The organism is Peribacillus sp. FSL E2-0218 (assembly GCF_037992945.1).
In the GTDB taxonomy this organism is placed as follows: Bacteria; Bacillota; Bacilli; order Bacillales; family DSM-1321; genus Peribacillus; species Peribacillus simplex_B.
Genome location: NZ_CP150304.1, coordinates 2,858,469 through 2,973,811, shown reverse-complemented (window position 1 = coordinate 2,973,811; position 115,343 = coordinate 2,858,469). Strand labels below are relative to the sequence as shown.

Annotated in this window: 111 protein-coding genes, 4 pseudogenes and 3 riboswitches (2 of these 118 cut by a window edge); of the genes and pseudogenes, 94 read left to right on the top strand and 21 right to left on the bottom strand. The window is 42.4% G+C overall.

What is annotated here, in order from left to right:
* The 8 genes and pseudogenes from MHI53_RS14250 to lacD all read left to right on the top strand — a co-directional run.
* A protein-coding gene (locus tag MHI53_RS14250) for a sugar ABC transporter substrate-binding protein (RefSeq protein WP_340373688.1) crosses the window boundary here: on the top strand, window positions 1-338 show its 3' end. 907 nt of this gene lie to the left of the window's left edge; only the last 338 of its 1,245 coding nucleotides appear in the window; its start codon lies beyond the left edge, outside the window; its stop codon occupies window positions 336-338.
* Window positions 339-395: 57 nt separating this feature from the next.
* The gene (locus tag MHI53_RS14245) at window positions 396-1,343 is read left to right on the top strand and encodes a sugar ABC transporter permease (protein WP_061144170.1); all 948 of its coding nucleotides are present in this window, start codon (window positions 396-398) and stop codon (window positions 1,341-1,343) included.
* 14 nt (window positions 1,344-1,357) lie between these two features.
* Entirely contained in the window at window positions 1,358-2,191 is an 834-nt protein-coding gene (locus MHI53_RS14240) for a carbohydrate ABC transporter permease (protein WP_100531507.1), read from the top strand.
* A gap of 304 nt (window positions 2,192-2,495) precedes the next feature.
* Window positions 2,496-3,401, top strand: a complete 906-nt coding sequence (locus MHI53_RS14235; RefSeq protein WP_340371592.1) for an ROK family protein — start codon at window positions 2,496-2,498, stop codon at window positions 3,399-3,401.
* A gap of 16 nt (window positions 3,402-3,417) precedes the next feature.
* Entirely contained in the window at window positions 3,418-4,590 is a 1,173-nt protein-coding gene (locus tag MHI53_RS14230; RefSeq protein WP_061144167.1) for an SIS domain-containing protein, read from the top strand.
* Between the two features lie 56 nt (window positions 4,591-4,646).
* Window positions 4,647-4,980 (top strand): annotated as a pseudogene (locus MHI53_RS14225) (amidohydrolase family protein); the annotation flags it as partial.
* 25 nt (window positions 4,981-5,005) lie between these two features.
* Entirely contained in the window at window positions 5,006-5,941 is a 936-nt protein-coding gene (lacC, locus tag MHI53_RS14220) for a tagatose-6-phosphate kinase (RefSeq protein ID WP_340371591.1), read from the top strand.
* A gap of 15 nt (window positions 5,942-5,956) precedes the next feature.
* Window positions 5,957-6,952, top strand: a complete 996-nt coding sequence (gene lacD, locus MHI53_RS14215) for a tagatose-bisphosphate aldolase (RefSeq protein WP_340371590.1) — start codon at window positions 5,957-5,959, stop codon at window positions 6,950-6,952.
* A 281-nt stretch (window positions 6,953-7,233) separates the two neighbouring features.
* On the opposite strand, the gene MHI53_RS14210 is transcribed toward lacD, so the two are convergent.
* On the bottom strand, window positions 7,234-8,217 hold the full coding sequence (locus MHI53_RS14210; protein WP_340371589.1) for a LacI family DNA-binding transcriptional regulator: 984 nt from the start codon (window positions 8,215-8,217) through the stop codon (window positions 7,234-7,236).
* Between the two features lie 308 nt (window positions 8,218-8,525).
* On the opposite strand from MHI53_RS14210, the gene MHI53_RS14205 reads away from it, so the two are divergent.
* The 7 genes from MHI53_RS14205 (at window position 8,526) to MHI53_RS14175 (ending at window position 17,194) form a co-directional block, all read left to right on the top strand.
* The gene (locus MHI53_RS14205; protein WP_340371588.1) at window positions 8,526-9,824 is read left to right on the top strand and encodes a sugar ABC transporter substrate-binding protein; all 1,299 of its coding nucleotides are present in this window, start codon (window positions 8,526-8,528) and stop codon (window positions 9,822-9,824) included.
* Window positions 9,825-9,835: 11 nt separating this feature from the next.
* Window positions 9,836-10,780: a sugar ABC transporter permease gene (locus MHI53_RS14200; protein ID WP_061140368.1), complete on the top strand. Its 945-nt coding sequence runs from the start codon at window positions 9,836-9,838 to the stop codon at window positions 10,778-10,780.
* Window positions 10,780-11,628, top strand: coding sequence for a carbohydrate ABC transporter permease (locus MHI53_RS14195; RefSeq protein WP_340373687.1), 849 nt, complete (start codon window positions 10,780-10,782; stop codon window positions 11,626-11,628). Before MHI53_RS14200 ends, MHI53_RS14195 begins: the two co-directional genes overlap by 1 nt.
* A 112-nt stretch (window positions 11,629-11,740) precedes the next feature.
* A complete protein-coding gene (locus MHI53_RS14190; RefSeq protein ID WP_340371587.1) occupies window positions 11,741-12,994 on the top strand; it encodes an MFS transporter in 1,254 nt (417 codons plus the stop codon).
* 13 nt (window positions 12,995-13,007) lie between these two features.
* Entirely contained in the window at window positions 13,008-14,480 is a 1,473-nt protein-coding gene (locus MHI53_RS14185; protein WP_340371586.1) for a sucrose-6-phosphate hydrolase, read from the top strand.
* 54 nt (window positions 14,481-14,534) lie between these two features.
* Window positions 14,535-15,530, top strand: a complete 996-nt coding sequence (locus tag MHI53_RS14180; RefSeq protein ID WP_340371585.1) for a carbohydrate kinase — start codon at window positions 14,535-14,537, stop codon at window positions 15,528-15,530.
* Window positions 15,531-15,766: 236 nt separating this feature from the next.
* A complete protein-coding gene (locus tag MHI53_RS14175) occupies window positions 15,767-17,194 on the top strand; it encodes an aldehyde dehydrogenase family protein (protein WP_061140501.1) in 1,428 nt (475 codons plus the stop codon).
* Between the two features lie 217 nt (window positions 17,195-17,411).
* On the opposite strand, the gene MHI53_RS14170 is transcribed toward MHI53_RS14175, so the two are convergent.
* Both MHI53_RS14170 and MHI53_RS14165 read right to left on the bottom strand, forming a co-directional pair.
* On the bottom strand, window positions 17,412-17,615 hold the full coding sequence (locus MHI53_RS14170) for an alpha/beta-type small acid-soluble spore protein (RefSeq protein WP_061140373.1): 204 nt from the start codon (window positions 17,613-17,615) through the stop codon (window positions 17,412-17,414).
* A 342-nt stretch (window positions 17,616-17,957) separates the two neighbouring features.
* Window positions 17,958-18,602 carry a 2OG-Fe(II) oxygenase gene (locus MHI53_RS14165; RefSeq protein WP_340371584.1) on the bottom strand — a complete coding sequence of 215 codons (645 nt, stop codon included), beginning with the start codon at window positions 18,600-18,602 and terminating at the stop codon, window positions 17,958-17,960.
* 375 nt (window positions 18,603-18,977) lie between these two features.
* On the opposite strand from MHI53_RS14165, the gene MHI53_RS14160 reads away from it, so the two are divergent.
* Both MHI53_RS14160 and MHI53_RS14155 read left to right on the top strand, forming a co-directional pair.
* On the top strand, window positions 18,978-20,156 hold the full coding sequence (locus MHI53_RS14160; protein WP_340371583.1) for a styrene monooxygenase/indole monooxygenase family protein: 1,179 nt from the start codon (window positions 18,978-18,980) through the stop codon (window positions 20,154-20,156).
* A gap of 71 nt (window positions 20,157-20,227) precedes the next feature.
* Window positions 20,228-20,731: a DinB family protein gene (locus MHI53_RS14155; RefSeq protein WP_061140375.1), complete on the top strand. Its 504-nt coding sequence runs from the start codon at window positions 20,228-20,230 to the stop codon at window positions 20,729-20,731.
* 104 nt (window positions 20,732-20,835) lie between these two features.
* On the opposite strand, the gene MHI53_RS14150 is transcribed toward MHI53_RS14155, so the two are convergent.
* Window positions 20,836-21,234, bottom strand: a complete 399-nt coding sequence (locus MHI53_RS14150; RefSeq protein WP_340371582.1) for a DoxX family protein — start codon at window positions 21,232-21,234, stop codon at window positions 20,836-20,838.
* 163 nt (window positions 21,235-21,397) lie between these two features.
* On the opposite strand from MHI53_RS14150, the gene MHI53_RS14145 reads away from it, so the two are divergent.
* A complete protein-coding gene (locus tag MHI53_RS14145) occupies window positions 21,398-21,979 on the top strand; it encodes a DUF2269 domain-containing protein (protein WP_340371581.1) in 582 nt (193 codons plus the stop codon).
* A gap of 268 nt (window positions 21,980-22,247) precedes the next feature.
* Here the strand turns inward: MHI53_RS14145 and MHI53_RS14140 are convergent, their stop codons facing one another.
* Window positions 22,248-23,741, bottom strand: coding sequence for a DHA2 family efflux MFS transporter permease subunit (locus tag MHI53_RS14140; protein WP_340371580.1), 1,494 nt, complete (start codon window positions 23,739-23,741; stop codon window positions 22,248-22,250).
* A 227-nt stretch (window positions 23,742-23,968) separates the two neighbouring features.
* Between MHI53_RS14140 and MHI53_RS14135 the strand changes: the two genes are divergently transcribed.
* The 8 genes and pseudogenes from MHI53_RS14135 to MHI53_RS14100 all read left to right on the top strand — a co-directional run bounded on the left by MHI53_RS14135 (window position 23,969) and on the right by MHI53_RS14100 (window position 31,909).
* On the top strand, window positions 23,969-24,178 hold the full coding sequence (locus MHI53_RS14135) for a GyrI-like domain-containing protein (protein WP_340371579.1): 210 nt from the start codon (window positions 23,969-23,971) through the stop codon (window positions 24,176-24,178).
* A gap of 472 nt (window positions 24,179-24,650) precedes the next feature.
* Window positions 24,651-25,196, top strand: a pseudogene (locus MHI53_RS14130) (TetR/AcrR family transcriptional regulator).
* Window positions 25,197-25,214: 18 nt separating this feature from the next.
* Window positions 25,215-25,676, top strand: coding sequence for a GNAT family N-acetyltransferase (locus MHI53_RS14125; protein ID WP_340371578.1), 462 nt, complete (start codon window positions 25,215-25,217; stop codon window positions 25,674-25,676).
* 646 nt (window positions 25,677-26,322) lie between these two features.
* On the top strand, window positions 26,323-26,643 hold the full coding sequence (locus MHI53_RS14120) for a PadR family transcriptional regulator (protein ID WP_061140380.1): 321 nt from the start codon (window positions 26,323-26,325) through the stop codon (window positions 26,641-26,643).
* 68 nt (window positions 26,644-26,711) lie between these two features.
* Window positions 26,712-27,065, top strand: a complete 354-nt coding sequence (locus MHI53_RS14115) for a DUF1048 domain-containing protein (RefSeq protein ID WP_061140381.1) — start codon at window positions 26,712-26,714, stop codon at window positions 27,063-27,065.
* Between the two features lie 194 nt (window positions 27,066-27,259).
* Entirely contained in the window at window positions 27,260-28,021 is a 762-nt protein-coding gene (locus tag MHI53_RS14110; protein WP_340371577.1) for an ATP-binding cassette domain-containing protein, read from the top strand.
* Window positions 28,022-28,771 carry an ABC transporter permease gene (locus MHI53_RS14105; RefSeq protein WP_061140383.1) on the top strand — a complete coding sequence of 250 codons (750 nt, stop codon included), beginning with the start codon at window positions 28,022-28,024 and terminating at the stop codon, window positions 28,769-28,771. It begins immediately after the preceding gene.
* A gap of 780 nt (window positions 28,772-29,551) precedes the next feature.
* Window positions 29,552-31,909: a universal stress protein gene (locus tag MHI53_RS14100; RefSeq protein ID WP_340371576.1), complete on the top strand. Its 2,358-nt coding sequence runs from the start codon at window positions 29,552-29,554 to the stop codon at window positions 31,907-31,909.
* Between the two features lie 151 nt (window positions 31,910-32,060).
* On the opposite strand, the gene MHI53_RS14095 is transcribed toward MHI53_RS14100, so the two are convergent.
* The gene (locus MHI53_RS14095; RefSeq protein WP_061140384.1) at window positions 32,061-32,435 is read right to left on the bottom strand and encodes a DUF2294 domain-containing protein; all 375 of its coding nucleotides are present in this window, start codon (window positions 32,433-32,435) and stop codon (window positions 32,061-32,063) included.
* A 280-nt stretch (window positions 32,436-32,715) separates the two neighbouring features.
* A riboswitch (cyclic di-AMP (ydaO/yuaA leader) is annotated at window positions 32,716-32,856 on the top strand.
* A 392-nt stretch (window positions 32,857-33,248) separates the two neighbouring features.
* Here MHI53_RS14095 and MHI53_RS14090 point away from each other — a divergent pair.
* The 7 genes from MHI53_RS14090 (at window position 33,249) to MHI53_RS14060 (ending at window position 42,966) form a co-directional block, all read left to right on the top strand.
* A complete protein-coding gene (locus MHI53_RS14090; protein WP_061140385.1) occupies window positions 33,249-33,632 on the top strand; it encodes a hypothetical protein in 384 nt (127 codons plus the stop codon).
* A gap of 268 nt (window positions 33,633-33,900) precedes the next feature.
* Window positions 33,901-35,574: a potassium-transporting ATPase subunit KdpA gene (gene kdpA, locus MHI53_RS14085; protein WP_340371575.1), complete on the top strand. Its 1,674-nt coding sequence runs from the start codon at window positions 33,901-33,903 to the stop codon at window positions 35,572-35,574.
* A 23-nt stretch (window positions 35,575-35,597) separates the two neighbouring features.
* On the top strand, window positions 35,598-37,637 hold the full coding sequence (gene kdpB, locus MHI53_RS14080) for a potassium-transporting ATPase subunit KdpB (RefSeq protein WP_340371574.1): 2,040 nt from the start codon (window positions 35,598-35,600) through the stop codon (window positions 37,635-37,637).
* A 24-nt stretch (window positions 37,638-37,661) separates the two neighbouring features.
* The gene (gene kdpC / locus MHI53_RS14075; RefSeq protein ID WP_061140388.1) at window positions 37,662-38,219 is read left to right on the top strand and encodes a potassium-transporting ATPase subunit KdpC; all 558 of its coding nucleotides are present in this window, start codon (window positions 37,662-37,664) and stop codon (window positions 38,217-38,219) included.
* A 230-nt stretch (window positions 38,220-38,449) separates the two neighbouring features.
* Window positions 38,450-40,624: a DNA topoisomerase III gene (locus tag MHI53_RS14070; RefSeq protein WP_061140389.1), complete on the top strand. Its 2,175-nt coding sequence runs from the start codon at window positions 38,450-38,452 to the stop codon at window positions 40,622-40,624.
* Between the two features lie 103 nt (window positions 40,625-40,727).
* Window positions 40,728-41,156 carry a transcriptional regulator MntR gene (mntR, locus tag MHI53_RS14065; RefSeq protein ID WP_061140390.1) on the top strand — a complete coding sequence of 143 codons (429 nt, stop codon included), beginning with the start codon at window positions 40,728-40,730 and terminating at the stop codon, window positions 41,154-41,156.
* Between the two features lie 463 nt (window positions 41,157-41,619).
* Complete coding sequence (locus MHI53_RS14060) at window positions 41,620-42,966, top strand: FAD-binding oxidoreductase (RefSeq protein ID WP_061140391.1); 1,347 nt, start codon at window positions 41,620-41,622, stop codon at window positions 42,964-42,966.
* 375 nt (window positions 42,967-43,341) lie between these two features.
* Here the strand turns inward: MHI53_RS14060 and MHI53_RS14055 are convergent, their stop codons facing one another.
* The 3 genes from MHI53_RS14055 to MHI53_RS14045 all read right to left on the bottom strand — a co-directional run bounded on the left by MHI53_RS14055 (window position 43,342) and on the right by MHI53_RS14045 (window position 47,788).
* Window positions 43,342-44,637 (bottom strand): hypothetical protein, encoded by a 1,296-nt coding sequence (locus tag MHI53_RS14055; RefSeq protein WP_061140392.1) that lies wholly within the window; start codon window positions 44,635-44,637, stop codon window positions 43,342-43,344.
* A gap of 227 nt (window positions 44,638-44,864) precedes the next feature.
* Window positions 44,865-46,184: an argininosuccinate lyase gene (gene argH / locus MHI53_RS14050; protein ID WP_340371573.1), complete on the bottom strand. Its 1,320-nt coding sequence runs from the start codon at window positions 46,182-46,184 to the stop codon at window positions 44,865-44,867.
* Window positions 46,185-46,216: 32 nt separating this feature from the next.
* Window positions 46,217-47,788, bottom strand: a complete 1,572-nt coding sequence (locus MHI53_RS14045) for an APC family permease (protein WP_100531541.1) — start codon at window positions 47,786-47,788, stop codon at window positions 46,217-46,219.
* A 918-nt stretch (window positions 47,789-48,706) separates the two neighbouring features.
* Between MHI53_RS14045 and MHI53_RS14040 the strand changes: the two genes are divergently transcribed.
* The 7 genes from MHI53_RS14040 to MHI53_RS14010 all read left to right on the top strand — a co-directional run bounded on the left by MHI53_RS14040 (window position 48,707) and on the right by MHI53_RS14010 (window position 56,106).
* Window positions 48,707-49,750 carry a LacI family DNA-binding transcriptional regulator gene (locus tag MHI53_RS14040; RefSeq protein WP_340371572.1) on the top strand — a complete coding sequence of 348 codons (1,044 nt, stop codon included), beginning with the start codon at window positions 48,707-48,709 and terminating at the stop codon, window positions 49,748-49,750.
* A 342-nt stretch (window positions 49,751-50,092) separates the two neighbouring features.
* Window positions 50,093-50,830 (top strand): class I SAM-dependent methyltransferase, encoded by a 738-nt coding sequence (locus MHI53_RS14035; RefSeq protein ID WP_340371571.1) that lies wholly within the window; start codon window positions 50,093-50,095, stop codon window positions 50,828-50,830.
* 402 nt (window positions 50,831-51,232) lie between these two features.
* A complete protein-coding gene (locus tag MHI53_RS14030) occupies window positions 51,233-52,057 on the top strand; it encodes a class I SAM-dependent methyltransferase (RefSeq protein WP_340371570.1) in 825 nt (274 codons plus the stop codon).
* Between the two features lie 859 nt (window positions 52,058-52,916).
* Window positions 52,917-53,252 carry a metalloregulator ArsR/SmtB family transcription factor gene (locus MHI53_RS14025; protein WP_340371569.1) on the top strand — a complete coding sequence of 112 codons (336 nt, stop codon included), beginning with the start codon at window positions 52,917-52,919 and terminating at the stop codon, window positions 53,250-53,252.
* A 32-nt stretch (window positions 53,253-53,284) separates the two neighbouring features.
* Window positions 53,285-54,283 carry an NADP-dependent oxidoreductase gene (locus MHI53_RS14020; protein ID WP_340371568.1) on the top strand — a complete coding sequence of 333 codons (999 nt, stop codon included), beginning with the start codon at window positions 53,285-53,287 and terminating at the stop codon, window positions 54,281-54,283.
* Between the two features lie 432 nt (window positions 54,284-54,715).
* The gene (locus tag MHI53_RS14015) at window positions 54,716-55,411 is read left to right on the top strand and encodes a class I SAM-dependent methyltransferase (protein WP_340371567.1); all 696 of its coding nucleotides are present in this window, start codon (window positions 54,716-54,718) and stop codon (window positions 55,409-55,411) included.
* Entirely contained in the window at window positions 55,411-56,106 is a 696-nt protein-coding gene (locus MHI53_RS14010; protein WP_061140401.1) for an AIM24 family protein, read from the top strand. Before MHI53_RS14015 ends, MHI53_RS14010 begins: the two co-directional genes overlap by 1 nt.
* A gap of 115 nt (window positions 56,107-56,221) precedes the next feature.
* On the opposite strand, the gene metA is transcribed toward MHI53_RS14010, so the two are convergent.
* A complete protein-coding gene (gene metA, locus MHI53_RS14005) occupies window positions 56,222-57,130 on the bottom strand; it encodes a homoserine O-succinyltransferase (RefSeq protein WP_340371566.1) in 909 nt (302 codons plus the stop codon).
* A gap of 162 nt (window positions 57,131-57,292) precedes the next feature.
* Between metA and MHI53_RS14000 the strand changes: the two genes are divergently transcribed.
* From MHI53_RS14000 to ilvD, 7 genes are all read left to right on the top strand, one after another.
* On the top strand, window positions 57,293-57,826 hold the full coding sequence (locus tag MHI53_RS14000; protein WP_061140403.1) for a hypothetical protein: 534 nt from the start codon (window positions 57,293-57,295) through the stop codon (window positions 57,824-57,826).
* Window positions 57,827-57,910: 84 nt separating this feature from the next.
* Complete coding sequence (locus MHI53_RS13995; protein WP_061140404.1) at window positions 57,911-58,387, top strand: glutathione peroxidase; 477 nt, start codon at window positions 57,911-57,913, stop codon at window positions 58,385-58,387.
* A gap of 112 nt (window positions 58,388-58,499) precedes the next feature.
* Complete coding sequence (locus MHI53_RS13990; RefSeq protein WP_061140405.1) at window positions 58,500-59,345, top strand: DegV family protein; 846 nt, start codon at window positions 58,500-58,502, stop codon at window positions 59,343-59,345.
* Between the two features lie 53 nt (window positions 59,346-59,398).
* On the top strand, window positions 59,399-60,043 hold the full coding sequence (locus MHI53_RS13985) for an HD domain-containing protein (protein WP_061140406.1): 645 nt from the start codon (window positions 59,399-59,401) through the stop codon (window positions 60,041-60,043).
* Entirely contained in the window at window positions 60,040-61,917 is a 1,878-nt protein-coding gene (locus tag MHI53_RS13980) for an ABC-F family ATP-binding cassette domain-containing protein (protein WP_061140407.1), read from the top strand. The genes MHI53_RS13985 and MHI53_RS13980 overlap by 4 nt, the downstream gene beginning before the upstream one ends.
* Before the next feature lie 129 nt (window positions 61,918-62,046).
* Window positions 62,047-63,186, top strand: coding sequence for a conserved virulence factor C family protein (locus tag MHI53_RS13975; protein ID WP_340371565.1), 1,140 nt, complete (start codon window positions 62,047-62,049; stop codon window positions 63,184-63,186).
* A 286-nt stretch (window positions 63,187-63,472) separates the two neighbouring features.
* The gene (gene ilvD / locus MHI53_RS13970; RefSeq protein WP_340371564.1) at window positions 63,473-65,158 is read left to right on the top strand and encodes a dihydroxy-acid dehydratase; all 1,686 of its coding nucleotides are present in this window, start codon (window positions 63,473-63,475) and stop codon (window positions 65,156-65,158) included.
* Window positions 65,159-65,428: 270 nt separating this feature from the next.
* Here ilvD and MHI53_RS13965 read toward each other — a convergent pair whose 3' ends face one another.
* Entirely contained in the window at window positions 65,429-65,881 is a 453-nt protein-coding gene (locus MHI53_RS13965; protein ID WP_061140410.1) for a hypothetical protein, read from the bottom strand.
* Window positions 65,882-66,146: 265 nt separating this feature from the next.
* On the opposite strand from MHI53_RS13965, the gene MHI53_RS13960 reads away from it, so the two are divergent.
* A complete protein-coding gene (locus MHI53_RS13960; RefSeq protein ID WP_061140411.1) occupies window positions 66,147-66,587 on the top strand; it encodes a BrxA/BrxB family bacilliredoxin in 441 nt (146 codons plus the stop codon).
* Between the two features lie 66 nt (window positions 66,588-66,653).
* On the top strand, window positions 66,654-67,442 hold the full coding sequence (locus MHI53_RS13955) for a class I SAM-dependent methyltransferase (protein ID WP_061140412.1): 789 nt from the start codon (window positions 66,654-66,656) through the stop codon (window positions 67,440-67,442).
* Here MHI53_RS13955 and ggt read toward each other — a convergent pair.
* The gene (gene ggt, locus MHI53_RS13950; protein WP_340371563.1) at window positions 67,433-69,121 is read right to left on the bottom strand and encodes a gamma-glutamyltransferase; all 1,689 of its coding nucleotides are present in this window, start codon (window positions 69,119-69,121) and stop codon (window positions 67,433-67,435) included. The two genes, MHI53_RS13955 and ggt, sit on opposite strands and share 10 nt — an antisense overlap.
* A gap of 435 nt (window positions 69,122-69,556) precedes the next feature.
* On the opposite strand from ggt, the gene MHI53_RS13945 reads away from it, so the two are divergent.
* From MHI53_RS13945 to MHI53_RS13880, 14 genes are all read left to right on the top strand, one after another.
* Window positions 69,557-70,177, top strand: a complete 621-nt coding sequence (locus MHI53_RS13945; protein ID WP_340371562.1) for a YpjP family protein — start codon at window positions 69,557-69,559, stop codon at window positions 70,175-70,177.
* A 196-nt stretch (window positions 70,178-70,373) separates the two neighbouring features.
* Window positions 70,374-71,144: a TerC family protein gene (locus tag MHI53_RS13940; protein ID WP_340371561.1), complete on the top strand. Its 771-nt coding sequence runs from the start codon at window positions 70,374-70,376 to the stop codon at window positions 71,142-71,144.
* Between the two features lie 49 nt (window positions 71,145-71,193).
* Entirely contained in the window at window positions 71,194-71,529 is a 336-nt protein-coding gene (locus MHI53_RS13935; protein WP_155645344.1) for a hypothetical protein, read from the top strand.
* A 396-nt stretch (window positions 71,530-71,925) separates the two neighbouring features.
* Window positions 71,926-72,636, top strand: a complete 711-nt coding sequence (locus MHI53_RS13930) for a toxin (RefSeq protein WP_340371560.1) — start codon at window positions 71,926-71,928, stop codon at window positions 72,634-72,636.
* Between the two features lie 53 nt (window positions 72,637-72,689).
* The gene (locus tag MHI53_RS13925; protein WP_100531564.1) at window positions 72,690-73,484 is read left to right on the top strand and encodes a thymidylate synthase; all 795 of its coding nucleotides are present in this window, start codon (window positions 72,690-72,692) and stop codon (window positions 73,482-73,484) included.
* Window positions 73,481-73,966, top strand: coding sequence for a dihydrofolate reductase (locus MHI53_RS13920; protein WP_340371559.1), 486 nt, complete (start codon window positions 73,481-73,483; stop codon window positions 73,964-73,966). Before MHI53_RS13925 ends, MHI53_RS13920 begins: the two co-directional genes overlap by 4 nt.
* Before the next feature lie 147 nt (window positions 73,967-74,113).
* Entirely contained in the window at window positions 74,114-75,382 is a 1,269-nt protein-coding gene (gene ilvA, locus MHI53_RS13915; protein ID WP_340371558.1) for a threonine ammonia-lyase IlvA, read from the top strand.
* A gap of 191 nt (window positions 75,383-75,573) precedes the next feature.
* Window positions 75,574-75,765 (top strand): twin-arginine translocase TatA/TatE family subunit, encoded by a 192-nt coding sequence (locus MHI53_RS13910; protein WP_061140421.1) that lies wholly within the window; start codon window positions 75,574-75,576, stop codon window positions 75,763-75,765.
* A gap of 80 nt (window positions 75,766-75,845) precedes the next feature.
* Entirely contained in the window at window positions 75,846-76,592 is a 747-nt protein-coding gene (gene tatC, locus MHI53_RS13905; RefSeq protein ID WP_061140422.1) for a twin-arginine translocase subunit TatC, read from the top strand.
* A 135-nt stretch (window positions 76,593-76,727) separates the two neighbouring features.
* Entirely contained in the window at window positions 76,728-76,991 is a 264-nt protein-coding gene (locus MHI53_RS13900) for a DUF2535 family protein (RefSeq protein ID WP_306807340.1), read from the top strand.
* A 225-nt stretch (window positions 76,992-77,216) separates the two neighbouring features.
* Window positions 77,217-78,059, top strand: coding sequence for a DegV family protein (locus tag MHI53_RS13895; RefSeq protein WP_061140424.1), 843 nt, complete (start codon window positions 77,217-77,219; stop codon window positions 78,057-78,059).
* A 136-nt stretch (window positions 78,060-78,195) separates the two neighbouring features.
* A complete protein-coding gene (locus MHI53_RS13890; protein ID WP_340371557.1) occupies window positions 78,196-78,786 on the top strand; it encodes an SCO family protein in 591 nt (196 codons plus the stop codon).
* Between the two features lie 448 nt (window positions 78,787-79,234).
* The gene (locus MHI53_RS13885) at window positions 79,235-80,077 is read left to right on the top strand and encodes an SGNH/GDSL hydrolase family protein (protein WP_061140426.1); all 843 of its coding nucleotides are present in this window, start codon (window positions 79,235-79,237) and stop codon (window positions 80,075-80,077) included.
* Window positions 80,074-80,658 carry a YpmS family protein gene (locus tag MHI53_RS13880; RefSeq protein ID WP_061140427.1) on the top strand — a complete coding sequence of 195 codons (585 nt, stop codon included), beginning with the start codon at window positions 80,074-80,076 and terminating at the stop codon, window positions 80,656-80,658. The genes MHI53_RS13885 and MHI53_RS13880 overlap by 4 nt, the downstream gene beginning before the upstream one ends.
* Before the next feature lie 52 nt (window positions 80,659-80,710).
* Here the strand turns inward: MHI53_RS13880 and MHI53_RS13875 are convergent, their stop codons facing one another.
* Window positions 80,711-81,454: a DUF4397 domain-containing protein gene (locus MHI53_RS13875; protein WP_340371556.1), complete on the bottom strand. Its 744-nt coding sequence runs from the start codon at window positions 81,452-81,454 to the stop codon at window positions 80,711-80,713.
* Between the two features lie 171 nt (window positions 81,455-81,625).
* On the opposite strand from MHI53_RS13875, the gene msrA reads away from it, so the two are divergent.
* Window positions 81,626-82,162, top strand: coding sequence for a peptide-methionine (S)-S-oxide reductase MsrA (msrA, locus tag MHI53_RS13870; RefSeq protein ID WP_081092259.1), 537 nt, complete (start codon window positions 81,626-81,628; stop codon window positions 82,160-82,162).
* Window positions 82,159-82,587: a peptide-methionine (R)-S-oxide reductase MsrB gene (gene msrB, locus MHI53_RS13865; RefSeq protein WP_100531572.1), complete on the top strand. Its 429-nt coding sequence runs from the start codon at window positions 82,159-82,161 to the stop codon at window positions 82,585-82,587. The genes msrA and msrB overlap by 4 nt, the downstream gene beginning before the upstream one ends.
* Window positions 82,588-82,626: 39 nt before the next feature.
* On the opposite strand, the gene MHI53_RS13860 is transcribed toward msrB, so the two are convergent.
* Window positions 82,627-83,715, bottom strand: coding sequence for a GDSL-type esterase/lipase family protein (locus MHI53_RS13860; RefSeq protein WP_340371555.1), 1,089 nt, complete (start codon window positions 83,713-83,715; stop codon window positions 82,627-82,629).
* A 297-nt stretch (window positions 83,716-84,012) separates the two neighbouring features.
* On the opposite strand from MHI53_RS13860, the gene MHI53_RS13855 reads away from it, so the two are divergent.
* The 17 genes from MHI53_RS13855 to MHI53_RS13775 all read left to right on the top strand — a co-directional run bounded on the left by MHI53_RS13855 (window position 84,013) and on the right by MHI53_RS13775 (window position 100,940).
* The gene (locus tag MHI53_RS13855) at window positions 84,013-84,177 is read left to right on the top strand and encodes a YjcZ family sporulation protein (protein WP_061140431.1); all 165 of its coding nucleotides are present in this window, start codon (window positions 84,013-84,015) and stop codon (window positions 84,175-84,177) included.
* A 202-nt stretch (window positions 84,178-84,379) separates the two neighbouring features.
* Entirely contained in the window at window positions 84,380-85,354 is a 975-nt protein-coding gene (locus MHI53_RS13850; protein WP_340371554.1) for a S66 peptidase family protein, read from the top strand.
* Window positions 85,355-85,574: 220 nt separating this feature from the next.
* On the top strand, window positions 85,575-85,904 hold the full coding sequence (locus tag MHI53_RS13845; RefSeq protein ID WP_061140433.1) for a hypothetical protein: 330 nt from the start codon (window positions 85,575-85,577) through the stop codon (window positions 85,902-85,904).
* Between the two features lie 179 nt (window positions 85,905-86,083).
* A complete protein-coding gene (locus MHI53_RS13840; protein WP_340371553.1) occupies window positions 86,084-87,430 on the top strand; it encodes an aspartate aminotransferase family protein in 1,347 nt (448 codons plus the stop codon).
* 11 nt (window positions 87,431-87,441) lie between these two features.
* Window positions 87,442-88,161: a CoA transferase subunit A gene (locus MHI53_RS13835; RefSeq protein WP_340373686.1), complete on the top strand. Its 720-nt coding sequence runs from the start codon at window positions 87,442-87,444 to the stop codon at window positions 88,159-88,161.
* On the top strand, window positions 88,128-88,793 hold the full coding sequence (locus MHI53_RS13830; protein WP_340371552.1) for a 3-oxoacid CoA-transferase subunit B: 666 nt from the start codon (window positions 88,128-88,130) through the stop codon (window positions 88,791-88,793). Before MHI53_RS13835 ends, MHI53_RS13830 begins: the two co-directional genes overlap by 34 nt.
* A 17-nt stretch (window positions 88,794-88,810) precedes the next feature.
* On the top strand, window positions 88,811-90,076 hold the full coding sequence (locus MHI53_RS13825; RefSeq protein ID WP_340371551.1) for a peptidase: 1,266 nt from the start codon (window positions 88,811-88,813) through the stop codon (window positions 90,074-90,076).
* An 80-nt stretch (window positions 90,077-90,156) separates the two neighbouring features.
* Complete coding sequence (gene ablB, locus MHI53_RS13820) at window positions 90,157-91,005, top strand: putative beta-lysine N-acetyltransferase (RefSeq protein ID WP_061140438.1); 849 nt, start codon at window positions 90,157-90,159, stop codon at window positions 91,003-91,005.
* 80 nt (window positions 91,006-91,085) lie between these two features.
* Entirely contained in the window at window positions 91,086-92,468 is a 1,383-nt protein-coding gene (locus MHI53_RS13815) for a sigma 54-interacting transcriptional regulator (protein ID WP_340371550.1), read from the top strand.
* 122 nt (window positions 92,469-92,590) lie between these two features.
* The gene (ablA, locus tag MHI53_RS13810; RefSeq protein ID WP_340371549.1) at window positions 92,591-93,994 is read left to right on the top strand and encodes a lysine 2,3-aminomutase; all 1,404 of its coding nucleotides are present in this window, start codon (window positions 92,591-92,593) and stop codon (window positions 93,992-93,994) included.
* A 1-nt stretch (window position 93,995) separates the two neighbouring features.
* Window positions 93,996-94,274: a YokU family protein gene (locus MHI53_RS13805; protein ID WP_061140441.1), complete on the top strand. Its 279-nt coding sequence runs from the start codon at window positions 93,996-93,998 to the stop codon at window positions 94,272-94,274.
* 358 nt (window positions 94,275-94,632) lie between these two features.
* Window positions 94,633-94,875 carry a YozE family protein gene (locus MHI53_RS13800; protein ID WP_061140442.1) on the top strand — a complete coding sequence of 81 codons (243 nt, stop codon included), beginning with the start codon at window positions 94,633-94,635 and terminating at the stop codon, window positions 94,873-94,875.
* A gap of 14 nt (window positions 94,876-94,889) precedes the next feature.
* On the top strand, window positions 94,890-96,656 hold the full coding sequence (locus tag MHI53_RS13795) for an ATP-binding protein (protein ID WP_061140443.1): 1,767 nt from the start codon (window positions 94,890-94,892) through the stop codon (window positions 96,654-96,656).
* A gap of 556 nt (window positions 96,657-97,212) precedes the next feature.
* Window positions 97,213-97,920: a hypothetical protein gene (locus tag MHI53_RS13790; RefSeq protein WP_061140445.1), complete on the top strand. Its 708-nt coding sequence runs from the start codon at window positions 97,213-97,215 to the stop codon at window positions 97,918-97,920.
* 158 nt (window positions 97,921-98,078) lie between these two features.
* A complete protein-coding gene (locus tag MHI53_RS13785; protein WP_064505166.1) occupies window positions 98,079-98,249 on the top strand; it encodes a YozD family protein in 171 nt (56 codons plus the stop codon).
* Window positions 98,250-98,491: 242 nt separating this feature from the next.
* Complete coding sequence (gene deoD / locus MHI53_RS13780; protein WP_340371548.1) at window positions 98,492-99,196, top strand: purine-nucleoside phosphorylase; 705 nt, start codon at window positions 98,492-98,494, stop codon at window positions 99,194-99,196.
* Between the two features lie 283 nt (window positions 99,197-99,479).
* Window positions 99,480-100,940: a S41 family peptidase gene (locus tag MHI53_RS13775; RefSeq protein ID WP_340371547.1), complete on the top strand. Its 1,461-nt coding sequence runs from the start codon at window positions 99,480-99,482 to the stop codon at window positions 100,938-100,940.
* Window positions 100,941-101,162: 222 nt separating this feature from the next.
* On the opposite strand, the gene MHI53_RS13770 is transcribed toward MHI53_RS13775, so the two are convergent.
* The 3 genes from MHI53_RS13770 to MHI53_RS13760 are packed head-to-tail and all read right to left on the bottom strand — an operon-like array spanning window position 101,163 to window position 101,870.
* The gene (locus MHI53_RS13770; RefSeq protein ID WP_340371546.1) at window positions 101,163-101,366 is read right to left on the bottom strand and encodes a hypothetical protein; all 204 of its coding nucleotides are present in this window, start codon (window positions 101,364-101,366) and stop codon (window positions 101,163-101,165) included.
* Window positions 101,367-101,381: 15 nt separating this feature from the next.
* On the bottom strand, window positions 101,382-101,555 hold the full coding sequence (locus MHI53_RS13765; protein WP_340371545.1) for a hypothetical protein: 174 nt from the start codon (window positions 101,553-101,555) through the stop codon (window positions 101,382-101,384).
* Window positions 101,556-101,570: 15 nt separating this feature from the next.
* Window positions 101,571-101,870 (bottom strand): hypothetical protein, encoded by a 300-nt coding sequence (locus MHI53_RS13760; RefSeq protein WP_340371544.1) that lies wholly within the window; start codon window positions 101,868-101,870, stop codon window positions 101,571-101,573.
* A 52-nt stretch (window positions 101,871-101,922) separates the two neighbouring features.
* Here MHI53_RS13760 and MHI53_RS13755 point away from each other — a divergent pair, with 52 nt between their 5' ends.
* Window positions 101,923-102,810, top strand: coding sequence for an LCP family protein (locus MHI53_RS13755; RefSeq protein ID WP_061140447.1), 888 nt, complete (start codon window positions 101,923-101,925; stop codon window positions 102,808-102,810).
* Between the two features lie 153 nt (window positions 102,811-102,963).
* Here MHI53_RS13755 and mtnA read toward each other — a convergent pair whose 3' ends face one another.
* From mtnA to MHI53_RS13740, 3 genes and pseudogenes are all read right to left on the bottom strand, one after another.
* A complete protein-coding gene (gene mtnA, locus MHI53_RS13750; protein ID WP_340371543.1) occupies window positions 102,964-104,010 on the bottom strand; it encodes an S-methyl-5-thioribose-1-phosphate isomerase in 1,047 nt (348 codons plus the stop codon).
* Window positions 104,011-104,024: 14 nt separating this feature from the next.
* Window positions 104,025-105,227 (bottom strand): S-methyl-5-thioribose kinase, encoded by a 1,203-nt coding sequence (gene mtnK / locus MHI53_RS13745; RefSeq protein ID WP_340371542.1) that lies wholly within the window; start codon window positions 105,225-105,227, stop codon window positions 104,025-104,027.
* A 77-nt stretch (window positions 105,228-105,304) separates the two neighbouring features.
* Window positions 105,305-105,459, bottom strand: a riboswitch (SAM riboswitch).
* A gap of 72 nt (window positions 105,460-105,531) precedes the next feature.
* A pseudogene (locus tag MHI53_RS13740) lies at window positions 105,532-106,314 on the bottom strand (carbon-nitrogen family hydrolase).
* A gap of 97 nt (window positions 106,315-106,411) precedes the next feature.
* On the opposite strand from MHI53_RS13740, the gene MHI53_RS13735 reads away from it, so the two are divergent.
* The 7 genes and pseudogenes from MHI53_RS13735 to MHI53_RS13705 form a co-directional block, all read left to right on the top strand.
* Window positions 106,412-107,584 (top strand): pyridoxal phosphate-dependent aminotransferase, encoded by a 1,173-nt coding sequence (locus tag MHI53_RS13735; RefSeq protein ID WP_340371541.1) that lies wholly within the window; start codon window positions 106,412-106,414, stop codon window positions 107,582-107,584.
* A 103-nt stretch (window positions 107,585-107,687) separates the two neighbouring features.
* A riboswitch (SAM riboswitch) is annotated at window positions 107,688-107,840 on the top strand.
* A 105-nt stretch (window positions 107,841-107,945) separates the two neighbouring features.
* Window positions 107,946-109,178, top strand: a complete 1,233-nt coding sequence (gene mtnW, locus MHI53_RS13730) for a 2,3-diketo-5-methylthiopentyl-1-phosphate enolase (protein ID WP_340371540.1) — start codon at window positions 107,946-107,948, stop codon at window positions 109,176-109,178.
* A gap of 6 nt (window positions 109,179-109,184) precedes the next feature.
* Window positions 109,185-109,844, top strand: a complete 660-nt coding sequence (locus MHI53_RS13725; RefSeq protein ID WP_061140452.1) for a 2-hydroxy-3-keto-5-methylthiopentenyl-1-phosphate phosphatase — start codon at window positions 109,185-109,187, stop codon at window positions 109,842-109,844.
* A complete protein-coding gene (locus MHI53_RS13720) occupies window positions 109,841-110,470 on the top strand; it encodes a methylthioribulose 1-phosphate dehydratase (RefSeq protein ID WP_340371539.1) in 630 nt (209 codons plus the stop codon). The genes MHI53_RS13725 and MHI53_RS13720 overlap by 4 nt, the downstream gene beginning before the upstream one ends.
* Before the next feature lie 24 nt (window positions 110,471-110,494).
* A complete protein-coding gene (locus MHI53_RS13715; RefSeq protein ID WP_340371538.1) occupies window positions 110,495-111,028 on the top strand; it encodes a cupin domain-containing protein in 534 nt (177 codons plus the stop codon).
* A 123-nt stretch (window positions 111,029-111,151) separates the two neighbouring features.
* On the top strand, window positions 111,152-112,078 hold the full coding sequence (locus MHI53_RS13710; protein ID WP_340371537.1) for a CobW family GTP-binding protein: 927 nt from the start codon (window positions 111,152-111,154) through the stop codon (window positions 112,076-112,078).
* 65 nt (window positions 112,079-112,143) lie between these two features.
* A pseudogene (locus MHI53_RS13705) lies at window positions 112,144-112,293 on the top strand (hypothetical protein); the annotation flags it as partial.
* A gap of 56 nt (window positions 112,294-112,349) precedes the next feature.
* Here MHI53_RS13705 and MHI53_RS13700 read toward each other — a convergent pair.
* Window positions 112,350-112,592: a DNA alkylation repair protein gene (locus MHI53_RS13700; RefSeq protein ID WP_081092267.1), complete on the bottom strand. Its 243-nt coding sequence runs from the start codon at window positions 112,590-112,592 to the stop codon at window positions 112,350-112,352.
* Between the two features lie 110 nt (window positions 112,593-112,702).
* Between MHI53_RS13700 and MHI53_RS13695 the strand changes: the two genes are divergently transcribed.
* From MHI53_RS13695 to MHI53_RS13680, 4 genes are all read left to right on the top strand, one after another.
* Window positions 112,703-112,969 carry a hypothetical protein gene (locus tag MHI53_RS13695; RefSeq protein WP_340371536.1) on the top strand — a complete coding sequence of 89 codons (267 nt, stop codon included), beginning with the start codon at window positions 112,703-112,705 and terminating at the stop codon, window positions 112,967-112,969.
* A gap of 111 nt (window positions 112,970-113,080) precedes the next feature.
* Window positions 113,081-114,043: a WD40 repeat domain-containing protein gene (locus tag MHI53_RS13690; RefSeq protein WP_340371535.1), complete on the top strand. Its 963-nt coding sequence runs from the start codon at window positions 113,081-113,083 to the stop codon at window positions 114,041-114,043.
* A 5-nt stretch (window positions 114,044-114,048) separates the two neighbouring features.
* A complete protein-coding gene (locus MHI53_RS13685; RefSeq protein ID WP_061140459.1) occupies window positions 114,049-114,735 on the top strand; it encodes a response regulator transcription factor in 687 nt (228 codons plus the stop codon).
* Window positions 114,732-115,343, top strand: partial view of an ATP-binding protein gene (locus MHI53_RS13680; RefSeq protein WP_340371534.1) — the start only. The gene runs 804 nt beyond the window's last position; the window shows 612 of its 1,416 coding nt (coding positions 1-612); the start codon lies at window positions 114,732-114,734; its stop codon lies beyond the right edge, outside the window. The genes MHI53_RS13685 and MHI53_RS13680 overlap by 4 nt, the downstream gene beginning before the upstream one ends.

Sequence of the window (115,343 nt, the reverse complement as noted above, 5' to 3'; positions counted from 1 at the left end):
TTATAGCGGCTAACACAAAGCATAAAGATGCTGCATGGAAATTTGTCCAATTTCTTGGTTCTAAAGAAGCGGCAGAGATATTTGCCAAAACAGGGACGGTGATTCCAGCCTATAATGGTACACAAGAGGCTTGGGTTCAAGCCGTTCCAAATATCAATCTTCAAGCCTTTATTGATGGTGCTGATTATTCTGTTCCGCTGCCTAGTGTTAAAAATACCGGAGAAATTTGGCAGTACGAAACGGACGTTCTTAAAAAGGTTTGGAGCGAAGAAGAAAGTGTGGAAGATGCCGTAAAAGAGTTAACAGACAAGGCAGATGGGGCACTATCCAAGAAATAGAAAAATTGAAGGAGAGAAGATGTTTCTTCTCTTCTTTCCATAAAAGGAGTGAGAACGGTGCAGGAACATTCTCTACAGGCCGAGGTCAAAGCAAATTCAAAATTTAAGGTTTCTAACTTAACGAAGACAAGGAAAAGTTCAGACCTTTTTTGGGCTTATCTCATGATTGCTCCTACCATGTTAGGTTTGTTCATTTTCTATCTCTGGCCCATCTTTCAGAACTTTTACTTTAGCTTCACCGAATGGGGAGCCTTTGGTCAATATGAGTGGACGGGGCTGGATAACTATAAGCGCATGCTAGAGGATACCAACCTCATTAAATCATTTAAGAATACAGCGATATATATTATCTTTACTGTTCCCATCGGTATATTCTTATCTATTCTACTAGCTGTACTCCTGAATCAAAATATTAAAGGGAAATCCGTTTATCGCACATTATATTTCTTACCCGTAATCACTATGCCAGCTGCCATCGCCATGGTTTGGAAATGGCTATACAATTCGGATTACGGACTGCTAAACTATCTTTTATCTCTATTCGGAATCAAGGGCCCACAATGGGTAAGTGATCCGAAAATTGCTTTATATTCAATTATTGTCGTAGCAATCTGGAGTGGAATCGGTTATAACATGATCATTTTCCTTTCCGGATTACAAGGAATTCCGAAGTCCTATTATGAAGCAGCGGAAATGGATGGAGCTGGCCCGCTTAAGGTATTCTTTAATATTACACTGCCGCTGCTCTCCCCTGTTATTTTCTTTGTAAGTATCACGTCCTTAATTGGAGCTTTTCAAGTTTTTGATTTAATTTTCATGATGATTGGTAAAAGTAGTACAGCCTTGGAAAGTACGCAATCAGTTGTTTATCTATTCTATCAGCACGCATTCGTTTTAAACGATAAGGGATACGCAGCAGCAATCGCTGTTCTTTTATTGATAGTAATCTTGATTATCACTGCAATCCAAATGGTCTTACAGAAAAAATGGGTTCACTATGACTAAAGGAGGTAGAAACAATGGAAAGAACGAGGCAGCTTGTGACAAGTAAAACATTCCTTATCCATTTTGTGCTCATTTTGGGATCTGTAGCAATGGTCACGCCTTTTTTATGGATGATCTTAACCTCCTTAAAAACGTATGCTGAGTCCATTCACGTTCCGCCTATTATCTTTCCGAAGGACTTGCAATGGGGAAATTATATAGAGATTTTTGGACTTTTGCCATTTTTTAAATTTATGTTTAATACAGTTATTGTTACGGTCGTAAGGACAGCGGGGCAATTATTTTTGTGTTCGTTAGCCGCCTATGCATTCGCCAGGATTGAATTTCCGGGCAGGAATATCCTGTTTTTGTTAGCTTTATCCGTTTTAATGGTACCAGGGCAAGTGTTTTTACTCCCGCAATATATGATTATGGTTAAACTTGGATGGTTGAATACATTACAGGCGGTAATAGTCCCAGGAATGTTTAGCGCATTCGGTACGTTCCTGCTAAGGCAATTCTTTATGGGCCTTCCAAAAGAACTGGAAGAGGCGGCAAGACTTGATGGCTGTAACCATTTTCAAATTTACTGGAAAGTAATGCTTCCTCTCGCCAAACCTGGTTTGATCGCATTGGGTATTTTCACGACTCTTTGGAGCTGGAATGAATTGATGTGGCCAATGATTGTAAACAGTTCTCCCGAATCAATGACACTTTCAGTTGGATTGTCATCTCTTCAAGGTCAGTATTTAACGAACTACCCTATACTTATGGCAGGCTCCTTTTTAGCGATACTGCCCATGCTCGTATTATTCATCATCTTGCAAAAACAATTCATTGAAGGTATTGCCGTAACAGGCGGCAAATAAAGACAAGAATAGTTAAGGACAAAGGGGGCTAACCTTTAGATCGCATCATTTTAACCACCTTATTAGGTGGGGGTGACCCAATGAGTTTTCTTGATGGGAAATATATGCAGATGTATCGCCGTATAAAATTTCAAGAAAAATGGAAAGTCTTTATCGCATGAAAAACTCATAGTATTGGCTATGAGTTTTTCATAAGAATGACTTGTACCAACAACCCATCTTATTTAAGAGCGATGAAGGTTGAAAAAAGTAAAAAGCTTGGACTAAAAAGTAGGCGATCGAGAGGAATAAGGGGTGCAGGAAAATGAAACAGGCGATCGGCATTGATATTGGAGGGACTAAGATAACAGCAGGGATCATTACAGATTCCGGAAAATTGCTAATGCGTGAGGATATTGAAAGTGATCCTTCAGATCGGGAAAAAATGTTTGCTAGAGTCTTGGAAGCGGTGGAACAACTCTTTAAAAAAACCTCTTTTTCCTTGGCTGACATAGAGGGGATCGGCGTGGGTGTACCAGGTAAAGTGGATTGTGAGAATGGCATCGCTATTTTTCAAAATAATTTACCTTGGGACCAATTCCCCGTCATCGCTCGTTTACGAGAGCAATTCGGCTTTGAACGGATTAGCATTGACAATGATGTCTATATGGCAGCATTTGCCGAGTGGAAGGCTGCAAAGGAAAAGCGGAATGAAACATTTGTCTATGTGACGATTAGTACCGGCATCTCCTGTTCAATCATTCAAAATGGATCATTTTTCAGGGGGGCGGGATTTGCCGGGGAACTTGGGTTAATACCAGTACTTTTTAAGGCGAACAATGGGGAAAATAGGCGATTGGAAAACGTGGCGGCTGGACCGGCCATTAAAAAGCTGGCCAAAACGGAATTGCAATCCGACCAAATTTCCACCAAGGAAGTCTTTGAAGGCTATATAAAGGGAGCTTGTGAATTTCTACCCATCATCGAAGAAGTGACTGACAACTTAGCTCAAGGACTTTATGCGATTTCCTGTTTATTGGATCCACATAAAATGGTTTTCGGCGGCAGTGTAATCGTAAATAATCCCTTTCTGCTTAAGTTAATTAAAGAAAAGCTAAGAAGTTACCTATTACCTGAACAACGACATATTTTAAGCCAAATGAGCATCAGTACATTGAAGCAAGATAATGGTGTCGTTGGGGCAGGATTGCGCGTATTCGAGAGATTATAAAAGAGGAGTGTCTTGGATGTTTACACTTAATCAGGAAAAATTAGTTTCGTTAGGTGCATCGATTACAACAGATGAAATCAAGCAACAACCTGTTCTATGGGATGAAACCTATTCACTGTATACAAAGAAACGTTTAGAAATTCAATCGTTTTTACAAAAATTAGCTAAACAATATGATCGGATTCGTGTCATTTTTACAGGTGCTGGAACTTCTGCCTACGTGGGTGATACGGTTACACCCTATTTAAAAGGAAAAGTGGATGAAAAAAAGTGGGATTTGCTGAATATTCCGACTACCACATTAGTGTCAAACCCCTATGAATTTTTAAAAGCAGATTGCCCAACCCTATTGGTTTCATTTGCTCGAAGTGGCAACAGCCCCGAAAGTTTGGCTGCCGTAGAATTAGCGCAAAACATCATCACGAATTTTTACCAGTTGACGATTACTTGTGCAAGTGATGGAGAGTTAGCGAAAAGGGCAAAAGGTGACGAAGACAATCTTTTGTTGTTGATGCCCGAAAAAGCCAATGATCAAGGATTTGCTATGACCGGAAGCTACTCATGCATGACTCTATCAGCATTACTGGTTTTCGATACGCTGTCATTGGAGGAAAAGGGATCACTTGTAAGCACAATCTCTCAAATGGGAAAAACTGTTATTGGTAGAGAAGAAGATATCCAACAAATCATCGATCATGATTTTGAAAGGATAATTTATCTTGGCTCAGGGTGCCTAGAAGGCTTAGCGAGGGAAGCTCAGTTAAAAATATTAGAGCTGACGGCTGGTAAAATCGTAACAGCATTCGATTCGCCATTAGGTTTCCGTCATGGACCTAAATCATTTGTCAATGAAAAGGCGGTGGTTTTTGTTTTTGTTTCGAATCATCCTTATACACGTCAATATGATTTGGATCTGTTAAATGAATTGAAGCGAGATAACATTGCTAACTACATCTGTGCCATAGAAGTTGATGGGAAATCCAGATATGCTGGAAACTCATTTTTATTTAATAGTGATGCTCAATCCGTACCGGATGCTTACCTGGCATTGCCATTTGTCATGATTGGGCAAACTGTCTCACTGCTAGCTTCCATAAAAGTCGGTAATACACCTGATACACCTTCTCCGACTGGAACAGTTAACCGTGTGGTCAAAGGCGTAACCCTATACGAGTATAACAAAATGTAATGTCCTTGCGCATGTAGTTGTTTTATAGAATGAGAAGATTAGGCATGTCAACATATATTTTTGCCGATTGTATGATGGCTGGTGGTATGTCAGAAGGAACTTATCAATTGGGAGTATTACCTGTGGAGGTGGCTGCCTGTATGGAAAGGTGGAAGTTCAGCAGGCAGTGCTTTGCAATTGAAAGATGCCGTCAAAAATGTTGTCCAATGGGGTGTGGCCACCCCGGAAAAAGCCATCTATATGGCAAGTACTGCTCCTGCCAAAGTGTTCAATTAAATTACGAATGCGGGAAAATTGCAACGGGGTACGCAGCTGATTTTATCGTATTGAATTCAGGGCTTGATTTTACTTGCAACTTATTTGAAAGGTGTCTGTCGTTATCAAGCCTAATCAACAATCGGAAAGAGGGATGACGATGATTGTAGCTGTAACAATGAATCCCTCGGTTGACATATCCTACCCATTAAATCGATTTAAATTTGACGATGTCAACCGTGTAGAATCGGTGAGTAAAACGGCTGGTGGAAAGGGCTTGAATGTTGCCCGAGTGATCGCGCAAATGAAAGAAGATGTCATATGCACAGGGGTTGTAGGTGGAACGATTGGCGATTACATTGTTCAGCAATTAGATGGAAGGCATATTCGAAATGACTTTTTGAGAATCGAAAGTGAATCAAGAAATTGCATCGCCATCCTTCATGAGGGTATGCAAACTGAAATCTTAGAATCAGGACCGACATTATCTGAACAAGAAGGTATAGCTTTTCTTGAAAAATTCGAAGGTTTGATTACATCTGCTTCTCTAGTAACCATTTCAGGAAGTCTACCGAAAGGCTTACCGACTCATTATTACTGCAAAATGATTGAAATCAGTCATAAAAAAGGGAAACGTGTGATTGTCGATTCTTCAGGTGAATCGTTAAAACAAGTCTTGATGCATGAGAAAAAACCTTTTGCCATCAAGCCGAATACGGCGGAATTTTCACAGCTAATGGGGTTCGAAGTGGAAGCTGAAATCGTTGATTTGAAACGAACGTTAAGCCATAAGATTTTCGAGGGGATTGAATGGATTGTTGTGTCCATGGGAAGTAAGGGGGCTTTTGTCAAGCATGGGATGGATTACTATCAGGTTACGATTCCGGAAATAGATGTGGTCAACCCAGTAGGGTCAGGAGATGCGACCGTTGCCGGATTTTCTGTGGCCTTGAACCGAAATCAAAACGTGGCAACTGTGCTGAAAACGGCAATGACCACGGGGATGTTAAATACGATGGAAGCCGGAACCGGCTATATTAATAAAAACAAATTTAAACAGTACTTCGATTTCGTAAAAGTTGAAAAAATAGATTGAAAGAGGAGAATGCCGATGTTAGACCTATCAAAAAATAAAGTGGATGCTCTTAAACGTTTATCGGATGAAAATGGTGTGATTGGAGCATTAGCCATTGATCAACGTGGCTCATTAAAAAAAATGATTGCAACAGGTAATGCAAGTCATGTGGGAGATGAAGGCATCATTCGTTTCAAAAGATTGGTTTCTGAGGAATTAACACCATTTGCAACGGCCATTCTTTTGGACCCTGAATATGGTATGCCAGCGGCAAAGGTCCGTGACAAGAAAGCCGGTTTATTAGTAGCCTATGAAAAAACAGGCTACGATGCGTCAGACGTGGGACGGTTACCTGATTTACTACCGGAATGGTCAGTGAAACGCTTGAAGGAAGCCGGCGCCGATGCGATCAAATTCCTCCTGTATTATGATGTGGATGAAGAAGAAAAAATTAATAACGCTAAACATGTTTATATGGAACGTGTTGGATCCGAGTGTGCGGCTGAAGATATTCCATTTTTCTTGGAAATTGTAACTTATGATGCTAAAAACGAAGATGTGAAAAGTAGAGAGTATGCAAAAGTGAAACCGAATAAAGTGATTGGGGCCATGAAGGAGTTCTCCAAACCCCAATACCAAGTGGATGTATTGAAGGTTGAGGTTCCGGTAAATATGAACTTTGTCGAAGGGTATGCGGAGGGAGATGCTGTTCACAGTAAAGAAGAAGCTGCCTTTCTTTTCAATGAACAAAGTAAAGCAACTGAACTGCCCTTTATTTTCTTGAGTGCTGGGGTGAGTGCAAAACTATTCCAAGAAACATTGAAATTTGCCAAAAGATCCGGTTCCACCTTTAACGGTGTATTATGTGGACGGGCAACCTGGAAGGAGGGCGTGTCACCTTTTGCCATAGAAGGAGAGCAAGCAGGCCGCATCTGGTTACAAGATACTGGTAAAAGAAATATTGAAGAACTGAATGTCGTTTTGAAAGAGACAGCTAAATCCTGGTTTGGGAAAATAAGCGCTTCAACTTGAACCGATCGCCTTTTATTGAAGACTGCAACTATTGTTTTATATACTAATGAACCGTATTCAAATGTTTGACATCATTTTTGCTTAGATATGGAAAATGGAGTCTTCAAACATTAAACCAACAAGACCCAAAGAAAGTTGGGATACAGAAGTGATGGAGTTTTATTTATATGTTGAAAAGTTGTACTATCGCACATTCTTGCCTTTTTCATCTATAAGGAAAATAAAAAGCCTGTATCCAATTTGGATCAGGCTTTTTGCTAATGTAAGGCTTTCATAATTTTTTACGTGCTTCCACCTTCGATAAGAGTGACGGGGAGGCATGTTTCCAGCGGCAGATCGTTGAACTCCCCTTCAATTTCTTTTAATAAAATATCGATGGCCGTCTTTGCGATTAAATCAATCGGCTGTTGAATCGTTGTCAATTCCGGTAATAAAATCTGACCTGTTTCCGTACCATCATATCCGACAACTTTCAATTGCGATGGTATGTCTTTTTTGCGTTTTTTAGCTTCAGCCATTACGGAAGCCGCGATTAAATCATCGCTTGCAAAGATACCATCCACCTCGGGCTGTTCATCAAATAGCTTACAAATCAGCTCCCGATGGATCATCTGGTCAAATGTATTGGAAACTTCATATGTAATGGGTGTTCTTCCATTTTTCATCATGATATCTTCGTACGCTTTTCTCCTTAAATTTGCGGGCGTTTCCAGTTCAATAGGGCCATTAATATGAAGAATATGCTGGCAGCCCTTTTTCAATAATAGTTCGGTGGCCTGTTTTCCGCCGTCATAATTATCAGAGCCAACGACAGGAATCGTTTCTGATAGGTAATGGTCAACCGCAACGACAGGGAAATTTTCCCGATGATAATTCATGACCCCTCGGTTATAGGTTACGACGATTACCCCATCGACCTGATTTCGCAGCAGCATTTCAAGATATTTTTCCTCTTTGTCCATTCGGTTGACACTGTTGCAGAGCAATACCTTATAACCGAATGAAGCGCAAATGCTTTCAATGTGGAAGGAGAGTTCACCGAAAAATGGGTTACTCGTTTTGGGGACGATCAGACCTATGATATTGGTTCGTTTATTGAAAAGAGAACGAGCCAAGTCGTTAGGGATATAATTGATTTCCTTCATTGCCTTGTATACATTGTCTTTCGTTTTTTGACTGATGTAACCGCGATTATTCAAGACACGTGAAACCGTTGTCCTTGAAACGCCTGCAGCTTCTGCTACATCATCAATGCTGGGCTTCATTTCCATTCCTCCCATCTTCTAAATTACCATTCATATTGTACCTACATTTTTCTTGAAAAGTAACTGTATAAGTTTTATTTGCGTTTTGATAACAATGTGTCACTTGGTTTAAGAAGTATTTTTCAGCAAGCTGTTTCTGGCTTGGTTATCGTATGGTTTCCAACTTCATCCTCTTTTTGAAGTTTACCATAAAATTTAAATTTTTCAAAAAAAACATGTCAACCGATTGACATATGGTACCGGTTGACATAAAATTCTAGTTGAAAGCGCTTTTATCGATGGATTCATAAGAAGGGGGAATGATGGTCATGAAAAAATTACTTTTTGTCGGGATGTCATTATTATTGATGTTTGCAGCGGTAGGTTGCAGTAATAGTGAAAGCGTGGATGGAGATGGGAAAAAGAAAATCACGATGTGGGTCCACGTTTCTGATGATAATGAAGAAGGAAAGGTATACAAAAAACGCGTGGAAGCGTTTAACAAGGAATATGCCTCTGATGATATAGAAGCTAAAATTGAATTCATTCCGCGCAGCGGAAATGGCGGGGGCTACGAAGATAAAGTGAATGCAGCCCTTACGACCAGCACCCTGCCGGATGTCATCACATTGGATGGGCCCAATACAGCCGCGTATGCCAAATCCGGTGTCATTTCGCCGTTGGATGAATATGTGAAAGACCAGGATGACTTGCTTCCAAGCATTAAGCAGCAGGGAACCTATCAAGACAAGCTTTACGCGATCGGTGTGAGTGAATCATCCGTGGGCATTTACTACAACAAAAAAATGTTCCAAGAAGCCGGAATCGATTTGAAAACGCTGCCAACGGTCGATTCTCCTTGGACGTGGACCCAATTCCTTGAGCTTTGTAAAACGCTAACAGATAAATACAAAAAACCAGCGATAGATATGCAATTACAAGCGAAAGATGAAATGCTGACATACGCACTGACTCCCTTTGTTTGGTCAGCTGGGGGTGACCTTGTTTCGAAAGATGGCAAGAAGGTCGAGGGTGTCTTCAATCAAGCTCCTACCGTCGAAGCCATGGATTTCATCCAAACGATGCTGAAGGAAGGATATACGACACGGACTCCGGTCAAACAAGCGTTTGAAACAGAAAAATATCCTATGAAATTCAGCGGTGTATGGACCGTAACCGATTTGAAGACCAACTTCCCGAAAGTGGAGTATGGCGTGATGCCTTATCCGGTCTCACCAACTACAAAGAAATTGGTTTCTCCTTCAGGCAGCTGGCAATTTGCGATGACGCAAACCTCGGAAAATAAAGAATGGTCGGCAAAATTGGTCGATTGGATGACGAATAAAGAATCCAATATCGAGCTGAGCCGTTCGATTGCAGCATTGCCCGTTCGGTATTCTTCGGAAAAAGTAATGACGAAAGAATTTTCCGAGCAAATGAATGTCTTCATGAAGCAATTAAAGGAAACAGGGCATGCACGCCCCGTGACACCAGCTTATCCGCAAGTGACGCGTGCCTTCCAGCAAGCGATCGATGATATCAGCTTCTATGATCAAAATCGTGATATTCAGAAAGTTCTGGATACACGTGCTGAAGAAATGCAATCAGCTGTCGATAAGGCCAATTGAAGGGAGGAAATATGAGTAAAATGGGATGGAAAACGAACGGCTTGGCCTACACGTATCTGAAATCGGAGAAAGGTTTGAGGGCTCGGATCCACTGGAAGGATAATATGATCGCTTATGCGTTTTTGGGTCCCGCATTATTGATTTTGTCGATGTTTCTCGTAATACCGGTAATCATGGCAGTCTATTATGCATTTACCGATTATTATTTACTTACACCCGATATGCGTAAATTTGTGGGTCTGGATAACTTTTTCCATTTATTCAAAGACCCGATATTCCTCAAAAGTTTGTTGAATACACTCAAATTCGTAGTTTTCGTGATTCCATTGCAGGTAGGGTCAGCGCTCGGTATGGCCCTCCTGTTAAATAAACAACGAAGGGCCAATACGTTTTTTAAAGTAGCCTATTTCAGTCCCGTCGTCATGTCACTTGTGGTCATATCCGTTCTTTGGCTATATTTGCTGAATCCGAATGAAGGCATCATCAATAACGCACTTAGATACATCGGGATTTCAGCCCAACCATTTTTGACGAGTCCAAAGCAGGCAATATTTACGATCGTTGTTGTTTCGGCTTGGCAAGGGGCTGGATTTCAGATGCTGATTTTCCTGGCTGGATTGCAGAATATCCCAATGGATGTATACGAAGCGGCACAGATGGATGGCATGAACAAATGGCACAGATTCATTTATATCACCTTACCTTTATTGAAGCCGACTTCCGTGTTTATCTTCATCACCACGTTGATCGGGGCATTTAAACTGTTGGTCCAACCGATGGTCATGACACAAGGTGGGCCGATGAATTCCACCATGACGGTTGTCTATTACATTTATCAAACAGGATTTACGGATCGGATGGTCGGTTATGCCAGCTCGATGGCGCTTTTGTTCGGTACCATCATTGGAATAGTTACGCTTGCGCAACGAAAATTGGTCAAGGAGGACGATGATTGATGCAAAGGAAATTCGGGCCCTTAACCATTCTTGAATACGTTTGCTTGGTTCTGTTAGCGGTACTATTCATTTTCCCGCTGATTTGGATGGTAGCATCCTCGATGAAACCAGAGGCAGAGGTATACAATAATATGAATACATTGAAGGCCTTCCTTCCATCCTTTCATATCTCGGAATGGTTTGTATCCTACAGTCAGGTTCTGTCACGCTTTCATTTAATCGGTTACATCGGCAATAGTTTGTTTTATGGAGCGTGTGTGGCGATCGGTTCGATCATTATCAATGGGATGGCCGGGTATGCATTCGCTAAGCTCAAATTCAGCGGAAAAAAACTGTTGTTCGGGATCTTGTTGGCGCTTTTGATCGTACCATTCGAAACGATCTTAATCTCCCAATTCACCATAATTCACAAACTAGGGTTAGTGGACACACGTCTCGCCGTTATCTTGCCGGCATTGGCAGGAGCATTCAATATTTATTTGTTCAGGAACTTCTTCATGGCGATTCCGGAATCCGTTATCGAATCGGCAAAATTGGATGGTGCGAACAATTGGCAGGTCTTCTGGCGAATCATGCTGCCGATGTCAAAGCCGGCTGTCGCCACAGTTGGAACATTGGCGTTCATCGGAAGCTGGAATGATTATATCTGGCCGCTGATGGTCTTGACGGACAAGTCGAAATTCCCCATCCAGGTGGCGATAACGGCCATCAACAGTACCGATCCAGTTTACATCAATCAGGTCATGGCTGTATTGACGATATCCACGATTCCCTTGATTCTTATTTATATCGTGGCACAGCGATACATCTTGGAAGGCCTCGGGGGCTCGGGAACTGGCATTAAGTAGGCTTTGCCTGTGCTCAGACTAACAATCAGGAATGATTACGGCATTTCAAAGATAGCGGGAATGGATTGGTCCCGAGTTGGATTTTTAACTATTCGGTAAAAGGGGCTATCATATGGCAACTACAAGGAATGATTCAAAAAGGCTGTACTGGAAATTGAGTGCCTATTTTTTCTTTTTCTTTTTCACATGGTCTTCCAGTTACTCGTTATTTTCCATTTGGTTGGGACAGGAGATACACTTGGATGGGGCAGCGACAGGAATCATCTTCTCCATCAATGCTATTTTTGCCTTATGCATGCAGCCAATATATGGTTATATTTCCGACAGGATAGGTTTAAAGAAGAACATCTTGTTCTTCATCAGTATGTTGCTCATCTTTGTAGGACCGTTTTATATTTTCGTTTACGGGCCGCTCTTGCAATACCATCTTTTTTTAGGGGCAGCGGTTGGGGGAATTTACTTAGGCATATCGTTCCTGGCTGGAATTGGCGCGATTGAATCGTACATTGAAAAAGTCAGTCGGAAATATGAATTCGAATATGGAAAGTCGAGAATGTGGGGTTCATTGGGATGGGCATCAGCGACATTTTTTGCCGGTCAGCAATTCAACGTGAATCCGAATATCAATTTTTGGGTGGCATCGGCATCAGCGATCATATTGGTTGCCATCATCCTGTCTGTAAAGATAGAAATGACAGATTACGAGATGGACAAAGCGGATTCTGTAACCTTGAAGGATGTTGGAGGACTTTTCTTACTGAAGGATTTTTGGTTTTTGATGATGTACGTAATGGGAGTGACCTGCGTCTACGCCGTGTATGATCAACAATTCCCACTTTATTACGCATCCTTATTCCCGACTGTTGCCATGGGGAACCAAGTATTTGGCTATCTGAATTCGTTCCAAGTATTGTTGGAGGCAGGCATGCTATTCGCTGCTCCATTCATCGTGAATAAAATCGGGGCAAAGAACAGTTTGATTTTAGCCGGGGCATTGATGTCCTTCAGAATCATTGGTTCAGGCCTTGTGGATGGCCCGATCGGAATTTCATCCATGAAATTAATTCATGCCCTGGAATTGCCGATCATGTTGATTGCCATTTTCAAATATTTAGCTGCTAACTTTGATACACGTTTATCCTCCATTTTATATTTGGTTGGATTTCATTTCACCTCCCAGGTAGGGGCATCGATCCTTTCACCGATCGCGGGGCAATTATACGATAGTATAGGCTTCCGCCAGGCATATATTATCATGGGAATCGTGGCATTATGCTTTACGTTCCTTTCCATATTCACTCTCTTGAACCCTAAAAAGAATACAAACTTCAATAATAATGAGAAGAATCTATCTCAAGTAGTCTAGGAGGATTTTTAATATGTTACAGAAAAGTAGTACGAACCGAGCGGAAGAGGCACTTAGCGAAGCAAAAGGAAAAATGAATGATCGCTATCGATTAGGCTACCATATCATGGCCCCTGCTAACTGGATAAATGATCCCAATGGTTTAGTCTATTATAAAGGCGAATATCATGTGTTTTATCAACATAATCCTTTGGATGAAAATTGGGGACCCATGCACTGGGGGCACGTGAAAAGTAAGGACCTTGTCCATTGGGAGCACCTGCCTATTGCTTTAACTCCCGGAGACGCTTGTGATACCGATGGTTGTTTTTCCGGCAGTGCCGTAGATAACGATGGTGAATTAACGTTAGTTTATACAGGTCATCACTATACGGATAAAGAAAAAGACATCTTCTATCAAAATCAAAACATTGCAGTCAGTAAAGATGGAATTACTTTTGAAAAAGCAAGTGAAAATCCAGTCATTGACCATCCACCTGCAGATAGCGCGCATCACTTCCGAGATCCAAAGGTCTGGAAGCATGATGACACATGGTATATGGTTTTAGGCAACGCGACTCAAGATAAAGTAGGAAGGGCTATCCTATACCGCTCGCCTGACCTTCGTCATTGGGATTACAGAGGAGTGCTTGCACAAAGTGACGGTACGCTTGGGTATATGTGGGAATGTCCTGATTTTTTCGAATTGAATGGTAAACATATTTTAATGATTTCACCCCAAGGAATCGAAGCGGAAGGGGACGCCTATAATAACCTTTTTCAAACCGGATATTTGGTAGGGGACTATGATTATGATACAAACGAGTTTAGTCATGGTCCTTTTACCGAATTAGATCATGGACATGACTTTTATGCTGTTCAAACTTTATTGGATGATGAAGGACGTAGGGTTGCGATTGGATGGATGGATATGTGGGAGTCAAACATGCCGACCAAAGCAGATGGATGGTGTGGTGCCTTGACATTGCCGCGCGAAATCACGCTAGGTGACCAATTGGAAATATTGATGAATCCAGTTGAAGAGATTACCTTATTGCGAGAAACCGAACACAATGAATGTAAAAAACGACCGATTTTGGAGAATTACTTGATTGATACAAAAGAAGACCTGATCGAGGTGAAAGCCGTTTTCGATTTAACGGATGCTAACGCCCGATCTGTCGGTTTGAAGGTTCGCGGAGTCGAGCAGGAGGAGCTTATTCTAAGCTATGATGTAGAAGAAGGGCAGCTAACACTTGATTGCTCCAAGTTTGGAAAAATGAAAGACGGTGTTAGAAAGGCACCTCTAAATGCGAAAGACTTACTCTCTTTGCGGATATTCCTTGACCGATCGTCGATCGAAGTATTTGCCAACAATGGACAAACAAGCATGACAAGCCGTATCTATCCGAAAGAAGAGAGGCTTGGCATCGAGCTATTTACAGTGAATGGTGCTGTGCAAATCGACGAATTAACTTACTGGACGCTACAAGACACATGGAAATGAAAAATACCGGGAACAAGTGACTAAACACTTGTTCCTTAGTTCGGAGGAAATGCATTGAAAAAAATATTTTGTATCGGTGAGGCATTAATTGATTTCATTCCTGTTCAAAAGCAAAAATCATTAAAAACTGTGTCTTGTTTTGAACGTGTCGCAGGCGGAGCTCCGATGAATGTGGCCATCGCGATTGCAAAGTATGGAGGGAATTCCGTCATGCTTTCCAAAATCGCCAATGATCATTTTGGCGACCATTTACTGGACGTGCTGCAAGAAAACGACGTAGATACCTCGTATATCGTGCGAAGTGATGAAGGGGAAACTGGATTGGCCTATGTATCGATCGATGCGGCAGGAGAAAGAAGCTTTAGTTTTTACCGGAAAAATGCAGCGGATTTATTGCTGTCTCCTGAAGAAGTAAAAGACGAATGGTTTAATGGAGGTGACTTTCTTCACTTTTGCTCTGTTGATTTGGTTGAGAGCCCGATGAAGCAAACACATAGGAAAGTCATCAATGCTTTTCGCGAAATTGGCGGCATCGTTAGCTTTGACCTTAACGTACGGCTTCCGTTATGGCCTGATGAAGCAAGCTGCCGCCAAACGATCCAAGACTTTTTGCCTCTTGCTGATATCGTTAAAGTATCCGAGGAAGAACTAACTTTCGTAACGGATACGAATATGGAAAAAGCGGCGATTGACACTCTTTTTGTCGGGAACGTGAACGTCGTCATTTATACTAAAGGCAGTAAAGGCGCGAGCATCTATTTAAAGAATGGCGAGTTATACGAAGACCCAGGATTTTCCGTGACTGTTTCAGATACAACAGGGGCGGGTGATGCATTCATGGGTGGATTTTTATCGGAGCTGGTTTCTTTGGATATTACAAACGGAAATCTTCGTCAGCGAGTCAGGGAACACCATCAGCGATTACTTACATTTGCCAATGCAAGTGGGGCACTGACGGCCTCCGTCAAAGGAGCGATACAGGAAGCCCCCGGTAAACGTCATATATTGACTTTCATTGCCACTCAACGTACCAAAAACGAATCTCGATGACAATCGAGGGTTGCAAGCCTGCAAGCAGACTCATCTTTTTTTGTCTGTCCCGTTCGGGAGAAACCGAACGGTTTTTTTTACGTGAGCTCCCTCTGGCGTAAGTTATGTGTCGGTTAAAGGAGTCAAGAAGAAGTGGAGACAAAATGAATTCAAGTATTTTTTTAGTGTTTACTGAAAAAAAATTAGGGAAAATAATTGATATGAATAAAATCCAACAAGATAAAGGAGCTGGAAAGATGCGTAATTATACACAACAGTACATTAATGGTGAGTGGGTTGATTCCACAGGATCGGAAACGATTGATGTTATCAATCCAGCTACGGAAGAAGTCATTGGCAAGATCATTTCGGGAACAAAGGAGGATGTCGATCGCGCTGTCGAAGCGGCTCGTGCAGCATTTCCTGCATTTTCTAGAATGTCGAGAGAAGAGAGGATCAAGCTTCTGGAGAATATCGCAAAAGAATATGAAAATCGGAAGGATGATCTTGTCAGCGTCATGACAGAAGAGTTAGGCTCCCCTGTTACACGAAGTGAACAAGTGCAGTATGAGATGGGCTTGCAGCATTTTAAAAAAGCGGCTGAAAACCTGAAAACATTCGAATTCACCGAACAGCGTGGAGACACACTCATTCAAAAAGAGGCAATTGGTGTTGCTGGGCTCATCACACCTTGGAATTTTCCTGCCAACCAAGTTTGTACGAAATTGGCGAGTGCATTTGCGGCAGGAAGCACAGTCGTCCTCAAGCCGGCTGCCTTGACGCCACTGACGGCAATCATTCTCGCGGAAATATTTGAAAGTGCTGGAATGCCAAAAGGTGCATTCAATTTAGTGAATGGCTCTGGTTCCACCATTGGGGAAGCGATCAGCTCCCACCCTGGTATCGATTTTGTCTCGTTTACTGGTTCTGGAAGCGTTGGTTCGAAAATCATGGAAAACGCCGCTCAGGATATAAAGAAAGTATCACTCGAACTTGGCGGGAAATCACCATTAGTGATTTTAAAAGACGCCAATGTAAAAGAAGCGGCACGAACGGCTGTCTTGAATGTCGCGATGAATACAGGACAGGTTTGTACGGCTGCCACGAGGACCATCATTCCCAAATCGATGCATGATGAGTTCATTAAAGCGATAAAAGAGGTGCTCCCGGAATTTCCTGTAGGAGATCCGCAAGATAAGGCCACCTTCATGGGACCGCAAGTATCGGAGGGACAGTGGAAAACGGTCCAATCCTATATTGAAAAAGGTAAGGATGAAGGCGCGGTCCTTGTTGCTGGTGGCACGGGAAAACCAGAAGGACTTGATAAAGGTTACTTCACGAAGATTACGGTTTTCACTGATGTGAAAAGTGATATGACCATAGCAAAAGAAGAAATATTCGGTCCTGTCATGTCGATTCTTACGTACGAAACCATTGATGAAGCGATTGAGATCGCCAATGATACGATATATGGTTTAGCAGGATATGTTTTTGGTGAGGATGCTGCCGAATTGAGAAAAGTGGCTTCAAATATTCGTGCTGGGCAAATCACGGTCAACAATGCCAAAATAGACTATTCAGCGCCATTTGGCGGATTCAAGCAATCAGGCATCGGTCGTGAATGGGGAGATTACGGAATGGAAGAATTTCTTGAGCCAAAAGCCATTCTAGGCATGCCTTCTTGATGTGGCATTTGTGGCTCTGCCCTCGATAAATTAGCTACCCACATAAGATTGTAAGCGGCGGCCTTTTCTCGGTATTCACCCGGGGAAAGGTCGTTCTTATTCTTGAGAAACGTTCCGTAAGAATGGACGCCCCGATAGGATGTTTTAAAGAGGAATAAATAAACAAAATAAATAGGGATAGCATCAATACTATCCCTAACAGTACATATAATTTCGATTAACGAGTTCTTCCGCCTAATTGCTGCTCAGCCATTTGCACTAAACGTTTCGTGATTTCTCCACCAACAGAGCCATTTGCGCGGGATGTTGTATCAGGACCAAGGTTAACGCCAAATTCACTTGCGATTTCGTATTTCATTTGTTCTAGAGCTTGTTCTGCACCACTAACTACCAATTGATTGCTGTTGTTGTTCTTAGCCATGTTTTCAGCTCCTAATAATTTAATGTGTTGCTAGTCATAGGTTTCGATATTGTAAACAGTTATATACATCAAAAATGAAAAAAATTTTCCGAAGATTTAATCGAATATATGGCAGGCTCCTGCAGTCTATATGCATATAAGATAAGGTCGATTGTAGCGAGTAATGTTAATTTCAATTTGTCCTTGGGGATGATAGCTTCATTGATCTTGATATCCTCGGGAGATTTTTCAAAGCGAAAGGCAGTAAAAAAGGACCCCTTGGGTCCTTTTCAATCTCAGCAGGCGTGCAAAACGGTTATATGATGAGGGATGGGTTCGTATCGCCTTTAAAATGGCAATCGATCAAAACGTTATTTTTTTTTGTTTTCTCATCCATTGAGTCGCCACCCATTTTTCATCGGCGATAACCGGTGCGCCGCCGTGTAACGTCCGTTCGTTCAATTCATGGTCATTATAGAAATACTCGAAATAGACCGCCATTCCCTTATGCGGTGATATGGACAAATTCAGTTTAGGGAAAAATGTTTCTCCCCCATGCTCCACATCATTTAAATACATGACAAGTGTGCTGATTCGATTATTCTTAGTCTCTTTACTTGTGAAAAAATCAAAGTGAGCTTTATATTCTTGACCAGGAGTATATTTAAGGATTTGAATGCCATCCCCATGTTCACGAGGGATATTCATGATGGTCGATATTCTTTTTTCAATCTTGGCGATGGTGTCATTTTCATTTTCTTGAAAAAACATGCTGCTGCTTGTCCTCATCTCATTTACTTCGCGAGCATTTCCAATTTTGGAACGATGCAATTTGTCTTTTGACAGCCGGATCAGTTCGTCACATTCCCCGTCGCTCAAAACATTTCCCAATATTAGAATTAACGGTTCTTCCATTCTAGCAATGATATTGATTACTCTATCTTCTGTTTTGATTTTATTTCCAATGTGGTTAAAGATGGTCTGTTCTTTACTGGTATCAATTGTCAACTTTCATCGACTCCTCAAAAGGTATAATTAACAGAATAATATATTTTTTCTGTAATTTTTTTAATCTAGCTAATTATAGCATAAATTGCCTGTCATAAACCTTTTTGCCTATTCAGGAATTGGGCACCTTCGTCTCAAGGAAGCCCCAGTATTACCGATCAATGGATGGATACGTTACATAGGCAGCCTGTTATATCTCGTTCATTGTCACTAAAGTACCATTTACATGAAAAACAGCCTCCAATAAAATAAATGGTGAGCTGGAAATGTTAGCCAAGGAAAGTCCATAAACCTGTTTAAATCCTCCCCCAAAGGCAGCATTCACAAAAGCACATGGTTGATAAAAAAATAGCGCCGGATAAGGAAGTGGTAGCGTTGAAAAAGAGCATCTGCATCATTGGCAGTGGGATTGCCGGGCTGCACCTGGCTTATGCACTAAAGGACGAATTTGATATCACCGTCATTGAACGCCGTACACCAGAGGAAATCAAAGAAGGACGCATCATGTCCACACAGGTTCATTTTGGATCGACAAGGATACGCGAAGGACGCTTCAATATGCCGAACTGGGGAGAACAATCAGAGATCGAAAGCATCCATATTACAATCGGAAATCAAAAACTATTTGCCGGGATGTTGCAGAAACCGGCATTATCTATTGATCAACGCTTGCATTACGCTCGTTCAATGAAAGACCTTGCAAAAAAAGGGGTTTCCTTCCGTCTGGAAAAGGTGGACAAGGAAAATGTCGAAGCGTTGGTTGAAGGGTTTGATTTAATCATTGATTGTACCGGGAAAAATGGACCTCTATTTCCGTTTCCAATTGAATCGGAGCTGTCTCCTTTTCTAGCTCCGCAGCGAAAATGCATTGTAGGCTATTTCACAGGCATAAAAGCAAATGACCCTCCGGGGATAGGAGTAACGGTTCTTCCTGGAGTGGGTGAAATGTTTGAAATTCCTGCAATAACCGAACAGGGCCCTGTAACGATTTTATTCATCATGGCAATTCCGAACACTGAGCTGGATGTATGTAAAGGGGTGAAGAATGCCTCGGAATTCACTCATGCAATGAGCGGGGCAGTCCAACAGTTCTTTCCTGACGTTTATGAGCGCCTTGATCCGGAAAAATTTAAGTTATGTGACAGAAATGGCTTTCTTCTAACAGCGGTAACGCCCGTTATACGAAAGCCATATCTCATGGTTCATGATAAGCTGGTTGTTGGCTGCGGGGACAGCGTGTTTTTAAACGATCCGATTACGGGTCAAGGCTGTAATCTCTCTTCTTTTTGTGCGGAGCAATTGTATGAAACCCTCATTGAATGGAAACATTCCAAGTGGGACAGGGAATTGGGCGAGTCTTATTGGAAACGTACGAAACCATTTGTAAAAGAAGTAACGGCATGGACAAATGCCATGACTGAGCCATTGCCTGAGCATGTAGTTCAATTGCTGCTGCAGGGTTCACAGGACCAGGTCAAAGCAAATGAAGTTGCTCAATGGTTCGCGGATCCGACTAAAGCCTTTGAAGCGTTTTTTTCAAGACTGAACGTTTAGTTTGAAGTGCAGGAACGTATGTTTTATAATGTAGGCCAAGCGATCCCATATCTTTGAAAGGGAGGAATACTATGTATCGTTCAATAAAGGATTTTAGCAGAGAGTGGAATAAAGAAGCCATTCTGACTCAACATGTAATGGATAGCCTGACAGATGACGCCTTAAAACAACAAGTGTATCCTGAAGGCCGTACTTTAGGAAGAATTGCGTGGCACGTAACAACGAATATCCCGGATTATCTAACTCATTTTGGATTCAAGATCGACAGGAAAGAGGATGGAGAATGCGTTCCTGCTTCAGCCAAAGAAATTGCTGCGGCATTTAAGGAGATAAGCTCCCATGCAGCCCAAGTCATTGAACAGGATTGGACAGATGAATCACTCGAACAAATGCAAACAGCGTTCGGAAGACAGGAATCGAATGCTGAGATTTTAATGGGGTTAATCAAGCATATCATCCATCATCGCGGGCAAATGACGGTACTAATGCGCCAAGCAGGAATAAAACCTCCTGGAGTTTATGGACCGCCAAAGGAAGATTGGATCCATCTAGGCGTGGAAAATCCACCACTTTAATGCCATGAAAGTTTTTTATTAAATCACCGATCAGAAGTAGGATTGAAGGAAATAGCCAAAGAAAAAGCACCGTTCACGCCGCTTTTTTTTTGGCTAAAGTGTCGTCAGGTCGTGATGCTATCGGTAGTAAGCACTGAAGCGGCTTTGCTTCTTTTGTGATGATAAATATAAGACCCAGCTATCAAAATAAATCCGATGACGAAAAAAAGCCAACTACTTACGGGATCGCCGACAACGATGGTTGAGTACATGGCACCCGTCAAATCGAATGTCATTCCGGCATAAGCCCATTCCTTGATTCGAGGAAAGCCTGGAACAAGGATTGCCACAATACCTAATAGTTTTGCGATTCCAAGAAACGGCAGGAGGTAGGCAGGATAACCCAAATGCTTAAATAACGCGACTGCATCAGGAGCAGACAAGATATCGGGAATGGAACCAATGCCCATTAAGGCCACGAGCAGCCCGGTGAAAACCCAGTATAGGCTATTTGTTTTTTTCATTTACTACTTTCCTCCCCTTGTTTGATATTTAATCATATTCCCTTTCCGTTTTTTTAATCCACACTTTATATTGAAGCTTGGAGTTCCAGGAAGACTTTAATCAAAATAAGCTGAGGATAAAGCTTCAAGGGACATTAATTTAAAAATGTTGGGAGGCTGGCATGTGATCGCGTTTATCATAAGGGTAGCAGTGATACTATTGATGTTGATATTGACAATGGTATTCATCGCTAAAAAAATACCAAGAAAAATGCGCCACAAGCAAAAACAATGGTGGGTCATTGCACATATCCTTTTTGTTATTGTGTATTTCTGTGGCATTGCGGGTCAATTAGTCGTTCTATTTTCAATGGCTTCCTTTTCAGAAAAAGGGTCCATTCATGCGGGACTTAAATTCATCAGTTATTTTGACGATTATTTAACGATTCCAGGCGCGATGGGCTCCTTCGTTACAGGAGTTTGGATCGCACTACGTACCAATTGGGGAGGACTTACAGCCTATTATTGGATCATGGCCAAGTGGATCGGTAACATCTTGGCGATTTTATTAGGGTCAACGATCACTGGTAATGTCGTACATAATCTATTCCCAAAAATTCTTTCCAGTGATGTGGAGCCCTCACAAAACCCCCTTTATTTTCAGAGTCGGCAAGTCTTGTTTTTAGGTATGGGGATCAGCTTAACGATTTTAACTTTTTTAGTCGTGATTTCTTATCTGAAACCGTGGGGAAAAAGAAAGAAATAAAGCGGTGGACCCATAGGATATATCCTGGACAGGGAAAAAAGAACGAACCTTCTCCAATAAATCAATCTCTAAAATAGGCCCACTGGTGAACAACAGAAAAACCTGCCTGGTTTCCGGACCAGGCAGGTTTTTTCCTTTGGGAACAAGACAGGTGTACCCACGTTTCGTTTATTTCTTTTTCGTACAAGGACTTAGAGCCCATTAAAGAGTGGACACCTGATAAAAGTGCCCCTTCCTTTTAAACCGAAAATTTTAAAACCTCATTGATTCAAGTTGCATGTTTTTTTGAGAGAAGATTCGTGATGGTATCTTCCTGCGGTGAAGTTCGCCGTATGTAAAAGGCGAGTATGAAAGCAACTATTGTTAACCATGTTGCGATCATGAATGCGTCATTTACTCCCATTACGTTTCCTTGTTTGATGGCCATGGCCATTTGGCGTTTATTTTCTGGTGAGATGTGTTGTTGAGTTAAGATCCCTTGTACATGTTTCGTTCCCTGATTGGTCATGATGGATACAAAGAAAGCCATGCCAACAGCACCTGCAACCATCCTCAATGTATTGACCATGGCTGTTCCATATTTATTCAGGCTAAGTGCCAATTCATTCAATCCGGCTGTGAAGATGGGCATCATCAATAACGACATGCCGAGCATTCTTATCGTATATACCGCCACCACATATGAAAAGGATGTATCCGTTTCAAGACGGGTTAAAAGGAAGGTGGTGATGATGGTAATGGCAAGCCCGCTTACCGCCAGCCATCTCGCGCCAAACCGATCAAACAACTTCCCTGTGATAGGGGACATGATTCCCATTAAAATGCCGCCGGGCAACAGCATGAGGCCAGATTCCAGGGGAGTGAAGCCACGGATATTCTGCATATAGATCGGCATGATGATCATACCGGAAAACATTCCCATGGTCGCGATAACGTTGATGATTGTCGTTAATGTGAACATCCGGTAACGAAATATCCTGAATTCCAAGATAGGATGCGTTACAGTGAATTGCCTCCAGACAAATAAACCTAAACTCATCCCTCCAACAAGGAACATAGTCAGGACTTCGAAACTGCCCCAACCCTTGGTACCCCCTGTTGCAAATCCGTATAAAACCCCGCCGAATCCGAGAGTCGATAAAATCACGCCAATCTTATCGAGTTTTGGCCTGCTAGTTTCACCCACTTTTTTAATGATGAAAAGGGCAAAGATAAAGTCAAGGAGAGCGAATGGGAAAATGATGAAAAACAGAACGCGCCAGGAATAATTTTGTACAATCCATCCAGATAACGTAGGCCCTATGGCTGGGGCGAAATTCATCGCTATTCCAAATATGCCCATCGCAAAGCCGCGTTTATTAGGGGGAAATAAAGTGAAAATAACGTTTGTAATCAAGGGGAATAATATACCTGCGCCTGCAGCTTGAACGACACGTCCGATCAGTAAGACGGAGAAGGTAGGGGCAATTCCGCATAATAAAGTGCCTAGCGCAAACAGTCCCATCGAAGCAAGATATAATTGTCTCGTATTGAATCGTTCCATTAAGAAAGCCGTAATCGGGATGACAATCCCATTCACCAACAAGAAGATGGTTGTAAGCCAATTGGCGGTTGCGGCTGATATTTGAAAATGATTCATCAATTGAGGCAACGCGATATTGATCAAAGTCTGATTCAAGAAAGCGACTAGAGCACCAGCAAGCATCACCGCAAACATGGGGCCTGTTCGAATTTTAGTAAAGGTTTTTTTGTCTTGATTCATTCTTAGAGCACGTCCTTTTGGATAAGTTGAAACATAACTGCTATGTTTTTGTAGGTATGGAAACACATCACTATACTGAGTTCATGTTCCTCTCTTTCAAAATGAAAACCAACTTGTTTCCACCAATATACATCATCTTAAGATATTAAGCTAAATCCACGACTTTAAGCAATGTTTTTTTCTAAAACCAGTGATATGTCCGATAGAATCAAAAGCAACTGGGGGCTTTGTTAACTTACGACTCCAGAGGTCGATGGGGCGCAGCTTCAAGACGCCATTCAACAAACCTGGAAATCATATTTGAACAATGGTTTCCTTTTTCGGGTTATGAACACTCTGGAGGACCAGAGCTTGAACGATATAAGACGAAACAGCCACAAGCCGATTATGGACAGGTTCAAGCCAGTATATATGTTCCAATCATCGAGCGAGGCTAAAGGGGCCTTGCTCTGAAGTGACCCCGATCTTTAGATTTTCGTCTAGCGGATCGGGGGTGCCGTTATTGGACGGGAGAAGATTACAGGTGCTTTTTATAGAAAGCTTCCACTTTTTCAACATCTTGATGAGCAGGTTCTGGTTGTGGATAAATCATAATGACTTCCGTCTTCGACAATGGACTAATCCTTTTTTCTGAAGCTGCCCGATTATAGAGCCCATGACCATCTGAATACGAACCGAACCCGCCCGTTACACTGCCTATGAGTATAGGTAAAGGTGCGCGTTAACAGCTCTTCGGCTACATGAAAAGCATCAAAGCCTTTCACTGATTTCATATACGCATAAGAGTTTTAATGCACTTGTGTGTATTCATGAAAAAATAGTTATCGAACCTAGTAAATGCGCACTAGTAAAACAGCGTATTAAATCATATTTCTTGAGTATGTATAAGTACAAAAAGGAGCCTTCTGTATGAATAAAATAGATAGACGAATAGTCAAGTCACAAGCAGCCATTCAATCGGCATTTCTGGAAATGCTGATAAATGAAGGATTTGACGATATTACCGTGAAGAATATTACGGAAAAAGCTAACATTGGCAGAAAAACATTTTACTTGCATTACATGGATAAGTTTGATCTATTGAATAAGATTGTGGATGTCCATTTAAAACGGTTGAGAGTAATATGTGATCAAAAACAAAGCAAAGGATTCATAGAAGGTACGATTATCTGGTTCGAGTATTTTCAGGATCATAAATCTTTTTTTTGCCTCCATTTTCAGAAGTAATGGCCCCTTATCATTTCGAAAAAAAATATTGTCATTCATCATGGGTGAGGTGGATAAAAAGCTTAATGCAAATGCAGCTTTGAACCAGAATATCAATAAAAATATCGTTTGAAATATTTAGGAACAGCTGTCATGGGTGTAATGGAATCTTATGTGTTGGAAGAAATTGATGGTGATATGGAATCTGTGGCCAAGCAAGTAGGCGAGTTACTCAAAAGAAATATATAAATAGGTGAGGGGATTGTTATGAAAATAAGTCAAACGAAGGACTTCCAATTGGTGGCTAAATTAAATGAATATGTGCACGGTTTACACTCGAATTTATATCCTGCCCATTTTAAGGAATATAATCATGAGAATGTGAAGGCTGGTTTCAAAAGCCTCTTTCAAAACGAACGTTTCATTTTCCTGCTGGTGGAAGATGATGGCGAAGCGGTAGGCTATGCATGGATAGAGACAAGGGAATATCCCGAAAATCCATTTAAAAAAGCTTATAAGTCCGTTTATGTACATCAAATCAGCATAGTCGATACGCAAAGGAATAAGGGATATGGGTCAAGCCTTATGAAACGGATAGAAGAAATTGCCATCGAGAAGGGAATAGATGTATTGGAATTGGATTATTGGTCAGGGAACAGTGTGGCAAAGCAGTTTTATCAAAACCAAGATTTTACAAAATACAGGGAATTTGTGCATAAACAGTTGTGACGATATTGTCAAGCATTGGGTGTATAGAAAGGATTCAACGTAGCTATGATAAATAAAACAACCAAAAAACTTTTCCGATAGTGACTGAAACATTAAAACATTAGAATGCATGGTATGTATGGGGGGAACCTTCTTAATAAATGAAGGAGGCTCTTCTGCTTGAGCTAACGGATGCGTTGCCTTTTAAACAGCTATCGAGGACAGGATAGTACAAAAACCGATATTCGTGTAAAATTTTTTTCGGAAGGAATTGGTCATTCGAGTACGTGAAGACCTCACATCAGCGACCTGGAAACCTATATTTACAGCTGCTATGTGGTAATGAATGGCGATGTAATCATGGAAAAAACAAAAGAGGAAGTAAAAGGTCCCCCAAAAAAGCTGTATACAATGGAGATAGCCCGTAAAAAAATAATCAGAGTATCGTGTTGACAGTGCATCTACTGAGTGATACGATATACATGTAGTAAGTCACACTAGATACCAACGCGACTGAATCGTTAGGCTGCAAATAAATCGATTTTACCATGCACATGTATACTCATTACTGAATAGCATATCATTAGAAAAGCTATACAGTGAAAAATTTTCCTCGGTACTGAGTTATACTTAATATAAGTCAGACTAAGTAGAGGAGGCTCTGAACATGGAAAATTTAACTGAAATGCTGAAGGGGTCGCTGGAAGGCTGCGTGCTCGAAATCATCAGCCGCCACGAAACTTATGGCTACGAGATTACCCGCCGCCTCAACGAGCTTGGGTTCACTGAAGTCGTGGAAGGGACGGTCTACACCATCCTCGTTCGCTTAGAAAAGAAAAAACTGGTGAACATAGAAAAGAAACCGTCAGATATGGGACCGCCCCGCAAGTTTTATTCACTTAATGATGCCGGCCGCGAGGAACTTGAATTGTTTTGGGAAAAATGGGCTTTTGTTTCCTCAAAAATCAACGTCTTAAAGTCAATTTAGCTTCATATAGTATTCCGTACGATATTAAGGTGTTTTGTTCAGCTTTATAAAATAGGAGGAAAAATAACATGATGGAAATGTTCAAAAAAATGATTGGTGATAAAAGAGAATACAAGGTGATGATGGCGCGGGTCGATGCCCTTCCGGAGGATTACCAGTTTGTGTTTAAGAAAATTCAAGCCTACATGTGGAATTTCTCAGCTGGTAACGGGATGGATATGCTTCGCATGCAGTATGAATTAATCGATTTGTTCGAAGCTGGTGCAGCGGAAGGCAGGCAAGTCTTGGAAATAACAGGGGATGACGTGGCGTCCTTTGCCGACGAACTAGTGGCAAACGCTAAAACCTATGTCGCCAAATATCGTGAAGATTTAAATGCGACTATCGTTAATCGATTGGGAAAAAATAAATTTAATAAATGATATGGACTGAATAGCTGATTGAGAATGTGTATTGCCTATGCTATTCAGTTATATTTTCAATCAGTAGTAAGTCATACAGATTATCAGTCACACTAAATAGAGGAACATAGGCAAACTAGCTCCGCAAGACGCGTTACGGATGATTACGGATATCGCTGGCGGTCTTGCCGAGCTGATTATAAGGAGGAAAAAGTATGGAACATGCAGTGATTTCTGTAAAAGGGCTAAAAAAATCCTTTAAAGGCAAGGAAGTCTTAAAGGGGGTCGACCTTGAGGTGCAGCGTGGCGAAATTTTCGCATTGCTGGGCTCAAATGGAGCGGGCAAGACGACGACGGTCAATATTCTCTCGACACTATTGAAGGGCGATGGCGGCGAAGTAGATATTTGCGGTCATGATGTCCAGCGTCAACCGGATCATGTTCGCCAAAGCATCAGCCTGACAGGACAGTTCTCAGCTTTAGACGGTATGCTCACAGGGCGGGAAAACCTGATGATGATAGCCAAATTGCGGGGGATTTCCAATCCTGCCCTTGTCGCCGACGATTTGCTTGCAAGATTCAGCCTGACTGATGCGGCCAACCGCCGCACGGACAAATATTCCGGCGGGATGAAGCGCCGGCTTGACATTGCCATGAGCCTGATCGGGACGCCTGCAGTCATTTTCCTCGACGAACCGACGACAGGGCTTGACCCCGAAGCGCGTATAGAAGTCTGGGATACTGTCAAGGAGCTTGCTGGCGGCGGCACGACCATCTTACTCACGACCCAATATCTGGAGGAAGCCGAACAATTGGCCGATCGCATCGCCATCCTTCATGGCGGAAAAATCATCTCGATCGGCACCCTTACCGAACTCAAAGAGATGTTCCCGCCAGCGAAAGTGGAGTATATCGAGAAGCAGCCGACATTGGAGGAAATTTTCCTCGCAATCATCGGCAAAAAGGAGGAGATGTAAATGAAACGTAAAACAGGGGTATTGCTAGGGCGTTTAATGCGTAACATCATGCGCAGCCCGGATACGATCATCACGGTCGCAATTACGCCGATCATGATGATGCTGCTATTTGTCTATGTATTTGGCGGCGCCATTAAGGCCGGCACGGATAACTATGTCAATTATCTATTGCCGGGAATCTTGCTGATGGCCATCGCCTCAGGCGTCGCTTACACTTCCGTGCGTCTGTTTACGGATGTAAAGAGCGGGCTGATGGCGCGTTTCCTTACCATGCCCATAAAGCGCTCGTCAATATTGTGGGCACACGTGTTGACCTCGCTTGTTTCCAATGCGCTTACCATCGTGGTGGTCATCCTCGTTGCACTCTTGATGGGCTTCCGGTCCAACGCCGGAATTCTCGATTGGCTCGCGGTAGCCGGGATACTCGGGCTGTTTACATTGGCGCTGACATGGCTGGCGATCATTCCCGGACTGACAGCGGGGTCCATGGAAGGGGCTACAGCCTACTCGTACCCGCTGATTTTCCTCCCGTTTATCAGTTCGGCTTTTGTCCCCACCGAAACCATGCCGAAAATTGTCCGTGCGTTCGCTGAGAACCAGCCCGTGACATCAATCGTGAATTCGATACGTGCCCTTTTGTATGAAGGATCTGTTGGTAACGGAATCTGGATCGCGATTGCCTGGTGCGTCGGCACCATGGTCGTCGCTTATTTCTTCGCCAGTATAGTGTTTAAACGTCAGGTAGGGTAAGTGAACCATAAAGAAACGATCCGACTTACAAAACAATGGCATTTGTGTTACATGCACGTGCTATCATCTGGAAGGCTGCTTTCATGGCGGCCAAACTGCATTGTTAACATTAGTATCCATGGATTACATTTTCGCTAAAATGTAATCCATGGTTTTTTCGATATAATAGCAATTTCCTAAATTCTCTGCGAGAAGGCTATAAATCTAACAGGTTCTCTATTTTTGCTTGTGCAACGAATGGAAGTGGTTATATGCATATGAAAAAAAGGGGAATCCAGCAAAATCAAATTTTTCAATACATGGATTTACAACTAGCCTTGGTAAACGTAGAATAGACGGAAATAGTGCCAGCTGTCAGTTGAATTTTCACCTTGGTAAATGAGAAAGGAGCAATTTCGCTTGCTGGGCGCTTAGTATACCTATGGGACTTTATCCTTGCTTTGTTAGTAAGACGAGATAACATTCATGAATCTATTTTCTTATTTGGGTTAGAGTAATGATGCACTTGTGTTCACATGGAATAAAAGGAACCGAGGTCTTTTTTTTTTACCATTTATTCGTGTGAACGAAAATGATGCAAATAGAAACGGTCGGGCTCTTAAGTAACAAAGGGCCTGTAGGTGCAGGGCGGTCTTCTGGAGGTATTCCTGTATGGCGGATACTGCACCAACATTGTAGTGTTCTGCACTAAAAAATGAAATGATGTATTGGAAGGTTCTGAGAATGAAAGGTGGTAAAGCTTTTTTTTCACATAGTTTGAAGGAAAAGGAGCGAAAAAAAATGGGAGAGAAGTTTCGCAGAAAATCACCAGAAGAATTTTTACAATCCATTCATAAAGTTCACCGTGGCCGCTTGAAAATCATTCTGGGGGCAGTGTCCGGATCTGGGAAGACTTATCATATGCTATTGGAAGGAAATGCATTAAAGAGAAAGGCGATTGATGTAGTAGTAGGGACAGTAAGTGCATCCGATCGCCCCAGAACCATTGAACAAATAGGGGCGTTAGAAAGAATTGCACCCATTGAGTGGATGGAGGGGGGGATCCTTAAACAAGATTTGGATATTGATTCCATCATTGAACGGAATGCTGAAGTTGTTCTTGTGGACGCCTTGGCCCATCGCAACCGTCCAGATGCCTCAAATAAGACTAGATTAGATGATGTGCTAACGTTAATGAGCTACAACATAAGTGTCATCACAACGATTAACATCTATGAATTGGAGGGTGTGAAGGAGGTAGCTGAAAAGCTTTTGGGAGTGAGGGTTCAAGTGGACCAGTGTGTTCCAGATAATACGCTTGCAATGGCAGACGAGGTGAAGCTTCTGGACGTTACCCCGGAACAAATTCTTAATCGCCTTCATGATGACTTAATCGAACAAAAAAAAGAAGCGAAAGGAAAAAGGGGGAAATTATTCAGACGAGACAATTTGGCCGTATTACGGGAGCTTTCCCTCCGTTTTTTAGCCGGAGAGGTTAATGACGAATTAGATGATTACCGTGAACAACAAGGATTGATAGGGCCATCTGGTGCTTCTGAGCGAGTCCTTGTTTCCGTCCAATACCATTGGAATGGATCCATTCTCATACGGCGCGGGCAACAAATGGCAAAACGCCTGGGCGGGGAGTTATTTGTGGTGTGTCTTTATTCTCCCATTAAGAAATTGTCAAAGGAGGAGGGAACCTTCAGGAGATCTATTAAAAAGCTGGTACATAAAATAGGTGGGGAATTTGAAGAACGTCCCCTTGCAGGAGAGGATGTAGCTGGGGAAATAGTAGATTATGCAACTGAGAAAAATGTTACAAGAATCGTAATGGGTCAATCGAAACGAAGCCGTTGGGAGGAAATCATTCACGGATCGATCATTAATAAGATACTTCAAAAAAGCCGAAATATTGATGTTTTTATCGTCGCTGACCGAACGGGGAAAAATGGTGAAAGGGTGATCCCGGCCAAGTGGAATGAACATAATCGGAATCCATATCGCCGCCTGTCAAATGAAGAGGTAATAGATCATATTGATAAGATCCGCCAGGGGCAATTGAACGTGTATATCGGGGCTGCGCCAGGTGTTGGCAAAACTTATACGATGCTCCGTGAGGCAAACGAACTAAAAAGGAAGGGGATAGATATTGTAATTGGGTTTCTTGAAACGCATGGAAGAGAGGATACGTTTGAACAAATCGGCACATTAGAACTAATTCCGAGAAGGAAAATACAATATAAAAATGTAGTGCTGGAAGAAATGGATACAGACGCGATTTTAAAAAGGAAACCTGAGGTTGTTCTTGTTGACGAATTGGCTCATACAAACGTACCTGGAAGTATGTATAAAAAACGTCACCAGGATGTCGAAACAATTTTGAAAGCGGGCATTTCCGTTATATCCACTATGAACATTCAACATCTGGAAAGCTTAAACGATAGTGTCGAACAAATTACTGGAGTCCGCGTTCGTGAAACAGTACCGGATCATATCCTGCATATCGCAAAAGAGATTGAACTTATTGACATGTCACCAATTGGCTTGCAGCAACGAATGCTGGAAGGGAATATTTATGCTAAAGATAAAATTGATCAAGCTCTAAGCAATTTTTTCAAAACGGGCAATTTGATAGCTCTGCGTGAATTAGCTTTACGTGAGGTAGCTGATGATGTGGACGAAAGGCTTGAGTCATGGGAAAGAAAGCGGACCTTAAGGGGACCTTGGAGAAAGCAGGAGGTTATTTTTGTTTGTGTTAATTTGCGTCCGGATAGTGAACGTTTAATTCGGCGGGGCTTCCGTATTGCCTATCGGTTAAAAGCACACTGGTTCGTCGCTTACGTTAAGGATCATTCGCCTCTAAAAGAGGAGGAGGAAAAAACATTGGAAAAACTAAAAATATTGACGGAACGGCTTGGGGGGGATTTCAACATGTATGAAACGCATCATCGACGAAAAGTAGTTGGGGAGGTGGTTAAACGATTATATGAAAAAAATGCGACTCAGGTTATAATCGGACAATCTGCCCGAAAAAGGCTGGAAGAAATCATGAAAGGATCGGTTGTACAAAAATTGCTTCGTGCGGTTCGCCATTTGGATGTATTGGTGGTTGCCGATCATAAACCAGAAATGGTTGAAAAACTTAAAGAACCTTAATAATGCAATTACGGAAATCGAATTCCTTAATTAGGGAGGGATGTAACCTGTGTGGGAATACACATAGTATTAACAACAAACCCAGTTGATTATCATTCTGGGTTTGTTTGAATTGGTAATTTGGGGTGTTGCGGAAGAGGAAGGGTCAAAATTATGCCTTGGATTCTAAGAATTTTTCAAGGTCTCTATCTACAATGAACACTTCCAGTCTTTCCTCCGTTTTCGTGCTGATATCACTATGGCTGGAAAGAACGTTGCAATTCGTCAGCCGATTCACGATCTCCTCAAAATCCTTACTGTACATTTCCCTTAACACCTGCCTCATTTCTTTGACTAGCCTCCGCCCGGTATCTTGGGAAACAAGGTGTTTTTCTTCCACAGTCAGCACTCCCTTAAAACGGGTAATGACCATATCCTGTACAATGTATGTTTTCGCTTCTTGAGGACCTCGGCCCATAAGCTCTCGCTGAAATGTTATAAAGGCTGCACTTATTTCTGCCTCTAGTTTCTTTTTGGAATTCACCATATTGTCTCCCCTGCTTTTCTCCCAATTTATGCAACTTATCATAATGTCCGGCCTGAGTCTTGTCAATAACATTCGAAAAAATGATTCTTAACTTGAAATAGTAAGATTTATAAAGAAAATAAGTTTTTTTAAACGAGAAAATTAGTGTTATCATAAGGAAACATTAGGAAAAATGAGAATATTATAGAATAAGTGGGCAAACTGGTCTTATTCGCCCCAAAATGCCAATTTACAAGTGGCAGGTAACGAGCTTAGAATAACAACATATTCAACACCAACAATTGAAACACGGCTTAGTCCTGAGTGATCAGGAACGGAGGAACCAATTTTTTGGGGTTAATTCTGCTTATGCAGAAAGGATGAGAGACTCTTTCGCCATCCTACCCGTCAGCTAACTTCGTCGGCTAAAGCGAAGGAGGTCATGAGACCGCCTTAATCATGGGGCTTTTTTGTTGTGAAAACGGCAATGAGCAACATGAATGATAAAGTAGGTCTTTTTAATTTGCCTATTTTCATATGAAAAAGGATCATGGAAGACAGAACGCAAAGAAAGCACATGCTGACTGGGCGTTAAGTAGACCAATGAGTACTTTTTCTCCAATTATATTTGTTTGCTAATGCAGCGTATCCAATAACCGGTGCGTGAATCATTTTTGATTTGCGCGCGGATATGGATAGCTCCTGCATGGCTGCATATATGGGGGAAAAGTAAGCATTGGTCTATTTTTTATGTTTTCAACTGGCAGGCTACACTTCCCCAGATAGTATGCAGCTTGAAACTAGGTCACAAAAAGTACTAATGAGGTGGATTGCATGAGAAAAGTGCTGATTGTTGGAAAAGGGGATTTATACAAATCTGTAAAGGGAAGTATAGGAGCCACCCACACGGATACAAGTAACTTGGAAATTGTAGATTATGATGAAGAATGGTTGATGCCGACAAGAGAACTGGAGGATTGTGATGGATTAATGGTTGATAAATCAAACCGGTATAGCTGTATTTATTTGTTCCCAAATTGTCTACTTGATGGAATCAATCTTGTGAGGATTTTTTCAGGGCTCAAACATTTTAGGCTGTTTGTTGTCACTCATCATCATCGAAATTCCAGTCTATATAAAAAAATGGGAGCCGATTTTGTCATCGTCAGTAAACCAGACGGTTACAGCTATGACTGGCTGCTAACAAGCGGAACCTAATAACTTTAAGGGGGTGAGCCATTTTAATTGTTTAATATATTCATCGCTTGGAAGGAGAGATGATGATGGATCTTTTTTCGGTGTCACTTACAACTTTTTCATTCTTGCTGTTTTTTGGATTTCTCCATTTTTGTAACAAAGTTATCGAAAAAAAAGGAGAGTAGTAGCATGCTTTTATTCATTATTGTTGGAGCACTTTCGTTGTACTTGGTTCATGCTTTAATTTATCCGGAAAAATATTAATCGCTACAAAACGGAGGAAATGCAAATGGATTATTTTCAAATCGGTCTGGTATTGGCACTCGTTATTATTATTGCCATACCGCTGGCGAAATACTTAGTTAATGTTTATTCCCTTGAAACAACAAAACAAGATCGAATGTTTGGGGGAATAGAACGGGGCATTTTTAAACTATCTGGTATCCATACGGGTGATATGAACTGGCAGCAATATGCTAAGGCCCTACTTTTGAGTAATATGGTCATGTTTATTAGTTCGTACTTGATCCTTCGCTTTCAAGGCGTATTACCAGGTAATCCAAGTAATATAGCCAATATGGATCCGTTATTGGCATTCAATACTGCTGCAAGTTTCCTTACCAATACTAATTTGCAGCACTACAGCGGGGAATCGGGACTTTCTTATTTATCGCAAATGGTCGTCATCATATTTTTGATGTTCACGACACCGGCTACCGGCCTTTCGCTCTGTATGGCCTTTTTCAGAGGTCTGACCGGGCAGCGCAGTATGGGGAATTTTTATGTGGATTTAATTCGTTCCATCACCAGGATGCTTCTGCCGTTATCTATTTTAATCGGGCTTGTCCTAGTATCCCAAGGGGTGCCGCAAACCCTTGATCCCACAGCCGTTGCCACTACATTGGAAGATGCGACACAGAATATTGCACGCGGACCTGTAGCGGCATTGGAGTCGATTAAACATTTAGGGACAAATGGCGGTGGATTCTTTGGTGTCAACTCGGCACATCCCTATGAGAATCCTAATGGTTTCACCAATATCTTAGAGATTCTATCTATGTTCCTGATACCTGTAGCACTCCCCTTAACGTTTGGGTATATGGCAAAAAACAAAAAACTAGGGTGGTTTCTTTTTACGGCAATGGGATTAATGTTCCTTGTGTTTTTAGGTGTTACGTATTTCAGTGAACAAAATGGAAATCCATCATTAGAAAAAATGGGAATATCTCAAGAGAATGGAAGTATGGAGGGCAAGGAGGTTCGGTTTGGAATCGCTCAGAGTGCCCTTTTCACAGCCGTAACGACAGCTGCTACGACAGGTACGGTCAATAATATGCATGATACGCTTACTCCGCTTGGCGGATTAGTGCCATTGGCAGAAATGATGTTGAACTGTGTGTTCGGCGGTGATGGAGTAGGTACGGTCAATATCCTTATGTACGCAATAATGGCAGTTTTCATTGCTGGATTGATGGTTGGACGTACGCCGGAGTTTTTAGGGAAGAAAATTGAAGGCAGGGAAATGAAACTAATAGCCATTGCCATCCTTTTGCATCCATTATTCATCTTAGTTCCGTCAGCCATTGCTTTAGCTACACAAATGGGCACTTCGGTTATTTCTAATCAGGGTTTTCATGGAATTTCGCAGGTTGTTTATGAGTTTACCTCCTCAGCCGCCAATAATGGCTCCGGTTTTGAAGGTTTAGGGGATAACACTCCATTTTGGAATATATCCACCGGAATGGTCATGCTGTTTGGCCGCTACTTTTCCATGATTGCACTAATCGCTGTCGCAGGATCTTTACTTACTAAGAAACGAGTTCCCGAGACGATTGGAACGTTCAAGACGGATAATGGCACTTTCCTGGTCATTCTCTTGGCAACGGTTTCGGTTATAGGGGCATTGACGTTCTTCCCGGTCATTGCACTCGGACCGGTAGCCGAATGGCTTACAATTAGATAAACGAAGAAAAGGAGTATTCTAAAATGAGTACAAAGCGTAATGGGACTCTCAATAAGGAAATTGTCTGGAAAGCTATAAAAGATGCCTTTAAAAAGTTAGATCCAAGAATAATGGCTCGAAATCCTGTCATGTTTGTAGTTGAAATAGGATTTGTTATCACTCTTTTACTATCCATACTCCCAAACTTTTTTGGAGGAACATCGGATAGAGGTTATAACATTGCCGTAAGCGTAATACTGCTGGTTACAATACTCTTTGCTAACTTTTCCGAAGCATTAGCAGAGGGGCGGGGTAAAGCGCAAGCTGATAGTTTGAAAAAGACGAAACAGGATACTAAGGCAAAATTATTCCAAAAAGATGGTTATATAAAGATAGTGGATGCCACAGAACTCCGCAAAGGTGATATTGTCTTGGTGGAAACCAATGATATAATTCCAACCGACGGTGATGTCATTGAAGGAGTAGCAGCTGTAGATGAGTCCGCAATCACTGGGGAATCAGCTCCCGTAATCAAGGAATCAGGTGGGGACTTCTGTTCGGTGACTGGAGGAACGAAAGTCATCAGTGACTTTATCAAAATTGTCGTCACTTCGGACCCAGGTGAATCCTTTCTTGATCGAATGATCCATCTCGTTGAAGGAGCTAAAAGACAAAAAACCCCTAATGAAATTGCATTGAGCACCCTGCTAGTCAGTTTGACCCTTATCTTTTTGCTTGTTTGCACGACACTAGTACCAATTGCTTCTTATATTAAAGTCACATTACCCATCACCACCTTAGTGGCATTACTGGTCTGTTTAATCCCAACGACTATTGGGGGCCTATTGTCTGCCATTGGGATAGCGGGTATGGATAGGGTTACTCAATTTAACGTCATTGCCATGTCGGGAAAAGCTGTCGAAGCAGCTGGTGACATTAATACCATCATCCTCGATAAAACAGGAACCATCACCCATGGGAACCGCATGGCTTCAGCTTTTTTACCGGTTAAGGGGATAAGCCAAGCTAAGTTAAATAAAGTGGCTGTTCATTCATCATTACACGATGAAACGCCTGAAGGCCGATCTGTCATCGAACTTGCTAAAAAAGCCGGTTTATCTGATAAAGAATTAGATAAAGCCGGGACAGTTGGAATTGAGTTCACGGCTGAAACCAAGATGAGTGGTACAGACTTTTCTGATGGTAGAAAAATCAGAAAAGGTGCTGCTGATTCAATTAGACAATATATACAGCAGCAAGGTGGAAAAGTTCCTGGCGATTTAGAAAGCATTACGAATGAAGTCGCAACTGCTGGCGGTACTCCACTTGTTGTTACAGAAGGGAACTGTGTACTGGGTGTCATTTACTTGAAGGATACAGTAAAACCAGGCATGAGGGAACGCTTTGATGAATTGCGGAAAATGGGCATAAAAACCGTTATGTGTACCGGTGATAATCCATTGACAGCTAGTACCATTGCAAAAGAAGCGGGAGTAGATGATTTTATTGCTGAAGCGAAGCCTGAAGATAAAATTTCGGTCATTAAACAGGAACAAGCACAAGGCAAACTTGTGGCGATGACGGGAGATGGGACGAATGATGCTCCTGCATTGGCACAGGCAGACGTTGGATTGGCGATGAATACAGGAACCATCGCAGCGAAGGAAGCGGCGAATATGGTGGATTTGGATTCTGACCCTACAAAAATAATCGAAGTAGTGGCAATCGGGAAACAGTTACTCATGACACGGGGCGCTTTGACAACCTTCAGTATTGCTAATGATGTGGCCAAATACTTTGCAATTATTCCAGCTATGTTCATGTTGGCCATTCCTCAGATGAAGGCTTTAAACATCATGAATCTGGCTACACCACAAAGTGCCATTTTATCAGCTTTAATTTTTAATGCTATCATTATCCCCCTTCTCATCCCATTGGCAATGAAGGGTGTGAAATATGTTCCTATGAGTGCTTCAAAATTACTTAAAAAGAACTTGTTCATATACGGCTTGGGCGGCGTGATCGTTCCTTTCATAGGAATTAAACTTATCGATATACTGCTGGTCATGCTACAAGTAGCTTAAAATTAAAAGTAAGGGTGAGAATTCATGTTGAAAAATATTCGCTTAAGTTTAGTGCTCCTTGTTATGTGTGGAATCGCCTATCCGTTACTAATGACAGGTGTTGCTCAAGTTATAATGCCTGCAAAAGCAGATGGCAGTTTAATAAAAAACGAATCAGGAAAAATCATAGGTTCTGAACTAATTGGTCAATCTTTTAAAGAGCCGGGCTACTTTCATGGTCGTGTTTCTTCTATAGAATATGATGCGACAGGATCAGGTACACCCAATTATGCCCCATCCAATGAGGACATGATCAAGCGCACAAAAAAAGATTTGGCAACATTTCTAAAAGATAACCCTACTGTCAAACAAGAGGAGATACCTGCTGATTTACTGACCAATTCCGGTTCGGGCCTTGATCCAAATATTTCATCCCAAGGGGCGAAAATTCAGGTATCACGCATTGCTAAAGAGCGAGGTGTATCTGAAAAAAGTATATATAATCTTGTTGATAAACATACTGAAGGACGGTCATTAGGAGTATTCGGGGACCCCCGGGTGAATGTATTAACGTTGAATATAGCATTGGACCAACTAAAATAGTGTAGAAAAGGAGGGTTCAATGAACTCTCTTTTTCTACTTCTTTTGGCTGGATCGGGGTATATAATGAACCTTTCGACCAGATAGCTTTTCCGATATCCGGTTGGAGTTTTATGAATGTTCAATCATCATTTTCCTATGGTTTAATCCGAACTCATCTATAGCCGATTGAAATAATTAAGGTATAATAAATAGGGAAAGATATTTTGTTACGGATTAGGTGAAGATGAACATGAAGCTAATCATAGCGGAGAAACCGGATCAAGGTTCAACGTTGGCAGCTCAATTTAAAACGAAGAAGCAACAGGGATATATAGAAATCATGGCGAATGAACTTTTTCCCGATGGTGCTTATGTGACATGGGCAGTCGGGCATTTGTGTCAACTCGTATCGCCGGAGACATATCATGCAAATTGGAAGAAATGGTCGCTGGATACGTTACCGATGATTCCAGAGAGGTTTCAATATGAAGTGACCAGGCAAAAGGCTAAGCAATTCAATGTCGTGAAGACGTTGCTTAGGAAGCAGGATGTCGATGAAATCATCCATGCCGGCGATGCAGGGCGTGAAGGAGAATTGATTGTACGCAATATCGTGAATTTATGCAGCATCCATAAGCCGATGAAGCGTTTATGGATTTCCTCTTTGACTCCGAAAGCCATTTATGAAGGATTCCAGAACCTGATCAGCGAAGAAAAAACAAGACCGCTTTATCATGAAGCCTATACAAGGGCATGTGCAGACTGGGTTGTTGGCATGAATGCATCCAGGGCGTATAGCATTTTATTGAAGCAGAAGGGTGTATCGGATGTTTTCTCAGCTGGACGGGTTCAAACTCCCACCCTCGCTTTGATCGTGAAGCGTGAAATGGAGATTGAACAGTTCAAGTCTGAACCGTTCTGGGAAGTGTTCGCTGACTTCAAGATGGATGGTAATAAATACCAGGGTAAATGGCAGCAGAACAACGATTCAAGAATAAAATCAAAAGAACTTGCTGAAAAGATTGCCGCTTTCTGTAAGGACAAGGAAGCGGAAATAGCCGAAATGGCTACAGAAAGAAAGGAATTTCAGCCTCCTTTGCTGTTCAATCTATCGTCATTGCAGGCAACCGTGAATAAGATTTATAAATATTCACCAAAGCAGACTCTCGATATCGTTCAAAGCTTATATCAAAAAGGAATCGTCTCATATCCACGTTCCGACTCCAACTATGTGACAGAGGGGGAAGCCGCGACATTCCCTGATATCTTGCAAAAGCTAAGCGGCTTTTCGGAATATGAATCCCTTTTCCCCTTGCCGCAGCCGAGCATCATGAATAATAAACGGTATGTAAATGAAAAGAAAGTGACGGATCACTATGCCATAATTCCGACGGAGCAGGTTACCGATCCAAAGCGTCTTTCCGCTGAAGAACGCAATATTTATGACTTGGTGGTCAGGAGGCTGATTGCCGCCCATTATGAAAAGGCGATTTTTGATTATACAACCATTAAGACGCTTGTCGATAGGCGTGCCGAATTCATTTCAAAGGGCAAGCAACAGATCCAAGAAGGATGGCGCAAGGTCATTTTCCAAAATGACAAAGAAGATGATGATGTCCTATTGCCGCAGGTTTCAAAAGGGGATTCCGGAAAGGTCGCCAAGATTAAGGTGAAGGAAGGAAAAACGCAGCCGCCAAAGCGCTATACGGAGGGCCAGCTGATCACCTTGATGAAAACGGCAGGAAAACATCTGGATAATGAAGAGTTGGAAAAAGTCCTGATGAAAACGGAAGGCCTTGGCACCGAAGCAACACGAGCAGGCATCATTACCATGCTTAAAGACCGTAAATACATTGATGTCAAAAAGAACCAGGTATTTGCAACCGATAAAGGAAAAGTGCTGATTACAGCCATTGGGGAGAAAATCCTCGCCTCGCCAGAGATGACAGCCAAATGGGAACAGCGATTAAGGGAAATTGGTGAAGGGAAGGCTTCAGCCGGAGCCTTTATGGAAGCCGTTAAAAAAATGTCGGCAAAAATCATCAGTGATGCTGTGGAGTCGTCGGAAAGCTGGGATTTTCAAGGGCTGGATATCGAATCGATTCAAAGGAGCGGCCCTAAAAAGAGGAGTTCGGCATCCGTAGGCAATTGTAAGCTATGCGGTTCCAAAGTTGTCGATAAAGGCGAATTTTATGGATGTGTGAGTTATCAAAAAACGAAGTGTAACTTTACGATCTCGAAAAAAATCCTTAATAAGAAAATTAGCCAAGCCAATATCAAAAAGCTGCTGGCGAGCGGGGAAACGGACTTGATAAGCGGGTTTAAAAAAGGCGAAAAGACCTTTGATGCGATTTTATCATGGTCCGAATCGGAAAAGAAAATCAATTTTACATTCCCCGCAGGACAAGCCGTCAAGCAAAATTAATCAAAAACTGCATGTAATGGCCCCCTGGGACGATAACGGCTTGTTTCAGGGACGTATATATAGTAATATTTTTAGATATGCTTTTGAAATGGGAGGATTCCGAATGCCTACACCAAGCATGGAGGATTACATAGAACAAATTTATTTACTTATTGAAGAAAAAGGGTATGCAAGGGTTTCCGATATTGCTGAAAATCTTTCCGTCCATCCATCTTCTGTGACAAAAATGGTTCAAAAACTCGATCAAGAAAAATATTTGATCTATGAAAAGTATCGTGGCCTCGTTTTAACGGCTAACGGGAAAAAAGTCGGGAAAAGGCTTGTATATCGTCATGAACTCTTGGAACAGATGCTAAGATTGATAGGGGTTAAGGAAGAAAATATTTATCATGATGTTGAAGGAATTGAACACCACCTTAGTTGGAATGCCATCGATAGGATTGGTGACCTTGTGGAATTTTTTGAGGAAGTTCCTGAGCGTGTCGAGGAACTACGAAAGATACAAAAAAGAAATGAAGAGAATCCAAAATAAGTTGCCGATGGCAGCTTTCAAAAAGCAGACAAACTCGATGAAAATCGAATTTGTCTGCTTTTTTTTATGTCTGTACAATGTGGACGTTGATTTTAACAGGAGGAACTCGCTTATGAAGAGGCGGTCCGTTACCGCCTGCGTGTTCTCTCGTAGACACGCTTTTCCCGCAGTAATCTTGAACACCCGCTCCAATCAACTTTGTTTTCACTCATAGATTAAACCATAAAGTCATTATCGTTCTACATTGGAATAGCCCAAATGATTTTCCCTGTTGAGTAACAAAAATACAGGCTGCCATAGTCTGTTCTTATTCAAGGGGCAAGTTTAAGAATGAAGATAAGTAGTAATTATCCGGGAAGGAGGGTGGAAGAAGGAAATCCTGATCTCTAACTTTTCTTCATAGTATCAATTCTCCATTCATACAATTGATAATCTACAAAAGTTTTGAATGGGAGTGGAATGCATGGGATCTAAAGAGTTAACAGGACGAGTGATTTTCATGGGAGACCCTGGCTATAAAGAAGCCATCAAGAATTGGAACCCTTATGTTGATACTCTTCCTTTGGTCTTTGTTTTTGCACAAAATACCGTTGATGTAAGTAATGCCATTAAATGGGCACGTAAGAATAAAGCACCCGTGCGTGTGAGAAGTGGCCGTCATGCCCTTGATAAGGACCTCTCAGTCGTGAAGGGGGGAATTGTCATTGATGTAAGTGATATGCAAAAGGTGCATGTAAATAAAAAAAAGGCAATGGCCACCGTTCAAACAGGAATTCATGTAGGGCCGCTTGTAAAAGGATTAGCTAAAAAAGGGTTTATGGCTCCGTTTGGAGACAGTCCAACCGTTGGCATCGGAGGAATTACGATGGGCGGTGGATTTGGAGTGCTCTCACGATCGATTGGTCTTATAAGTGATAACCTCCTTGCATTGAAAACAGTGGATGCAGAAGGCAGGATCATTCTTGCAAACAAGGAGAAAAACAAGGATTTGTTTTGGGCTTCCAGGGGAGGAGGGGGAGGTAATTTTGGGTATAATACCGAGTACACATTTAAAGTTCGCCGTGCCCCTAAAACTGCAACCGTCTTCAATATCATTTGGCCGTGGGAACAATTGGAGACAGTATGTCGTGCTTGGCAAAAATGGGCGCCGTTCGTAGATGAACGATTAGGGTGTATTCTTGAGATTTTCAGCAAAGTAAATGGATTGTGTCATGCCGAAGGAATTTTCCTCGGTTCAAAAACTGAGCTCATTAAATTATTGAAACCTTTAATGAATTCTGGAACACCAACGCAAATCGTTATCGAAACATTATCTTATCCGGACGCTATAGATTTCTTGGACCCTGACGAACCAATCCCTGGTAGATCTGATCAGTATGTTAAATTCTCCTCGGCTTGGGGACTTAATCTTTGGCCGGAAAAACCAATTTCAATCATGAAGAAGTTTTTGGAGGAAGCGACTGGGACAGAATCCAATTTCTTTTTTATCAATTGGGGTGGGGCTTTAAGCAGAGTACCTAGCGATCAAACAGCCTTCTTTTGGCGTAATCCATTGTTTTATGTGGAATGGAATGCTAGTTGGGAAAAAAAATCACAAGAATCTATGAATCTTGAATCGGTTGAAAGGGTGCGTAAGTTAATAAAACCATATGTACAGGGTTCCTATGTTAATGTTCCAGACCAAAATATTAAAAATTTTGGAAAAGCATATTACGGCTCGAACTTTGCAAAACTTCAAAAAATAAAGGAGAAATATGATCCGAAAAATTTATTTCATTTTCCCCAGAGCATACCGCCATCCAACAAATGAGGTGTAGTTCTTTTATGGGGAAATTTACAATTGATTAAACTAGCCTATACGTTAGTTGAGATCAGGGTGCTGCCAGCTTTTTTTTCTTCATGAACTAAAGCGCAAGGAGAGATGTGACATTGAAAGCAGAATACTCCTTCCGCAAAGGGGGCAGAAAGCCTTAATTGAAAAGGCTTTTATTCTGTTATACCGAATTCGAATAATGGGGTAAGGAAGATAAATATAAAATACCCTTACGAGGAGCTATTCAACAGCTCCTTTTTGGGTGGAGGGAGTGTGATCCATGATTTCTCAATACCGATATGCCATATTAAAAATTCATTATTGCGAAAGTGGAGGGCGTTGACCTATAAAGCAAACCCGAAAAAGGCCTACTTATTTTAGACGATAAATTTTACTTGGCCTTCCGCGAGAAGAAGAAGACTCTTCACCAATGATTTCTGCTAAATTAACTTCACATAAATTTACTACAATACGCCGTGCATTACTTTCATCCCAATAAAGATGCGTCGTTAAATCTTTTATTGTAAAATCGTTCAATTTCAATCTTTTAACTAAAGCATATAATTTATTATAGTTTTTCACACTGATTTTGGCTTTTTTTAGTTTTTCCATAAAATCCTTGTCGTCTATCCGGTAAGAAAAACGTAATTCCTTTTCTTCCCCCACGGATTGGATCATTGTTCCGTCCTCTTGTACGATAACGATGCCCTTCTCTGACTTTTCTTTTGAAAGCTGGATGGCACGCTGAGCGTTTATTTCTGCTGAGTGAAGGGTTTGGCCATATCCAATTCCTACGGTCACGGTAGCATTGGATTCGTTAGACAACAAAAAGACAGTATCTTTTAAATCTTTTATTTTGGATTCAATTGTACCTCGTGTACTAAAGATAAAATAACGGCCATTTCCCTTCTCAACTAATGAACCCTCTAGCAGTTCGCAAAACCTAAGAAGGGTTTCTTTTAATTTTATTTCTAAGAATTGTAGATGGTACGAGCTTTTAGCTTTCTCAAATATTTTCTCGAAATGTTCGATTTCAATGATTTGGACACCGATTTGGGTGTCTCTAAAGTAAAAAGTTCTCGATTTTTCTGCAAGGATTCTTAATGATTGGCGAATTTCCATATCGGTTGTAGATATACGATAGGTCGGAACTCCTGCTTCTTTTAAATTTAGATATACGGCCTCGAAACAAGTCAGTGCACCTTCCGTTTTTCCCGATTTCCATAGGTCAAGATGGAATGCGATCAATTCTTCCGTGGTTGAATTAATATCGAAATTCTTTATATACATTTCTTTTGGTGTGATATCAATTTGTTTTAACGCCTGCTCTAAGTGGGTTGTCGTTATTTCATCGATACTTACTTTACTTAAAAACTCCTTTTGAAAATATCCCATATGCAAAAGACTTTTATAGATGCCAGATTCAGTATGATCGATATACACTAGATTTTCCCCTAGGCCTACCGTGTTTTTCGCGACCATATATGAAATTTGACCTGAAAAAAACCAAACATCCACATCTTTATTGAATGTCGAAACGATTTTTTCAGTTTCTCTGAAATCCTCATAGGGATAGGCTTTAAATTCCATGATCGACGCATATTCTTTACCCAAGTCAATAATGCGCTCAACAGATGAATAAGGACCGACTACTCCAATTTTATACATATTTTTCTCCTTGGTTCCCTAAATTTACTTACTTTTAATAGTATCTTTAAATTAAAGGGAATTAAAGTTTAATCCTTCGTCATTTGGAAAATGTTTTAACACGTGATTCCAAAAGGAACTTGATTATATGTTTTAAGAAGAATATAAAATGCGATCTAAAAAAGAGTCATAGGCATGGAACGTATTAATATTCCATGCCAATGGCTCCTCGATTGGAAGGTACTAGATCATTTTAATAAGTTCACCTTAATGCCTTTATTTAATATATTTTGATAGTCGATAAAGTCATATAAGTCTTCATCAATTAATGGATTCACACTCTTCAATTCGTCCAGTGTCAGCTCTTCTATTGGTTTATTAGTATCTTCACAATAAATGACGATGGAGCCGACGATACTGTGGGCATCCCTGAATGCAACACCTTTGCTAACTAAATAATCGGCGACTTCCGTTGCATTGAGAAAGCCATATTTTACAGCTTTTTTCATATTTTCAGTATTCACCTTCATCGTGGAAATCATCTTGGACATGATCTCCAGACAAGACAAAACAGTATCCAACGCATCAAAAAATGGTTCTTTATCTTCCTGCATATCTTTATTATAAGCCAATGGCAACCCTTTCATCGTTGTTAAAAGGGAAGTAAGAGAACCGTATACCCGTCCTGTTTTTCCTCTTATAAGCTCTGCTGCGTCAGGATTTTTCTTTTGAGGCATAATACTGCTGCCTGTAGAATATGCATCATCGATACTAATGAATTTAAACTCTTGACTACTCCATAAAATCAGTTCTTCACTTAATCTGCTAACATGCATCATGATGATGGAAAAACCAGACATCAATTCTAAGAGGTAATCCCTATCGCTAACACCATCGAGGAAATTGTTCATGGGTTTTGAAAACCCCAACTCCTCTGCTGTCATTTCCCTGTCTATCGTATGAGTCGTACCGGCCAAAGCTCCGCATCCAAGTGGACTTTCGTTCATCATTTCAATTGCATTATGAATTCTTTTTCTATCCCTATCCAGCATGCTAAAGTAGGCCATTAAATGGTGCTTAAGAGTTACGACTTGCGCTCGCTGTAGATGGGTGTATCCTGGCATGATCACATTGTTCGCTTTTGCCTTTTGTTCCAGGCTATGTTGAAGATCTTCTATATGCTCGATCACCTCTAATGCCTTATTTTTAGCGTAAAGCCTGATATCTAAAGCAACTTGATCATTACGACTTCTTGCTGTATGGAGTTTTTTTGCTGTTTCACCAATTCGTTCTGTTAAGGTTGCTTCAACAAAACTATGAATATCCTCAAAATCCCCTTCGATCAACAATGTTCCGTTCTCGATATCTTCCAATATCGAAAGAAGAGACTTTCTAATGCTTTCTCCTTCGCTCTTGGTAAGCAATTCACATTTCACAAGCATATTTACATGAGCAATACCTCCTTTAATATCTTCAAAATAAAGTCTTTTATCAACCTGAAGGGAACTATTAAAGTCCTCCATTAATTTATTTTCTTCCGATCTAAAACGCCCGCCCCATAACTTCATGACCATTTCTCCTTTTGAAATATCAAATTTAGTTAACTATCCGTGTTATCCATATCTTGCAATTCTTGAATGTTCCCCTTGTTTCGCATATACCACACACCGTTATAAACAGCGAAGTAGTAAAAAACGAATCCGATTATTGCCACGATGTAAGACATGAATGGCTCTGGGATAATACCCTTGCCACCAAAATTTCCGATTGATGATACACCGACGAGCATCAAAATATAAATAACAAGATAGATTCCACCGATGATTTCTATCGATTTATGTTTATTGATAAAATGAGTGATTAAATATCCGACAATTCCAATCGCTAATCCCCAAATGGCAAGTTGAATCCTACTCCAATTTGTCCAATAAATAAGAAGAGTGGCAAAAACAAAAGCTAAAGGAGCAATGAAATTCATGCCGGGGATACCGTTGTCTTTGGTTAAACCAACCTTACGAAACACCATTACTGTGACGCATGCTGAAGCATATTTGAAAATACCGATTGATCCGACAATGGCTACAATGGCAGTCCAACTCTTTAAAGGAAATAAGAAAAGCAGCCCAATAAGAAAATTGAGGGTAAGTGCACGTGTTGGAACTCCAAATTTTTTATTGATCGTTCCGAAATAAGATGGGAGGAATCGACTTTTAGCCATCCCAAAGACATGTCTTGAAGTTCCAGCAGTATAGGCTAGCGCTGATCCGGTTGGTGAAATCATTGCGTCTGCTGTTATGGTCCAAGACAACCAAACCATATTCGCCATAAGTGCTAAATTCGCAAATGGAGAGTCGAATTTAATTCCGCTCCAACCATTAGCCAGCATTTCAGGAGGCACGGCCCCTATAAAAACGATTTGAAGTAAAGCATATAAAATGGCTGAGACTCCTAGCGATGTGATAAGAGCAAGCGGAATATTCCGCCTCGGGTTTACCACCTCGCCACTCATCATTACGACATTCCCAAATCCGGTATAAGCAAAAAATATACCGCTAGTTAAGATTGCGCTTAATCCTGCGCCATATCCATTGGGGGCAAATCCATGACTTGTATAATTCTCTTCATGAAAACCTGTCATAAAAAAAGCAATGATGGTTAGGACAGGTACTAAAAATTTAATAGTGGTAATAATAGTGTTCGTGACTGCAAATAATTTGACTCCAAAATAATTCACCACAACAAAAAATACCATTAGGACAGTCGCTGCTAGAATTCCCGTTGTCGTTAGTTGTTCCTTGGATATATCATATAGGCCTGGCCAGAATTCATTGGCATATTGAATGACTCCAGATGATTCAACGGGTGCAGTAGCACAGTAACCAAGCCAAATTGAATAACTAGTCACTGTAGCAAGCAATCTTCCGTGGGAATAGAGGGGATAACGGCCTAACCCCCCGGTTTCTGGTCTTACCCTTGCTAATTCAGCATAAACAAGAGCAATTAGAGTGATGACGAATGCAGCAATGACCCAAGACATTATTGCAGCTGGTCCAGCCATTTTTGCTGTATTCCATGGTCCAAAAAGCCAACTCGATCCAATGATTCCTCCAAGAGATAGTGCAGTAAGTGACCAAAATCCCATTTTTTTCTTCAAATATTGCTCTTGATTCATGAAATTCCCTCTCTCTTAAATGGGGTATATTGATTTTCCCTGTAACTAGCATAATGATTCTAATACACATGAACGATGAATATTTTAATAAGGTACTCTAACTCCTTTCAAATTTATTCGTTAATACGCTGGAAACGAGCTATCCTTAATGGGTCGAACATCATTTTATTTAACCAGTAGGATCTTTTAGCTTAATCCATAAGCAATAACTCAGTTGGTATTTTTAAGGTAATAAAAGAGTAATTACCTTAAAATGATTTTATTTGATTTGTCCGAATTTCGCAATGCTAATTTTCGAAAATTCGCAAAACTAAACCGTGACGTAGTTCATCCATTGAGTAAAGACATACATGATGCCCCATACAGGCAACAAGCCCTCGGAAGAGAACTAGAGAATGTCATGTTCCCCCTTCACTGGGTACCACTTTATCTTGCTTAGGTTAACGTCTGGTTTGGCGGGCGCTCATTCTAAAAAGCAGAAAATGAGCGAAAAGTTTCGTTCCAAGCTCTTCAAAGGGGGGCATGATGGTCATGAAACCCTCCTCCGGTAATGGATCTTTTAACAAAACTGATTCCTTCATGCAGGAAAAGGGTTGATTTACTCTTAAGGGGTTCGTAACAAAATTTTTATTTGAATGAAGGTATGTCACGCGTGCGTTTAGTGATTCGAGTGTTCAAAAAGTTTAGCCAGCGTGCATCGATGAAGAATTTTACGCAAAAGGGTGTGAAACTTTTTTATTTAATTTGCATAAAAAAGAGATTGAAATATTGAAATTTTTTGAATAAGATAATCGATATAAAGTATTTACATGTTATTCACACGAAAATAAAAGACACTTCCAGTTAGAGAAGATTTTATTGATTCATCTTTTTATATGAAGCCTATAAATGTTAAAGAGGGGAGAGGGGAAACAGCGCATGGCCATCACGATAAAAGAAGTGGCACAAAGGGCGAATGTTGCGCCATCAACGGTTTCTCGAGTGATTTCGAATGATCCTCGTATAAGCGAAAAAACAAAGGTGCGTGTTCGAAAGATAATGGAAAGGTTAGGCTATCATCCAAACTTTATAGCTCGAAGTCTTGCCAAACGATCAACCAGAATCATTGGCCTGGTCCTACCAAGTTCGTCAAACGTTTTTTATCAAAATCTATTTTTCCCTGCCATTCTCCAGGGTCTTAGTGAAGGGGCTCAAAAAGAGCAGTACTCCCTGTTATTAAGCACTGGGAAAACGGAAGATGAAATCTACGAGGGAGTCGTGAAGATGGTTCAAGGGGGAATAGTGGATGGGGTCATCCTTTTGTATTCAAGGATGAATGATCATATTCTCACCTATTTACGAGATAGGGCCTTTCCGTTCGTCAGTATAGGAAAACCATATGATTTCATTGAAGAGATCACGTATGTAGATAACGACAATGTCTTGGCTGCCGAACAAGCAACAGATTACCTTATTCAATTAGGACATGAAAGAATTGGATTCATTGGCGACGATTTAACCTTTGTCAAAACTTTAGATCGTTTATTTGGATACGAACGTGCATTGAAAAGGGCTGGTATCGTCCTAAGCGGGGAATATATCATACATGAGGATTTTTCACATGAAGGTGGACAAGCCGCTGCGAAAAGAATCCTATCAATCGACGAACCACCAACTGCTTTGGTATTGAGTGATGATTTTTTGGCACTTGGCGTTGTGCATTCTCTACGGGAAATGGGCCTACGGACTCCTGAGGAAATATCAATCGTCAGCTTCAATCAGGTTCTTTTTCCTGAACCATCATTCCATGGATTGACTTCTGTAGATATAAATATTTTTGATTTAGGATATCAGGCAGCTAAAAGCATCATTCAGAAGCTGCAAACTGGAGATGCTCCGACTGGGTCTATCATTCCGCATCACTTTGTGGAGAGGCATTCATGCAAATCGATCAAGCGAACAGCGATGACGCTGACCTACTAAACAGAGCTGCGAAATGCGTTAGCATTATAAGAGGGCAGCCAGCTGGCTGCGTTTTTGAACGTGGGATTTTTCATTGATGATGCATTCCATTTCAAATAAGAAGATTTTTATCGCTTTCCTTTGTAGTCCATTCCTGGGAAACCTTTAAAATTGCTTGCAGGTTGCTTCATCTGTTGCATGAAGCAACCTGGATTACATGTCGATGCATCTGTTATGATTTAGGTAGAGACTTATCAAAGATATTGAGGTGAAAGATATGGTAAGAAGAAGATGGATAGCCTCCTGAAATAGAGTGTTATTAATCTTAGGAGGCCATTTTAAAATATTGGAGATGCATATATAATGAAGCAAAACAAATACGATAATCCTGATTTCTTTTCTGCATATGAACAAATGCCGCGATCCATCAAAGGTCTTGAAGCTGCTGGAGAATGGCATGTATTAAAAAAGCTATTACCAGAACTGCGAAATAAAAGTATACTTGATTTGGGCTGCGGTTTCGGTTGGCATTGCCGATTTGCTCGCGAACAACAAGCAAGTTCTGTGATAGGTGTAGATATTTCTGCTAAAATGCTTCAAAAAGCCCGTGAAAAAACAGATGACCCTTTAATTTCATATATTGAAATGCCAATTGAAGACATCATTTTTTCGGACTCTACATTTGATGTAGTTATAAGTTCGTTGGCTTTTCACTACATTAAGTCGTATGAAGCAATCTGCAAAAAGGTCTATGATTGCCTAAAGCCTGGGGGGACTTTTGTTTTTTCAGTTGAACATCCAATCTTTACTTCTCGAAACGATCAAGATTGGTATTTCGATGAACAAGGAAATCGTCTTCATTGGCCAGTGGATAACTATCAATCAGAAGGGGGACGGGAAACAACCTTCTTAACTGATAACGTTGTAAAATACCATCGAACGATTTCGACATATATAAATGACTTGATTGGTGCGGGGTTCAGCATAAGCGCAGTCAAGGAACCTATGCCTTCTGATGAAATGGTAAAAACTGTTCCTGAAATGAAAGAGGAAAACCGAAGACCTATGTTCCTAATCATTTCGGCAGTAAAGGTTGAATGAACGAACAGTACCTTACCGCCATAAAAGGCTGCTAATTGGCGGCCTTTTTAACGTATGATTCTTTAGATAACCTTACGAAAGGTATATTTCATTAATGGTATCAATAATTTTATCCAAGGAGAAAGAAATCCTGCGAATAAGTTAGTTTGTAAATTAACCATGTGATTTTATTAATGAAATGGGTGATTGCAGTAATCTTGAAGATGATCTGGCAAGGAGACTGGAAGCTTGTGAAATGGCGGCAACAAGGTTCTCAAAATTGAAGTACTTCTGATTGAAATTTTCAGTATTGAATTTCAAGTCCCTTATCACTAATGAGCGAACTGGTGCTCTACATCAATAAGGATGGTTCCTGAGGAAGCCTTGCTGACCAATACACAACAAATGTGGGGTGAATGATATTTGAAGTCATTTCAATTAAATGAAAAAACAAGATCTTTTTTATCCAACTATCAACTATTTGAAGAAGATTTGATACAACAAGTTCAGTTGCAGCACCGAATGGAATTAGTCGAAGCTTTTGGGATCCAAAAAGGAATGCGTGTATTGGAATTAGGATGTGGTCAAGGAGATACAACCGTTGCAATCGCAGACGCAGTAGGAGAAAACGGAAGAGTTGTCGCATTAGATATTGCTGGTCCCGATTACGGAGCACCATTAACAGTAGGTCAAGCAACTGAACGTATTAAGAAATCTCCACTAGGAGAACGGATTGACTTCCATTTGGAAATGGATTTTGACCTTTTTGAAGCAACCATACCATTTGAAGTGGCGGTATTTTCCCATTGTTCATGGTATTTCAAGCAGCCGGAAGATTTATTGAATTATTTTAAAAAAATCCGAGGATTGGCAAAACATATATGCTTTGCAGAATGGGATCTCGATTTTACTTGCAGTACGCAACGTTCCCATTTTTTTGCAGTTTCCATCCAAGCCTTGCATTCAAACTTCGTAAAAAATGATGGGAATATCCAAAACCTTTTTCATAAAACGCAAATTCAACGGCTGCTCCAACAAGCAAATTTTGAAGTGGTCAAACAACTTACAGTCGATGCAAGCTTATTGCAAGACGGTCGATGGGAAAAAAGCTATGCAAATGCTATCCGTGAAGATTTTATTAAAGTGCCTCCGATGATCCAAACGTTGATAACTGGTTATTATGAATTGATGAACACTTCAGATGGCAATGATCATTCATTAAATAGTTTCATTATTTGTGCTAAGTAAACCATTATGAACCAGGGATAATAAGGATTTTTTTATCTTTTGTCTTCGTGAAAAAAGGAAACAAAAATGATTTTCTAAGAAGGTTTGATTGTCTATTTTATTGCATTGTTTGCGCAAACTCCATGATAAGGAAAAGTGCTCCATCAACCTCCCTTATGTTATTGGTGCTGGCAGATTTAATAAAAACATCAATTTGGTGAACCCAACAGGAACAGGAAGTCTATTGAAAGTGCATTTTATATGTTTATAAGCTGAGTAAATTAAAATTAGGCATATTGTCTTTTTCTCCCCAAGGATCTGTTTTAATTTCTAACGTCCAATCATTTGTGGGGCACCACTACTTTAAAATCAGCTTTCCTTTTGATTTCAGAAAGAGTTATACTTGCGTGATTATATTTGATTTCTTTTGCATGAGCTATTTTTTAAATGGAACAATATGGATAGAGACGATGGATATTTGCTGATTGGTATTAGTCAATAAATGCAGCGAACATCAATTTGGCATGAACGACCACAGTAAACAAGTAAAAGGCGGACAATACAAGGAACCCTTTATTTTTACTAATTGAAGGAGAACATCGGGCACTTTTTAGTGCCTTTTTTAGCGCATAAGGTTGTGTCATCTCTGCACTAAAAGGCAGATAACGGTTCAATACATATCGTGACAATTCACTCATCAAACATGGATTCTTATCTTGGTCACTGAAAGTAAAGCTAATGCTCTTCCGCTACTAAGATTTGATCCGTCTCGATTTACTTTCCCAATATTGCACAGAATACAATAGTATTATATCGTTGTATCAATGATATGGTTCGTCAACTTAAACGATTGAACTGTTTATTGGAGGCATATACTTAAATGGATAAACACGACCAACTAAATGTTATTAGAGAAGATTTTATTCATTGTCAAAAAGTACTTATGGCGATTGGCGATGAAACACGGCAGTCCATCTTGTTGGTTTTAATGGGAACGGACTGTGAAACAGGTTTGCGTGTAGGGGAAATCACTGAACAAACGCATCTTTCCCGTCCAGCGGTATCGCATCATCTTAAGATATTAAGGGATGCCGGTGTTATTTTAATGCGTAAAGAAGGCACGAAAAATTTTTATTATATTAATGTACGGACAAAATTAGATTTATTAAAAACACTAATGATGGATATTGATAAGTTTATGCTGGAGTTTTATTGAAAGTATCGCATCATTAATTGGAGGTATAGGAAATGAAAGCAATGGTTATTGATAAATATGGGAAAGCCCCACTTCGTCTGGCAGAAATGTCCACACCCGAGATCGGTGAATATGAGGTACTCGCAGAAATTCATGCAGCTAGCATTAATCCTATTGATTTCAAGATACGAGATGGGAAAGTGAAATTGTTAATAAAGTATAAAATGCCGCTTATTTTGGGTAATGATTTTTCTGGGGTCGTGGCGAAGGTTGGAGCAAAGGTGACCCGCTTTAAAGTCGGGGATGAAATATATGCACGTCCACGTAAGAGTAACATCGGAACTTTTGCCGAATTTATTTCAATTCATGAAAATGATATAGCCTTGAAACCTCATAATTTGAGCTTTGAGGAAGCGGCATCCATCCCATTGGTTGGCTTAACCTCGTATCAAGCCTTACATGACATCCTGCAATTACAAAAAGAACAAAAGATTTTGATCCAAGCTGGGGCAGGCGGAGTCGGTACCTTTGCCATTCAGCTGGCAAAACTAATGGGTGCCACTGTTGCCACGACTGCCAGTGATGCCGGCATGAATTTAGTGAAATCTCTTGGTGCAGATGTAATAATTAATTATAAGACAGAAAAATTTGAAGACATCCTGAAAAATTACGATGCGGTCTTTGATACACTTGGTGGCAATACTCTTGAAAAATCTTTCGGGGTTATAAAAGACGGAGGAAAAATTGTTTCCGTTTCAGGAATGCCAAATGCTCGTTTCGCGAAAGAATATGGTTTAGGATTATTTAAAAAGGTATTGTTTACAGCAGCAAGTAAGAAACTTACTGCACTTGAAAAAAAACATAATGTTCAGTATTCATTTTTGTTTATGAAACCAAGCGGAGATCAATTGAGTGAGATAGCCCACTTTATTGAGTCTGGTAAAATCAAACCGATCATCGATAAGGTATTTCCATTTAATGATGCTCAAAAAGCGATGGAATATGCGGAGTCGGGAAGGGCTAAAGGAAAAATAATTTTAAAAATCAGGTAGCGTTTTCATTCAATAGCGCATGTTGCCTTTAACCATAAAAATCCATCTTGTAGAATGTTTGATCCCAATGGATTGTATTCACAATGGCTGTTTCGCATACTTTGTTGCTATTCACCAAGTAATACGGTGTGGTTAAATTTCCTGCCATGTTCGCTTATCCAGAGGACGGGCGGTGAGGTCTCGCCTGTACCGCTGCCCGCACGGGAGTCTCGCACTTCCGTTCAACCGTTTCGAATAATAACAACTTTCCTATCAATCTTTATTTTTAAGTTACTTATGATAACGCCTCTAAAAAAAGGTTTTATTGATGAGAAACAGAATAGTTATAATCAGGCCCTTGTATTTTGTGAGTCAGTGATGGGTGATAGCCTAGTTATGTTGTGTGTTTCTGAAATTATTTTAAGGTCTGGTGGCTGGAAGGGAGTTTTTTCGATGAATATACATACTTGGCATAAGGAATCGAAAAAGGAATGGGATGACTTTGCGCCTATGTGGGTGAAGAATTCGCAAGAAATGTGGGAGACGGGTAGCCGGAATAATATTATTCCGTTTATCTCCGGCCATGTGCAATCGGGTCTGAAAGTGGCCGACATAGGCTGTGGAGATGGAGTGGGTTCATTAAAACTTGCCGAAGCGGGATTTGAAGTGATTGGCGTCGATTTATCAAGTGTCATGATTGAATTTGCAAAAGGGAAAACGGCCAATCATCCCAATCTTTCATTTCTTCAAGGAGATTTTACTAACCTGCCATTCAAAGATGAAGAAATGGAGGCGGCAATGGTCATTAATTCGTTGGAATATACGGGTGAACCTTTAACCGTGATGAAGGAAATCTGGCGGATCATGAAGCCCGGGGGGCATGTTTGTTTCGGGATACTTGGTCCGACGGCGGAACCGCGGAAACATTTCAGTTATCAACGGTTATTAGGGGACGAAGTGATCATGAATACCATGCTGCCATGGGAATTCGAAAAAATGGCAACGGAAATGGGATGGAAAACGGTCGCTGATACCGGAGTAGCGAAAAGAGGGGTCGACTATACTAAACTAGGACATTTCTCGAAGGATTTAAAGCAAGCGGTATCGTTCATGTGGTTATTCCTCCTTCAAAAAGAGGTGGCAGAGTGATGGAGAAGTATCAAATCTATCAATTCGTCGAAAAGACGAAGCAGCAGGATAAAGGGCAGGGCTTATTCGAGTTAGAAACGGAACGAATTCTGGAAATCAACCTGGAAGAGCAAATCTGGGCAAAAATGGGGACGATGGTATCTTATCGGGGCCAGATTAAATTCGAACGGGAAGGAATCTTGGAGCATGGTTTAGGTAAGCTCTTCAAAAAAGCGTTAACTGGCGAGGGTGCATCTTTAATGAAAGCGACCGGAACCGGCAAGCTATATGTCGCGGACCAGGGGAAGAAAATTTCAATTTTACAGTTGAATGGCGAATCCATCTGTGTCAACGGAAATGATTTACTCGCCTTTGAACCGGGCATTCAATGGGATATAAAAATGATGCGGCGCATTGCCGGTTTACTGGCGGGGGGGTTATTCAATGTCAGGCTTGAGGGGAAAGGGATGGTGGCATTCACTTCCCATTATGAACCGCTTACGTTAATTGTGGAACCTGGTAATCCGGTTTATACGGACCCGAACGCCACTGTTGCCTGGTCCGGGGATCTCCAGCCTGAATTCGTGACAGATGTTTCATTAAAGTCGTTTTTCGGACGGGGAAGCGGCGAATCCGTCCAAATGAAATTCAATGGTCGGGGTTTCGTGGTTGTCCAACCTTATGAAGAGGTTTATTTCGGCAATAAAGAGTCATGAAACAAAAAACCTGGGTAAAAACTCAGGTTTTTTTGTTTCCCAAGAGAGATATGAAAGGGGCTGCCCGAAGAAAAAACTACCTAGTAAAAGCATAACCAACCTTTCCCTTTCTCTTTCAATCCCACTCATAGGGAGTAGACTGGTAGACATAATAGTTGAGCCAATTAGAGAACATCAGGCTGCAATGGCTCTTCCAGCGGTGAAGCGGGACCTTCGAAGGGTCATCATCAGGAAAATAATTTTCAGGCAGCTGCGTATCGACCCCTCGTTCCCTATCGCGCCTATACTCGTCACCGAGGGTTTCGGCGTCATATTCGAAATGGCCGGTCACCATGATCCTTTTGCCATCGCTTGAAGCGGCAATCAAAACACCGGCTTGGTCGGATTGAGCCAAAATCTTCAATTCGGCAATGCTGATAAGCTTTTGATAGTCAATATCCGTATAGCGTGAATGAGGAGCCATGAAATAATCATCGAACCCGCGGACGAGATTTTCTTTTGGTTCAAGTACCTCATGCCTGTATATGCCAAAGCATTTCTCCGGCAGCTCGTATTTGCCTATCCCATAATGATGGTACAGGGCAGCTTGAGCTCCCCAACAGATATGTAAAGTGGATGTAACATTTTTTGAGGACCAGTTCATGATGCTTTGCAGTTCTTCCCAATAATTCACGTCAGAGAATTTCAGCTTCTCGACGGGGGCGCCTGTAATGATCATGCCGTCGAATCGCTTTGTCCTTATATCATCAAAGGATTTGTAAAACTGATCCAAGTGAAATTTGCTTGTGTTTTTTGATTCGTGAGTGCTCAATCGCAGGAATGAAATATTTACTTGAATCGGAGTATTGCCAAGAAAGCGCAGTAACTGAGCCTCTGTTTTTTCTTTCTCAGGCATCAGGTTCAAGATCAATATATTCAATGGGCGGATTTCCTGCTTGGTAGCTCTCTCCTCATCCATCACAAAGATATTTTCCTGTTCTAAAATCTCCTTAGCCGGCAGTTGTTCCGGTATTCTGATTGGCATGTTTATCCTCCTTCACCAAAATCATAATATTTTAATTATATAGAAAATTAGCGAATAGAAAAGCTATTTTAATAATTTGTTGTAAATCGGAGAAGGAAATGGCCCGTTAATGATAAAATGGGATGACGATAATAAACGCAAGAAGTCGGAGGTGTATGGAGAGTGTTTGATCCTACAGCATTTGAAAACATGAAAGTGGTATTGGAAGGAGCGGTTTATGACCGTGATTTCGTTGGCGACATAACAGTCATAAGCCGTGATGATATCGTGAATCTCTCTACCATGTCCAGAACCTATAAGATTGGGCTGGAATTGAAGCAATACATGGCGCCCATTTCCATTAGCGGTGCAATCGAGATACACGCTGGAATCGAAAACCTAAGTGCAGAGTTACTTGAAGGCCATATTAATGAAACACATACCGGATGCACGGTCGATATTTTCATCTCCATCCCGGCAAAGCTTGATGAAGTGATAGCCCAAGAGCTTTTGAACCAGTTGGAAAGAATATGGGGAGATCAGAGAATCATAACTTTCAAGACCAGCAAAACGGTCCGTAAAAAGGAGAAGCCCGATTATTCTACTGTTTGCAAGGTTTCTTTCGGAAGACTTGTGAAAGAAGAACAAATGGAAGACTTGGAAGATATGGTGGAGTATTTGATACAATCCATACAAGCAGTGAAGATTCAGGAATAATGGGTAAAGAAGAATAGTAAAATTGGTAAATGCACCTCTATATACGGTAAAATGACAGCATCATACCATAGGGGGAGATCATACATGTCCATATATGAATTTAAGGTCAATAAAATAAATGGCGAAACCATCTCGCTTGAAGAATACAGAGGCAAAGTAATGATTATAGTGAATACCGCAAGCAAATGCGGTTTTTCGCCACAGTATGATGATTTGCAAAGCCTATATGTACAATATGAAGGACAGGGATTGGTCATCCTTGGGTTTCCGTGCAATCAGTTTTTGAACCAGGAGCCAGGAGATGATTTGGAAATCGATTCATATTGTAAACTGAATCATGGCGTCACCTTCCCGATGTTTGCAAAAGTGAATGTCAATGGAAAGGAAGCTCATCCATTATTCAGCTATCTGGCTGAAAATGCTCCAGGATTGATGGGGTCGAAATCGATAAAGTGGAATTTCACGAAGTTCTTGATCGATCGTGAAGGAAATATCATCAGTCGCTACGCACCCAAAACAAAACCATTGGAGCTTGAAAGCGATATAAAAAAATTATTATGAAAAATCAAATCGAGTTCATCAGAAAGAGCATGTTCTGTTGGGCTCTTTTTGTGCACCGCAGTTCCTTTTTCTAATGAATTAGTTGGAGTGGGATATAACTAGGGGGGAAACGATGGAGCGAATCGCATGGGTAACGGACAGTACGGGAACTTTAGACGAAGATTTATCAATGAATGAACATGTTTACGTCGTTCCGATGGTCGTCATCATCGATGGAAAGGAATATGAAGACGGTGTCGACCTTTTACCTGAAGAGCTATACCGGAGGATGCGGGAGGAAAAAATAAACGCAACGACTTCACAGCCATCGGTCGGCAGATTCCATGCATTGTATAAGGAACTGGAAAAAGATTATGATCGGATCATAGCTGTCCACCTTTCAGGTGAATTGAGCGGGACCGTTTCTGCAAGCAGGCAAGCTGGCCAAATGGTTACGATTCCCGTTGACGTATTTGATACGTTACTTATCTCCTTTCCGATGATCTTGATCTTGAAAAGGCTGATGCAATATATGAATGAAGGGCTTTCCATCGAAGAAGCCTTCGCGAAAACGAGGATGTATGCGGATAACCATGAAACCTATGTGGTAATCGGTTCTTTGGATCAGCTCCATCGCAGCGGGAGGCTAACGAACACACAATATATTCTTGGAAGTCTTTTGAGCTTCAAGCCGATCATTTCGATCGAGAACGGTTTGCTTCAGACTAAGTCGAAGCCTCGAAATCTAAAAAAAGCGGAAAAACTGATTTTCTCGGATCTTCACCGATCCGACGAAACGGGAAAAGTAAAAGAGTGCACCATCTTATATGGTGAGATGCTGGAAGAGGCCCTTAGATGGAAAAAACGGATTTCTGAAGAATGTCCCCACATCATTTCCCATATATCACCGCTTGGCAGTGCGATAGGCGTCCATACCGGGGAACAGACGATTGGACTGAGTTGGTTCCATGAAGATTAAAGCACAACTATACTGAGAACCATGGTAAAATGGAAAGGACATGGAGTGGTGATATGAAGCAAAAGATGATCGGTTTAACGGAGAAGTATGTTTATGATCAATTGAACTTAGATGCCAGCGGCCATGATTGGTTCCATATCGATCGTGTTCGGAAGCTGGCTTTACATATTGCAAAAGAAGAAAAAAGGGGGAATGCGTTCATCATTGAAATGGCCGCACTCCTTCATGATATCCCGGATGATAAGTTAAACGACGATGTTGATGCAGCGTGGGGCAAGCTGGACGATTGGTTGCAGGAATTAAAGCTGGATGAAGATCGTGTTAAGGCCATACAAGAGATCATCCGCACCATTTCGTATAGTTCCGGGCAGCTGAAGCTGCCTTCCATCGAGGCTGAAATCGTTCAGGATGCCGATCGCCTCGATGCAATTGGTGCCATCGGGATTGCCAGGACATTTGCTTTTGGGGGGAAGAAGGGACAGCCCATGTATGATCCCGAGCTGCCGGTAAGGGAAAATATGTCCAAGATGGAGTACAGGAAGGGGAAAAGTTCTTCCGTTCATCACTTTTATGAAAAATTACTGCGCTTGCAAGATAAGCTTAATACAAGTACGGCGAAGAAGATTGCTAGTGAAAGACATGAATATATGGTTGGATATTTAAAGGAATTTTATAAGGAATGGGATGTACGCTTATGAAAGTATTTAGCATGGAACATGTAATGAAAACGCAAGGGGAGAAACTCCTTTTTAAGGATGTTTCTTTTTCCATCACCGAAGGGGAAAAAATCGGGATCGTCGGTATCAATGGCACCGGTAAATCCACATTGTTGAATATCATTGCCGGATTGGAAGATAGTGATCTGGGAACGAAGGATCACCCGAATGATTACACGATTTCTTATCTTTCACAAGATCCGCATTTTGATGAGAATTTGACGATCATGGAATATATGTACGAAAGCTCAACTCCGGTATTCTCGTTGATAAAGGAGTATGAAAAAACGCTGATTCAACTCCAGCTGGACCCACAGAATGGGGCTGTACAGGATCGATTGCTGAAGCAGCAGCAGGATATGGACACACTTGGCGCATGGGATACCAGTGCCAATGCGAGAACGATACTGACCAAGCTTGGCCTTCCAGATCACTCAAGGAAGCTGGGGGAGCTGTCAGGCGGCCAAAAAAAACGTGCGGCCCTTGCAAAAACGCTGATCGAGACGCCTGACCTGCTGATCCTTGACGAGCCTACGAACCATCTTGACTTCGAAAGCATTACTTGGCTGGAAGAATACTTGGGGAAGTACCAGAAGTCGGTATTATTTGTCACCCATGATCGCTATTTCCTTGATCGTGTATCCAATAAAATTTGGGAAATTGCCCAAACGCAGCTTTTCGAATACAAAGGAAATTATGCAGATTATTTAGAGTCCAAAGCCATCCGTGAAGAGAACGAATCCGCCGAGAGGTCGAAAAAAGAAAGCTTATTCAAAAAAGAGCTGGCCTGGATCCGTAAAGGTGCAAAGGCACGTACAACGAAGCAAAAGGCTCGTATCCAGCGCTTTGAAACGTTGGAATCGGGTGTGAAGGATAAGCAAAAAACGGAGAGCCTGGAAATGGAATTGAGTGGCGCCCGACTTGGAAAGAAGGTACTAGAGCTGCAAGATGTCTCTAAATCCTTTGGAGATCAGTCCATTATCAGCCGGTTTTCCTTCCTCTTCAAGCCAGGAGATCGAATTGGCATTGTCGGCAATAATGGCAGTGGGAAATCGACCCTGTTGAATATATTGGCCGGACGGGAGCCAATTGATGAAGGAAATGTGGAAATGGGGCAAACCGTTAAAATCGGCTACTATACCCAGGAAAGCGCCGATATGGATGAGAACCTCCGCATGATCGAGTATATTCGCGAAACGGCCGATTCGATCGCCCTTAAAGATGGAAGCTTCATTTCCGCCGCACAGATGCTTGAAAGGTTCCTCTTTCCGATGGGATCTCATGGAACACCGATCCGCAAGCTTTCCGGTGGCGAAAAAAGGCGATTATATCTCCTGAATATATTGATGGGGGCACCTAATGTGCTGCTATTGGATGAACCGACGAATGACCTGGACACGCAAACCTTAACGGTACTTGAAGATTATCTAGAAACGTTTTCAGGTGTCGTCATCACCGTATCACATGATCGGTATTTCCTGGATAAGACGTGCCATCAGCTTCTTGTTTTCAAGAATAAAGGGGAAATCGATTTCTATTATGGGAATTACTCTGAGTTCTTGGAAGAAAAGACGGAAGAGGCGGCACCGGTAAAAACGCCTGAGCCTCTGCCGAACCGGACAGAAAAGAAAAAGAAAAAGCTGACCTATGCCGAAAGTAAGGAATGGGAAGAGATAGAGGGGAACATGGAGCAAGTCGAGCTGCGCCTGAAAGACATCACGACAGACATGTCATCAGCAGGGAGCGATTTTGAACAAGTCCGCCTTCTGCTTGAAGAAGAAAAGGAATTAACGGAAAAACTGGAGCATATGCTGGAAAGATGGACGTATCTAGCGGAAAAATTGGAAGAAGAATAAGCGGGGACTGGCCCAAGGGAGAAAGCTTGGGTCAGTCTTTTTTTTCGTCAACCCCAATTGCATGAGAAACTGGAGCCGTTGTGATAATATCTAGTACATGGAAACGTTTTGTAAAAGGAGAGATACACATTGAAAATTAAATCAATAGAACCGACACCAAGTCCAAATACAATGAAAATCAATCTGACAGAGGAGCTTTCAGCTGGTAAAAGCAATAATTATAAGAAGGATCAAGCTGAGCAGGCCCCACAGTTAATCAAGGATTTATTCACGATCGATGGGGTCAAGGGTGTCTATCATGTTGCGGACTTCCTGGCGATCGAGCGCAATGCGAAATATGATTGGAAAGATATTTTGGTCCAGATCCGTCAGGTATTCGGGGAAAAAACCGAGGAACAAAACGAGGAAACGATCTTAAATGAACATTATGGTGAAGTGACTGTTGCCATTCAACAATTCAAAGGGATTCCGATGCAGATCAAAGCCAGTGATAGCCAGCAGGAAAAACGTTTTGCATTGCCTGAGTACTTCCTGAAGGGCATTGCTGCTGCACAAAAAGCAGATGATAACGTGGTCTTGCTTCGAAAATGGAAGGATTACGGGATAAGATATGGAGATATGGAAGATATCGTCAAGGAAGTATCGGACGAGCTAATCGCGGCTTATCCGGAAGAACGGATTAAACAGCTTGCAGCGGCAGCTGATCTACTGACCGATAAAAAAGAAGCATTCGTGAAACGTCCAAAAATAAAATTGACGGCCGAAATGCTGAATGATGAAAGCTGGGAAAAACGGTATCAGGCGTTAGAACAAATGGAAGATCCAACCGTCGATGATATTCCGGTATTGGATATGGCCCTTGCCGATAGCAAAGTCTCCATCAGAAGGTTAGCGGTTGTCTATTTAGGCATGATCGAAGACAGACAAGTGCTTCCAAGCCTGTATAAGGCATTGAAGGATAAGAGTGCTGCCGTAAGACGGACGGCTGGTGACTGTTTATCCGACCTGGGCTTTGAAGAAGCGATGGGGGAAATGTCACAATCACTATCGGATAAAAATAAATTGATCAGATGGAGGGCGGCGATGTTTTTATACGAAGCTGGTGATGAATCGACCCTCCAGTCATTAAAGAGAGCAGAGCAGGATCCCGAATTCGAAGTCGCCCTGCAAATCAAGATGGCGATCGCCCGGATTGAAAATGGTGAAGAAGCAAAAGGCTCGGTGTGGAAGCAGATGACAGAATCAAGACAACCGAACGATGAAAGATAATCAAAAAAATAAGAAGGTCCATAAAAGGTAAAGGCATGGGGTGAATCCCCATGCTTTTTCTTTTTTGCTCCAGGCATTTTTGCCTAGCATGTAGGAACGATTTTTGTTACGATATCGAATTTATATCAATAATAACGGGTTCTATTATTTTAGAAAAATGATTTTTATAAAAATTTAAACAATGAATGGTTGCAATTGCATATAAATATGTTAGAATTTTTAGAGTATACTAAAAATTATATTATCTGAATTATCAAACATTTAGTGGAAATTGGGGGTACAACAAATGTCTACATCAAACAAGAGAAGTGACATGATAACAAAAGGAGTCGATCGTGCTCCTCACAGAAGTCTGTTGCGTGCAGCGGGAGTTAAGGAAGAAGATTTCGGGAAACCGTTCATTGCGGTTTGTAATTCCTATATTGATATCGTTCCAGGACATGTCCATCTTCAGGAATTCGGAAAAATAGTGAAGGAGGCCATTCGTGAGGCTGGCGGAGTTCCTTTTGAATTCAATACGATCGGAGTCGACGACGGAATTGCAATGGGCCACATCGGTATGCGCTATTCCTTGCCTAGCCGGGAAATCATCGCCGATTCGGTTGAAACGGTTGTATCGGCACATTGGTTTGACGGAATGGTCTGCATTCCAAACTGTGACAAGATAACGCCGGGAATGATGATGGGCGCCCTTCGAGTCAATATCCCGACCATTTTCGTAAGCGGAGGGCCAATGAAAGCAGGTAAAGACAAAAACGGGAAATCTCTTTCCTTGACATCTGTTTTCGAAGGAGTGGGCGCTTATCAAGCGGGTAACATCAATGAAGAGGATCTGCAGGAAATCGAGCAAGTGGCATGCCCGACTTGCGGATCATGTTCGGGAATGTTCACGGCAAACTCCATGAACTGTCTCGCTGAAGGTCTTGGACTTGCACTTCCGGGAAATGGCACGATATTGGCGGTCGCCGAGGAACGGAAAGAGTTCGTCAAGAAGTCGGCAAAGCAATTGATGGAAATCATCAAGCAGGATATCAAGCCTCGTGATATCGTGACGATCGATGCCATTGATAACGCTTTTGCATTGGATATGGCAATGGGCGGATCGACTAACACCGTTCTCCATACACTTGCCTTGGCACACGAAGCAGGATTCGAATATCCAATGGAACGCATCAATGAAATTGCCAATCGGGTACCGCACTTAGCGAAAATTGCCCCGGCATCGGATTATCATATCGAAGATTTACATAATGCCGGTGGTGTAAGTGCCATCATCAACGAGCTGCTCAAAAAACCAGGTGCCTTCAATGGAGATTGCCTTTCCGTTTCAGGTAAAACACTCCGTGAAAATGTTGCCGGTTGTGAAATCTTGGACAAAGATGTTCTCCATCCTTTGGATAACCCGCATTCTGAGCGAGGTGGTCTTGCCGTATTGTTTGGGAACCTTGCTCCACAAGGTTCGATCATCAAGGTGGGTGCCGTTGACGCATCGGTTGGTGGTTATCACAGGGGACCTGCCATATGCTTCGATTCCCAAGAAGATGCACTATCCGGAATCATAACTGGAAAGGTGAAAGAAGGGAATGTAGTGGTCATCCGCTATGAGGGACCGAAAGGGGGACCTGGCATGCCGGAAATGTTGGCCCCCACTTCCCAAATCGTCGGAAGGGGACTTGGAGCCAAGGTCGGTTTGATCACGGATGGGCGTTTTTCCGGAGCGTCCCGCGGCATCAGTATCGGCCATATATCTCCTGAGGCAGCTGAGGGAGGCCCGATCGCCTTTGTCGAAAATGGTGATATCATCGAGCTGGATTTGGAAAACAGAACGATCCAATTGGAGATTTCCGATGAGGAATTCGAAAAACGCAAAGCCAATTGGAAAGGCTTCGAGTCCAAAGTGAAAACAGGCTATTTAGCACGCTACTCCGCGCTTGTTACGAATGCAAGCTCAGGCGGCGTCATGAAAGTTTAATTTCAGGGTGTGCTCAGAAAGGCATTGACTATATTATTTTAAAATGAAGAGGACCTCATCAGGTCCTCTTCAATTACTTTAGAGCGTGTTTTTTGAACGTAAAACAAGTTGATTGAAGCGGATTAGTAAAACTTCCCTAAGGGGTGCCAGTCCAAGGAAACCCCACAGGTGTTAAAGTGCGGACCGTCTCTGGAAAGCTAAGTGCCTGCAGTGGAAAGGAAGGTCGAAGTCCAACCTTTCCAAACCTCTTTCCGATCACCATCGATTCGTTCAATGACAATTCTTGATATCGCTTTTTAAGATCGCCGGTCCCAGTTTCGCGTTCCTTGAATTGAAAAGACGGACCTGTACCTTAGCTTTTTCCATTTCTGCTGTAATCTCATCAAATCTTCCAGCCCAGGTCGGACTTTCTTCTTCTTGAGAAGGATCGAGCATGAACTGCCAACTAATGACGCCGGGTATGAAAGCAAAGCCTTGATAGCCATCATAATTTCCGTAAGAAGAAGGGGGTGGAAGGTGCACACCAAGGATGCTTACATTAGTCCGTGCAGAACTTGGCGGCCGTAACTGAACCTTATAAATTAACACCGATCCCTTTGCATTAGCCAGTTTTTCATCCATCGGTTCCAGCACCATACTACAAGGCATCGTTATTGCCAGAGAATGGGGCGGGGCGATAACCGAGGTGGAGAAGAATAATATCATCACGAGCAATGCTTTCATATGTACACCTCTTCGGTTTATTTGGTGTTAATTTACCCTTATTGAGGTTTTACTATTAATGGGGTTGCAGCACTTTGAGGGGGTATTTTTGTCGCGGGCCTTCGTATAAATTTGGTTGGGCCGGCCCAGCTTGCTCCTTCCGGCTGAAAGAAGTATAAAGGCGGAGCAATGAATCCAATGAGAAGTAAGCGCTAATTTTGCATAATCACGCAATAATATAGTATGATTAAATTATTGGAAGAATTGTAATACAGGAGGTTTTTAGATGTCGATGGCCTATGATGAATATATGAAACAAATGGTGAAGCCGATGCGTGCGGAACTGGTGCAGGCAGGGTTCGAGGAGCTGGAAACGGCTGAAGCGGTTGAAAACTTCATGGAAGCTGCAGAAGGTACGACATTGGTCGTCGTTAATTCAGTTTGTGGCTGTGCCGCGGGATTAGCCCGTCCGGCTGCCACCCAGGCCGTACTACAGGCAGAAGAGGGTAAGCCCAATCATCTTGTGACGGTTTTTGCCGGTCAAGATAAGGATGCAACAGCTAAAATGAGGGAATATTTCACAGGAATAGAACCTTCTTCACCGTCCATGGCTCTTTTGAAGGGCAAAGAAGTCCTGCACTTCATACCCCGTCATGATATAGAAGGGCAGCCAATGGAAGCCATAATGGAAAATTTATTAAGAGCATTCAGCCAAGTAAATAAGTGATGAATCGGAATGTCCCGGCAACGGGGCATTCCTTTCAAGTTTAGGCGTGTAAAAAGGGGGAGGCACATGTTTGTCACAACAGTTGGAAGAGCCGATAAAGAAACGGCAATGTTAGCAAAAAGGGTAGCTGAAGAATTAAAAATCCCCTATATAGCCCGGAAAAAACGCTCGGTGCGCGATATACAATGTGATAATGGAGAAGAAGACTGCCTTGTATATGGGAAAAATAGAATGGAGCTATATCGTTGCAACGAGAAGGAACCCTTCTTTTTTCATCCGAACCTCGCCATGATCCGGATTAAAAGGATCATTCGCGGCGAAAATGACCCGTTTCTCTTTGCCGGAGAGATAACAGCAGGCAGCTCCGTGCTGGATTGTACCTTGGGCTTGGGCTCCGATGCGATTGTCGCGAGCTATGCAGTAGGGGCACTGGGAAGAATCGTTGCAACGGAAGGCAATCGATATTTGGCCCTCCTAGTGGAACATGGTTTGAAGACGTGGAGTGATGCAGAAGAAAAGATGATGGAAGCGATGAGAAGGATTGAGGTCATTCATGGCGATCATTATGACATGTTGAAAACCATGCCGGATAATCATTTTGATGTAGTTTATTTCGATCCCATGTTTGAGGAAACGATATCAGAATCAAATGGAATTAAAGGGCTGACCCACTTTGCAGAAGGTAAGGGGCTATCGTTTGAATTAATGGAACAAGCCAAGCGGGTGGCGCGGAAGAGAGTCGTGTTGAAAGACCACTTCCGCAGCTCCCGATTTGAGGAATTCGGATTTGAGGTGCAGAAGAGAAAAACATCCAAATTCCATTTTGGCTACATTTCCGTTTCAGATCAAGAATGATAATCTGTTTCTTCAAGTCCCATGGCACAGCCTTCACGGCTTGAATCGGCAGCTCCATAGTTTGAGCCATCCGGGTTGATTTGTATGGCCTGGACGTTCCCGATAGAATGGGGGACATCATTGAAGACGAAGCCCATTGCTTCCAATTGCCCTTTGCTTGTCATGTCCATGCCTGCTTCCCATTCGATGTGCGGGCCCATCGGCGTGAAAATCCTTGGCTCTTCAATGGCAGCTTTCAAGTCCATTTTCAAATCAAGTACATTGATGATCGTTTGAACCACTGAGCTGATGATGGTTGGCCCGCCAGGCGATCCAAGCGTTAAAATCGGCTCGCCGTCTTTAAAAATGATGGTCGGGCTTTTGCAGCTGACAGGCCGCTTGTTCGGCTGCACTTCATTCATGCCGCCCGGAACGGAATCGAAATCCGTCAATTCGTTATTCAACATGAAGCCATAGTCGGAAACCATGATCCCCGATCCGAAGGGATGCTCCACCGTTGATGTGCAAGCAGCGATGTTGCCCCATCTGTCACGAACCGTGAAGTGTGTCGTTTCACTGATATCTTCGTCATTGGGCTGCGGAATCACTTCCCTTTTGTTGACCGAATCATAAATCCAAGGGTTTCCGTAGTCGATGGCATTATTCCTCGTCTTGAAATTAATGAAAGAGCGGCGTTTCGCTATATAGTCATCATGCATGAGACCTTTCAATGGCAATTCGGCAAACTCCGGATCAGCAAGAAATGCCTTTTTGTCGGTGAAGGCTAAACGCATCGCTTCGGCAATTAAATAATATTTTTCCCAGGAATGAACATCATATTGCTCTATATGGAAGCTCTCCAGGATTTTCAAGATTTGAATGACGGTGAAGCCGCCCGCACTTGGTGCCATCGATGAAGCGATGGAATAATCCTTGTACGTCCCATACATCGGTTCATCAATGGTCGCTTTATAGTTCTGTAAATCGGAAAGCTCCATGAAACCGCCAAGTTCCTTTATACAGGAAATGATGCCTTTTCCGATCTCGCCGTCATAAAAAGCCGAAATTCCCTCACGTTGCAATATGCGATACGTATTCGCCAATTTTTCTTTTACAAGCAAGTCGCCGGCTTTATATCGTTTACCTTCAGGCATAAAGAAATTACGGGCTTCTTCACCCAATCGGTATTCAAAGTTTTCAAGAGCATCACAGAGTACCCAATTGACCGGAACTCCTTTTTCTGCGTATTCAATCGAGGGCTCAATCAAATCCCCGAGTGGTTTGCTGCCGTACTCAGATAATGCTTCATCCATCGCCTTCAGGATTCCGGGGATGCCAACTGCCGTAGCTTTGATCGAACGTTCTCTAAATGGAATGACTTCACCATCTTCATCGAGGAACATGTTCGGATGGGCCGCTTTAGGTGCCCTTACATGACCGTCGAATATTTTCGTCGCCTTTTCTTTTGCATTATATACCATCAGGAAACCACTGCCGCCGATTCCTGTCATCATCGGCTCTACAATATTGAGGGCGAATTGGATGGCGACGGCTGCATCAACGGCATTTCCACCTTCACGTAATATTTTTTCCCCAATCGATGTAGCTACGGGGTGTGCCGTTACGACCATTCCCGCATTACCTGTTGCCGTTTCCCGTTTATAGTTTTCTTCTTTAGTGTTTCCATTATTGTTTTCCAAGGTCATTCCTCCAGTATCAAGTCCATTTAAAACCACAACGGGCAGCTTATGTGAAAAGAAAACCTTGCCATCGTAGGTGAATGACAAGGAGCTTCTTCGCAACTATTCATTTATTCTTAATCGGCAAATGATAAATATACGAAAAATGCTAATGTTACAAGACATAAAGCGACCATGGCAGTCGTGGTCAAAGCCATATAAGACCCCTCCTTAAAAAGACTTGAATCTAATTAAGTTCTCCAACTATCGCCAAAATCCTTCATATAAATTAGGGTTTCGAATTATTTAGTGAAAAGGTTGGGGTTCATATCGTGTATATAGGTATTTATCCTTTTTTTCATTATTTAAAACATAGGACACTATATATTCGTAAATGGCAAAAAATAAAAGTATACTAAATATAAAGAAAATACAATCAAGAAGGGGGAGTGTGAGTTGAAAGCAACGGCGTGGTTCAGGAAAAGTCTCGTCATTTTGGTATCCGTTTTGACGTTCGGTCTTGTCACCCCTTCAGATTTGGCGTGGCTTGCCGAGGCCGATTCGTTAAAGGATACGAAAAAGGGGCTCGTCGAAGAAGAAGGTTTAGCCTATCTTGCTTCACAGAATTCGACTGAACGGAAAGCGGAATTCAATCGGGAAGAGTTTTTATCAGGCATGCTCGACAAAGCAGAGGAAAGCGCTTATATGAAATTTGGCGAAAAGATCAATCCTAAAATCGGTGATGAATTCAAGCTGGCCATCTTACCAAAAATGCAAGAAGCCCTAACAGAAATGGCCGCCCAATTTCCGGATGAAAAATTACAGCAATTAACGATCACAGAGCAGCCAAGTGCTGGCAGGGCAGAGAAAATTTTTCATATTTATGATTCATTAAGCGGCAAGGATATTATCCGCTTTCACGTCAGGCAGGAAAACCCCCCGCTTGAGGGGTATTGGTTCGATTTTCATTATCATACCTATCATGATGCGTTTACGGCCCACCATCATCTCGGGAAAATATACTGGGATAAAAACACACCGCCTGAATGGACAAGCAAACAACAAAAGCTCTCCTAGGTTGGTTTCATTGATTTAATTTCATGGTAAGAGTAAGATGAAGATGAAATTTCCTATAAGCAGTAAATGATACGTTGTCATGCAACGTATTTATTTTGTTTTCCGTTCGAAATGGAGATATTATCCCCCGCGTTAGTGGGAATAATGGTAAAAGACCATTTATTCATGCAGTAATAGGAGCAGAGGAGTCTTTTTCATGTCAGAGTTGTTGAATAACATTATTCAAACATATGCCCAATTTTTCGATTGGCATATGTGGGTGGAGGTTTTATCCGATCCAGTGAGCTGGGGGCTGATTGGAACGCTCGTTTTGATGGAAGGATTGCTATCAGCGGACAATGCTTTGGTATTGGCTGTAATGGTCAGGCATCTTCCGGTTAAACAGCGTAAAAAAGCCCTTTTTTATGGTTTATTGGGCGCATATGCTTTTAGGTTCGTGGCGATTGGAATCGGTGTTTTCCTCATTAAACTATGGTGGGTGAAAGTGATTGGAGCAGCCTACCTTGCTTGGCTCTCATTTAAATACTTCCGGAACAAAAGAAAACGGAAGGCCGGGGACGATGAAGCGATGCAAGGAATGAGTAAAAACAGCCTGTTGATCCGGATGTTCGGCATGTTTTGGGGAACGGTTGCATCAGTGGAACTGATGGATATCGCATTCTCCGTCGATAGCGTCCTGGCTGCCTTTGGAGTGAGTGAAAAAGTCTGGGTCCTCCTGACCGGCGGGATGATTGGAGTCCTGATGATGAGGGGCGTTGCAGGGGTATTCTTAAAATTGATCGATAAGGTTCCGCAATTGGAAACGGCGGCCTATGTGCTTATCGGTTTCATTTCCATTAAAATGTTGATAGCCGTTGCGGGAATCGAAATACCGCCCGCCATCTTTTTTGCCTTCATTTTACTGATTTTCGGCACCACGCTCGCATTGCACTTCAAAAAAGGAAAAAAGCTGAAAGAACATGGATGACAAAAAGCTGATATCAAAAGTGATTCAGCTTAGAAGAGGGGGGCGGAAAGTGAAAAATCCAAACCTCTCGACAAATTCCTTTTCAATCTTCTTTAAGTTAAGAGATTCGTTACGGGCCCTCAATGGTTGGAGAGCAGGATCTTTGTCCTTCTTCTTAACCCTCAAACGCCGCGAAGGAAGGTTCGACTGCATGGACAATGCAGGTGCTTCCTTCCCACGGGCGGCTTGGGAGCCTCCGGACGTTACAATCAACGGCTACATTGTACAACTCATAAAAATAGACAAACTCGATTTTTGTCGGGTTTGTCTACAGTCTGTGCTGACACCAAAAACTGGTGTCAGCTTTTTTTATGGAGCATATCAAGAATTTGAAGAAGGACTGTAAAAGTAGTGAAGAAAAGCAAAGGCAATAAAAAATTTAGCCAGAGAGAAGGCAGAAGCGGATGCAGCAGGATGCCAAAGAAAATGGAGAACAGCAAAAGGTCGAGAATGATGAATACTTTTAAACTGTAGATATCAAGAACTTCTTCAGCTAGCTCCCTTTGCTCATTCAAAAGGGCATTTTTATTATTGGTTTCCATGAAATCACCTTAAACCTTTTACATTATATAAGGTTGATATATGAAAGGGTTGCAGAAATGGTGCTCCCAAAATAAGCGTTGCCATAATTACCAATAAAACATGGCGTTTTCGCTTCCAATCCGTATGTTATACTAGAATAATAGTTTGAGGGAACGAACATACATACATTTTCAGTGAAATGGTGAAGGGGGAGAAGTTCATGCAACGGAAAAAGTGGCTAATCATATCGGCGTTATTTGTCTTTTTTTTAACCATGCTCTCCTATTCATTAGCAAAGGAAGATGGTATGAGATGGCGTGAATTGCCAAAAGATAGTCTTTTGAGGCAAGCTGACTTGTTTAATGACAATAAAGTTTTGCGGAAAATATTTTTATTTCCTGAAGAGGATTTCGATGAAAAGGAAGCGTTGAAAATTGGGGAAACGATCGATGAACTGCCCCAATCGTTATTGGAGAAAACGGCTGAGAGCGGTGTCAGGATTAAATTATTCCAAGGTAATCTAACAGAAAACCAATCGGCAGCTAATTTAAAGGGACATACGCCCCGGGGTTATTTGAATAAAAAAACGACCTGGGATGACGTGCCTGGCATGGGCGGATCTCATACCGTATTGGTCAAGATCGGCGCAAGCGATAAGGGCAACGGGCATGGGTCGGTCAATTTGGAGCTCCATGAACTGGCGCATTCGATTGATAATATCGTATTCGATGGGATTCGGGATGACATGGATTATTTAAAAATCTGGGGTAAGGAAGTGGATGGCTTGTTTCCCGGACAGTCGTATTTTTCCAATTATCCTGAAGAATATTTTGCCGAAACGTTTGCCATGTTTTATGTAAACCCAGAACAAAACCGATTACTTAAACAAAAAGCACCCAAGACATATCATTTTATTAAACAATTAGATTAAACATTGGACTTACGTTAAAATAAGATGAATGAATGTAGAAAAGGTGGTATAGCATGAAGCAGTATTTGGATTTATGTAAGCATGTCCTGGAAAATGGAACTCAAAAAGGCGATCGTACGGGAACGGGAACGATCAGTACCTTTGGCTATCAAATGAGGTTCAATTTGCAAGAAGGATTCCCTGTCCTTACGACGAAAAAGGTTAGTTTGAAAGCGATAATCCATGAATTGTTATGGTTTTTGAAGGGAGATACAAACGTCAGCTACCTCCAGGAAAATGGCGTGCGCATCTGGAATGAATGGGCTGATGAAAATGGTGAACTAGGTCCGATATATGGTCATCAATGGCGATCATGGGGGACGGCTGATGGTAGGCAAATCGACCAGATCAGTGAATTGATCGAGCAAATCAAAACGAATCCCAATTCAAGAAGATTGATAGTGAGTGCTTGGAATGTTGGGGAATTGGATGAGATGGCCTTGCCGCCATGTCATGCCTTCTTTCAATTCTATGTGGCTGACGGCAAGCTTTCGTGCCAATTATATCAACGTTCGGCGGATGTTTTTTTAGGCGTTCCCTTTAATATAGCTTCGTATGCCCTTTTAACGATGATGATTGCCCAGGTATGTGATCTGGAGGTCGGTGAATTTGTACATACATTTGGGGACGTTCATATTTATTCCAACCATCTTGAACAAGTTGAGTTGCAATTGACTCGTGACCCAAAACCTTTGCCAACCATGAAAATAAATCCGGAAGTGAAAAATATCTTCGATTTTAGCTTTGAGGACTTCGTTCTGGAAAATTATGAAGCGCATCCTCATATAAAGGGTGAGGTAAGCATATGATTTCGTTAATCGTCGCCATGGATCAGAATCGGGTGATTGGAAATGATAATCAACTCCCGTGGCATTTGCCTGCAGATTTGCAGTATTTTAAAAAAGTGACGTTGGGCCATCCCATCGTCATGGGACGTAAAACATTTGAATCGATAGGGAAGGTGCTCCCTGGCAGGGAAAATGTCATTGTAACCCGCAATCAGGATTTCAAAGCGTCCGGTTGTGAAGTCTTGCATGCCATTTCCCAAATCAAAACATATGCCGACAATCGTGATGACGAGGTATTCGTGATTGGCGGTGCCGAAATCTTCAAAGAAGTCCTGCCGTTTGCCGATCGATTATATATAACGGAAATTCATGAAACATTTGCAGGTGATACCTTTTTTCCTGCCATTGAAGAAAATGAATGGGAAAAGGTTTCCTCAATCCGAGGTACCGTGGATGAAAAAAATCTCTTTGCACATGATTTCATTATCTTGCAAAAAAAATAAACGACGAATCCGGTTATGGGAAGTACCCATGATCGGATTTTTTGCATGAAAAGGATAAAAGATGGAATTTTTAGAAAAATCAATTACATTACCTGTAGTAAAGTGCTATAATGATTGAATTGATTAGGAAGGAAATGAGGGATAGTTATGAATCAGACTGCATCAATGAACAGGGGGATCCAATTGGAGGATATTCTAATTGCCTATAGAGAACTGAAAGACATCGTTCTACATACTCCTCTACAAAAAAATCAGAGACTATCTGATAAATATGAATGTAATGTTTATTTAAAACGCGAGGATCTACAACATGTGCGCTCCTTTAAATTAAGAGGGGCATTTTACAAAATGAAGAGCTTGACCCACGAAGAGACGGCGAACGGAGTCATATGTGCCAGTGCAGGCAACCATGCACAAGGGGTCGCTTTTTCCTGCAGCCAGTTGGGGATACATGGCAAAATTTTCATGCCTGCCACAACACCAAGGCAAAAGGTCGATCAAGTACAGCTATTTGGCAAGGATAACGTCGAGATCATTCTTGCCGGTGATACATTCGATGATGCATTTGCCATGGCGATGGAATGCTGTGAAAAAGAAGGGCGCACTTTTATCCATCCATTTGATGATGATAAAGTTATTGCCGGACAGGGTACGACGGCTGTTGAAATCCTGAATGATTGTGAAGATGAAATTGACTATGTCTTCGCGGCAATCGGCGGCGGCGGACTGATGGCTGGTGTATCCAGTTATTTCAAATCGGTTTCACCTAATACGAAATGCATTGGTGTGGAGCCGCTTGATGCGGCATCGATGGAATATTCGTTCAAGGAAGGGAAAGTGACTGAACTTGAAAGCATAGATACCTTCGTGGACGGTGCAGCAGTCAAGTGCGTAGGACAAAAAACATTTCGGTTATGCAAAGATAACCTGGAAGACATCGTTGTCGTTCCTTCCGGGCAAATCTGTACGACCATCCTCGATTTATATAATCAGCATGCGATTGTCGCCGAGCCGGCAGGAGCCATTTCTGTAGCGGCGTTGGATTCGTACAAAGAGCAAATCAAAGGGAAAACGGTTGTTTGCATGGTCAGTGGCGGGAACAACGATATTGGGCGGATGCAGGAAATCAAGGAGAAATCTTTACTATATGAAGGGCTGCTTTATTATTTTATCGTCAATTTCCCACAACGGGCCGGGGCATTAAGGGAATTCCTTGACGAGGTTCTAGGGCCGAATGATGATATCAGCCGTTTTGAATACACAAAGAAAAACAATAAAGAAAGCGGTCCTGCATTGGTGGGTATCGAATTGAAAGTCAAGAATGACTATGAGGGACTCATCCAAAGAATGAATAAAAAAGGTTTCTCTTTCGTCGAGGTCAATAAAGACAGTAATTTATTTCACTTGTTGATTTAAGCAGCTACAACATGATAAATTAGGATAGAATAATATTATATTTTACATTTTATTCTACCTTCCCAGTCGTAACGAACACCCTGTCGATAATTGTTACCATTATATGACGGATTGTCGGTTTACTTTCAATTGGTTGGAAATGGTATTATAATCAAGGTATGTTTAATTATAACACCAAAGGGGTTGTATCCATGTCGAACATTGGAGTACCTGGTCTAATTCTCATCCTGATATTGGCACTAATAATATTTGGTCCGAAGAAACTTCCTGAGATTGGCCGTGCATTTGGACAAACGCTTCGTGAATTCAAAAAGTCCACGAATGAATTAACAAAAGGCGATTATGAGGAAGATAAGAAATTACAACAAAAAAATCATGAATGATTAAAAGGTGGGCGTAAGATGGAATCGTCTTGCGCCTTTATGCTGGAACAAAGACACTGATTTTGAAGGCGTGATCAATAGTGGAAGATAAAGAACTAAATATCATCGATCATCTCGATGAACTAAGAAAACGGCTCATCATAACAGCTGTTGCTTTTATCATCTTTTTTATCGCCAGTTTTATTTATGTTGAAGAAATTTATCATTGGTTTGTGAAGGATCTTGATTTTGACCTGATGGTATTGGGCCCAAGTGATATCATTTGGATTTACTTCATGCTTTCCGGCGTGGTGGCCATTGCAGCAACGATACCGATAATTGCCCTGCAAATCTGGTTATTCGTCAAGCCTGCCTTGATGCCGAATGAAGTAAGGGCGACGCTTTCCTATATCCCGGCACTTTTTCTGCTATTTATTGGAGGCCTGGCATTCGGTTATTTCGTCATTTTCCCGACGATCCTCCAGTTCTTGATTGAATTGGGAGATGGGATGTTCATAACGAATTTCACTGCGGATAAGTACTTTTCATTCGTCTTCAATATGACCATGCCATTTGCAGTTTTGTTCGAGCTTCCCGTCGTTACGATGTTTTTGACCTCCATCGGCATCATCAATCCGTATGTGCTTCAAAAGTTAAGGAAATATGCGTACTTTGTTCTCGTGGTCATCGCCGTATCGATCACGCCGCCTGACTTTATGTCAGACTTCCTGGTAATGGTTCCGTTGCTGCTATTATATGAAATCAGCATTTCCTTATCAAAGGTCGTCTATAAACGCAAGGTGAAACGTGAAAGTTTGCGTGATGGCAACATTGAAGAAGGTATATGAAAAAGACCCATGAAGGCACCTGTCCTTCATGGGTCTTTTTGTATTCTTGATAAAGCATGATTTGTCCTATTTTTTACACATTTGAATATTTATACTTTTGGATTTATTGTGTATAATGTAAGCAATCGGTTGAAAATGAGGATTGATATTTTGATGTTCAAATGCTTGGAATTCAAAGATTGTTTTGGACATAAGGTCACCATTTCAGAAATACCTGTCTTACTGCCTAGTGATCCGAATTTTTTTATGTTGACCGTGCGTTTGGAAGTATTCGTAAAGAAAGTTTTTGCCAATAAAGATCATAAAGAGAGTTACTCATTTAAGCAATATTTAGCATCCGTGCTCAAATGGCCTGTATATAACACAATTTTTCCTGGGAATTTACTTAATAATGCTTGATGCGGACTGTTCCATCGCTAACTAATCCGATAATAGAGATGCCCCGAATTCCACGAGATATCGAATGAAGCGGCATCATTTAAGGTTAGTGGATGGAACGGTCTTTTTTTGTGTAATCATTTCGAGGCGAAGCATGCCTCGGGATGACAAAAAGGACCTTAGGTTTAAATGCTTACCTTGAGTAGGTATAATACAATAGATATGTTAATTTAGGGATGTGTATTGATGAATAAAGTAAAGATAGTGACAGACTCAACGGTGGATATGACTCCGGAAGAACTGGAATATTATGATATCACGATGGTTCCTTTATCGATTTCCATTGATGGGGAAACCTTTTTGGATAAAGTCGAAATCGAACAGGAAGAATTCCTGAAAAGGATGAACCGTTCAAAAGAACTTCCGAAAAGCTCACAGCCTGCGGCAGGAACGTTTATGGAGGTTTACAACGAGCTTGGCAAAGACGGCACGGAGGTCCTTTCCATCCATATGACAGGTGGTATGAGCGGGACTGTACGCTCTGCGGAAAGTGCCGCAAGCATGTCCGACGCGAAGGTAACCGTTTTTGACTCGAAATTCATTTCCAAGTCGATGTCTTTCCAAGTGATCGAGGCCGCAAAGCTTGCGAAAGAAGGGAAATCCGTTGCAGAAATAATCGAAAGGCTGGAGCATATCAAGAAACAGTCAAGCCTGATCATTGTCATCGAAACACTGGATAACCTTGTTAAGGGCGGCAGGATTGGGAAAGTTTCCGCTTTTATCGGTTCACTGCTTCACATCAAGCCGATAGCGCTTTTGGAGGATGGTGTATTGCATCCGGTTTCCAAAGCCAGAAGCCAGTCACAGGTCGTGAAGTTCATCATCAAGAAATTCAAGGAAGATACGGATGGTAAAAAAATCAGGGGCATTGGTTTTGTACATGCCAACGGTTTCGAATTGGCGGATAAAGTCCGTCATGCCATCAGTGAACTATCTGGCTTTCAGGATTTAAAGATAGAAGAAACCACCGCCGTTGTCAGTACCCATACAGGTGAGGGCGCCATGGCAATCATGTATTATTGGGATTGAGATGAATATTATCGGTTAGGTTCTTCCTTTTGACATAGATTATCGCTCCATAGAAAGAGGTACTGTCCTCCATGCAAAGGTTCTGTTAGAATGAAAGAAGTATCAGAATATTTTATACATAAAGGACGGGGTAGAAATGAGAAAGCTGCATGTGCTAATGGCAGCTATGGGGGCATCGATACTATTGCTATTGACGGCATGTGGTTCAAGTGGTGTCCCGGAAGCGAAAAATTGGGACCTTGAGGATTTTAGTTACATCGATCAGGATGGCAAGCCTTTTTCAAAAAGTGATCTCAAGGGTAAGGTTTGGGTAGCGGATTTTATCTTTACCAGCTGTGAAACGGTCTGTCTGCCGATGACCTCCAATATGTCGAAGCTGCAACAGCAATTGAAGGATGAAGGGATAGGGGATGTGGAATTCGTCTCCTTTTCTGTCGATCCCGAAATAGACAAGCCGGATGTATTAAAGAAATTTGGTGATCAATTTAATGTCGATTATAAAAATTGGCATTTTTTGACTGGTTATGGTCAGGGAGAAATCGAGCAATTTGCACTGGATAATTTCAAGACGATCGTCAAAAAACCAGAAAAAGAGGATCAGGTCATTCATGGAACCAGCTTTTTTCTCATGGATCAAGACGGCAAGATCATTCGCGATTATACGGGTCTGCAGGACATCCCCTTTGAGGACATGATCAAGCATATAAAAATCCTGCAAAATTATTGAACAGGCTACTGACCTGTTCTTTTTTTTTCGGCTGTGTTCGCATAATTTGTTGCTATTGCCCAAGTCATGCGTTGTGTTTGATATCCCCGTGAACGCCCGTGGTTTCATCTGACCCGATCTTCCCGCAGGAGCCTTGCATTTCCGCCAGGATCAACCTTAAATCGCTTCGTTTTAAAAACAAAACCTTTACGAAAAGAACTTTTTTTTGTTTACCTTGCTTTATATTGGGGTAAGTGGAACAGTCGAGTGGATTTTTGAAGAAACGGATGAACTGAAGAATGATTTTACATGCTCAGTACATGCTAAATTTTATAGGACTAGCTTTAATTCGCGGCATTTTTCATATCATATGGTAGGAAAGGCTATCGCTTGAATTATAGCGGAGGTATATTGTTTGCAATCTTTCGTTTTCTACATGATATAATATATGGGTAGGAAGGTGAGGGCCATGAGATACAGAATCACCTGTCTTTTCATATGCATAGTTTGGATTTCTGGTTGCGGTCAAAGCGAAACGGCTTCAAGCCAACCAGCTGTTCAGCAGAAAAGCATCGTTAAGCTGAGTGAAAAGGAAACGATTCCTGCCAGCTTTTTTCCGGATCCTGTGAAAATCGTGTCAATTGGCGATTCCTTGACTCAAGGCGTCGGTGATAGCAAAGATAATGGCGGGTATCTGCCTTATTTACAAAATAAGCTGGAGAAAGAGCCATCGATTACTTCTGTAGAGATGATCAATCATGGTATACGCGGAAATCGAACCGATCAACTTTTGAAAAGACTGGATAAGGCAAGAATTAAAAAAGACATTGAACAAGCTGATTCGGTCGTCGTCACAATCGGTGGCAATGATATCATGAAGGTGTTTAAAAAGAATTTCTCGAATTTGGAATTGAATCAGTTTAAGGCGGCAAAATCAGGGTATGAAAAAAGATTGAGGCAGATACTCGATAAGGTGCGCTCAGAAAATGACCATGCCCAAATTTACCTTGTAGGCGTGTATAATCCGTTTTCCAAGTGGTTCGGGGATTTTTATGAGCTTGATCTGATCATGAATGATTGGAATGAAAGTGGCAAAGAAATTATCGAAGAATATGATTCAGCTTATTTTATTGAAATAGCAGATATTTTCAAGAATTCCGATGAAGATTTGCTTTATGCTGAAGATTATTTTCATCCGAATGATCGTGGTTATGAATTGATTGCGACAAGAATTTATAATGACATGGATATCACCACTATTGGAAAGGACACGTTGGAAGCAAGTGCCAAAGGAGATGATGACCAAGAATGACAAAGGTCAAATGGAAGACTTTGTTTTTTTCCCTCTTAGCGATAAACATCCTGGTCATCCTGTTCGTTCTGATTTTAGTGAATTTACCCGCTAAAGACAAAGAACTCATACCAAAGGTTAGCCACGAGGAAGATATCCAATTTCAAATTCACACAAATCGTGAAGATTTGACAAGACTGATCAATCAGTATCTCGATAAGGAAGGATTGACAGGTCCCATGCATTACGAAGTATATTTGACGGACGAGGTCGAGTTGTATGGGACGATGCCATTTTTCAATCGTGAAGTGGAAATGAAATTAACTTTCGAGCCGATTGCTCAAAAGAACGGGGACTTGGTGTTAAAGCAAAAATCTATTGCGGTCGGCCGAATGAATCTTCCTGTGTCATATGTAATGAATTTAATAAACGAACGCTATAATATGCCGGAATGGGTCAGCATCAGGCCAAATGATGAAAGTATTTACGTTTCGTTACAGGATATGGAATTGAAAAGTGACATCAGGGTCAAAGCGAAGGATTTCAATCTTAAAAAGGATGATATTTCGTTTTTATTGACCATCCCATCATCGTTTCAGTGATCGAGGGGAAATGGATGAAAAAACCAGGATTGATATGTCCTGGTTTTTTTATTTATGGAGATAACATAATTGATTCCAAGCGGTCTGTTTCATGATTCAAGCCGATCATATAAAGGGTCGAAGCTGTATTTTCTTTAAATTCCATATCAGGCAATGAGGATACGATTCGTTTTGTCCCGGCTTCCCTTGCATCGAAATCAACAATCATGGGATGGATCGTGAGATAGTCACTTGCCTGTTGGAAAGAGATCTCTTCGAATACGACATCCCCATCTTTTACGGCAATATCGACCGAAGGCATTGCGCGTGCCAAATGTATGAAGCGGAACTTTGCTTCATTTTGAGGGACAAAGGGCAGATCAATGAATGGTAAGAGTGTCAAGGACTCATTGGCAAAAGCGGCGGCGAGCGTATAAGATGTCCCTCCTTCGAGCTCCAGGTTCCGGCTGAGCAGGGGCGAACGGGTTTCTTCATTCAAATATATGTCCAACTGGTGCCTTCCAGCAGGGAAGGTCATGTAACGACTGCTTTCTTTAAATGAGAGGTTTTTGAAAATACGGACTCCATTTACATGAATATCCATGGAGGGGGCAGCTGAAGCAACTTGTAAAATGCGCATTTGTGCAGGAAGTGTGACTTTCATTTGTTCATATTTCAGTTGTTGTGACGCTTTTTCAAGATTTTTCAAATGTTTCTGGGAATAATACTCATGTAGCTTTGGATTGCTGTATTGATAATAAGACGATAGTAAACCATAGGTTTTCGCTTTTTGTAAAAATGATTGTGTATCGCTCATTTCCAAACACCTCGCATTTTTCCATTATGACTCCATCTTACGGGGGAATGCCAATGTGTGTGTCTGACCCATTCATTGAAAAGATGGATGAAACGGCATATTATTTTACAGGGCAAAGTAAAAGCGTTAAAATGCATTCAATGAATCGTTTGTAAAAAGGGAGGATTTCTTTTGACGAAACAGTTAGAGAAAGCAACATTCGCAGGCGGATGCTTCTGGTGCATGGTGAAACCGTTCGATGAGCAGCCTGGTATCGAATCCGTTATTTCCGGATATACCGGCGGGACAACGGAAAATCCCACGTACAAGGAAGTTTGCTCTGAAACCACGGGACATTTTGAAGCTGTTCAAATTACATTTGATCCAAAAGTCTTTCCATATGAGGACATAGTCGAGTTGTTTTGGCAGCAAATCGACCCGACCGATGCCGGAGGACAATTTTATGACCGGGGAAGTTCCTATCAAACGGCAATTTTTTATCATGACGAAAAACAACGCGAAATTGCTGAAGCATCCAAAGCCGAGCTTTCGGCGAGCGGCAAATTTTCGAAACCGATCGTAACGCCGATCATACCAGCGGCTCCATTTTATCCAGCAGAGACCTATCATCAGCATTATTATAAAAAGCAGCCTGAGCATTATGAAAGATATTCGACCGGTTCGGGCCGAAAAGCATTTATACAAAATTATTGGGGGGATAAAAAATGAAAAGTAAAGACGAATTGAAGCAGAAACTTTCACCGATCCAATATGAAGTCACGCAAAACAACGGAACAGAACCAGCGTTCCATAATGAATATTGGAATTTGAAGGAAGCAGGGTTATATGTGGATATCGTTTCAGGTGACCCACTGTTCACTTCAAAGGAAAAATTCGATTCAGGCTGCGGTTGGCCAAGTTTTACGAAACCGCTTAAAGAAGAAGAAGTAGTGGAAAACCTTGATACGAGTTACGGAATGAGAAGAATCGAGGTTCGTTCAAAAACTGCCGATTCCCATCTTGGTCATGTTTTCAATGATGGACCGGGACCATCCGGGCTGCGTTATTGCATCAATTCCGCATCTTTACGGTTCATACCGCTTGAAGACCTTGAAAAAGAAGGGTACGGAGAATACAAAAAGCTATTTGATTGAATGTAAAAACCCCGATTCATTTATCGGGGTTTTTACAATTTAATCGGTGATGATCGATGCAATCCTGACATATGGGATGGTATCCTGGTCGAATGCTTTTATTCTCCCCGCTACCTCAAAACGGACGGTATGCGGACCGGGAGGTAGTCCGTTTGTGACGTATATATATCTTTCCCGGGCGAATGGCCACCATGTATTCAATGTCGTGACTTCATTGCCGTCGATCCAGACTTTGACCTCTCCGCCATCCGGACTTCTCAGCAGCTTTACGCCAAGAATGCTCCCGTTGAATTGATAATCTATCACACTGCCTTTTTCACTGCTTGTATAATAGCCGCCTTTAGGACGGAAGCCCTTCATTTTTTCATAGTGTTCAATTTCCGATAATTCTAATTCCGCATGGGCGTGAAGCTTAGAGGGAAGCGCTGCTACAGTCTTTTCCCGTTTGACGTTATCCTGGAAGCGATCATAAATGGCATTCGCATAAAATCTATAGCCAAGACCATTCGGATGAACCAGATCTTTAGTCAACTGTTTCTCCGTATAACCGGAATTCCTGAATACCGGACGCATATCAACATTCGTTGCGCCGTAATGATTGGATAAACGTGCAATCGCGGCAGCAAATTCGTCCTGCTTCAAGGAACTTTCCGTTATCGTAAACAATTCTGCATGAGGGTGAAGGTGTTTTGCTTTTCTGATCAATGCCTCATAGGTCATCGTAAAATCGTCGACATTCATATATTTTCGGTCATTCTCACCAAATACGATGAAAATCAAATCCTTATGTTCATGTTCCCTTCTTTGGGAAAGCTTGAATAGACCCTCAAAAGCAGTGGAGCCGCTTTGGACTACATAATCGCCGTGTAAACGGGAATCATCTTTTTCGTTCATTTTATGTTCTAACTGTTTGAACCATGTCAGGCTAGGATTTTCAGCGCCAGATCCCCTGCCGATACTGTCACCGATAACGAGATATTGAATGGGCTGTCCTGATTGGAATTTTTGATAAACATTTATCGAATCATCTGATCCATAGGTTTTAGGAACTTTTTGAAGGATATAGCTGATAAGAAGAATCGTGGCGATTGCAGCGAAAGGGATGAAGGATTTTGCGTACTTTTTCAATTGTGTTCCCCCGTTTAACCTTTTATGTATCCATTATAGGAATGGGATAGCTTAAAGAGGCTAAGAATTGTTTTTTCCTTATTATATCCCAAATTCAACGTAACACAATAAAATAAGAAACGTTTTTTGACATTTTTCTTGGTTATTTTTAGTGGTTCATCCCTGAAGGATGTAGCGATGAATTCGAAAGTTTTCCCTAAATCAAGAAAAAATGGGCAAATACACAGACCAAGGCGGGCGTATTGACATATGGTAAGGTGTAAAGAGAAATCAGAATTCTAAAAGGAGTGAAACTTTATGTACGGATATGGTGGATTTGGCGGAGGATACGGCTATGGTGGTGGTAACTGCGGCGGTGGCGGTGGATACGGTGGCGGTTGCGGCGGATTTGGATCAGGCTTCGCATTAATCGTTGTCTTGTTCATTCTGTTGATTATCATCGGTGCTTCATTCTGTTGCTAATGGAATAGACTAAAAGACCAGTTGAGAAACTGGTCTTTCTTCATGTTGGAATGACAGGGACGGGAATGACTCTAAAGATTGCCGACCATATATGGACAGGCAGGATTCATGCGGTGCACCCTTTTTAAGCGGCTTGATTTTTCTTTATTGACCATTTCTGCTAAAATAACGACTATGTAATGTAATGAAGGGGGAAATGGAAATGATACCTTCCCGTCTGCAAGCAGGGGATGAAATACGCGTCATTGCGCCTTCGAGAAGCTTGGCGATTGTCAAGGGGGAGCAACGGAGATTGGCCGAAGAAAGATTGACGGAGCTTGGTTTTAAGGTGACATATGGAAAAACGGCTTTGTTTCATGATGACTTTTTTTCGAATTCGATCGAGGACCGGATCGAGGATTTGCATGATGCATTCAGGGATCCGAATGTAAAAGGAATCTTCACAGCCATCGGGGGTTATAATGCCAATCAATTATTACGGTATATCGATTACGATTTGATTGAAAAAAACCCTAAAGTGTTGATGGGATATAGTGATATAACCGCCATTTTATTGGCTATCCACAAAAAAACAGACTTAACTACATACTCCGGTCCGCATTTTTCTACATTCGGGATGAAGGCCGGGCTTGCATACACGATGGAGCACTTCAAAAAGGCCACAATCGAAAGTGACGGCTTCTTTCTAGCACCGAGTGAAACGTGGAGTGATGATTCTTGGCATTTGGAACAGGAGGACCGCACCTTCCACCCGAATGACGGGTATATGGTCATCCAGGAAGGGGATGCAGCCGGGACCGTCATTGGCGGAAATCTTTGCACCCTCAATTTATTGCAAGGAACAGAGTTCATGCCTTCCCTTAAAGGACGTATCCTGTTCATAGAAGATGACGAAGAAAGTCATCCATTCAGTTTTGACAGGGATTTACAATCATTGCTGCACCAGCCAGATGCAGGTGGAATCAAGGGAATCATCATCGGCCGTTTCCAAAAGGAATCGGGAATGACCGATTATGCCTTGCAGGAAATCATTGCAACAAAAAAAGAGCTAAAGGGCATTCCTGTCATCGCAAATGCCAATTTTGGCCATGTTCATCCATTCGTGACGGTACCAAACGGTTCGAAGGCATCCTTGAATGTGAAGAACGGAAAAGCAACGATCCATATCCAAACATAAATTTATATAATTGCGCCGTTCAGAAGTGGACGGTGTTTTAATCTGTTTGGGCAGGCAGAAATATAGTTTCGTTTTTGGCGTTTTTTAGGAGGGGACCGTTTAATCCGCTCTGGAAATTTCCTTGTTTAATAAGCATTATTAGGGAATATGAGTCTAATTGTTCAAATTCTATATTTTTCTGATATAATACTAAGAGATTTAAAATAGAAAAGGTGATTATGTGTTATTAACAATTCAAGCATCCAGTCGTTTAGAAGGGGCTTTGGCCGAATATAATAAAAAGGGCCGTGTAAGCCATACTTGCTTCGTATGTAACGAAGACACTTCCAATGGGGATGCAAGTAACTTGAACTACTATAAGCTAGGAACTAAAAAGGTTTGTCTTTCTTGCATGAAAGATGTTTTGCGTCATCCATCTTTAAAAGAGTATGAATATGTACATACTTCAGTTATCGATAAAACTGCTTTTTATAAAAATGTGCTGGCTGTTTTAAAGGATGAAAGTTTTTTGGAATCGATTCGTGAACAAAAACTAATACCCGCATTGTAAGAAAAAAGTGTATCTCTCGTGGATACACTTTTTTTGTCGATTTTTTTTTGGCAATTCTTTGAAACTAAGAAATTGAGTCCTTTACAGGCTTAGAGCAAATTCCTAGCAAGATTGCCGTACACAGGACATACACTGTATTATACTGCATGTGTTTTTTTAGAGAAGGAGAGTGTGGGCTTATGCAGCAGTCTTCATTAATTAAGCCGGTCTTAGGGGGAGCCTACCCGACCATCAGTCATGGTCAAGGCGTTTTTTTATACGACAAAAAAGGAAAGGATTACCTGGATGCCTCCTCCGGTGCGGTTACTGCCAATATTGGCCATGGTGTTCAGGAAGTGATGGAGGCGATGGTTAAACAGGCTAAACAGGTTTCATTCGTTTATCGGTCACAGTTTACTAGTGAAGCAGCAGAAGAACTTGCCGAGAAAATAGCTGAATTGACAAAGGGGGATCTAACGTATAGCTTTTTTGTGAACAGCGGCTCCGAAGCGACTGAAACGGCTTTGAAAATTGCGATTCAGCATTGGCAGGAAAAAGGAAAGCCACGGAAGCAAAAAGTCATTTCACGCTGGATGAGCTACCATGGTATTACGATGGGGGCGCTATCGATGTCTGGTCATCCAATTCGCCGGGAACGGTTCACCTCCATGCTTGAATCCTATCCTTCCGTGTCTCCGCCCTATTGTTACAGGTGTCCGCTTCAACTTGATGCACACACGTGCGGGATGGCCTGTGCGTCGGAATTGGAAGCATCAATACGCAGAATTGGCAGTGACAACATAGCGGCATTCATTGCCGAGCCTGTCATCGGTGCTGCGGGAGGGGCCATCGTCCCGCCTGATGGCTATTTTCAAAAGCTAAAGAAAATCTGCGAGGAGCATGACATATTATTCATTGCCGATGAAGTCATGACAGGCTTTGGCCGGACCGGTAAGATGCTTGCCTGTGAGCATTGGGATGTTGAACCAGATATCGTTACATTAGGCAAAGGGATGAGCGGCGGATATACCCCGATAGCTGCGGCAGTCATGACCAAAAAAGTGATGGAGCCGATACTGGGGGGATCAAGGTCCATCATGGGCGGTCACACGCTTAGTGCGAATCCATTATCGTGTGCCATTTCGTTGGCCGTATTGAAATATGTCGAGGAGAATGAACTGGTCGAGAAATCAGCCGATCGGGGGAAAGACCTGAGCAGGGGCCTGAAGAAACTGGCGCGGAAATATTCCTTTATTGGTGATATCCGTGGCAGAGGTTTATTGATTGGCCTCGAATTCGTTCAGGACAAAGTCGCAAAGACCCCGTTTCCAAACCCGGCCGATGTGACCCAGGCAATCATTGAATTGGGCATGAAAAATGGTATACTCCTCTATCCTGCAGCAGCAGGCCTTGACGGTGTAACCGGATCGGCGATCATCATTTCCCCGCCGCTGACGATAACGGAAGAAGAATGTGCTGAATTGTTAATGAGGATTGATATAACTTTTCAGCAATTTAATGAAACTTTGGGCAAGTTGCCATCCTAACGAGGAAGTGAATCGCCGTGTCTGAAAATACATTCGGGAAAATTTGCCGTTTTGAAGATATTGTCCATCTGTTTAAAGATCACCAGTCCATCCTTTATGGCGGCTTCGGTGGCATAGGGACACCTCCGGGCTTAATCAATCTGATTTTGGAAACAGGCATTAAGCATCTAACCTTGATTGGTAATGATACGGGCTTCCCCGAGATAGGCATCGGAAAACTGGTCACGCAACGCCGTGCCAAAAAAGTCATCGCCTCCCATATCGGTTCCAATCCCAACGCTGGTTCACTAATGAACAACGGTGAACTAGAGGTGGAATTCTCCCCGCAAGGGACACTTGCCGAACGCATCAGGGCTGGCGGGATGGGCCTGGGTGGGATACTGACTGATATCGGCATCGATGCCGATATCGTCCGGGAAGGCAAACAGATCATCACCCTCGGTGATGAACGATATTTGGTTGAACCGGCATTAACGGGGGATATCGCCATCGTATATGCAGAAATGGCAGATTCGTATGGTAATTTAATATTTGATAAAACCGCGCGGAATACGAATCCGCTCGTGGCGATGGCCGGCAAAATCACGATTGTCGAAGCACGGCATATCGTTCCGCTAGGCTCAATGGATCCCGAGGACATCATTGTACCGGGAGCCTTTGTCGATCATATCATTCCTTCGAAAGGAGTCGATTGGAAGTGGGCTTGGGAACCGAAGATAGAAATCGATTAGCGAAACGTGCTGCTGCTGAAATTAGCAATGGAATGCTGGTCAACTTAGGAATCGGGATGCCATCGCTCGTCCCGAATCATCTCATCCATGCTCGCGATGTGATGTTTCATGCAGAAAATGGCCTTGTGGGAATGGGCAGTGCTCCTGACAAGGGAAAAGAAGATGCTCATCTTTGCAATGCCGGTGGACAGCCGATCACCATCAGGGACGGGGCTTCCTACTGCGATAGCACGGTTGCATTCGGCATGATACGGCAGGGCTTGGTGGATATCACGATTCTTGGAGCCCTTCAAGTCAGTGAAGCGGGAGACCTTGCCAATTGGATCGTCCCGGGCAGTCGGGTGCCAGGCATGGGCGGTGCCATGGAACTGGCGGCAAAGGCTAAAAAGGTCATCGTCTTGATGGAGCATTGTGATAAAACGGGAATGTCTAAAATAGTCGAAACATGTACGTTACCGTTAACGGCCAAAAAATGCGTACATATGATCATCACGGAGCTTGGCGTGTTTTCCGTAACGAAAGCAGGCCTCCTATTGACCGATATATTTGCAGCCGCAAGCATAAGTGAAATCAGGAAAAAGACCGGAGCCTCCTTTACTGTGTCTAATAACATCCATATTTTACAAGAGTGAGAGAGGAGAATGGATATATGTACGAGAACGAAATAAGGACGTGGCTGAAGGATTCACGGACAAAGGCGGTTCAATTGCTGCAAAAGCTGGTCCAGGAACCGAGCAGGAGAGGGCAGGAAGGGAGTGCACAAGCCATAGTCGTCGAGAAGTGCAGGCAACTTGGGCTTGAAATAGATTTGTGGGAAATCGGGGATGAGCAATTGCGGAATCATCCTCATTTTTATTGTGATCGCAAGGATTTTAAAGGAAATCCGAATCTTGTCGCGATAAAAAGAGGAACCGGCAGCGGGAAGTCGATTATTTTGAACGGTCATATTGATGTAGTCCCAGAAGGTGATCATTCAGCATGGCAAGACGAACCGTATAGTGGCAGATTGATGGACGGAAAAGTATTCGGAAGGGGAACGACCGATATGAAAGGCGGCAATGTTTCCTTATTGCTGGCGATTGAAGCGATTGTCGAGTCAGGTATCCAATTGAAGGGAGACGTGATTTTTCAGAGTGTGATTGAAGAGGAAAGCGGGGGTGCCGGGACGCTAGCCGCGGTCATGCGCGGATACAAAGCGGATGGGGCGATCATCCCGGAACCTACCAATATGAAACTATTTCCGCTGCAGCAGGGATCGATGTGGTTTCGGCTGATCGTAACAGGAAAGTCTGCACATGGAGGCACAAGGTATGAAGGAGTCAGTGCCATTGATAAAGCAGTGGTCGTCATGAAAGAAATCAAGCAGCTTGAACAAGTTCGGAACGAGCCACTCCGTCATTCGCTTTATAAAAATGTCCCCATCCCGGTTCCGATCAACATAGGAAGCCTGACAAGCGGCAATTGGCCTTCTTCCGTGCCCGATACAGCCGTCCTTGAAGGAAGATTCGGCATTGCCCCTACAGAAACCATGGAGGAGGCTCAGAGGTCGCTGATCCAATTGATCGAAGCCATGAATGAACGTGATGAATGGTTCAAGGAAAAGCCGATTACATTGGAATGGTTTGGTGCCAGGTGGCTGCCTGGCAGTCTCGAAACGAACCATCCGCTAATGAAAACGATTGGAACGTATTATGAAAAGGTGAGGGGGAAAGAGCCGGTTGTCGAAGCATCTCCTTGGGCGACGGATGGAGGCTATCTGTCAACGGTGGGTTCGACCCCCGTCGTCGTGTTTGGACCGGGAGAAACGAAGCTGGCCCACGACGCCAACGAATATATAGAAGTGGATAAAATGATGCAGGCTGCGGAAATCATCGCCTTGACCATTATCGATTGGTGTGAGGCCGAGCAGAATTAATCATTTTCCGAGTGGTCTGATTCCAATAAGGGTCAGGCCTTTTGTTACAATGGTAACTGGGTATGAAAGGAGCGGGAAGAATGGAAACGGGAATCATCGAAAAACAAATTAAAAAGCAGCGCTGCACCATTCATTTGACGATCGACCACTTTAATAAGCGAGTCAGGGTGGAGGATTATCTCGGTCATTTTCAAGAATGCATCGAGGAAACTTTAAAGGCGGCCGCCGACATGGCTGCAGAGAAAATCATTTTCAAGACCCGCAAAGAAAACCTTCAGGAATTGCTCTCCCGGGGCTTCTTATACGAAGGCAGCATCGATAGGTTCTTTTTGGGAAGCGACTGCTTCTTCCTTGTCAAATATACTAGGAATGAACGGCGAAACAGTGTCGAATGGGATAAGGAAGATCGAATCCTCACCGATGTTTTGAATTTGCCGAGTAAAGCGGGACGGGATGAACCGCCGTCCACTTATCAGGTTCGCAAAGCGGAGCTAGCGGATGCCAAACAGCTTGCACAGTTATATGGCAAGGTTTTCGAGGTATATCCAACACCGATGAATGATCCGGCATATGTGAAAAAATGCATCGAAAACGGAACGGTTTTTTATATCTATCTTCACGAAGGGAAACTTGTCAGTGCCGCTTCAGCCGAAATTGATGCTTTTTACCATAATGCAGAAATCACCGATTGTGCGACATTGCCGGAACATCGGCAGTTCGGGCTGATGAAGCATCTGATTGCCAATATCGAAGACTATCTCATTTCACATGAAATTTATTGCATCTATTCGATTGCCAGATCGCTCTCATTCGGGATGAATGCGGCACTGCATCAGCATGGCTACTCCTATCGGGGGCGCCTCGCCAATAATTGTTACATCTTCGATAAACTTGAAGATATGAATCTATGGGTGAAAAATTATACATGATTGCTCAATTTTAAGCGGAACTTGGCAAGTTTTCGGCATTTCCTCATATACATGTAGCAAGTATGAACTTGAGGAGGGGTATGTTGCCGGGTGAATCATTTAATACACGCGAGGTACTGGAAGCAATTTTGGATACCATTGATGAAGGGATTCATGTGATCGATCCAAAAGGGCAGACCATCTTCTATAATGGGGTTGCAGCCAACCACGACGGAATGAAAAGAAGTGAAGTGCTGGGGAAACCATTGCTGGAGGCCTTTCCTTCTTTGAATCATAAATCATCCACATTACTGCGAGTTATCAAATCGGAAAAACCTATCTACAACTATAATCAGTCCTATGTAAATGCACATGGGCGAATCATTGAAACGCTTAATACGACCCTTCCGATAAATGTTGATGGGGTCATCGTAGGTGCCATTGAAATCGCAAAGGATTACTCAAGTTTAAAGCAATTATCGGAAAGGCTAGCGGACCTGGAAAGCTCGCTCAAGACAAGTAAGAATCCTGAAAAGAAACCGGAGCCCGGCCATTTGCATCGTTTCTCGGAAATCTTAACGAGTGATCAACAGTTCAAAAGCTTGATATCAAAAGGAAAGCGGGCCGCCCGTTCCTCTTCATCGGTATTGGTCTATGGAGAGAGCGGCGTAGGAAAAGAGCTTTTTGTCCAAAGCATCCATCGCGAATCCAGCCGGGGAATGGAGCCCTTCATTGCCCAAAACTGTGCGGCATTACCAGGGGAGCTTTTGGAATCGCTCTTATTCGGTACGGCTAAAGGAAGTTACACAGGTGCTTTGGAGCGCAAGGGATTATTTGAATTGGCGCATGGCGGGACTTTGTTTCTGGATGAATTGCAGTCGATGCCGATTGACCTGCAGGCAAAGCTATTGCGCGTGCTGGAAGATGGATCCATCAGGAGGATAGGAGGCGCAGGAAGCGTACAGGTGGATGTCAGGATCATGGCAGCGATGAATATCGATCCCAAAAAGGCCGTTTCGGAAAACAAACTTAGACCGGATTTATTTTACAGATTGAACGTATTGAGTTACGAGCTTCCTCCGCTAAGGGAGAGAGCGAAAGATATCGAGCTTTTGACGGAGCATTTCATATCCATGAATAATAGGAAATTAGGAATCGACATTAAAGGCGTCGATGAGGAGATCAGGCTTTTTTTTCAGCACTATCAATGGCCAGGCAATGTTAGGGAGCTGAAACATACGATTGAATTCATGATGAACCATACTGAGCAGGAAATTTTGATTCTCGAAGATTTGCCCCAGTTGTTAAAGAAACAATCATCTTCACCTCAAGAGGTCCTTCCGCTTAGGAAGGCAATGCTTGAGATGGAAACTAAATTGATTACCGATGCTCTTCTTCAAACAAAGGGGAATGTTTTTCAAGCATCGAAGCTATTGCAGATTCCTCGACAGACGCTGCAATATAAAATCAGGAAACATACTTGAATGCAAAAAATCCGGATGCAATCGCTGCAGTCCGGATTTTTTTATGGGTAATGGAAATTTCCGGGTCATTTTGGCACCTCTCTTGCATTTAATACTACTATCATAACTCAGGAGGTATGACCATGTTATTTGACTTATATAAGCCAGAGCGTAACTGGAAAGATATAGAGCTATGGAAAGATGTAACCGAAGAACAATGGAACAACTGGCTGTGGCAGCTTACGAATACGATCCGCACCGTCGATGATTTGAAGAAAGTGATCGATCTCACTCCCGATGAGGAGGAAGGGGTAAGGATTTCCACTAAAACCATTCCGCTGAACATTACACCATATTATGCCTCGTTAATGAATAAAGATGATCCGCGCTGCCCAATAAGAATGCAATCGGTCCCGATTTCGGAGGAAATGCATAAAACCAAATACGACATGGAAGATCCCTTGCATGAAGACGAGGACTCCCCTGTGCCAGGTTTGACCCATCGATATCCTGATCGCGTCCTTTTCCTGGTGACGAATCAATGCTCCATGTACTGCCGGTATTGTACAAGAAGACGCTTTTCCGGACAAATCGGCATGGGCGTACCTAAAAAACAATTAGATGCGGCAATCGGCTATATACGCGATACTCCAGCGGTACGGGATGTACTTATATCCGGCGGGGACGGGTTGCTTATCAATGACACGATCCTGGAATATATCCTCAAAAACTTAAGAGACATCCCTCATGTTGAAATAATCAGGATCGGTACCCGGGCCCCTGTCGTCTTTCCTCAAAGAATCACTGAGAATTTATGTACCATCTTAAAAAAATATCATCCGGTTTGGCTGAACACCCACTTCAACACTTCAATCGAAATTACCGAAGAGTCGAAAAAAGCGTGTGAGATGCTGGCCGATGCAGGTGTCCCTGTAGGCAATCAGGCCGTCATTTTAGCAGGGATAAATGACAGTGTCGCGATCATGAAGAAGCTGATGCATGATCTTGTCAAGATTCGTGTCCGTCCGTACTATATTTATCAATGTGATCTTTCGGAAGGAATTGGGCACTTCCGGGCACCCATATCAAAAGGGATTGAAATCATTGAAGGGCTGCGGGGTCACACCTCTGGGTATGCCGTACCTACATTCGTCGTAGATGCGCCAGGAGGGGGAGGGAAAATCACGCTTCAGCCGAATTATATCCTCTCGCAATCTCCAACGAAAACGGTTCTGCGCAATTTTGAGGGCGTGATAACCACCTATCCAGAACCTGAGCAGTATACACCTGGTTTGGCAGACGACTACTTCAAAGGAGTTTATCCGGATATGGAAGAAAAACGGTCAGATATTGGCATATCCGGTTTAATGAATGACCAGCAATTCAATTTAGTTCCTGAAGGGCTGAAGCGAATGAATCGAAGGGAAAACTATGTCACAAATCCAGAGCACGCATCATTGAAAAACCAGCGGGAAAAGCGGGACCTATTAAAGGAAAAGAAATTCCAGGCACAGCAAAAAAAGGACACACCAAAAGGGGATGAATAACATGGAGACATGTCCGTGGTGCGAGAAGGGAAAACTGTCGGCGATAAATGGAACCGTATACTGGGAATTGCCGGATGGCACGAGAGCGATAGAAATAACCGAAACGCCTTCATCCCATTGTGAGCATTGCGATGCACTTTTTCAAAATGATGAAATTGTCAAGGAAATTGAAAATCAACTTTTCCTGATCGATTCGAAGCAGCTTGAAAAACAGACAAAGTACAGTGAGTTAATGAGTATGAAAAGGCTGCTGAAACGCAATTACTTTGACTTTTCGTAAAGATGGTTGAATATCCATGCAGGAAAAAAACCTCCATTTATGGCGGAACGAGTGTTCCTCACTCAATTCATCATCAATGAGGGGTTTTTTCCAATTCAATAACCAATCCCATTCATTGCCCCCAAGCGAAAGCGATCCTTACCATACGTCCATTCGAATCTTTCATCAAGATTTGTAGAAGATATGACCTATAGGCGTCTGCAAATGGTGACCGCCTCTTGGATGACGTGTGAAAACCGTTGCTTGTCCATGAACATCATGAAAGAAAATCGTAAGGCACTCCAAAAGAGTGGACGGAAGGGGAAGATTCCGATATATTTAAGCTGAAATCATCGTTTTTTAGGGGGGGCTCGACACAATGAGACCATTTTATTTATATTTAATGAAGTTTCGACAGCCGAAGGAAGTGGATGCCATTACTACATTTGCAAATCATGCTTATGAGGATCACGGCTTTCCGAAACATTCGACAGATTATAATGAAGTGAGCAGTTATTTGGAATTGAATGCGGACTATCTCGAAAGTATGACGGTATTTGATCAGGCGTGGGAAAAATATGTCCAAATTGAAGAAGGACTCCTGCAGGAAGATCAGGAATAGGGAGGAACCGAAGGATGCTTAAAAGCCTTCAAACCCGTATTTTGCTTTATTCCTTACTGATTGCAAGCGCACCTGTCATGATCTTGGGAGCCATTTCCTATGAATCACAGCGGTCACTGCTGGAAAAAGAAGCGAATAATGCCTTGAATGCAGGCTCACTGAATATTGTCAATGAAACATATAGCTATTTGAACGAACGGATCAGTGATGTGAAGCTGATGAGCACAAATTCGGTCATCATCGATCCTCGTTCACCAAGAGAAGACAAGTCGGCTGAACTTAAGAAGTTCATTGAAGCAAAAGGGAATTATTATGGAGTGTTATATCTGGACTTGGATGGGAATGTAACGGTTGATACATCCAATAAATTGATCGGAGATAATCTCGCCAAGAGAACCTGGTTTAAAGAGGCCATGGAGGGGCATGAATTCCTTTCGGATGTGTATAGCACCCGGTCATACCCGGAGCCGGTAATCACCTTGAGCGCCCCGGTGCATGATCTTACAGGGAAATTGATCGGTGTCGTGTCTCCGGCCTTCAGATTGGAAGTACTTTGGGAGATGATGGAGAAAAAGGCTAACGAGGTTAGCGATAAATACCCTGTTGATTTTTTCATGATGAACCAAGAAGGAATCATGATTTCCAAAAAGGATCCGCATGGTGTGCTTCAGGATTCTGCTTTGAGTGACCTGGGTTTAACTAAAGGAAAACTGTTGGAAGCTTCGTTATCCGATAAACTGTACAGTGCAGAGAATGGCGAGAAAATCTATTCCATTCAGCCTGTCCATGCGGGGGCACAGACGGAAAATCGATGGTTTGTAGTGGTAGGGGCAGATAAGAAGCAGGTGTTTCAGCCTTTGAATGACCTATTGACACGCTATTTAACAATTTATAGCATCGTGTTTGTATCGATCATCCTTGCCGTCTATCTTCTTACGAAATCGATTGTCAGGCCCGTCCGCGATCTCGTCGAAGCGACAGAGGATTTTATTGATGGAAAGGAATTCGTCACTTCCGATAATAAAAGCTTCGAGGAAATGGAAAAATTGAACGTGGCCTTCTTGAGGATGATGGAGACGATTCAAGATCGCGAAAAGGAAATCGTCCGGACTGAAAAGTTAAAGTATGTTGGGCAGCTAGCTGCAGGTGTTGCTCATGAAATCAGAAATCCGCTGACGACAATCAAGGGTTTTTTTCAACTTTTGAAGAGTCAGGATCATGACAAAACATTGATAGAAAAGTACAGTGACATCATGCTCCTTGAAGTGGACCGGGTCAATATCTTTGTAGGCCAGCTTTTGGATTTGGCCAAACCGCATCAATTGGAATGGGAGAAGCTGAATCTTAGGGATTTCCTTAATGACATACTGGATACCTATATTCCATCAATTCCGAGTTCTCATGTAGAAATAATTAATGAAGTAGCAGAATCAGTCTTTGTTTACACAGATAGAAACCGGCTTCGACAGGTTATCTTGAATGTGCTGAATAATTCCAGTGAAGCCATCGGTTCAAGGGGACGGATTGAATTAGAACAAACCGGCGGGTCCCAGTCCGTGAAATTGATGGTGAGGGATGATGGAAAAGGAATCAGTCCCGAGAATTTAAAAAATATCGGCATGCCCTTTTACACGACTAAGCCTGATGGAAACGGCTTAGGGGTTGCGACGTGCATTCAAATCATGGAGGAATTGAAAGGGAAATTTTTGATTGAAAGCACCTGCCCCGAAGGAACGAAAGTGACCCTCATAATTCCCACGACCAACCGTTTCATTAAATGAGACGGCAGGTTATATACAAAAAGGGCCCGGAATGATACATCCCGGGCCCTTTTTGCTCAAAGGTAAGCGCATTGATCTCCATGGACCTTCATTTCAAAAGATTTTTAGGTCCATTCCATCATTCGAAACCGATGGCTGCAAAGCGGAACGGTGAAATCCCCTGAATGCAGTCCAACGAATTCCATCCTTCTCTATCGCATCTGTGCATCTGCGAATGCAAAATGACGCAGATCATCCGCTTTTTCCATCTGCATCTGTTTAATCAAGGTAAAATAAATCCTATTTGATTGTAAAAAAGTGAATGGGAACGAAAGGGAGAGCGTAAAGCTTAGAATCGCAGAGGAAGGATCATCCGCAAAAAAAGCGAGTGCCTTTAGCGAAATCACCGGATCGAATGCTGCCAGGCATTTCAAAAACGATCGGTCCCTTTATGAATGAGTGATAAATTACACAGCTAAATGAGCAAAGCGCCCCCCCTTTTCCATTAACCTCCCTGTTTGTTTATGCATATAATTTACTAATCAAACGATAAGGACCATATTGGGGGATGTCTCTTATGGGCAAAAAAAAACAGCCGAAATTTAAATTAGGCGATACAGTCGTAATTACAATGTATGGGACAGTCGGGAACATAACCGATATAAAATTTCTCGATGGTGCTTATGTGTATGAAGTGAACTATAGTGAAGGCCTTTACATCGAAAAAACATTGCAATCGATAAATGAATATGAAGGAGAAATCCTTTATCAAAAGGAACAAATCAATATTGAATATAAATTTTTATTAGGTGACTTAGTCCAGGTAGATGGATATGAACAAGACTATTTCAAGATTATCGGCTATCGAACGGAAATTTGGCGCTATAAGGAAAATGCCTGGGAAGATGTTATCTATGAATTATCAAGAATCTCAGACAGTGAATGGCTTGAAGCGCATGAGGAAGAATTGACTTTAATTGCCGATGCGAAGCGTGCAGATGGGATTATTCAAAAATTAGGGCTGCTCCTTTCTAAAAAGAATAATGAGCTTGCTATCATTGCTAAACAAAACAACCCTGGTAAAGGTGAGCGAGATATGACAATGACAAAAAATGAAAAAAAGGAAATGATTGATGGACTTTTGGATTTATACAATGATTACTGTAAGCTCTATGAGCATTTTGGCGATGATGAATATCGTCATATCATGAAAATCGCCCTTGCTAAAATTGAAAAGGCGGCAGAGGAAATATATCCAGATCATAAGAAGAAGCAAACGAAGTGAAGGTTTCCAGCTTCTATAGGGAACCGTGCCTTATGCTATAAAAGCTTCATAATGTCCAAGAAAAAAGCTGGCTCTTCCTGTGAATGGTCATAATGGAATCCCTAACTGGAATATTTGTCTCTATCCATTCATACACCTTTAATTAAGGGGGCGATGATTTGCGAGAAATTGAGGTTTTTATTGATACAGAAGAGATAGCTGAATTCTTTTTTCAAGAATTGATCAGAAGGGGCTATCTTCCGACAGAAGCTGAAGTTGAAGATCTTGCTGACATCACATTCGAATATCTTCTAGAGAAATGCATAATTGATGAAGAAGTCGATGAGTAGACTGTCAATAGACGGTCAGCAGCTTCCTTTCCCTTAATTAATAAACTTTCTAAAGACGGCGGACTACTACCGCCGTTTTGTTTGCAGTGAATGAGCTGGATCCGACAAGCCTTGATCCTGTTTGGAAGTCTCTTTAACTTTTCAGGCAATTGAATAAGGTTCAATTTTCCTAACTTGTGGTTGATATGGTATAGTAGTTTTTGAATATGATTTCAACCACAAGTTTAGGAGGACATAGTTAAATGAGCGTACATATTGGTGCAAAAGAAAATGAAATTGCGGAAACGGTCTTACTTCCTGGGGACCCATTGCGTGCAAAATACATTGCTGAAAACTTTTTAGAGGAAGCCAAGCTTTACAATGAAGTACGCAACATGTTTGGATATACAGGTACTTATAAAGGAAAACGCATATCTGTCCAAGGTACTGGCATGGGAGTTCCGTCAATTTCCATTTATGTAAACGAATTGATGAATAGCTACAATGTCCAGAAGCTGATTCGGGTAGGCACTGCCGGGGCCATCCAAAAAGATGTAAAAGTCAGGGATGTTATTCTTGCAATGAGCGCTTCAACCGATTCGCAAATGAACCGGATGACGTTTGGCGGAGTCGACTTTGCCCCGACGGCTGATTTTGATTTGTTAAGGAAGGCATATGAAGCAGGAACGGCAAAAGGCTTGGAATTGAAGGTTGGCAATGTGTTTACGGCCGATCAATTTTATAATGATAATAGTGATTTGGAAAAATGGGCAAAATACCAAATATTAGCGATAGAAATGGAGTCAGCTGCCTTATATACCCTTGCAGCTAAGTTTGGGCGTCAAGCTTTATCGGTATTGACCATTTCCGACCATATCTTAACTGGCGAGGAAACGTCGTCTGAAGAACGTCAGTCAACATTTAACGAGATGGTCGAGGTGGCCCTGGAAGCAGCTATACAAGACTGATAATTGAGTATGAAGGTACCCCCCGGGGGGGTGGCCAGGAATGAATGTTGCCGTATATATGCGGGCTTTGCTATGGTCGCGTTTATTCCTTGTTACCCGCATTTTTGATCGAAGCGGTCACTTACGGATATCCCCTGCCTGTACATTGGAGGGACTTAAGATAATACATAAAATTTAAATTGTTATTTTTGATAACTATTATTTTTCGATTGGCTTCAAAGCTGATAAAATGGAAACAAATCTTTTTATATTTGTCATGATGAATGAAAGTGGTGAGGCATCAGTGGAAGAAGAAAATCAAGAACAGCCTAAAGAGGCAGGGAAATTCATTAAAATAAAGAAGTTTACGTTCATTATGGGGATTTTCTTACTCATATTTCTAACCGCAGGGATTACGACCATAGCTCTGACTTTTGGAGATGAAAAAGTCGAATCCTTGGCTCCGGATAAACATTCTGAATTTGAAAAGCTGTTTTCTACATACGATACGATAAAGGATAATTACTATAAGGACATTGATGAAGACAAGCTTGTTGATGGTGCCATCAATGGCATGATTAAATCCCTGGATGATCCATACTCTGCCTATATGGATAAAAAGGAAGCATCGAGTTTTCATGAAAGCATCTCATCATCCTTTGAAGGTATCGGCGCCGAAATACAAGAGCAGGATGGTCACATAATGGTCGTCTCACCGATAAAAGGATCTCCAGCAGAAAAAGCGGGGATAAAACCGAATGATATCGTCATGAGTGTCGATGGCAAGAGCGTTAAAGGGCTTAGCTCTTCTGAAGCTGTCCTGAAAATCAGGGGCGAAAAGGGAACGAAAGTGAATTTGACCATCTCAAGAGCAGGTGAGACGGACCCGATCGAATTCACGATTAAACGTGACACGATCCCGATCGAAACCGTTTATGCCGAAATGCTTGACGATGGTGTCGCGAAAATCCAAGTGACCAGCTTTTCCGAACATACGGTGGAAGAGCTGAAATCGTCACTTAAAGAAATGTCCAAGAAGGATATGAAGGGCGTAGTGCTGGATTTACGAGGAAACCCAGGAGGCCTGCTTGACCAAGCGATTGATATGGCAAGCCTGTTCATACCGAATGGGGAAGTGGTCCTCCAAGTTGAGAATCGAAGTGGTAAAAAAGAAGTATATAAATCAAATAATGATGGTACGTTGAAGAAGGTCCCGGTAGTCGTGTTGATTGATGATGGCAGTGCGAGCGCATCGGAAATCGTCGCAGCAGCCGTCCGTGAATCTGCCGACATTCCTTTGGTCGGTGTTAAATCGTTTGGGAAAGGAACCGTACAGACCGCGGAAGACTTCGATGATGGTTCAAACTTCAAATACACGGCAGCTAAATGGCTGACTCCTGAGGGCAATTGGATCCATAAAAAAGGAATCAAGCCGGATATTGAGGTGAAGCTCCCTGATTACGCCAGCCTTCCGTACATTTCGCCGGATAAGGAATTGAAAGTATCGGATTCCTCCAGTGAAGTGAAGGCAGCAGAAAAGATGCTGAAGGAAGCAGGACATGATCCAGGTAAGATAGACGGATTCTTTGATGAAGAAACCGCAAATGCGGTCAAAGCATTCCAAAGGGATCAAAAAATCAAAGAAACTGGGATCATTAAAGATGATACAACCGTGAAATTGATGGAGGTTATCCGGGATAAAATCCTCGAAAACGATACACAATTGAAAAAAGCGGTAGAAGTAGTGAAGAAAGATATCAAGTAAACGATAAGAACCCTGTCAGTAAAGTGTAGCCATCAAAGGACATTTAGAAAAAGGGCAACTTGAAAGAGATGCTGTCTGCATTTTGCAGGCAGCATCTTTTTTTTATTTTATAGTCTTGGATTTGCTTCCAGTTTTGGCGATCTGTACTTGGTCCGTTCCATTCCACTTAGCGTGACCATGAAGATGGAATCCTGATTGCTCACAGTCTTGGAGGATTTGTACTTATTCCGTTCCATTGCACTGCAGGCGCTCTCTTTCCGCGGGCGGTCCTTGAGCCTCCTTGGCTTTCAGCCTGCGTAGTCTCAAGTAGACGCGCATTTCCCGCAGGAGTCTCGCACCTTCCGTTCCATTCCACTTTTGCGTGACCATGAAGATGGAATCCTGATTGCTCACAATTTTGGAGAATTTGTACTTAGTCCGTTTCATTTCCCAACAGCGCTCTCATTCCGCGGGCGGTCCTTGAGCCTCCTCGGCTTTCAGCCTGCGTAGTCTCAAGTAGACGCGCATTTCCCGCAGGAGTCTCGCACCTTCCGTTCCATTCCACTTTTGCGTGACCATGAAGATGGAATCCTGATTGCTCACAATTTTGGAGAATTTGTACTTAGTCCGTTTCATTTCCCAACAGCGCTCTCATTCCGCGGGCGGTCCTTGAGCCTCCTCGGCTTTCAGCCTGCGTAGTCTCAAGTAGACGCGCATTTCCCGCAGGAGTCTCGCACCTTCCGTTCCATTCCACTTTTGCGTGACCATAAAGATGGAATCCTGATTGCTTTCAATTTTGGAGGATTGGTACTTAGTCCGTTCCATTGCACTGCAGGCGCTCTCATTCCGCGGGCGGTCCTTGAGCCTCCTCGGCTCAGCTGAAGTGGAAAGCAACGTTTTACGTATAGGCCCTCCAACTGTGGATAGATAACCTTTTGTAATTGTATGCATAATAATCCATTTAAAGGTAAAAATAGAATTAATTTTCCGATGAGGTGAGGTAATGAAAGAGAAGGTATTGTACATATATCTATTGGTCTTGATTTTGGCAGGTTGCACCTATGCCCCTTTACCGAAACAAAATGGAAACACAGGTACGGAAAAAAACTTTACCAATGAAAGGATTCAGGACGGTGAGAAAACATTTCTGTTAATTGGTGTTGATTCCAGGGGAGAGAAAAAATCCCGGTCCGATGCGATCATGCTTGCCAGGTACTTTCCTGAACAGGGGAAGCTGAAGCTGGCTTCTATCATGCGTGACAGTTATGTTAAAATCCCCGGCGTTCATCCTCAATACAATAAGATAAATGCTGCTTATTATTATGGGGGAAAGGAATTGCTTAAGAAAACCATCCATGATAGCTTTGGTATCAAAGTCGATCATGTAGCTGTAATAGATTTTCAGGGATTTGTGAAGATGGTGGACTTGCTTGCCCCTGATGGGGTGGTGGTGGACGTCGATCAAACAATCATTGATGACATGAGCATCCAAGCAAGCACTGGTAAAAATGTGTTACATGGTGAGGAGATATTGAAATATGTCCGCTTTAGGCATGACGATGAAAGTGATTTTGGAAGGGTGGACAGACAGCAAGATGTGCTGCTTCAATTAAAAAACGGATTCATCAATCAAATCTCTTCCTTTGAAGGAGTGGTAGCCCTTCCTGGCATAATTGAACAAGGCCTCTCCTATTTGGATACTGATATAGGTCTGAAAACGATATTGGAAATGGGACCGAAAGCCGTCATTCATGCACCGGAAACCGTCGAAACGTTGAGGATTCCTGTCGAAGGAAGCTTTAAAGATGCAGAATATCCCGAGATTGGGGCGGTGTTGGAAATGGATGAGACGAAAAATAAGCGGGCGCTTCAAAAGTTCTTTTCAAAGTAGGAAGGGGCATGCCCTTTTCATAGCGAAAACCACAAACTGGTTTTGTTATTTTATTAAAGACCTCGTAAGAATAAATGTAAAAGCTATTTAATAAACGAGCATGGATTTGAATCCATGCTCGTCTTTTAAGTCACCAATCAAATGAAAGAACCGTCACTTCACAAAATTCGGGATGTTATTGGAGAAATCCGATTGAATGATCCCGTTCTCGGTGATGATACTAGTGATGAGATAATTGGGCGTTACATCAAAGGCTGGATTGAATGTGTTGACGTTTTCCGGTGCGACCCTGATTCCTTGAATGGAGGTGATTTCGGCTCCATCTCGTTCTTCAATCGGGATGGACGCACCCGATTCAAGAGAAAGGTCGAACGTGCTTGATGGAGCGGCCACATAAAAAGGGATCCCGAAATGCTTGGCTAAGATGGCTAAGCCCAACGTGCCTATTTTATTGGCTGTATCCCCATTTGCCGCAATCCGATCGGCCCCTACTATAATGGCATTGATTCGTTTTTGATGTATCGTATGCGCAGCCATATTATCAGAGATTAAGGTGACGTCAACACCTGCTTGCATCAGTTCCCAAGCGGTCAATCGCGCACCCTGCAGAACAGGTCTGGTTTCACAGGCGTACACTTCCAGCGGGAAATTCCGCTCTTTAGCTAGATGAAAAGGGGCCAGTGCAGTGCCATAACGGGCTGTGGCAATTCCACCCGCGTTGCAATGCGTCAATACGGAATCTCCTTTTGCGAATAAAGATAAGCCATGCTCCCCGATTTTCGTGCACATTTCTTCATCTTCTGCAAAGATGGCTTTAGCCTCGAAAACAAGTGCTTCTTTGGCAGCAGAAATGCTTTGGGCCGCCTGCAATTTATTCTTCATTCTCTTTAATGCCCAAAAAAGATTGACGGCAGTAGGCCTGGAAGAGGCGAGCCTTTCGATATGTTTCGTTACATTTTTTTTGAAATCCGCTAAATCCGTCGCAGCTTCCTGCTGGGCGCCAAGTGCCACCCCGAATGCTGCGGTCAGTCCGATCGCTGGTGCACCACGCACCTTTAATGTAAGGATGCTATCATATACATCCTCAACCGAATGAAGTTGAATGAATTCAGTGATGGCAGGAAGGGCTTGTTGATTTAATAATGTGATATGGGTATTGTCCCATTGTACCGAATATGGTAAAGGTGCTATCGTCGTCACGTTCAGGTCTCCTTTTAGAGGGGTGAAGATGAAGTCAGCGTTTGTTGCTTTATCCATTCGATGACCGCTGGAACATCCAATTCTTCCCGTTTTTTTATTAATAATGCACCAAGCTTCAACGTGGCCGTTTTGGCCGCAATTTTCGTTTCTTTATCTTCCATGACATTTAAATCTGCGACATGAGAGAGGCCGATCGTTCTTCGAATCAATTCACATCCGGCAAAACCGAATGCATCACGTTTGAATTTAGTCAGTAAATAAGGGAGATATCCAGTCACATGGCGGAACGGACTTTTATTGTGGGTGTTCCATAGTTCCGAATATGTTTTTTCAAATGACCGCCAAAATTCATCGAGTTGTGTGAAAATCTCTTCTTTTCCTGCTCCATTCCGAGTGACCGCCTGAAAGAGGAGATTGGCGGTGTATTGTCCAAGGTCAAAACCGACTGGTCCATAAAAAGCGAATTCAGGGTCGATAACTTTTGTTTCGGTTTCACTTGCAAATATACTTCCTGTATGTAAATCTCCATGCAGCAAGGCTTCCTGCTCGGTTTCGAAGCTTTGTTTCAGCTTAGCCACTTCTAAAATGACATCTTGATCATGCCAAATCCGTTTGGCGGCATCCGTCAATTCAACTTCGAAATCTCCAGGCAGCTCTTCGAAAAAAGGATCGGTGAAAATAAAGACCTCCGTGATTTTGCAGAGCTCCGGATTCGTGAATTGCCGTGCCACTTCTTTTTTTGCCGAGGGCTCCAAATGATAATCGGAAGTGTAAAATGAAGTCTTCGCAACATACTCGCCAATATGCTGCGAAAGCAATGGGAACGAATCGCCCGCAATCAATCCGCTTCTTACAATTTTTAAGTGTGACAAGTCTTCCATGACCGTGATGGCTAGCTGCTCATCCGAATAATAGACTTGCGGTACGAATTCGGGACAATAGCTCCGGAAATGGATAAGGGCATTCGCTTCAATGGCAGCCCTTTTCAACGTCAACGGCCAGCTTTCGCCAAGCACTTTGGCATAAGGGACCGCTTGCTTGATGATTATCCCGTTATTTGTGGCCGTGTCTGTAATATGGAACACATAATTCAAGTTACCATCACCAATTTCTTTACAGCTTAAATTCGCATCGGCATCTACCAACCCTAATTTTTTTGCAAGGATAATGGCCGTTGCGTTAGTCAATCTTGTAAAATTCGAATGGTATTGAGTCATCTCTTTCCCCTCCACATTAAAAATAAGAATAAAAAAGCCTCTTTCCATAGAAAGAGGCAGAAGTATTAGCTTCGGACCTCTCATCTCCCAGAAAAGTGTTTTCTGGTGGAATTGGCACCGTGCTCTGCGGATTTTGCAATCCGGCGGTGTATCCGCCCCATTTCACAATGGTATTACAGTCGGTTGCTGGGCTTCATAGGGCCTTAGTCCCTCAGCCTGCTCTTGATAAGAGTTTATATGTTTTCTGAAATTTTAATCTTCGGGAAAATAATATCAATCTTTTAAATAGTTTGTCAATGGCAAATTAATAATAATCAGGACGGCGATCTTCGAATACCGGTATTTTATTGCGAGCGTTCGATACTTCGGTGAAGTCCAAGGTGCCTGTCAGTAGTTCGCTTTCCTCTCCTGCTTCACTTATGATATGCCCCCAAGGATCAATGATCATGGACTGACCGGCAAATACATTATTGATATCCGATCCTGAACGGTTCACGGCTACAACATAGGCCTGGTTTTCGATGGCACGGCTGATCAATAAGGCTCTCCAGTGATCGAGTCTAGGCTTCGGCCATTCTGCGGTTACGAACAGAACTTCTGCCCCTCGAGCGGAGTGGGCACGTTGCCACTCTGGAAAGCGGATGTCATAACAAATGAAACCGGCACATATTTTGTCATCAAGGGTAAATAAACCATCCTTTTCGCCTGGCTGCAAGAAATGATGTTCATCCATTAACCGAAACAAGTGAAGCTTATCGTACTATTTAACGAGTTTCCCGTTCTTATCGATGATGACCATCGTGTTAAAGATGCCCTTTTGTGTTTTTTTCGCGATGGAGCCGCCTATGATATGGATTTGGTGTTTCAGCGCCAAGTTTCTTATAAATTCGATCGTCTTTTCTGCCTCTTCATCACCAATCTCATTCAATCTGGTCAAGTCATAGCCTGTAGTCCATAGCTCTGGTAAAATAACGATATCTGCGTTTGCGTGCACGGCTTTTTCCAGCCATTGTTCGGCCAGCTGATAATTGAGATCAGGCTTTCCGAATGCTATATCCATCTGGATGCAAGCCATTTTCCATTTCATTTTGAAAACCTCCAAAGGTAAAAATGCTTTACAAGATTATGATAAACATATATCATTTGTGACTAGAATTTCAAGAAATTTCAGAGAAGGTGAATAAATGTTGCAATTCGAAAAGTCGAAACAGCTTCAGCAACTTCCCAAGCAGTTTTTCGCTTCATTGGTCGCAAAGGTCAATGCAATTACTGCGCAAGGGCATGATGTCATTAATTTGGGCCAAGGGAATCCCGATCAGCCGACGCCTGGGCAAATCGTAAAAAGTTTACAGGCTGCTGCTGAAAAAACGATCAACCATAAATATTCACCGTTCAGGGGACATCCATATTTAAAAGATGCGGCAGCTGCCTTCTACGAACGGGAATACGGCGTAAAGCTTGATCCGAATAGTGAAATAGCCATTCTATTCGGCGGAAAGGCAGGACTCGTCGAATTGCCCCAGTGTTTATTGAATCCAGGCGATACGATTCTCGTTCCAGATCCCGGTTATCCCGATTATCTTTCAGGTGTCGTCCTGGCGAAAGCGGAAATTGAAAGGATGCCGTTGAAGGAGGAAAATGCTTTTCTTCCGGATTATGAAGCTATACATAAAGATGTGCTGGATAAAGCGAAAATGATGTTCTTGAACTATCCGAATAATCCTACAGGTGCATCCGCAACGAAAGAATTCTTTACCGAAACCGTATCATATGCCAAAAAGCATTCAATATGTGTGGTCCATGATTTTGCTTATGGAGCCATAGGCTTCGATGGGAAAAAACCGGTTAGCTTTCTCGAGGCAGAGGGAGCAAAGGATGTTGGGATCGAAATATATACACTTTCGAAAACGTACAATATGGCTGGTTGGAGAGTCGGGTTCGCGGTTGGTAACAAAAGTGTCATCGAAGCTCTTGAACTTTTTCAGGACCACCTATATGTGAGCCTTTTCCCGGCGATACAGGAGGCGGCGGCAACTGCTTTGCTTGATTCGCAAGAGTGTGTGGCCGAATTAGTGAAGGTATATGAGGGGCGCAGGAATGTTTTCATTGAGGGATTACGTGCCCTCGGCTGGGAGGTTAAGGCTCCGGAAGCATCGTTTTTTGCCTGGCTTAAAATACCGGCAGGATTCACCTCGGAGAGTTTTGCCGATCATTTACTAACCCACGCCCATGTGGCCGTGGCTGCCGGTAATGGATTCGGTGAATTTGGCGAAGGCTATGTCAGGGTCGGGCTTTTGACCTCCGAGGAACGGCTCGGGGAGGCTGTCGAGCGGATACGCAAGTTAAATCTGTTTTAACCTAAGCGAACTAAAAACTTATTGACAAAGTATGGATTACATGTCAGAATACAAAATAAATTCTTAATCTTTCGAAACTAACACGTACTTATATATCAGCGTTTTCTTATTTTGAGCAGGTGGAGGGACTAGCCCGATGAAGCCCAGCAACCGACCGTAATTCCATTGTAAGATGGGGCGGAATCCTCCGCCGGACTTTCTTCTAGTCCACAGGGCACGGTGCTAATTCTTGCAGCCATTGGCTGGGGGATAAGAAGATGGCTTTTTTAAAGCCTCTTCGTCATGAAGGGGCTTTTGCTATTCCAAAAACGTTCAGGTTTATGACTTCGTGAGTTTACTAACGTGTTATAGGAGTGATCAAATGAGCGAGATAATCGCCACTTATTTAATTCATGATTTTCATGGGAATCACGAGAAAAAAGCAGAAGGCATTGCCTTGGGCCTGACTGTAGGGACATGGACGGACCTGCCCCAGTTGGTCCAAAAGCAATTGGAAAAACATAAGGGGCGCGTCGTCTCCGTTTCGCCGCTTGCGGAAGAAGAGAGGGCAAACCGTTATTTTGATCGTAAGGTGTACCGCGCGATCATTAAAATCGCTTATCCGGCAGCGAATTTCTCCAATGATTTGCCAGCCATTTTGACGACGGTCTTCGGAAAACTGTCCTTGGACGGTGCGATTAAACTGATCGACCTTGATTTTGTCGGAGATATCCAGAAAGCATTCCCAGGTCCCAGATTCGGCATTGCCGGCATAAGGGAGAAGATTGAAGTTTATGACCGGCCCCTTGTCATGAGCATTTTCAAAGGAGTATTAGGACGTGACCTAACGTTCCATAATGAGCAGCTGAAGCAGCAAGCGTTGGGTGGTGTCGACCTTGTTAAAGATGATGAAATCCTTTTTGATCAGGTACAGACGCCATTTATTGAAAGAATTAAGACCGGCAAGAAAATATTAAACGAAGTCTATGAACATACTGGACACCGGACCTTATATGCCGTCAATCTATCAGGTAAAACATTTGAATTATTGGATAAGGCAAAGCAGGCGGCAGAAGCGGGCGCAGACGCTTTATTGTTCAACGTCCATACATATGGTTTGGATGTATTGCAAGCCCTGAGTGAACATGATCAAATCAAGCTGCCGATCATGGCCCATCCGGCATTTAGCGGGGCGTTGGGCTCTTCCTCCCATTATGGGATCGGCTATCCTTTACTGCTTGGTAAATTAGTCAGGCTATCGGGAGCGGATTTATCATTATTCCCATCCCCGTATGGAAATGTCGCACTTGAAAAAGAGGAGACATTGGCAATTGCCCGTGCACTGACGAAAGACGAACCTTCCTGGAATAAAGCATTTCCTGTTCCTTCAGCAGGCATCCATCCAGGAATGGTACCCGACTTGATCAAGGATTTTGGACTGGACAGTGTCATCAATGCCGGAGGAGGAATCCACGGACACCCTGACGGAGCAAAGGGCGGGGCCGAGGCCTTCCGGTCTGCTGTGGAAGCCGTCCTTGAAGGAAAAGACCTATCTGAGGCTGCGGCAAATGAAGAAGCACTAAAAAAAGCACTTGTTCTGTGGGGAGGACTGTAAAGGATCATGAAACCGATCATCTTTTGTGATTTTGACGGAACGATAACCAACACGGATAATATCATTTCCATCATGAAAACATTCGCTCCCCCGGAATGGGAAAAGTTGAAGGATGATGTTCTTCAGCAAAAAATCAGCATATCCTCTGGGGTGGGGAAAATGTTTTCCCTGCTTGATAGTGGCCTGAAGGCCGATATCATCCAATTTGTGAAGGAGACAGCGCACATTCGGCCGGGGTTCCGTGAGTTCGTAAAGTATACGGAACAAGCCGGGATTCCCTTATACATCGTAAGCGGGGGCATGGATTTTTTCATTGCCCCGCTATTAAAGGACATATTGCCCACTGACGCGGTTTTTTGTAATAATGCCCACTTTGATAAGAAAAAGATTTATATTGAGTGGCCGCATGCTTGTGATGACCAATGTGATAATGAGTGCGGCTGCTGTAAGCCTACGATTATGAGGCAAATGGCAGGTGCGGATGACTATATATATGTAATTGGTGATTCCGTGACTGATTTTGAAGCGGCTAAGCAGGCGGATCTTGTCATAGCCCGTGATATATTGCTTGAGAAATGCGTAAATGAAGGATTGCCGCATCATGGTTTTGAAACGTTTTATGATGTATTGGACATTTTAAAGCAGCGTGAGGAGGTAAAAGCATGAACACCGGTACGAAGGAGTGGCTGGAGCTGGCGGAAATTAAAGCAGAACTGGCGGAAAGGGATTGGTTCATGGGAACAAGCGGAAACCTTTCCATCCGCGAGCCCGATAGCCGAAGCTTTTATATTACGGCCAGCGGTAAGGATAAGCGAAAGCAATCGGATTCGGACTTTAACTTGGTGGATCTGAAAGGAAACCCCGTGGAGGAGACGGAGCTAAGGCCCTCGGCCGAAACTTTACTCCATACCGTCATTTACGAAAAAACCAAAGCGAATTGCGTACTCCATGTCCACACAGTGGAAAATAATGTAGTCTCCGAATTGTATGGGGATGAAGGTTCCGTAACTTTTCGGAATCATGAGATCATTAAAGCAACAGGAAGATGGGATGAAGATTCGGAATTCAGGATTCCAATCATCTATAACCATGCGGATATTCCTTTGTTAGCCGAAAAATTCAACCTGCATGTCCAAGAAGATTGCGGTGCCGTGCTCATCCGCAATCATGGCATCACGGTTTGGGGCAAAAGCGGCCTCGAAGCAAAAAAGATACTGGAAGCCTGCGAATTTTTATTTCAATATCAACTGCTGCTAAATTCTCAACGGGCACTTACTGCTTCTTTAACATAACACTCAATCGAGGAGGAATGAAGGATGGCGACAATTAGATTGCATGAAACGAATGAAGTTATTGAAAACGGTGAACAGGTAAAAGCCTTTTTGGAAACACAAGGGGTGATTTATGAGCAGTGGGATATTTCGAAATTACCGTCACACCTAGTAGAAAAATACGATTTAACGGATGCTGATAAGGAAGAAATCCTATCAGCGTTCCAAACGGAGATAGCGGAGATTTCCGAAAGAAGAGGGTACAAAGCCCATGATATCATCACCTTATCCGATACAACCCCGAACTTGGATCAATTGCTTGAAAACTTCAAGAACGAACATCACCATGAAGATGATGAAGTCCGTTTCATTGCCGGCGGAACGAGTATCTTTGCCATTGAAGGACCGGATGATCGGTGGTTTGATGTACGTCTTAAACCAGGCGACCTAATTAGCGTACCAGAATCAACAAGACATTATTTCACCTTGGCAGAAGATAGGAAAACAGTTGCTGTCCGTATTTTCGTAACAAAGGCAGGATGGGTGCCGATTTACGATAAAGACGAAGTTCAAGCATGAGCAATGATTGGAAAACCAGCTTACGGGCTGGTTTTTTTTGTTGGTTCCGCAAGTGCTTATACAGGCTAAGTATGATAAAATTTAACGGAAGTAAATATAATCGGATCATGGGAGCAGATTTGAATGAAAACAACTGAAGTATACATATTAGGCGGATTTCTCGGCAGCGGGAAAACGACGCTTCTGCGAAATATATTAAAACAAGAAAGTGAAGCGGGCAGGAAAGTCGCCGTGCTCTTAAATGAGCTCGGCAGCATCTCGGTCGACAGCGGCCTCATTGGTGATGAAGTGCCTTTGAAGGAGCTGTTTGACGGGTGTATCTGCTGCACCATCCAGGATAAGCTGGAGGTCCAGCTTCATGAGCTGCTCACAGAAAACGATTTGGATGCCGTTTATATTGAAACGACTGGTGCGGCGCATCCGGTGGAAGTTCTGGATGGCATCATGTCACCCCTTTTCGCTAAAAGGCTGGAGTATAAAGGAATTATTACGGTTGTCGATTTATTGAGGTGGCGCGATAGGGAGGAGTTGTCCCCGCAGCTGCGCCAGTTGCTTGCAGAGCAAATCCATCATGCCGATTTCATTTTGCTGAATAAAGCGGACCTGGTGAGTGAGATGGAGGCGGCGCAGCTGATTTATTCGATACAAGCCTTGAATATGGGTGCGGTCTGTTTATTGACCGAATATGCTGCCGTTTCCTTGAAGTCGTTACAGCAGATGCAAAGAAAACAGAGTGGTGGCCATAAAAAGCTTGATGTCCAGGAACATTTGCATTTATCGGCTGTCGTCCATACTTTTGAAGGCTCCGTGAAGCAAACGGATTTTGAAGATTGGCTTAGGTCCCTTCCGGAAACGGTCTATCGCATGAAAGGATACATTTCCTTTACCCATTCGCAATACCCCCACTTATTCCAATACTCCTATGGAATGCCGATGTATATGAATGAAATGATGAAAATGCCATTGAACATCGTCATCATCGGGGAAAAGCTTGATAGGGTTGTGGTGATCGATCAGCTGAAGGCTTTGGAAGCAAAAGCAAGACCATAAACGTTTACCGCCATTTGAATGAGGGAAATATAAAACCAGACATTCATATCAAGGAGGCGGTATTCATGCCATGGAATAATAAAGATTATCCAGATTCAATGAAGAATCTGGATAAACAGGTCAGGGAAAAGGCAATAGAAATCGCAAATGCATTGTTGGATGAAGGATATGAGGATGGAAAAGCCATTCCCATTGCCATAGACCGGGCAAAAAAGTCTGTGGGAAATGATTGAAAAAAGGGTCAGGCCCCTTGATGGGTCTGACCCTTTTTTTATTGTTGCAAGCCAAATGCTGCAAAAGTTTTTTCGTCTTCGATTAAACCGCAAGCAGCACATTGCACCCGCACCTCTGGACCATTATAGGCTAGATGGAATGGTTGAAGAGTATCGTTTGAATATTGTTCAACAATCTCTCCGGATTGCGGGTCCTTTTTGATGGGGGTCGGTACTTGCTGAATGAGATTGAAGCGAGATTTATTTGTCCGGCAATTCGGACAGCGGTATACTTGAGACAGTGTACTCACTCCTTTTTGAATTTTTTTAATGCATGGTTCTTATTAGTAAAATAGTCTTTACAAACTTGACCGGTAATATGTATAAATTAGTAAGGGATGGAAGGGATAATATGAAAGAAGCAGGTAAAAAGGAAGCAATATTGGAAGCATATCTAAGCATTTGGAATAATCGCAAGGTGACGGATGAACGGGGAGCGGACCTTCTATCGGAACTCATCCGCCGGGAGCTTTTGGATGAAAATGCCCATCCGCGTGCCCGCAAGACTCAACTCGAGAAGTTTTACCTTTGCATTAAACGTGTAATGGAATCCCAGCTTTCGGAAGATATGAAAAACGCTATCGTAATGGTTTATCTTGCTGAGATGGAGAAGCTATGATTCCGTGGCCCAAAGCCTTGTTAATAAATTTTCTTATCTGGTTCATACTTTTTTCACAAATCATTGTTAAAATTTCCAAATATAGATATTTTACGAATAAGGAGCTTACAGATGAAGTGGGGCATTAATCTTTTGCTTGCCGTCTTTTTGCTGACAGGATGTAACGGCAGTCCGGCATACACTAAAATTAATAAAAAAGAAGCGTTCTTGGCCACAGTCAATATCAAGGACACCTCGCTGACCTTCATGGATGAAAACTATCATTCCTTTGCCGAATGGGATATGACCGAACCTTTCACGGGAGCCCTCCTTCTGGCAGATAAAGATACGATTCTTCTTTATGGAAAGGAAATGGAGCAAGTCCAAGTATATTCCTTATCAGCAGGAAAGCGGATAACGAGCTGGAAAACAGGGAAAGGGATCGTCAATATGCAGCTCCTCCATGGTGGTAAAAGCATCGCCGCCGTCAACCAATCGGACCACTCGATACACTTTTTGGATGAGGAAGGGAAACAGCAGGATGTCGTAAAGGTTGGCAAAAGTCCCTTGACCGTTTTGCAAGGGGAGAAGGGAAACCGTTTGTATGTAATCAACTTTGGTGATACGAAATGCACTGTGATCAACCTCGCAACGAAAAAGATCGACTTTGAATTTCCTATCCATAGCTCCAGCACAGGCACTTTATTAAGGGAAGAAAAGGATGAAATTTGGATAGGCGGCCATGGCGATGGGGACCACGTCGAAGAGGACCTGTACATATATTCGGCAAAAACGGGCCAATTGAAGAAAAAATTGAAGGCGCCCACGATGCCAATAAAGTTCCTGGAGAGTGACGAAGGCATTTATGTACTGAGCCATGGAACCAGCTCCTTATATAAATTGAATGAGCAATATGAGGAAGTGGGAAGGAAAGTGGTCGGCGTCAATCCTTTTGAAATGACAAGCTTTAAAAAAGACGTGGTTGTGGCGGGATATGATAGTGATGAAATTTATGTGATGGATGCAAAGACGATCGCTGTTAAACAAACGGTCAAAGTCGGAGAAGGTCCATTCCAATTGTTGTTGAGGGAGTAGATGATATGCATGTTTACACCATATTAGTCGTTGATGATGAAGAGGATATGCGGAATTTAGTTGAAATGTATTTACTGAACTCCGGTTATCGATGCCTCCAGGCTGCGAATGGAAATGAAGCCATCGGCATTGTTGAAAAACAGGATGTCGATTTGATCCTATTGGATATCATGATGCCAGGAACGGACGGTTTCTCCGTTTGTGAAAAAATCAGGGAAAAGTGGGACATCCCATTGATATTTGTCAGTGCTAAAGGTGAGGAATGGGATAAAGTGAAGGGGTTGAAGCTTGGAGGAGACGATTACATCGTTAAGCCCTTCAATCCAGGTGAATTGGTAGCAAGAGTTGAAGCCGTATTACGAAGGACAGGGAAATTGTCCATGAACGAAGGAAATCAAGCCTATGTACGTTTTGGAAAAATCAGCTTGAACATCCCATCGAGGACGGTTTTGGTGGAGGGATCGCCAATCAACTTAACCTTGAAAGAGTTCGAATTACTTTTATTTCTTATGCGTCATAAAGGACAGGCACTTAGTCGGGAGCAACTCCTTGAAAACATTTGGGGCGGGGAATATGGGGGATCTTTACGTACGGTCGATACTCATATCAAAACACTGCGGATGAAACTAAGGACGGCCGACTACATCCAAACCGTGTGGGGAATCGGTTATAAGATCGAGGAAAAGAAATGAACAATAAGTGGAAATCGCTCACCTTTAAGCTATGGCTGACCATCATCACTGCCATCATTCTCTCCGTACTGTTCGCATACTCCCTTTCACAATATTATTATAAGAACCTTTATGTGGAGAAGCTTAAAACAAATTTGGTCAATGAAGCCTCCTTGCTTGGTGAGGATTATACCGGTGGCGAAATCAATGATGACTTCAAGGAAAAGGTGGAATGGTTCAACAGCAAGAACGAAAGCGAGGTATTTGTCGTCAACAATCCAAGGGAATTGAGTGCTTGTCTGCCTTTTGACATCAATTATGACACACTCATTTCCGAAGAAGAAAGGCAAATGCTCCTCAATGGAAAAGCGGTCGAAAAAGAAGGCTATGAAAAAAGGTTTGGCAAAAACATCGTAGCGGCCATCATTCCTTTGATTGATGACGACCACCGCCTTGAAGGTATCATCTATACATATGTTTCAGTGGATTCCATTACGGACTTGCTGAAGGAATTTGCTGCGAAGTGGCTCGTGGCGATTCTATTATTCCTGATTATCGCCATTTATTTTACAACCAAATGGTTGAAGAAGCTAGTCAGTCCGATAAAGGAAATCGAGACTGCTGCGCAT

What these genes read in the sequence shown, in the direction of transcription:
- lacD (WP_340371590.1), top strand. Translation starts at nt 5,957, where the DNA reads ATGTTAGACCTATCAAAAAATAAAGTGGATGCTCTTAAACGTTTATCG.
- MHI53_RS14175 (WP_061140501.1), top strand. Translation starts at nt 15,767, where the DNA reads ATGCGTAATTATACACAACAGTACATTAATGGTGAGTGGGTTGATTCC.
- kdpA (WP_340371575.1), top strand. Translation starts at nt 33,901, where the DNA reads ATGGATTATTTTCAAATCGGTCTGGTATTGGCACTCGTTATTATTATT.
- MHI53_RS13890 (WP_340371557.1), top strand. Translation starts at nt 78,196, where the DNA reads ATGAGAAAGCTGCATGTGCTAATGGCAGCTATGGGGGCATCGATACTA.
- MHI53_RS14185 (WP_340371586.1), top strand. Translation starts at nt 13,008, where the DNA reads ATGTTACAGAAAAGTAGTACGAACCGAGCGGAAGAGGCACTTAGCGAA.
- MHI53_RS13995 (WP_061140404.1), top strand. Translation starts at nt 57,911, where the DNA reads ATGTCCATATATGAATTTAAGGTCAATAAAATAAATGGCGAAACCATC.
- MHI53_RS14230 (WP_061144167.1), top strand. Translation starts at nt 3,418, where the DNA reads ATGTTTACACTTAATCAGGAAAAATTAGTTTCGTTAGGTGCATCGATT.
- MHI53_RS13880 (WP_061140427.1), top strand. Translation starts at nt 80,074, where the DNA reads ATGACAAAGGTCAAATGGAAGACTTTGTTTTTTTCCCTCTTAGCGATA.
- MHI53_RS13790 (WP_061140445.1), top strand. Translation starts at nt 97,213, where the DNA reads ATGGGCAAAAAAAAACAGCCGAAATTTAAATTAGGCGATACAGTCGTA.
- MHI53_RS14045 (WP_100531541.1), bottom strand. Translation starts at nt 47,788, where the DNA reads ATGAATCAAGAGCAATATTTGAAGAAAAAAATGGGATTTTGGTCACTT.
- MHI53_RS13755 (WP_061140447.1), top strand. Translation starts at nt 101,923, where the DNA reads ATGAAAGAGAAGGTATTGTACATATATCTATTGGTCTTGATTTTGGCA.
- MHI53_RS14115 (WP_061140381.1), top strand. Translation starts at nt 26,712, where the DNA reads ATGATGGAAATGTTCAAAAAAATGATTGGTGATAAAAGAGAATACAAG.
- MHI53_RS13710 (WP_340371537.1), top strand. Translation starts at nt 111,152, where the DNA reads ATGAAAACAACTGAAGTATACATATTAGGCGGATTTCTCGGCAGCGGG.
- MHI53_RS14060 (WP_061140391.1), top strand. Translation starts at nt 41,620, where the DNA reads ATGGGATCTAAAGAGTTAACAGGACGAGTGATTTTCATGGGAGACCCT.
- MHI53_RS13990 (WP_061140405.1), top strand. Translation starts at nt 58,500, where the DNA reads ATGGAGCGAATCGCATGGGTAACGGACAGTACGGGAACTTTAGACGAA.
- MHI53_RS13885 (WP_061140426.1), top strand. Translation starts at nt 79,235, where the DNA reads ATGAGATACAGAATCACCTGTCTTTTCATATGCATAGTTTGGATTTCT.
- MHI53_RS14095 (WP_061140384.1), bottom strand. Translation starts at nt 32,435, where the DNA reads ATGGTGAATTCCAAAAAGAAACTAGAGGCAGAAATAAGTGCAGCCTTT.
- MHI53_RS13695 (WP_340371536.1), top strand. Translation starts at nt 112,703, where the DNA reads ATGAAAGAAGCAGGTAAAAAGGAAGCAATATTGGAAGCATATCTAAGC.
- MHI53_RS14010 (WP_061140401.1), top strand. Translation starts at nt 55,411, where the DNA reads ATGGAGAAGTATCAAATCTATCAATTCGTCGAAAAGACGAAGCAGCAG.
- ilvA (WP_340371558.1), top strand. Translation starts at nt 74,114, where the DNA reads ATGAATCAGACTGCATCAATGAACAGGGGGATCCAATTGGAGGATATT.
- msrB (WP_100531572.1), top strand. Translation starts at nt 82,159, where the DNA reads ATGAAAAGTAAAGACGAATTGAAGCAGAAACTTTCACCGATCCAATAT.
- MHI53_RS14140 (WP_340371580.1), bottom strand. Translation starts at nt 23,741, where the DNA reads ATGAATCAAGACAAAAAAACCTTTACTAAAATTCGAACAGGCCCCATG.
- MHI53_RS13855 (WP_061140431.1), top strand. Translation starts at nt 84,013, where the DNA reads ATGTACGGATATGGTGGATTTGGCGGAGGATACGGCTATGGTGGTGGT.
- MHI53_RS13910 (WP_061140421.1), top strand. Translation starts at nt 75,574, where the DNA reads ATGTCGAACATTGGAGTACCTGGTCTAATTCTCATCCTGATATTGGCA.
- mtnK (WP_340371542.1), bottom strand. Translation starts at nt 105,227, where the DNA reads ATGACTCAATACCATTCGAATTTTACAAGATTGACTAACGCAACGGCC.
- MHI53_RS14070 (WP_061140389.1), top strand. Translation starts at nt 38,450, where the DNA reads ATGAAGCTAATCATAGCGGAGAAACCGGATCAAGGTTCAACGTTGGCA.
- MHI53_RS13770 (WP_340371546.1), bottom strand. Translation starts at nt 101,366, where the DNA reads ATGAAACGGACTAAGTACAAATTCTCCAAAATTGTGAGCAATCAGGAT.
- mntR (WP_061140390.1), top strand. Translation starts at nt 40,728, where the DNA reads ATGCCTACACCAAGCATGGAGGATTACATAGAACAAATTTATTTACTT.
- MHI53_RS13815 (WP_340371550.1), top strand. Translation starts at nt 91,086, where the DNA reads ATGTTGCCGGGTGAATCATTTAATACACGCGAGGTACTGGAAGCAATT.
- MHI53_RS13825 (WP_340371551.1), top strand. Translation starts at nt 88,811, where the DNA reads ATGTACGAGAACGAAATAAGGACGTGGCTGAAGGATTCACGGACAAAG.
- ablB (WP_061140438.1), top strand. Translation starts at nt 90,157, where the DNA reads ATGGAAACGGGAATCATCGAAAAACAAATTAAAAAGCAGCGCTGCACC.
- MHI53_RS14235 (WP_340371592.1), top strand. Translation starts at nt 2,496, where the DNA reads ATGAAACAGGCGATCGGCATTGATATTGGAGGGACTAAGATAACAGCA.
- lacC (WP_340371591.1), top strand. Translation starts at nt 5,006, where the DNA reads ATGATTGTAGCTGTAACAATGAATCCCTCGGTTGACATATCCTACCCA.
- MHI53_RS13925 (WP_100531564.1), top strand. Translation starts at nt 72,690, where the DNA reads ATGAAGCAGTATTTGGATTTATGTAAGCATGTCCTGGAAAATGGAACT.
- MHI53_RS13875 (WP_340371556.1), bottom strand. Translation starts at nt 81,454, where the DNA reads ATGAGCGATACACAATCATTTTTACAAAAAGCGAAAACCTATGGTTTA.
- mtnW (WP_340371540.1), top strand. Translation starts at nt 107,946, where the DNA reads ATGAGCGAGATAATCGCCACTTATTTAATTCATGATTTTCATGGGAAT.
- metA (WP_340371566.1), bottom strand. Translation starts at nt 57,130, where the DNA reads ATGCCAATCAGAATACCGGAACAACTGCCGGCTAAGGAGATTTTAGAA.
- MHI53_RS13850 (WP_340371554.1), top strand. Translation starts at nt 84,380, where the DNA reads ATGATACCTTCCCGTCTGCAAGCAGGGGATGAAATACGCGTCATTGCG.
- MHI53_RS13715 (WP_340371538.1), top strand. Translation starts at nt 110,495, where the DNA reads ATGGCGACAATTAGATTGCATGAAACGAATGAAGTTATTGAAAACGGT.
- ilvD (WP_340371564.1), top strand. Translation starts at nt 63,473, where the DNA reads ATGTCTACATCAAACAAGAGAAGTGACATGATAACAAAAGGAGTCGAT.
- MHI53_RS13800 (WP_061140442.1), top strand. Translation starts at nt 94,633, where the DNA reads ATGAGACCATTTTATTTATATTTAATGAAGTTTCGACAGCCGAAGGAA.
- MHI53_RS13960 (WP_061140411.1), top strand. Translation starts at nt 66,147, where the DNA reads ATGTCGATGGCCTATGATGAATATATGAAACAAATGGTGAAGCCGATG.
- MHI53_RS14015 (WP_340371567.1), top strand. Translation starts at nt 54,716, where the DNA reads ATGAATATACATACTTGGCATAAGGAATCGAAAAAGGAATGGGATGAC.
- MHI53_RS14190 (WP_340371587.1), top strand. Translation starts at nt 11,741, where the DNA reads ATGGCAACTACAAGGAATGATTCAAAAAGGCTGTACTGGAAATTGAGT.
- MHI53_RS13765 (WP_340371545.1), bottom strand. Translation starts at nt 101,555, where the DNA reads ATGAAACGGACTAAGTACAAATTCTCCAAAATTGTGAGCAATCAGGAT.
- MHI53_RS13795 (WP_061140443.1), top strand. Translation starts at nt 94,890, where the DNA reads ATGCTTAAAAGCCTTCAAACCCGTATTTTGCTTTATTCCTTACTGATT.
- kdpB (WP_340371574.1), top strand. Translation starts at nt 35,598, where the DNA reads ATGAGTACAAAGCGTAATGGGACTCTCAATAAGGAAATTGTCTGGAAA.
- MHI53_RS13955 (WP_061140412.1), top strand. Translation starts at nt 66,654, where the DNA reads ATGTTTGTCACAACAGTTGGAAGAGCCGATAAAGAAACGGCAATGTTA.
- MHI53_RS13685 (WP_061140459.1), top strand. Translation starts at nt 114,049, where the DNA reads ATGCATGTTTACACCATATTAGTCGTTGATGATGAAGAGGATATGCGG.
- MHI53_RS14210 (WP_340371589.1), bottom strand. Translation starts at nt 8,217, where the DNA reads ATGAAGCCCAGCATTGATGATGTAGCAGAAGCTGCAGGCGTTTCAAGG.
- MHI53_RS13980 (WP_061140407.1), top strand. Translation starts at nt 60,040, where the DNA reads ATGAAAGTATTTAGCATGGAACATGTAATGAAAACGCAAGGGGAGAAA.
- MHI53_RS14150 (WP_340371582.1), bottom strand. Translation starts at nt 21,234, where the DNA reads ATGAAAAAAACAAATAGCCTATACTGGGTTTTCACCGGGCTGCTCGTG.
- MHI53_RS13840 (WP_340371553.1), top strand. Translation starts at nt 86,084, where the DNA reads ATGCAGCAGTCTTCATTAATTAAGCCGGTCTTAGGGGGAGCCTACCCG.
- MHI53_RS14125 (WP_340371578.1), top strand. Translation starts at nt 25,215, where the DNA reads ATGAAAATAAGTCAAACGAAGGACTTCCAATTGGTGGCTAAATTAAAT.
- MHI53_RS13920 (WP_340371559.1), top strand. Translation starts at nt 73,481, where the DNA reads ATGATTTCGTTAATCGTCGCCATGGATCAGAATCGGGTGATTGGAAAT.
- MHI53_RS14090 (WP_061140385.1), top strand. Translation starts at nt 33,249, where the DNA reads ATGAGAAAAGTGCTGATTGTTGGAAAAGGGGATTTATACAAATCTGTA.
- MHI53_RS14110 (WP_340371577.1), top strand. Translation starts at nt 27,260, where the DNA reads ATGGAACATGCAGTGATTTCTGTAAAAGGGCTAAAAAAATCCTTTAAA.
- argH (WP_340371573.1), bottom strand. Translation starts at nt 46,184, where the DNA reads ATGAAGTTATGGGGCGGGCGTTTTAGATCGGAAGAAAATAAATTAATG.
- MHI53_RS13930 (WP_340371560.1), top strand. Translation starts at nt 71,926, where the DNA reads ATGCAACGGAAAAAGTGGCTAATCATATCGGCGTTATTTGTCTTTTTT.
- MHI53_RS13965 (WP_061140410.1), bottom strand. Translation starts at nt 65,881, where the DNA reads ATGAAAGCATTGCTCGTGATGATATTATTCTTCTCCACCTCGGTTATC.
- MHI53_RS14200 (WP_061140368.1), top strand. Translation starts at nt 9,836, where the DNA reads ATGAGTAAAATGGGATGGAAAACGAACGGCTTGGCCTACACGTATCTG.
- MHI53_RS13760 (WP_340371544.1), bottom strand. Translation starts at nt 101,870, where the DNA reads ATGCATACAATTACAAAAGGTTATCTATCCACAGTTGGAGGGCCTATA.
- kdpC (WP_061140388.1), top strand. Translation starts at nt 37,662, where the DNA reads ATGTTGAAAAATATTCGCTTAAGTTTAGTGCTCCTTGTTATGTGTGGA.
- MHI53_RS14120 (WP_061140380.1), top strand. Translation starts at nt 26,323, where the DNA reads ATGGAAAATTTAACTGAAATGCTGAAGGGGTCGCTGGAAGGCTGCGTG.
- MHI53_RS14100 (WP_340371576.1), top strand. Translation starts at nt 29,552, where the DNA reads ATGGGAGAGAAGTTTCGCAGAAAATCACCAGAAGAATTTTTACAATCC.
- MHI53_RS13725 (WP_061140452.1), top strand. Translation starts at nt 109,185, where the DNA reads ATGAAACCGATCATCTTTTGTGATTTTGACGGAACGATAACCAACACG.
- MHI53_RS14025 (WP_340371569.1), top strand. Translation starts at nt 52,917, where the DNA reads ATGGATAAACACGACCAACTAAATGTTATTAGAGAAGATTTTATTCAT.
- MHI53_RS14155 (WP_061140375.1), top strand. Translation starts at nt 20,228, where the DNA reads ATGTATCGTTCAATAAAGGATTTTAGCAGAGAGTGGAATAAAGAAGCC.
- MHI53_RS13940 (WP_340371561.1), top strand. Translation starts at nt 70,374, where the DNA reads ATGTCAGAGTTGTTGAATAACATTATTCAAACATATGCCCAATTTTTC.
- MHI53_RS14195 (WP_340373687.1), top strand. Translation starts at nt 10,780, where the DNA reads ATGCAAAGGAAATTCGGGCCCTTAACCATTCTTGAATACGTTTGCTTG.
- MHI53_RS13720 (WP_340371539.1), top strand. Translation starts at nt 109,841, where the DNA reads ATGAACACCGGTACGAAGGAGTGGCTGGAGCTGGCGGAAATTAAAGCA.
- MHI53_RS13735 (WP_340371541.1), top strand. Translation starts at nt 106,412, where the DNA reads ATGTTGCAATTCGAAAAGTCGAAACAGCTTCAGCAACTTCCCAAGCAG.
- MHI53_RS14205 (WP_340371588.1), top strand. Translation starts at nt 8,526, where the DNA reads ATGAAAAAATTACTTTTTGTCGGGATGTCATTATTATTGATGTTTGCA.
- MHI53_RS13805 (WP_061140441.1), top strand. Translation starts at nt 93,996, where the DNA reads ATGGAGACATGTCCGTGGTGCGAGAAGGGAAAACTGTCGGCGATAAAT.
- MHI53_RS13690 (WP_340371535.1), top strand. Translation starts at nt 113,081, where the DNA reads ATGAAGTGGGGCATTAATCTTTTGCTTGCCGTCTTTTTGCTGACAGGA.
- MHI53_RS14055 (WP_061140392.1), bottom strand. Translation starts at nt 44,637, where the DNA reads ATGTATAAAATTGGAGTAGTCGGTCCTTATTCATCTGTTGAGCGCATT.
- MHI53_RS14240 (WP_100531507.1), top strand. Translation starts at nt 1,358, where the DNA reads ATGGAAAGAACGAGGCAGCTTGTGACAAGTAAAACATTCCTTATCCAT.
- MHI53_RS14105 (WP_061140383.1), top strand. Translation starts at nt 28,022, where the DNA reads ATGAAACGTAAAACAGGGGTATTGCTAGGGCGTTTAATGCGTAACATC.
- MHI53_RS13900 (WP_306807340.1), top strand. Translation starts at nt 76,728, where the DNA reads ATGAGGATTGATATTTTGATGTTCAAATGCTTGGAATTCAAAGATTGT.
- deoD (WP_340371548.1), top strand. Translation starts at nt 98,492, where the DNA reads ATGAGCGTACATATTGGTGCAAAAGAAAATGAAATTGCGGAAACGGTC.
- MHI53_RS14020 (WP_340371568.1), top strand. Translation starts at nt 53,285, where the DNA reads ATGAAAGCAATGGTTATTGATAAATATGGGAAAGCCCCACTTCGTCTG.
- MHI53_RS14170 (WP_061140373.1), bottom strand. Translation starts at nt 17,615, where the DNA reads ATGGCTAAGAACAACAACAGCAATCAATTGGTAGTTAGTGGTGCAGAA.
- MHI53_RS14035 (WP_340371571.1), top strand. Translation starts at nt 50,093, where the DNA reads ATGAAGCAAAACAAATACGATAATCCTGATTTCTTTTCTGCATATGAA.
- MHI53_RS13985 (WP_061140406.1), top strand. Translation starts at nt 59,399, where the DNA reads ATGAAGCAAAAGATGATCGGTTTAACGGAGAAGTATGTTTATGATCAA.
- MHI53_RS13895 (WP_061140424.1), top strand. Translation starts at nt 77,217, where the DNA reads ATGAATAAAGTAAAGATAGTGACAGACTCAACGGTGGATATGACTCCG.
- MHI53_RS14040 (WP_340371572.1), top strand. Translation starts at nt 48,707, where the DNA reads ATGGCCATCACGATAAAAGAAGTGGCACAAAGGGCGAATGTTGCGCCA.
- ablA (WP_340371549.1), top strand. Translation starts at nt 92,591, where the DNA reads ATGTTATTTGACTTATATAAGCCAGAGCGTAACTGGAAAGATATAGAG.